At 45.3% G+C, this 95,687-nt stretch carries 82 protein-coding genes and 1 pseudogene (1 of these 83 running past the window's edge); 37 read left to right on the forward strand and 46 right to left on the reverse strand.

Annotation, left to right across the window (positions count from 1 at the left end; genetic code table 11):
- Positions 1–127: 127 nt before the first annotated feature.
- Positions 128–829: a hypothetical protein gene (locus A2048_08360; protein OGP07471.1), complete on the forward strand. Its 702-nt coding sequence runs from the start codon at positions 128–130 to the stop codon at positions 827–829.
- 111 nt (positions 830–940) lie between these two features.
- Positions 941–1,723 (forward strand): hypothetical protein, encoded by a 783-nt coding sequence (locus A2048_08365; GenBank protein OGP07472.1) that lies wholly within the window; start codon positions 941–943, stop codon positions 1,721–1,723.
- Here the strand turns inward: A2048_08365 and A2048_08370 are convergent, their stop codons facing one another.
- From A2048_08370 to A2048_08435, 14 genes are all read right to left on the reverse strand, one after another.
- Positions 1,724–3,001: a hypothetical protein gene (locus A2048_08370; protein ID OGP07550.1), complete on the reverse strand. Its 1,278-nt coding sequence runs from the start codon at positions 2,999–3,001 to the stop codon at positions 1,724–1,726.
- A 167-nt stretch (positions 3,002–3,168) separates the two neighbouring features.
- Positions 3,169–3,591 (reverse strand): secondary thiamine-phosphate synthase enzyme, encoded by a 423-nt coding sequence (locus tag A2048_08375; protein ID OGP07473.1) that lies wholly within the window; start codon positions 3,589–3,591, stop codon positions 3,169–3,171.
- Positions 3,592–3,699: 108 nt separating this feature from the next.
- Positions 3,700–4,587: a hypothetical protein gene (locus A2048_08380; GenBank protein OGP07474.1), complete on the reverse strand. Its 888-nt coding sequence runs from the start codon at positions 4,585–4,587 to the stop codon at positions 3,700–3,702.
- An 81-nt stretch (positions 4,588–4,668) separates the two neighbouring features.
- A complete protein-coding gene (locus tag A2048_08385; GenBank protein OGP07475.1) occupies positions 4,669–4,872 on the reverse strand; it encodes an exodeoxyribonuclease VII small subunit in 204 nt (67 codons plus the stop codon).
- Between the two features lie 122 nt (positions 4,873–4,994).
- On the reverse strand, positions 4,995–6,221 hold the full coding sequence (locus tag A2048_08390) for a hypothetical protein (GenBank protein OGP07476.1): 1,227 nt from the start codon (positions 6,219–6,221) through the stop codon (positions 4,995–4,997).
- 219 nt (positions 6,222–6,440) lie between these two features.
- Positions 6,441–12,242 carry a hypothetical protein gene (locus tag A2048_08395; protein OGP07477.1) on the reverse strand — a complete coding sequence of 1,934 codons (5,802 nt, stop codon included), beginning with the start codon at positions 12,240–12,242 and terminating at the stop codon, positions 6,441–6,443.
- A 203-nt stretch (positions 12,243–12,445) separates the two neighbouring features.
- The gene (locus A2048_08400; protein OGP07478.1) at positions 12,446–13,495 is read right to left on the reverse strand and encodes a hypothetical protein; all 1,050 of its coding nucleotides are present in this window, start codon (positions 13,493–13,495) and stop codon (positions 12,446–12,448) included.
- Positions 13,482–14,702 carry a hypothetical protein gene (locus A2048_08405; protein OGP07479.1) on the reverse strand — a complete coding sequence of 407 codons (1,221 nt, stop codon included), beginning with the start codon at positions 14,700–14,702 and terminating at the stop codon, positions 13,482–13,484. Before A2048_08405 ends, A2048_08400 begins: the two co-directional genes overlap by 14 nt.
- Before the next feature lie 46 nt (positions 14,703–14,748).
- Complete coding sequence (locus A2048_08410) at positions 14,749–15,351, reverse strand: hypothetical protein (GenBank protein ID OGP07480.1); 603 nt, start codon at positions 15,349–15,351, stop codon at positions 14,749–14,751.
- Between the two features lie 4 nt (positions 15,352–15,355).
- The gene (locus A2048_08415) at positions 15,356–16,120 is read right to left on the reverse strand and encodes a hypothetical protein (protein ID OGP07481.1); all 765 of its coding nucleotides are present in this window, start codon (positions 16,118–16,120) and stop codon (positions 15,356–15,358) included.
- A 147-nt stretch (positions 16,121–16,267) separates the two neighbouring features.
- On the reverse strand, positions 16,268–17,248 hold the full coding sequence (locus A2048_08420; GenBank protein ID OGP07482.1) for a hypothetical protein: 981 nt from the start codon (positions 17,246–17,248) through the stop codon (positions 16,268–16,270).
- 190 nt (positions 17,249–17,438) lie between these two features.
- Complete coding sequence (locus A2048_08425) at positions 17,439–18,269, reverse strand: hypothetical protein (protein ID OGP07483.1); 831 nt, start codon at positions 18,267–18,269, stop codon at positions 17,439–17,441.
- A 313-nt stretch (positions 18,270–18,582) separates the two neighbouring features.
- Complete coding sequence (locus A2048_08430; protein ID OGP07484.1) at positions 18,583–20,559, reverse strand: hypothetical protein; 1,977 nt, start codon at positions 20,557–20,559, stop codon at positions 18,583–18,585.
- Between the two features lie 94 nt (positions 20,560–20,653).
- Positions 20,654–20,878: a hypothetical protein gene (locus A2048_08435; GenBank protein OGP07485.1), complete on the reverse strand. Its 225-nt coding sequence runs from the start codon at positions 20,876–20,878 to the stop codon at positions 20,654–20,656.
- Between the two features lie 324 nt (positions 20,879–21,202).
- Between A2048_08435 and A2048_08440 the strand changes: the two genes are divergently transcribed.
- The 3 genes from A2048_08440 (at position 21,203) to A2048_08450 (ending at position 23,544) form a co-directional block, all read left to right on the forward strand.
- Complete coding sequence (locus A2048_08440; protein ID OGP07486.1) at positions 21,203–21,769, forward strand: 16S rRNA (guanine(966)-N(2))-methyltransferase RsmD; 567 nt, start codon at positions 21,203–21,205, stop codon at positions 21,767–21,769.
- 103 nt (positions 21,770–21,872) lie between these two features.
- Positions 21,873–22,346: a pantetheine-phosphate adenylyltransferase gene (locus tag A2048_08445; GenBank protein ID OGP07551.1), complete on the forward strand. Its 474-nt coding sequence runs from the start codon at positions 21,873–21,875 to the stop codon at positions 22,344–22,346.
- A gap of 1 nt (position 22,347) precedes the next feature.
- The gene (locus tag A2048_08450; protein ID OGP07487.1) at positions 22,348–23,544 is read left to right on the forward strand and encodes an aspartate aminotransferase; all 1,197 of its coding nucleotides are present in this window, start codon (positions 22,348–22,350) and stop codon (positions 23,542–23,544) included.
- Positions 23,545–23,669: 125 nt separating this feature from the next.
- On the opposite strand, the gene A2048_08455 is transcribed toward A2048_08450, so the two are convergent.
- The 15 genes from A2048_08455 to A2048_08525 all read right to left on the reverse strand — a co-directional run bounded on the left by A2048_08455 (position 23,670) and on the right by A2048_08525 (position 38,009).
- Positions 23,670–24,137, reverse strand: coding sequence for a hypothetical protein (locus A2048_08455; GenBank protein OGP07488.1), 468 nt, complete (start codon positions 24,135–24,137; stop codon positions 23,670–23,672).
- Between the two features lie 39 nt (positions 24,138–24,176).
- Positions 24,177–24,734 carry a hypothetical protein gene (locus A2048_08460; GenBank protein ID OGP07489.1) on the reverse strand — a complete coding sequence of 186 codons (558 nt, stop codon included), beginning with the start codon at positions 24,732–24,734 and terminating at the stop codon, positions 24,177–24,179.
- 153 nt (positions 24,735–24,887) lie between these two features.
- Entirely contained in the window at positions 24,888–26,363 is a 1,476-nt protein-coding gene (locus A2048_08465) for a hypothetical protein (protein ID OGP07490.1), read from the reverse strand.
- A 39-nt stretch (positions 26,364–26,402) separates the two neighbouring features.
- Positions 26,403–27,899 (reverse strand): NADH dehydrogenase, encoded by a 1,497-nt coding sequence (locus tag A2048_08470; GenBank protein ID OGP07491.1) that lies wholly within the window; start codon positions 27,897–27,899, stop codon positions 26,403–26,405.
- 3 nt (positions 27,900–27,902) lie between these two features.
- Positions 27,903–29,879 carry an NADH-quinone oxidoreductase subunit L gene (locus A2048_08475; protein OGP07552.1) on the reverse strand — a complete coding sequence of 659 codons (1,977 nt, stop codon included), beginning with the start codon at positions 29,877–29,879 and terminating at the stop codon, positions 27,903–27,905.
- 89 nt (positions 29,880–29,968) lie between these two features.
- Positions 29,969–30,271, reverse strand: coding sequence for an NADH-quinone oxidoreductase subunit K (locus A2048_08480; GenBank protein ID OGP07492.1), 303 nt, complete (start codon positions 30,269–30,271; stop codon positions 29,969–29,971).
- Positions 30,268–30,768, reverse strand: a complete 501-nt coding sequence (locus A2048_08485) for a hypothetical protein (protein OGP07493.1) — start codon at positions 30,766–30,768, stop codon at positions 30,268–30,270. The genes A2048_08480 and A2048_08485 overlap by 4 nt, the downstream gene beginning before the upstream one ends.
- 30 nt (positions 30,769–30,798) lie before the next feature.
- Complete coding sequence (locus tag A2048_08490; protein OGP07494.1) at positions 30,799–32,043, reverse strand: hypothetical protein; 1,245 nt, start codon at positions 32,041–32,043, stop codon at positions 30,799–30,801.
- 13 nt (positions 32,044–32,056) lie between these two features.
- A complete protein-coding gene (locus tag A2048_08495; GenBank protein ID OGP07495.1) occupies positions 32,057–33,478 on the reverse strand; it encodes a hypothetical protein in 1,422 nt (473 codons plus the stop codon).
- Entirely contained in the window at positions 33,478–34,755 is a 1,278-nt protein-coding gene (locus A2048_08500) for an NADH oxidoreductase (quinone) subunit F (GenBank protein ID OGP07496.1), read from the reverse strand. Before A2048_08500 ends, A2048_08495 begins: the two co-directional genes overlap by 1 nt.
- On the reverse strand, positions 34,752–35,225 hold the full coding sequence (locus A2048_08505; protein ID OGP07497.1) for an NADH-quinone oxidoreductase subunit E: 474 nt from the start codon (positions 35,223–35,225) through the stop codon (positions 34,752–34,754). Before A2048_08505 ends, A2048_08500 begins: the two co-directional genes overlap by 4 nt.
- Before the next feature lie 103 nt (positions 35,226–35,328).
- On the reverse strand, positions 35,329–36,519 hold the full coding sequence (locus tag A2048_08510; protein OGP07498.1) for an NADH dehydrogenase (quinone) subunit D: 1,191 nt from the start codon (positions 36,517–36,519) through the stop codon (positions 35,329–35,331).
- A gap of 74 nt (positions 36,520–36,593) precedes the next feature.
- A complete protein-coding gene (locus A2048_08515; protein ID OGP07499.1) occupies positions 36,594–37,073 on the reverse strand; it encodes a hypothetical protein in 480 nt (159 codons plus the stop codon).
- Between the two features lie 71 nt (positions 37,074–37,144).
- Positions 37,145–37,618, reverse strand: coding sequence for a hypothetical protein (locus tag A2048_08520; GenBank protein OGP07500.1), 474 nt, complete (start codon positions 37,616–37,618; stop codon positions 37,145–37,147).
- A complete protein-coding gene (locus tag A2048_08525) occupies positions 37,608–38,009 on the reverse strand; it encodes a hypothetical protein (GenBank protein OGP07501.1) in 402 nt (133 codons plus the stop codon). Before A2048_08525 ends, A2048_08520 begins: the two co-directional genes overlap by 11 nt.
- A 44-nt stretch (positions 38,010–38,053) precedes the next feature.
- On the opposite strand from A2048_08525, the gene A2048_08530 reads away from it, so the two are divergent.
- The 3 genes from A2048_08530 (at position 38,054) to A2048_08540 (ending at position 40,837) form a co-directional block, all read left to right on the forward strand.
- Positions 38,054–39,640: a hypothetical protein gene (locus A2048_08530; GenBank protein OGP07502.1), complete on the forward strand. Its 1,587-nt coding sequence runs from the start codon at positions 38,054–38,056 to the stop codon at positions 39,638–39,640.
- Between the two features lie 6 nt (positions 39,641–39,646).
- Positions 39,647–40,306 (forward strand): hypothetical protein, encoded by a 660-nt coding sequence (locus A2048_08535; protein OGP07503.1) that lies wholly within the window; start codon positions 39,647–39,649, stop codon positions 40,304–40,306.
- A 141-nt stretch (positions 40,307–40,447) separates the two neighbouring features.
- A complete protein-coding gene (locus A2048_08540; protein ID OGP07504.1) occupies positions 40,448–40,837 on the forward strand; it encodes a hypothetical protein in 390 nt (129 codons plus the stop codon).
- Positions 40,838–40,848: 11 nt separating this feature from the next.
- Here A2048_08540 and A2048_08545 read toward each other — a convergent pair whose 3' ends face one another.
- The 7 genes from A2048_08545 to A2048_08575 form a co-directional block, all read right to left on the reverse strand.
- The gene (locus A2048_08545) at positions 40,849–42,399 is read right to left on the reverse strand and encodes a hypothetical protein (protein ID OGP07505.1); all 1,551 of its coding nucleotides are present in this window, start codon (positions 42,397–42,399) and stop codon (positions 40,849–40,851) included.
- The gene (locus tag A2048_08550) at positions 42,389–43,672 is read right to left on the reverse strand and encodes a hypothetical protein (GenBank protein ID OGP07506.1); all 1,284 of its coding nucleotides are present in this window, start codon (positions 43,670–43,672) and stop codon (positions 42,389–42,391) included. The genes A2048_08545 and A2048_08550 overlap by 11 nt, the downstream gene beginning before the upstream one ends.
- 100 nt (positions 43,673–43,772) lie before the next feature.
- Complete coding sequence (locus A2048_08555) at positions 43,773–45,815, reverse strand: hypothetical protein (protein ID OGP07507.1); 2,043 nt, start codon at positions 45,813–45,815, stop codon at positions 43,773–43,775.
- A gap of 202 nt (positions 45,816–46,017) precedes the next feature.
- Positions 46,018–47,475 carry a hypothetical protein gene (locus tag A2048_08560; GenBank protein ID OGP07508.1) on the reverse strand — a complete coding sequence of 486 codons (1,458 nt, stop codon included), beginning with the start codon at positions 47,473–47,475 and terminating at the stop codon, positions 46,018–46,020.
- Between the two features lie 62 nt (positions 47,476–47,537).
- Positions 47,538–48,125, reverse strand: a complete 588-nt coding sequence (locus tag A2048_08565; protein OGP07509.1) for a hypothetical protein — start codon at positions 48,123–48,125, stop codon at positions 47,538–47,540.
- Positions 48,122–48,556, reverse strand: a complete 435-nt coding sequence (locus tag A2048_08570; protein ID OGP07510.1) for a hypothetical protein — start codon at positions 48,554–48,556, stop codon at positions 48,122–48,124. The genes A2048_08565 and A2048_08570 overlap by 4 nt, the downstream gene beginning before the upstream one ends.
- 87 nt (positions 48,557–48,643) lie before the next feature.
- Positions 48,644–56,311 (reverse strand): hypothetical protein, encoded by a 7,668-nt coding sequence (locus tag A2048_08575; GenBank protein ID OGP07511.1) that lies wholly within the window; start codon positions 56,309–56,311, stop codon positions 48,644–48,646.
- Positions 56,312–56,425: 114 nt separating this feature from the next.
- On the opposite strand from A2048_08575, the gene A2048_08580 reads away from it, so the two are divergent.
- Together A2048_08580 and A2048_08585 are read left to right on the forward strand one after the other, a co-directional pair.
- Positions 56,426–57,511: a chorismate synthase gene (locus tag A2048_08580; GenBank protein OGP07512.1), complete on the forward strand. Its 1,086-nt coding sequence runs from the start codon at positions 56,426–56,428 to the stop codon at positions 57,509–57,511.
- 11 nt (positions 57,512–57,522) lie between these two features.
- Complete coding sequence (locus A2048_08585; protein ID OGP07513.1) at positions 57,523–57,759, forward strand: hypothetical protein; 237 nt, start codon at positions 57,523–57,525, stop codon at positions 57,757–57,759.
- A gap of 41 nt (positions 57,760–57,800) precedes the next feature.
- Here the strand turns inward: A2048_08585 and A2048_08590 are convergent, their stop codons facing one another.
- Positions 57,801–59,027 (reverse strand): hypothetical protein, encoded by a 1,227-nt coding sequence (locus A2048_08590; protein OGP07514.1) that lies wholly within the window; start codon positions 59,025–59,027, stop codon positions 57,801–57,803.
- Positions 59,028–59,120: 93 nt separating this feature from the next.
- Here A2048_08590 and A2048_08595 point away from each other — a divergent pair, with 93 nt between their 5' ends.
- The 7 genes from A2048_08595 to A2048_08625 all read left to right on the forward strand — a co-directional run bounded on the left by A2048_08595 (position 59,121) and on the right by A2048_08625 (position 66,196).
- Positions 59,121–59,447 carry an ATP-dependent Clp protease adaptor ClpS gene (locus A2048_08595; GenBank protein OGP07515.1) on the forward strand — a complete coding sequence of 109 codons (327 nt, stop codon included), beginning with the start codon at positions 59,121–59,123 and terminating at the stop codon, positions 59,445–59,447.
- The gene (locus tag A2048_08600; GenBank protein ID OGP07516.1) at positions 59,444–61,693 is read left to right on the forward strand and encodes an ATP-dependent Clp protease ATP-binding subunit ClpA; all 2,250 of its coding nucleotides are present in this window, start codon (positions 59,444–59,446) and stop codon (positions 61,691–61,693) included. Before A2048_08595 ends, A2048_08600 begins: the two co-directional genes overlap by 4 nt.
- Before the next feature lie 52 nt (positions 61,694–61,745).
- The gene (locus A2048_08605) at positions 61,746–62,144 is read left to right on the forward strand and encodes a hypothetical protein (protein OGP07517.1); all 399 of its coding nucleotides are present in this window, start codon (positions 61,746–61,748) and stop codon (positions 62,142–62,144) included.
- A gap of 182 nt (positions 62,145–62,326) precedes the next feature.
- On the forward strand, positions 62,327–63,382 hold the full coding sequence (locus tag A2048_08610) for a phosphoribosylformylglycinamidine cyclo-ligase (GenBank protein ID OGP07518.1): 1,056 nt from the start codon (positions 62,327–62,329) through the stop codon (positions 63,380–63,382).
- 8 nt (positions 63,383–63,390) lie between these two features.
- Positions 63,391–64,008 (forward strand): phosphoribosylglycinamide formyltransferase, encoded by a 618-nt coding sequence (locus tag A2048_08615; GenBank protein ID OGP07519.1) that lies wholly within the window; start codon positions 63,391–63,393, stop codon positions 64,006–64,008.
- A 17-nt stretch (positions 64,009–64,025) separates the two neighbouring features.
- Positions 64,026–64,601, forward strand: coding sequence for a hypothetical protein (locus A2048_08620; GenBank protein OGP07520.1), 576 nt, complete (start codon positions 64,026–64,028; stop codon positions 64,599–64,601).
- A gap of 95 nt (positions 64,602–64,696) precedes the next feature.
- Positions 64,697–66,196, forward strand: coding sequence for a hypothetical protein (locus tag A2048_08625; GenBank protein OGP07521.1), 1,500 nt, complete (start codon positions 64,697–64,699; stop codon positions 66,194–66,196).
- 24 nt (positions 66,197–66,220) lie between these two features.
- Here the strand turns inward: A2048_08625 and A2048_08630 are convergent, their stop codons facing one another.
- The 5 genes from A2048_08630 to A2048_08650 all read right to left on the reverse strand — a co-directional run bounded on the left by A2048_08630 (position 66,221) and on the right by A2048_08650 (position 73,420).
- Positions 66,221–68,260 (reverse strand): hypothetical protein, encoded by a 2,040-nt coding sequence (locus tag A2048_08630; protein ID OGP07522.1) that lies wholly within the window; start codon positions 68,258–68,260, stop codon positions 66,221–66,223.
- A gap of 117 nt (positions 68,261–68,377) precedes the next feature.
- Positions 68,378–69,766 (reverse strand): hypothetical protein, encoded by a 1,389-nt coding sequence (locus A2048_08635; protein OGP07523.1) that lies wholly within the window; start codon positions 69,764–69,766, stop codon positions 68,378–68,380.
- Positions 69,767–69,856: 90 nt separating this feature from the next.
- The gene (locus tag A2048_08640) at positions 69,857–71,509 is read right to left on the reverse strand and encodes a hypothetical protein (GenBank protein ID OGP07524.1); all 1,653 of its coding nucleotides are present in this window, start codon (positions 71,507–71,509) and stop codon (positions 69,857–69,859) included.
- A 44-nt stretch (positions 71,510–71,553) separates the two neighbouring features.
- Positions 71,554–72,399 (reverse strand): signal recognition particle-docking protein FtsY, encoded by an 846-nt coding sequence (locus A2048_08645; GenBank protein ID OGP07525.1) that lies wholly within the window; start codon positions 72,397–72,399, stop codon positions 71,554–71,556.
- 145 nt (positions 72,400–72,544) lie between these two features.
- Positions 72,545–73,420, reverse strand: a complete 876-nt coding sequence (locus A2048_08650; GenBank protein OGP07526.1) for an ATP phosphoribosyltransferase — start codon at positions 73,418–73,420, stop codon at positions 72,545–72,547.
- Between the two features lie 115 nt (positions 73,421–73,535).
- Here A2048_08650 and A2048_08655 point away from each other — a divergent pair, with 115 nt between their 5' ends.
- The 3 genes from A2048_08655 to A2048_08665 all read left to right on the forward strand — a co-directional run bounded on the left by A2048_08655 (position 73,536) and on the right by A2048_08665 (position 76,479).
- Positions 73,536–74,552, forward strand: coding sequence for a hypothetical protein (locus A2048_08655; GenBank protein ID OGP07527.1), 1,017 nt, complete (start codon positions 73,536–73,538; stop codon positions 74,550–74,552).
- 81 nt (positions 74,553–74,633) lie between these two features.
- Positions 74,634–75,449: a hypothetical protein gene (locus A2048_08660; protein OGP07528.1), complete on the forward strand. Its 816-nt coding sequence runs from the start codon at positions 74,634–74,636 to the stop codon at positions 75,447–75,449.
- 100 nt (positions 75,450–75,549) lie between these two features.
- A complete protein-coding gene (locus tag A2048_08665; protein OGP07529.1) occupies positions 75,550–76,479 on the forward strand; it encodes a hypothetical protein in 930 nt (309 codons plus the stop codon).
- Positions 76,480–76,611: 132 nt separating this feature from the next.
- Here the strand turns inward: A2048_08665 and A2048_08670 are convergent, their stop codons facing one another.
- Positions 76,612–77,331, reverse strand: a complete 720-nt coding sequence (locus tag A2048_08670) for a hypothetical protein (GenBank protein ID OGP07530.1) — start codon at positions 77,329–77,331, stop codon at positions 76,612–76,614.
- A 64-nt stretch (positions 77,332–77,395) separates the two neighbouring features.
- Between A2048_08670 and A2048_08675 the strand changes: the two genes are divergently transcribed.
- From A2048_08675 to A2048_08745, 15 genes and pseudogenes are all read left to right on the forward strand, one after another.
- Positions 77,396–79,312 (forward strand): hypothetical protein, encoded by a 1,917-nt coding sequence (locus tag A2048_08675; GenBank protein OGP07531.1) that lies wholly within the window; start codon positions 77,396–77,398, stop codon positions 79,310–79,312.
- 5 nt (positions 79,313–79,317) lie between these two features.
- Positions 79,318–79,920 carry a hypothetical protein gene (locus tag A2048_08680; GenBank protein ID OGP07532.1) on the forward strand — a complete coding sequence of 201 codons (603 nt, stop codon included), beginning with the start codon at positions 79,318–79,320 and terminating at the stop codon, positions 79,918–79,920.
- Between the two features lie 203 nt (positions 79,921–80,123).
- Positions 80,124–81,635 (forward strand): annotated as a pseudogene (locus A2048_08685) (copper-translocating P-type ATPase).
- A 589-nt stretch (positions 81,636–82,224) separates the two neighbouring features.
- On the forward strand, positions 82,225–82,542 hold the full coding sequence (locus A2048_08690; protein ID OGP07533.1) for a hypothetical protein: 318 nt from the start codon (positions 82,225–82,227) through the stop codon (positions 82,540–82,542).
- A gap of 12 nt (positions 82,543–82,554) precedes the next feature.
- Positions 82,555–82,848: a hypothetical protein gene (locus A2048_08695; protein ID OGP07534.1), complete on the forward strand. Its 294-nt coding sequence runs from the start codon at positions 82,555–82,557 to the stop codon at positions 82,846–82,848.
- Between the two features lie 15 nt (positions 82,849–82,863).
- The gene (locus tag A2048_08700) at positions 82,864–83,079 is read left to right on the forward strand and encodes a hypothetical protein (protein ID OGP07535.1); all 216 of its coding nucleotides are present in this window, start codon (positions 82,864–82,866) and stop codon (positions 83,077–83,079) included.
- An 89-nt stretch (positions 83,080–83,168) separates the two neighbouring features.
- Positions 83,169–85,535 carry a hypothetical protein gene (locus A2048_08705; GenBank protein ID OGP07553.1) on the forward strand — a complete coding sequence of 789 codons (2,367 nt, stop codon included), beginning with the start codon at positions 83,169–83,171 and terminating at the stop codon, positions 85,533–85,535.
- Positions 85,532–86,239: a hypothetical protein gene (locus tag A2048_08710; protein ID OGP07536.1), complete on the forward strand. Its 708-nt coding sequence runs from the start codon at positions 85,532–85,534 to the stop codon at positions 86,237–86,239. The genes A2048_08705 and A2048_08710 overlap by 4 nt, the downstream gene beginning before the upstream one ends.
- 14 nt (positions 86,240–86,253) lie before the next feature.
- Positions 86,254–87,228 carry a hypothetical protein gene (locus tag A2048_08715; GenBank protein ID OGP07537.1) on the forward strand — a complete coding sequence of 325 codons (975 nt, stop codon included), beginning with the start codon at positions 86,254–86,256 and terminating at the stop codon, positions 87,226–87,228.
- A complete protein-coding gene (locus tag A2048_08720) occupies positions 87,225–87,905 on the forward strand; it encodes a hypothetical protein (GenBank protein ID OGP07538.1) in 681 nt (226 codons plus the stop codon). The genes A2048_08715 and A2048_08720 overlap by 4 nt, the downstream gene beginning before the upstream one ends.
- Positions 87,902–88,603: a hypothetical protein gene (locus A2048_08725; protein OGP07539.1), complete on the forward strand. Its 702-nt coding sequence runs from the start codon at positions 87,902–87,904 to the stop codon at positions 88,601–88,603. Before A2048_08720 ends, A2048_08725 begins: the two co-directional genes overlap by 4 nt.
- 11 nt (positions 88,604–88,614) lie before the next feature.
- Positions 88,615–89,670 carry a hypothetical protein gene (locus A2048_08730; GenBank protein ID OGP07540.1) on the forward strand — a complete coding sequence of 352 codons (1,056 nt, stop codon included), beginning with the start codon at positions 88,615–88,617 and terminating at the stop codon, positions 89,668–89,670.
- Positions 89,667–90,653: a P-type DNA transfer ATPase VirB11 gene (locus tag A2048_08735; protein OGP07541.1), complete on the forward strand. Its 987-nt coding sequence runs from the start codon at positions 89,667–89,669 to the stop codon at positions 90,651–90,653. The genes A2048_08730 and A2048_08735 overlap by 4 nt, the downstream gene beginning before the upstream one ends.
- The gene (locus A2048_08740; GenBank protein ID OGP07542.1) at positions 90,650–91,249 is read left to right on the forward strand and encodes a hypothetical protein; all 600 of its coding nucleotides are present in this window, start codon (positions 90,650–90,652) and stop codon (positions 91,247–91,249) included. Before A2048_08735 ends, A2048_08740 begins: the two co-directional genes overlap by 4 nt.
- 147 nt (positions 91,250–91,396) lie before the next feature.
- Entirely contained in the window at positions 91,397–91,762 is a 366-nt protein-coding gene (locus A2048_08745) for a hypothetical protein (GenBank protein OGP07543.1), read from the forward strand.
- A 362-nt stretch (positions 91,763–92,124) separates the two neighbouring features.
- Here the strand turns inward: A2048_08745 and A2048_08750 are convergent, their stop codons facing one another.
- Both A2048_08750 and A2048_08755 read right to left on the reverse strand, forming a co-directional pair.
- Positions 92,125–93,585 carry a hypothetical protein gene (locus tag A2048_08750; GenBank protein ID OGP07544.1) on the reverse strand — a complete coding sequence of 487 codons (1,461 nt, stop codon included), beginning with the start codon at positions 93,583–93,585 and terminating at the stop codon, positions 92,125–92,127.
- Entirely contained in the window at positions 93,585–93,821 is a 237-nt protein-coding gene (locus tag A2048_08755; protein OGP07545.1) for a transcriptional regulator, read from the reverse strand. Before A2048_08755 ends, A2048_08750 begins: the two co-directional genes overlap by 1 nt.
- Positions 93,822–93,908: 87 nt before the next feature.
- Here A2048_08755 and A2048_08760 point away from each other — a divergent pair, with 87 nt between their 5' ends.
- Positions 93,909–94,931: a DNA methyltransferase gene (locus tag A2048_08760; protein ID OGP07546.1), complete on the forward strand. Its 1,023-nt coding sequence runs from the start codon at positions 93,909–93,911 to the stop codon at positions 94,929–94,931.
- A 28-nt stretch (positions 94,932–94,959) separates the two neighbouring features.
- Positions 94,960–95,142: a hypothetical protein gene (locus tag A2048_08765; protein ID OGP07547.1), complete on the forward strand. Its 183-nt coding sequence runs from the start codon at positions 94,960–94,962 to the stop codon at positions 95,140–95,142.
- Between the two features lie 2 nt (positions 95,143–95,144).
- Here A2048_08765 and A2048_08770 read toward each other — a convergent pair whose 3' ends face one another.
- On the reverse strand, positions 95,145–95,687 hold the 3' portion of the coding sequence (locus A2048_08770; GenBank protein ID OGP07548.1) for a hypothetical protein. Its footprint extends 2,013 nt past the window's final position; only the last 543 of its 2,556 coding nucleotides appear in the window; the start codon falls outside the window, past its right edge; its stop codon occupies positions 95,145–95,147.

Genomic DNA, 95,687 nt, shown 5'->3' on the forward strand with positions numbered 1-95,687 from the left:
ACGTTCTCACAAGCGAGTTCCTCACGAGCAACGAGCAATCCTCACGAGCAACGCTCCCCACGAGTATTTGCTTTACAAGAAGCAGATGGGCTGTTAGGGGATTGGCTCTTTAAATGATGGAGGAAACGTGAAAACACAGATATCCAAATTGATCGAACTAGCCTTAAGCGATGAAGCCATTGATGCGCTTATCGAACAACGCGAAGAACTTCCCCGCATCATCAACGAACTGAAAAAAGAAATAGCCACAACCACATCCCTTCTTGAAAATCAGAGTGGGGCCATTGCCAAACTGGAACAACAGAAAAAACAGAAGGAACTCGATCTGCTTGAAAAAAACGACTGGATCCAATCACGCGAGTCCAAAACAAAGGAAATCAAGACAAACAAGGAATATCACGCGGCTCTCAAGGAAGTCACCCAGGCCAAAAAAAATGTAAACTCTCTTGAAGAAGAAATAAAATCACTTGCCGCCCAAATTGAAGAAGCAAAAACCAAAATCGCCGAAGTTGAAAAAACAGCCCTCGAATCAAAAGAACGTCTTGAAGCAGAAATTAACGAAAAAAACAACGAACTGAATAATCTTGAAAGCCAGATCGCCGAAAAACAGAATATCAAAGTTTCAACAGAACAAACGACTGAGGCACAAATTTTGAGCCGTTATAAAAGCATCAAGTCAAAGATAAGCCCGGCTCTCGCCAAGGCAGAAAACGGATTTTGCCTTGAATGTTACACCAAAATACCACCCCAGATTTACATTGAACTTCAACGGCTTGAAAAACTCATTGTCTGCCCCCGCTGTCATCGCCTTTTATATATCCCTGAATAAACGGTAGTAACCAGTCGCGCCGTGCCTGCCTCAGGCAGGACCTGTCACTACAATGTTCCTACCAACAAATCTTCTGGCTTCCCAGTCTATGTTCGTTTAAGATCCAACCTCATGAATCCACAAATTACATTTACCCTTTTCATCCTGGCGGGCATTGCTTTTATTTACCCTTTGGCTCCGCATTTTTTTGCACCCTATAAAAAGACCGTCACTCTTATCGGTATCAGCTTTATCCATATCGGTCTCTACGGAATCTTATGGAACACAATTCCCCTCTTTACCTTGCTGGCTGTAGTTTTACTTGAGCTTGGGCTTATTCTTTTTTTGGATCCCTTTGCCATCGTTTCTGAAAACAACAAACACCGCATCAATATACTTGCATTATTAGCCATTGTTGCCGGGGGTATTATTCTGCTTTCAAACATCGCCCTTTTCCCGCTTTGGCTGTGGCTGATCCCGGCAGCTCTCTTTGCCATTTCCAAAACCATGAGCGTACTCGATTCCAAAAGAAAGATTTTTTCCTTGTTAAGCATTTTATTGGCGGCCACCTATCTGGGCTATATTGGCTACAGTATATATAATGATGTGTTTCGCCCCAGTCCAAAGCCGGAACAAATCAAGCAAGCCCCCCTGGTTCCCGATAATATTCCCAATACGGATGAAAAAAAGATTCAACAACCCACCCCCCAACAAGGTCCTTTAACCAGTGCCATTTATGAAATTGACCAAAAAGTGCAGGCCCTTGAAGATGAAAACAAGAAATTAAAAGAAGAAAATCTGAAACTGCAGGAAGAAAATGCCCAACTTAAAAATCAGCTCAACATCACTTCAGGAAGCCTTAAGGAACAAACTCAGAAAATTGATGAGGTGAAAGAGGCGGCGGGGAAATTGTAGTCATCCAAACATCTTCAACGCTTTACCCAAAGCGGGATGTGTTTCGGCATATTTTTCCAAAGAAATCTTTTGTGAAATGGCTTCCCAGGCTTCATTAAGGCTCTTAGCACCCCCTTCCGGACCATCGGGATGATTAAAAACACCCCTTCCGGCAATAAAACCAAAATCTGTATGCCCGATTTTTTCAAAAAGTTTTGGCAATGTTCCGGCCCAATCACTTCCGCCTGGAATAGGAAGGGATGGCTTTATATTTCCCATGCTTTCAAGACAGGCTTCCATATTTTTTAACACCTGTTCATCGGTTGTTTGCATTCTCTCTCCAAAACCAGGCAAACCAATAATATCAGCACCTAGAAGACGTTGGAGTTTTGTTGTAACCACACCATCCATTCCAAAAAAAAGCACACGATCATAAAGGGCCATCCCGGTAAAATGGCTCATGATGGGAAGTTTGCAATGCCTGCGCACATGACGCAAGCCACTCATCCCCGTAAAAAAAGCATTCACCATCACCATATCCGCCCCTAACAAGGTGGCCTTTTGGACCAAGCCCATCATTTCATCTATTTCATCGGTAATATTGGCCAGATACATTTTATTTTTACCCGTGATCCGTTCGGCTTTTCGGGCAGCAAGCGCCGATTTTTTAATACGTTCTTCAAAAGAAGAAGCAGGTGGGTTGGCCAGCATTTCATCGTCTTTGGCAATATCAAGCCCTCCCAAAAAACTTGCATAAGCCGTATCGGAAAAATCCTGGGAATCCAGTCCAATATTGGGCTTAACCACTCCTACAAAAATAGGGCGGTCAAAAACTTTCAATTTTTCCCGTATCCCCGAAAGACCAAATTGGGGGCCTTCAAAAAGCTTCAAAAAAGAAGAAGGGAAATGAAGATTGGTTATTCTTAAACAAGTCACGCCGGGGCAATAAAAAGCCCCTTCTCCGGCAACAGCACTTAAAAGATTGGGGATATGGGGCCCAAAATTGATCAGGGGATGGGCGATGCGCGCTTTTAAACGAATGAATTTATTTCCGGCCACCCAGGGCCAGGCATAGAGGGGCTTGTTTGATTCACCACTCACTTCATAAGCAACACATTTGGCCCCAAATTTCCCCCTTAAATCCTCCTGTTTCCCGGGACGAACCCATTGGGCGGTACTTTGCTCGCTACATAGGGATGCCAGGGTTAGTTTTGGATCAAGATTGGTTTCAAGTTCATAGTCGATAAGAAGATAATCTTCCGGAACGGACGGATGCGCCTTAAGCCCAATTTGGGCCAAATCACCTTCGGCAAAAAAACCAGGAATGTCGTTTGAAAAAAGCATGAATGAGTTATGAGTTATGAGTTATGAGTTATGAGTTATGAGTTATGAGTTATGAGTTCACAGATTCATGGCCCCGTTTTTCTCATAACTCATAACCCATAACTCATCCTCTTTTTTATAACTTATTCTCCAACAATTGTGATTTCTATATTTCGCAAAGATCGCGGCCCATCCAACTCTACAAAAAATACACTCTGCCACCCTCCAAGCCTTAATTGCCCCTTTTCAATAGCCACTGTTTCCCGACTCCCCATAAGATAGGCCAGCAAATGACTATGCGCATTATTACGCCCATCAAGGGTTTCGTGATTGTGTTGATAGCTGGCACCGGGTGGAACCAAATCCGTCAAAAATTTTTTGAGATCGGCTTCAAGCTTTTCGCATTTCTCATTAATGCGAACCCCCGCCGTGGTGTGGGAACTGGCCACAAGAACCAATCCATCCTGAATTTTACTCTGTTTGCAAAGATCTTTGACTTGATCAGTGATGTCGATGATCTGGATGGGTTCGGTGGTTTTAAGTTGGATGGAATAATGTTGAAACACTTATTAGTTACCTCTAGAAACTGTCACCCCCGAGTGATTTTATCGGGGGGCCATGGATCCCCGACAAAAACTTTCGGGGATGACCTTCTTAAAACAATCAACGCTTATTCATTTCTTCCTCTCCACAATATACTGGGCAATAGCCCGCAGGGCATCGGCTTCGGAGCCAAAGTTTTGCAGGCACTCAATGGCTTCCTGGCACACTTTTTTTGCCTCGAGTTTGGCATCCTCCAAGCCAAGCAAGGAAGGATAGGTGGCCTTATCATTTTCGACATCACTACCAATGTCTTTTCCTATTTCCTCGCCCCCTTCGATATCCAGGATGTCATCGGCTATTTGAAAAGCAAGGCCGATAGCGGCTCCATAACGTTCAAGAGCGTTCAAACGTCCCGCATCCTCACACACAAGCTTGGCGCCACTGGTAACTGAAACGGAAATCAAACGCCCCGTTTTAAGTAAATGCAGACGCCTCAATTCATCAATGGTGATTTTTTTCCCTTCAGAAATCATGTCAACGACCTGTCCCCCCACCATGCCCAACGACCCCGTGGCCAGGGCGATATCGGTGATGACTTCCAAAACATGCTTGGGATCACGGTAAGAATCCTTGAGCTTGCCCAGCACGACAAAGGCTTGGGTCACCAAGCCATCCCCCGCCAAAATGGCAATGGCCTCCCCAAAAACTTTGTGATTGGTGGAAACCCCGCGCCTTAAATCGTCATCATCCATGGACGGCAGATCGTCATGAATGAGAGAAAAAGTGTGGATCATCTCCAAAGCACAAGCCACCGGCAAAACTTCACGTCGCCCCCCTCCGCAAGACTCAGAAGCCGCCAGACATAAAATGGGGCGAATGCGTTTGCCGCCGGCAAACAAACTATAGCGCATGGCCTCGTGTAATTTTTCAGGATAAGTTTCCTTGGAGGGAAGGAAATCAGACAAGGCCGTATCCACAAGCTGAACGCATTCTTGAAAGTATTGTTTAAGGTCAAACATAAATACATGGTTCGACGGGGCTCACCATGTCCAGATGGGCCGTTTTGAACATGGTGAGCCCCGTCGAACCATGAAATGGCATCACCCTTTATTTTCTTTCATCATCATCTCCACCTTCCCTTGGGCCTCATTTAATTTCTGCTCACAAAAACGCACTAATTTCATCCCTTCTTCAAAAGAGGCCAGGGATTCATCCAAGCCAAGTTCCCCCTGTTCCAGTTTTTCGATCAGCTTTTCAAGGTCTGTCAGGGCCTGCTCAAATTTCATGTTTTTGGATTTAGACATGGAGAGTGTTATTTATACGTTTTTGGGAAAGGTTCAATGAAAAATTGTCCTTTCCCCCTTTGAAAAAGGGGGACACAGGGGGATTTGATCCCGCTTTCATACGGGCCCGGGAAAAATCCCCCTCAATCCCCCTTTTGTAAAGGGGGAAGAACACGCGCGATCAATTCTCCATCAAATAGTTTGACCCTTAATTCATCATCCTGTTTTGCCTGAGAAACGGATTTGATCATACTTCCCGATTCAGAAAAGACCAAACCATACCCACGCCGCAAAGGAGCCAAGGGAGAAAGCGCATCTAGTTTAAGTTCTATTTCCCTTAAATGATGCCCCTTAATCACAAGCAAATGATCGACTAAAAGTTTTAGATGCCCCTGAAGATCATCCAGCTTTAAGCGATAATCTTCAAGGAGACGCACTGGATCTTTGAGTTGTTTTTTAAGAAAATTGGTTTTTTCTTCATGAATTTTTAAAATCTGCCCCATAGCAAAAATCAGGGACGATTTTGCCTGCTGCACATTTAAAAACAGGCCTTCTTTTTCCGGCACAGCAAGTTCAGCGGCCGCCGATGGCGTGGGCGCACGCAAATCGGCAACAAAATCAGCCAGGGTAAAATCGGTTTCATGCCCCACCGCCGAAATAACCGGAATACGCGAATTAAAAATGGCCCGCACAACACATTCTTCATTAAAAGCCCACAAATCTTCCATCGAACCCCCACCCCGCCCGACAATAAGCACATCAATATCATCGCGCGTGTTCATCCATTCAATGGCTGTGACAATCTCTTCCTTGGCGCCCTCCCCCTGCACCAGAACAGGGTAAACAACCAGATCCATGTTTGAAAACCGGCGTCCGATCACATTTTTAATATCGTGTAAAACAGCTCCCTTTGAAGAAGTGATAATGCCTACCTTTGAAGGGAAAAAAGGAATGGGCCTTTTTCGTGATTGGTCAAACAGGCCTTCGACCTCAAGTTTTTTCTTAAGCTGATCAAAGGCCAGCTGCAACGCCCCCAAGCCCTTGGGTTCGGCATAATCAACGATAATCTGGTATTGCCCACGGAGTTCGTAAACCGAGATGCGTCCGTGAACAATCACTTCCAAACCGTTTTCCAATTGAAAAAGAAGTTTCTGGGAAAACCCTTTAAACATCACGGCAGACAACTGTGCCGTTTCATCTTTTAAAGTAAAATAGATGTGGCCGGAAGCGGCCACCTTACAGTTTGAAATTTCACCCGAAATCCAGACCGATGAAAAACTATCTTCCAAAAGCCCGCGAATATCGCGCGTGACTTCGGAAACGGTGAAAACTTTTCGGGATTCTGAATAAGAAAAGGAAACAGTAGTCATTGGAGAACTTGTTACACTGAAGAAGAGATGAGAATCAAGTCCCCGTATTTCATCCCCCTTTTCCGCCGAAGGACGGATCAGTCCTTTGGCTGAAAAAAAGGGGGGCAGGGGGGATTTGTTCCCGTTCCCGAGCGAAAACAGGGAACAATACGGGAATAATGCGGGATCAAATCCCCCTTAATCCCCCTTTTTTTAAGGGGGATATCGGAGATAGAAATTCTACCGCTGCAACGAGCACCCACTCCCCCTCATCTTCGCACATTTTTCAAAGGCCTCATCTTGCGATAGTCCCGCGGCCAGGTAAGGGGCCATGCAACCGGCCCGGTTTCCGATAACTTCAGGGTCCGGATTAAAATCTGGCTCCTTGTCACACACATCCCCACTTCCATCCCCATCCCCATCAACCTGATCGGGATTGGCCACTTCATCACAGTTATCACACATATCACCAAAACCATCGCCATCGACGTCTAGCTGATCAAAATTAGCCACCGCAATACAGTTATCACACGCATCGCCCACTTTATCGCCATCCATATCGATTTGCGGCCAGTTGGGAATGTTCACACAATTATCACAGGCATCCTTGACCAAATCGTTATCAACATCATCGACACGCCCACGTTGGTCCATGGGAATGATGTTGCCCATAGCATCACGGATACCATCATTGGATCCCGGACAAATGTCACAAACATCAGGAATTAAATCATTATCGCCATCCAAAGGTAAGCCATTACCACCCAACATCACGGGTCGCCCTTGCTGCACGGGTATTCCCAGCCCTTCACATATTTCATCCACATCACAGGCATCGCCCACACCATCGCCATCTTCATCGGCTTGATCGGGGTTGGGGACAACGCAATTGTCACAGGCATCGCCACGTCCATCGCCATCTAAATCTTGTATTTGCCCCAAATCTCTTCTTACCCTACGAGGATTAGCTTCATTTTCTTGTCTTATTCTTTCCTCTCTTTGCAAAGCATTTTCACCTGCTCTCTCAATGAAAACCTGATCAACCTCCGGCTCTTCCCCTGGGCATAAATCACAGGCATTTCCTATACCATCCATATCATCATCTTGTTGATTTATATTGGCCACTTCCCGGCAATTGTCGCAGGCATCGCCCCACCCATCGCCATCAGCATCCGCATTGGCGTTTTCTCCTCCCACAAGATCAAAATTTTTCCCCGGACATAGGTCACAGGCATCGGCAAGGCCGTCACTATCATCATCTTCATTTTCTTCTGGGAACTGACCATTTCGACGTTCATCAAACTGCTCCACACCCGGATCTCCACACTCAATAACCCGCTCGCATTCATCGGGAATGCCATTAGGAGCTAGCCGTGGCCGCACATCGGCTTGATTTTGGGCAGGATTATTCACTCCCGGGCAAATATCACAGGCCTCACCAAAACCATCCCCATCCCCATCTTGTTGGGGTAAAGCAGGATTAATAATGACCCTGCCTGCGGGACAATCGTCACAAACATTTCCAAAAGCATCTCCATCATCATTGGCTTGATCGGGATTGGCCACATTCGGGCAATTGTCACAGGCATCGCCCCAACCGTCATTGTCGTTATCCAAACGACCATCCGCATCGATGTCGATCACTTGAAGCCCGGGGCGATTGGGGCAGAAATCGCAGGCATCTTGGATACCATCAAGATCTACATCCATATTGGGCCCGGGATTATTAAAAGGATTGTTCCCTCTTCTCAAATTTCCGGGTCTTTGCTCAGCAGGAACATCCCGACATTCTTGAGGATCACAAGCATCCCCTAGACCATCACGATCAATATCAGACTGATTCGGGTTGGGGATTTCAGGACAATTGTCACATCGATTTCCCCTTCCATCGCCATCATTATCAAGCTGCTCGTGGTTGGGGACTCCCGGACAGTTATCACAGGCCTCCCCTATTCCATCGGGTTCGCCCCCATTTGGCGCACCATCAGCCTGATCGGGGTTTGGCACTTCCCGGCAGTTATCACAGGCATCCCCAACACCATCGGCATCAGCATCGGCTTGATCGGGGTTGGCAGCAGCGGGGCAATTATCGCAGGCATCCGCCACGTCATCCCCATCTCGGTCCATACCATCGGGACCCGCTATACATAAATCGCAAGAGTCGCCCAAGCCATCACCATCGTCATCCGGATTTCCATTGCCATTGCTATCAATGGGTCTGTTGCGGTTATCCTGGTTGGGGCATAAGTCACACGAATCTCCCAGACCATCGTTATCATTGTCAGGGTTACCATTCCGATCAGCATCGATACGCAATCCATTATTAGCGAGATTATTGTTTTGATCAGGGCATAAATCACAAAGATTTCCAAAACCATCCCTATCGGGATCTTCTTGCAAAGGATTTGGCACCGCTTCACAGTTATCACAACCATCGGGAACTCCATCGTCATCAGCATCATCATTGTCATTCCTGCCAGGGCATCTATCACAGATATTCCCTACCTGATCCCTATCCGCATCCGCCAAAGGAGCCGCATTGTTACGGGCATCGTTAGGGCATAGATCGCAGGCATCCCCCCATATATCCCCATTTTGAAAATCAGCATTCTCTTGGCCAGGATTAGGGGCATTCACACAATTGTCGCACCCATCGGCAAGACCATCCCCGTCTGTATCTTGGCTAGGATTTTGCCGGTTCCACTCTCCTGCATGCCCAACTAAGACTGGAGGACCATTGGGCATACCGCAATCATTTTCACAAACATCCCCTCGTCCATCACGATCTGCATCCGCTTGGTCCTGGTTATGCACACCAGGGCAATTGTCACAGGCATCTCCTATGCGATCTTGATCCCTGTCAGCTTGATCAGGGTTGCCCAAAGCAGGGCAATTGTCGCAACCATCCCCTACACCATCGCCATCCCCATCAGCCTGATTTGCATTGGCTAAAGCAGGGCAATTATCACAAGCATCCCCATCTCCATCACCATCACGGTCACCCTGATTGGGATTAAAAACATCTGAACAATTATCGCAAACATCTCCTATGCTATCTCTATCTCCATCAGCTTGGTTGGGATTGCGAATCCGCGGACAATTATCACAAGCATCGGCAACCCCATCGCCCCCGTCCCCGGGATCTGAAGCGCGCAAGAAAACGTCTACCTCACGGGGAGGGTTTATTTCTACGCATCCCTCATTTCGACGATCGGATTGATAAATTGGATCCCCTGGATTTACCGGACGACGAAGATTGCCTAAAGGGCAAAGATCACAAGCATTGGCCCTTCCATCGCAATCAAAATCTAATCGGGGAACAACCACATCAAAAGGCAGCTGCCTATTTACTCCAAAAATTTCACTAATAGGATTTGTGCCATTGGGATCTTCCCCACAAAGCGCTGGGTCACAAGCATCCCCCCGCCCATCGAGATCGGCATCGGCCTGGTCGGGATTTGCCAAGGCACGGCAGTTGTCACAAGCGTCCCCAACTCCATCCCCATCCGCATCAGCTTGATCAGCGTTGGCCACCATGGAACAATTATCGCATTTATCCCCAACCCCGTCGTTGTCATCATCGGGATCTCCATTATTATTATCATCCGCATTGGCTGTTTGAATATTTGTGTCCTTCGGGCACAAATCACAGGCATTTCCTTCTCCATCAGGAGCTAGCTGACGTTGAGCATTAACATCCTCATCTTTTTGGTCTGGATTAGGAACAAATTTGCAGTTATCACAAGCATCTCCGATATTATCATCATCGACATCAAGCTGATTAATATTGATAACCAAGGGACAATTATCACAACGATCCCCCCAACCATCACGGCCGTTCTGATCTCCATCAATACCTATACGCCCATCTATATTTGCCACATCGGCATCGTAAGGACATAAGTCACAGGCATTGTTTAAATTATCCCTATCAAAATCTTCCAAGGCAGAGTTGGGATCGGCAAGAGGATCATTGGGATTGGGATTCATCCAATGGTCTTGCGGACGAACACCTTGGACTAGGGGATTGATAATTACCTGGTCAGCAGGGCGGCATGGAGGGGCGGCTTGGTCAATGCAATCCCAAGGAGGATCCGCTTGTTCAACGGGCTCGGGCAATTCAAAAAGATGGGAAATTTGGTGGTCGATGCCTGGAATAAAAACAGGAAGGATATCGTCATCTAGGTTAGGGCCAGCGGCATCGGCTACAGGCCTTGCCTGCCCAAGATTTAAAAACCGTTCCCCATAAGCCAAATCCGGCACACCACCCTCCGCCACGCCCAAACCCGAATTGGCAAATTCTGGCCAAAATTTATCCGTGGGGCAGGTGGTCCAAGGAGTTTCATCAAACCGTGGTTCAAACCGGGCAATAACACAGGCTCGACCCACACATCCTAAATCCAAACCACCATCCACTGGAATAATAATGGGATCACCACCAGGCAAGTTTTGAGCAAAGCTATTTTTGGAAAATCCCCAGCGGTTTTTTATTTCATTCCAATACAACCCTAATTTGGCAAAAAGAAATTTTATTTTGGGAATCAAGAATCCGCCGGCCGCCCTGTTTGGCACTTCCTCAAAGTCCATATTGATTTCGGCACCATAAATTTGCCAAAAATCCTGATCATCATCATTTGTTACTTCGCGTTGATAGGCAATGCGGTAATTGGGGGTTTCGATGGCAGGCTTATCGTTTTGGGCGGCCTCTATCGCCGGGGGTTGCGTCATCTTGGGATTCCACGCAGGGCTCGTCCTTTTGACAAAAACCTTATCTCCTTCGGGTTGATTGAAAGCAAACACCTTTTGTCGGGCCGCGCTTTTGATAATCCCGTCACTCCCAATGTGAAAGGTAAGCCCCCCAATAGTTTCAACAATATTTCCGTTATTATCCTTGCCATGGCGGGAAAACAAAACACCATGATAAGTGGAAGTGATATCACCCCCCTCATTCACCGTTAACAGTTTGGTGGGGCTTGGCTGGGGCCAAGTGTGATTTGTGTTTCGGTCAACGATCGCTCCTGTCAACCATTTGAAAGTGGAAGGATCATTGCACGGGCTTCCTTGCAAAGCCGAAAGGATGCCAATTTGCCAATTTGCCATTTGTTGGTTAAGGTCAACATTCAAACCTGTCACCTGAAATACAATATTCCACTTACTTTCAGGAACCCATTGCGGATTGTCGAATCGGCCTTGACGTAATTGGGCATCACAGTCTCCGGCGAAATGAGTGGTGACTACGTTCTGTTGGATAAGATTGAAATGAACATGTCCTGGATCAACAGGAAGGACAACGAGTTGCCCACCTGGTTGGACATCAATGGATTGCACCGCAACGACACGGCCTATGTCGCTTGTTGGGTCATCTTCAAAAGACATTTGCGGTTTACGGTAATTGTAAGTAGCACCCACATTTGGATCGGTTAAGGGAATTTCATTATCATTCCCACGAATACCAAAAAAAGCGTTAATGCCAAGCTCTGTTAAAATTGGCCCCACCGGTTTCATCGTAATATAAGTATGTACGGGTGGTGGAGGCCCATTTAATGGGGGCACAGCCGTTTGGGTAAACAAGATCACCCAGGTGGGGCTCGCGATGGTAAATTGAGGCCGTGCGGGTGGTAGCGCACCCAATGAAAATTTTAGCTGGTTAGCATTGTAAAAAATACCCCAGCTCGGATCTAATTTATCCCCACACGTTTTAGTCAATTGAATATCTTCAGGAGATGTTGCCGGATCACCATCCCCCAAGTTCAACATAAAAACTTGCATCGTTGGCCTGTTGGGTTGTTCAACGTTCCCCACAAAGCAGGTGGGCCTTTGTTTAAGATAAAGAATTTTGTTTTGAGCAGGCCGGAAATTGGCTCCCGTTTCCGGATATTTTTTATGCCAGTAATGATGTTGAAGATTGCGGGTGTTGTCTTCTATTCGAAGATCATTCCGATTAATAAAAAGATTCCGTTTCTGCGAGGCAAAGGAGTGGGAACTTGACAAGCAAAAAACCATCAATACACCGAGTAAAATTTTAAAAGCTTTAGAAATCATAACAAGTTCAATTTCTCTTCATTCATGAATGTAATAAGTATAAAGCAATTCAAATGCCAAGGCGCCTAAAAACTTGTAATCATTGAGATTTGCGTCATTTTTTTTGTAAAAGCCCCAAAAAACAAAAAACATAAGCAAAGTTAAGGCTTTAAGCCAATCAATTCAAGTATTATCGAGAGAATATTTTGGGCATCTCTAAAATTTTAGTCCACCAGGGTTTCAATAGAATTGAGAATATTTTTTTCAATTTGAGAATTCTCAAGCTGATTTATCGCATGAATCCCCATGGGGGAGGTTGAGTTTATTTCAGTGACATAGTTTCCGATGATATCCAGCCCCACAAAATACAGGCCCAGTTTCAAAAGATGGGGCTTGATGGTTTGCACAATTTCATGATCCCGTTTTGTCACTTTGTAGGCTTCAAAATGCCCGCCGCTATGTAAATTGCACCTGAAATCTTCTTTGCCGGCCACACGTATAAAGGAGCCCAGCACTTCTCCATTCCACAACATGATTCTCTTGTCCCCTTTTTTGGCTTCAGGAATAAATTGTTGCATCAGCACATAATTCTTGAAACCACTCGTACCCATTTCAAGAAGACTTTTCCTGTCTTCATCCGTGTGGCGCAAAACGAAAATTCCCTCGCCTCCAAAACTATCCAAAGGCTTAACCACCACATGTTTATGAAGATTTAAAAAAGAAAGCAAAACTTCTTTATGAGAACTGACCAGCGACGGAGGGCTGATGCCTGGAATGGAAAGAGGAAACAGTTTCTCACTGGCCCGTTTGATGCCGGAGGGGGAATTGATAAAAATGGGCCGAGTGATCCTTCGACGGAGCTCAGGATGTCCACTCTGCTTACCATGGACATGGTGAGGCTCTCCCGCACACGGGACCCCGCTACGCGGTGGTCGAACCATGTTATGGCTACACATCCCTTCCAACATCGTCAAATGATCAATGTAACGCACATCCACCGGTGGATCCTTGCGCAACAAAACAACATCGAAATCGCACACAACCGTCTTGCTGGATTTTTTTAACTGGTAGAGAAAATTTTTCTTGAATCTGACTTCAATGGCCGTGGCCAAAACAAAGAGCTGATCCTTTTCGGCAAACAATTCCGGCAATGTCGCGATAAAGCAAGCGTGCCCTCGTCGGCAAACTTCTTTCATCAGAAAAAAAGTCGTCTCGATTTTGTTGTTTAAACTTTCGATGGGGTCAATTAAAAACAAGAATTTAAGCTTTTTCAATTTTATCCTCCTTGGTTAAATCAAAAAAACCATCGATATCAAAACCCGCCTTGGAAGGAACTTTTAAATGGATAAGGTCCCCCCTTCGAACAAAATCAAAATTTTTATTCCCGGAAGTAACATTTTTGTCAAGAAGCCGCGCATGATAGCGCCCTTTCGGGCCACACAAAACAAGTTCCTTCTTGCCACGGCTGATAATCCGGTTGCTGATCACACGCCAGTCATGCATATGCGGTTTCTTAAGCCGGGGTTTTCGTCCCAAGAGAAGATAGGACGCCTTCAACCATTCTTTTTTATGCCCCAACAGGCGATCGGCTTTTTCAATAAATTCAGGGCAATCCCACGAAAAATAAAAATGGCACCAATCACGGTGATTAATTTGGTTTAAAGGACAAATTTCATCATGCAAACAGGGGGCATAAACATGGAACAATTTCCGGTTTACCACTAATTCGTCTCGAATGTATTGAAGATCGCGCGAGGTTTTTCGTAAAGCCGGCTCAACAAGCAGCAAAAAACCGTTTTCATCCAGATAATTTTCTGCCAAGGGCAAAACGGCTTCCACTTTTTGGTTGCGTTCCCCACATTCATTCAGAAAATTACTCATGACAATAAAATGGAATTTCTCTCGCGGCAAAAAACGTCCCGTCCTTGCCGAACGCAGATCACCCGCATAAGTGCGACAAGTCGATTGATAAGCCGGATTCTTTGCTTTTAAATACGAGGCATAAGCATCATGAAAAATCTTGGCCTCATTGAGAATAGAGGCGCTCTGATCTATAAGAGTGAATTCAAACGTAGGGACAGGTCGTGACCTGTCCGTACACATATTTTCCTGAAAAGCCATGAATCCAAGCATGCTCGTGCCCGGACCAGAGCCCACATCCAAAATACGAACCGTTTTGTCAGGCCATTGGTCAATGGGAAGCTGCTCTAAGATTGAACTTATTTTTAAAATATTGGCGGGTAGAAAATAAAGCAGATAACCGGACCGATAAACGGGATGATTCAAATAATTTTTGGGAATCGATCGCTTATCCTGGGTAAACGCATATGAAAGTTCGGCAGCCCCACGAATAAAATATTTTAAATCCTTATCCGTCCACGGGCCTTTAAACCCCTTGGCTCCATAGTTGGTCTTGATGTGGGTTAAGATGAGTTGTTCTAAAAACTTTGGGAACTTCATAAAAAAAATAACGCCCCCCATTCCCCCTCTTACATTAAGAGGGGGTGAGGGGGAGTTATACAAAAAATTATTCTTCCAAATCAAACCGGATGGGAACCACAATCTTCCCGGCGTAATACGGGAAAGGTTGGGCGCGCTTTAATGTTTGGCCCGCCTCTTCATCGAGCAGGGCCGCTCCGGAAGATTTTTCTAGATGCCAGTTTGTGACCCTTCCCTCTTTATCCATAACAAATGACACAGTAGATGTTCCCTCCAACCCCATACTTTTGGCAGCCTCGGGATAAAAACGTGCCCGCATAATACGTTGATAAATCAGGTTGAGCAAATCAGAACTTGCAGTGCCATGACTCCCATCCACTCCACTTCCCACACCCCCTTCAGGGGTTAAAGAATTTCCTAAACCACTTCCTGCATTCGTATTTCGGGAATGATCATCTCTTTGGGATTTTTGTTTCTGTGGTTTTACAAAAGAACGAGCCGGCAACGCAACCCCTTTGTCATGAGATGTGGTAACTCCCTCATCATTTTTTACGGTAACAACATTTAATGTGAGCGTTGTTCCTGTTTGCCCACCTCCCCAGTTTTTAAGGGAATCATTTCTGACCTTCCACAAAAAAAGGGACAGGATAACAGCATGCAACAGAAGTGATAAATACAAAAACCGTTTCATAGTCTTAGACAAACACAAACTGCGAATGGCCTTCAGGGGTTTTTAATTCCTGGCATCCCACATCAAAAACTCCTTTGATGGTTTTTGGATTTAGTATTTGGGACGTGGGGCCAAAAGAAAGAAGCCTTCCCTCTTTTAGAAAAGCCATTTTCTGGCAATGAAGACTGGCCAGGTTAAGATCGTGCACCACACAAATAATGGTCAGTTTTTCGTCACGACTCAGTTGGGTTAATAAGGCAAAAAACTCTTTCTGATGTTTTAAGTCGAGATGGTTGGCTGGTTCATCCAACAAAAGTATTTTTGTTTTTTGGGCAAGGGCCCTTGCCAAAAATAGGCGCTGCTTTTCACCCCCCGACAATGTGTCGATGTTTCTGTGGGCCAAAGCCCAACAATCGGTCTTTTCCATGGCCCTTCGTGCCACCTGAAAATCTTCCGTCGAATCAAAATCAAACATTTTTTTGTAGGGGAACCGCCCCATCATCACAATTTCCAAGGCGGTAAAGGGATAGGGAAGATTGTTTTCCTGGGGAACCATGGCCACAAACTGGGCCAAAGCCTTGGGTTTGAGAGCTTTAATGGGAACAAGATCCAGATTCACACTGCCTTGATAATGGCTTAAGACTCCGCTCAAAATTTTAAGCAGGGTGGTTTTCCCCGAACCATTGGGGCCCACCAAACCAACGAAATCCCCTTTTTCAATTTTGAAATCGATATCCGACAAAATCTGTTTGTTTTTTATTGAAAAGCTGACTGATTTTAATTCGAGCATGATGGACTTTCTAAAAATATCTCGGCGGTCACGAGTGACCCTTCGATCACCGCGTAGCGGGATCCCGTACGCGGGACAAGCTCAGGGTGTCCTTAACTGGACATGGTGAGCCCCGTCGAACCATGGTGGTATTGATGATGGCTTCTATTAAAGCGATTTCCTTTTCATTAAATAAACAAAAAACGGCCCTCCACATAAAGCCGTAATGACACCAACAGGCACTTGGCTTTGCAATGCCCCTGAAGAAAATAAATACTTGGCCACAAAATCACTTAAGACAACAAACAAACCACCGGCCAAAAAGGAACTCGAAAAAATCATACGGTGATCCTGTCCAAAAAGAAGCCGCATCACATGGGGAACAAAAAGCCCCACAAACCCCACCAACCCCGCCACAGAAACACAGGCCCCGACAATAAGTGAAGCCAGCACAAAAAACAAAATACGTGTTCTGTGCACATTCAACCCCAACTGGCACGCCACATCTTCCCCCATGGCCACCAGATTCATGCGATAACTCATCCAAAAAAGAAAAAAGGCAGCAATCGTAACAACGGCTCCCACACCCAAACTTACTTCTAAAGAAGCTCCTTCCAAATTTCCCATCAGCAAAAAAAGGATCTGGTGTGATTGTTCAAATGAAGCAAGCGAACTTAAAAGAAGAATCAGGGCAAAGGCAAACGAATTGAAAATAACCCCGCTTAGCAAAAGAGTATGCGCAGGTAAGCGTCCGCCAACCTGGGCCAGCCGGTAAACAAGCACAAGAGCTAAAAGGGCTCCCAAAAAACCACACACCCCCACCATGGGAGAACTAGCTCCCAAAACCATGGCCACCACGGCCCCCAAAGCGGCACCTCCTGAAACACCTAAAATATAAGGATCGGCCAAGGGATTGGCCAAGAGCGACTGAAACGTGGTGCCACTCACTGCCAGGCCCGCCCCCACAAACAAACCCAACAACACACGCGGCAGACGTGCCTGCCATAAAATGGCGGACTCAAGGCTTGATGGATCACTCAAATTCAAAAAAGACAAACCATGGGTCGCTACAAAAAAAACAGTCCCAAGCAGGAAAAAAAACAAAACAGAGTGATAAACAAACCATCGTTTTTTGCTTAAAAGTTTCATTTTAAATCAATAATATGAATCCCAAGGCAAGCCCTGGACCTTTGATCCGAGAGCCAAGCCGCAGGGAATCAATCCAACCAGCCGCACAGCGGCGGTGAGGGGGAGGCTCCAGCGGCTTTGCCGATGGAGGAAGGCTCCATGAGCCGCTGCCAGTGGCAGATAAAGGCGAATGGAGAGCATACGCGAGCCCCTATAATTGATCCATCAGGCGAGCTAACCCATCAACAAGACGCGGGGACGGTCGTAAATCGGAAACATCCACACGATAAACATGTTTTTGTTGAACTGCTTTTAAGATTGAATAAGCCTGCCATGATTGGTAAGCCCCATTTTCCGTACCCATGGACATATCCAAAATCATGTCCGGGTTTCGACGTAAAATCTCCTCTAACCCCACCACCGGGTACGGAATTCGGGAATCCTTGAAAACATTCTCAAAACCAATACGTACCAGTGCTTCACTTAGAAAATTAGCTCCTCCTACCACAACCATGGGGTCATGCCCCACCAAAGCGACAAAAGAATGAATCGGCTTGGGAAGTTTAGTCAAAGCTTCCAGTTTTTGATTCATATCCAACACCAAAGACGCCGCTTTTTCCTTTTGATGCACCAATTCCCCCAAAGAGAGAATCGATTTTTCAATTTCATCCAGGTTGGAGAATGAATAAAGCGCCACTTTTAACCCCATTTTTTTCAGAAACTGAACATCCCTCTGGAGGGAATTTTCTTTGGAACCGATGACCAAGGTGGGCTTTAACCTTAATACCTTCTCGGCATCCACATGGATATAATCCGCTACTTTTTCAATTTTTTTGACTTGAGGGGGATAATCGCAATAGGTCGTCACCCCGACGACGTCATTTCCTACCCCCAAATTAAACAAAATTTCAGTGATATTAGGCTTTAAGGAAACTATCTTATCTTGAGCTTTAAGTTGATTAGGTAAAACACTAAAAAACATAAATAAAATCAATAAAAACGAATAATTTGAACGATTTTTAAAAAAATGTCTTATTTTCATATGCTTCAATCCAAAATTTCACTCTTTTTTTATTAAAAATATATATTTTAACTAATTGAATTTACTATATTTTTATAAAAATCTCCTTCTTTCAACGACCAGACTATTGACACGATGCGTTATTCCTATTAAGGTCCGTTTCAGAAAGGAGAACACAATGATCTTAGCAATGAACATATGGTCGGGAATAGTGGGAGTGGCCTTGGTGGTTAACACCCTCTTAGGCCTTTATTTCGCCCCTCCTCCATCCCCCGCACCCAAACCCAAAAAAAGGGTCAGGCACACTTTACAAAGAGCCACTGCCTAACCCTTTTTATTGGGAGAATTCGATTTTTCCCATAAAACTCCTTCCCGGTAACGGGAATCCGACAACATCTACTATTTGCTCATTAGAAATATTCTTGGCTTCAAAAGAAAGGGTCCACTTTTTCAGAGGTTTTACTGAAATACCACTATTGATTAAAAACCTCTCATCCACAACTCGGGTATTTAAGGGGTCTAGATAATTGGAACTAATCCAGTTCGAAGACACAAACACCTTCCCTTTGTTGTTATACACCTCAACATTGGTATTCAATTCATGTTCTGGGCGCCCGGGCAAAAACTTTCCATTATTGGTTCCCCGATCCTTGGCATCCTGAAAAGTATATTGCCCTGAAATGCCTACATGGTTTCCCCAAGTAGTCGCCAGGCTTGTTTCGAGCCCCTGAATGCGTGATTTACCAATATTCGCGGCGCGGGCAAACCCGGCACTTTGTAAAAACTGGATCAGGTCCGTCACATGCCTGTCAAAATAAGTGGCCACTAAAGAATAATTTTTCAACACACCCTTTTCTCCAGAAAATTCAAAACCCGCATCCCAACTCACATTCTTTTGGGGTTTTAGGGACGTATTTCCGATAAGGGCCCCCCTATCCCCAAACAATTCAGTAAAGGAAGGGAACCGAAACTGCCGTGCCACCCCTGCCACAAAATCCAACGAGGGAAAAACCTGAACCTGGGCCCGCAAGCTTCCTGAAACCTTGTTTTGCACCTCATTGTTATCGGCCCCGACAACAGCTAAAGATGGGTCCTCCCCACTTAAGCGGTTAAACATGTTTTCCGACCATACCGAAGGGTTTATCAGTAAGCGATGATCCCAAAAATCCATTTCATCGGAAAGACCAAAACTAAACTGGCGACGATTGCTGGTGGGCCCTGTGGAAGGGGAAGCCAGAAAATCTTCCGGCCTGTATATTTCGGTTTGGAAAAGGGCAAAGGGCTTGAACACGTGATTTTTTTCCCATACCCATTTCCACAAAAACTTTTCTCCAAATAAAAGGGTGTCCTCATCATTATCCTGGGCCCCACCCAAACCGATTTCATTATCCTCATCTGTAAACTGGTCTTTGGTGGCCCGCAAATAAGTGGCGCTTTCAAAAGCCAGATTCGGATGAAAAAAGTGGGAACGTTTTAATCCAAGGTTAAACAGCCATTCCCGGTGGGACAAAGAGGTATTTTGAGCCTGGTTGGATGAAATCCCGGCAATACCGGAATCTTTTTGGATCATGTGTCCCACCCATTCCAAGTGGGTTTTATCATCAAAATCGTAAGCCAGCTTCAACAAGGGGTGCAGGGTGAAAGACTCATTATTTTCACGTTTAACACGGCGGTCATCAGCTTTGTTTATGGGGGTGCCATTGTCATCTAAAAAAGTAAAATCCCCATCTGTTTTTGAAAATGAAGTCCCCACCAAAAATCCAAATTTGTTTTTCTTTTGGGAAAAAAGGGCATGGCTCCCCACCGTATTAAAACTTCCATATTGGACACTGGCTTCAGCGTGGGGCTTGGCTGAAAGGTTGAGCGATTTTAATAAAACCACACCCGCTGAAGGAAAAAAGCCCATACCCGCCGGTGAATACCCCCGATACACCTCTATTTTTTCCAACCCCTGCAATCCAAAAGGGCTTAAATCAACCCCTCCCCCAAGCGCGCTATTTAAGGGGATGCCGTCATACAGAACCAACACCTCATCGGCTTGGGAACCTCGAATCGAAATGCTTGTTGCCGACTCCAATCCTCCAAATCGTTGAATACGAACCCCGGCTTGCCTTGATAATACCTCACTGACTGTTTCTATACGGTTTTTTAACCCATCCACGTAGATCACCGTATGCGACACCTCGTTTTTTTCACTGGCTTGCACTTCTTCCCCATGCACCACCACTTCCTCAAGCTTGGTTTCCTTCGCAAACGTCATAAAAGATAAACAAAAAAGAAAAATTCCAATGAGAAAAAAGAAAAATTTCATTCGCCGCTGGATAGTGGGTTTTGGGGCAACTGTAAAGGGATTCCCTTGCTTGCAGATTTTGTGTTCGAGAAGTTCTTGTCAAAACCTACCTAGTTCAGTTAAGGTCTTTTTTTTTACAAAGAAAGGACCTGATCATGGAAAATAACGGCACTCCCACACCTCCTCCTGTAGCACCCACGCCAGCTCCTACTACTCCCGTTCCCGTTGCATCCCCCACAAGCACCCGGGCTATTTTTGCGCTGATTTTGGGCATTCTATCACTGACGTGCTGCGGATTCTTTGCCGGCATCCCCGCTATTTTCCTTGGACGCGCCGACATGAAACTTTTTGACCAGGGCCAACTTTCAGAATCAAACAAAACTTTGGCCAAGATCGGCATGATTTTGGGCATTGTGGGAACAGCTCTTTCTTTATTGGGCACCATTGTTTATATCCTTATTTTTGCCCTGGGAATAACCGCCAGCCTCATGCAAGGTTCATTTTAAAAAGTGAATCTCTCCCGGCCTAAAGGTCGGGGCCTAGCCCTTGTCCCTTTGACAGGAGCACTTCCCGAGAGATTCACCAAACCTGGAAGGCGTTGAGGGGGAAGGCTCTATCCCGCGGCGCGGGATGGAGGGGGGCGACGCAAGCCCCCTAAAAATAAATGAGAATCATTACCGGCACAGCCAAAGGCCGCCGTCTTTTTACTCCCAAATCGCATCTCATTCGTCCTGCTGCAGACAAGGTCAAAGGATCCACCTTTAATATTTTGGGCTCGATTGAGGGGCTTGATGTTTTGGATCTGTTTGCCGGCACCGGAAGTGTAGGATTAGAAGCCGCCAGCCGGGGAGCCAAAAACATTGTCCTGGTTGATTCCTTGCCAGAAGCCCTCAAACTTTTGGAAAAAAACAAAACCGCCTGTGAGTTTGGAGGTCATGTTGTTATTTGGAAAGGAACCCTCCCCCACTGCCTTGCTTCCATAAGTAAAAAGCATCCCCGGTTTGATCTTGTCTTTATTGATCCCCCTTATGACAAGGGGCTTATTTTCCCCGCCCTTGAAGGAGTTTTAAGAAACAAACTCGTTGACGCTCAAAGCTTGGTCATTATAGAACACTCCCCTCGGGAAATCCCCGAACACCCGGGTTTTAAGCAAACGGATCACCGAAAATATGGCCAAACCTGGGTGACTTATCTGCAGACAAAGGACATAAATGAAAAATCAACGGTATAAACCCCAGGGCAAGCACTGGACCCAAGATTCCGTCCGCCTAAGGCCGGACGGGGTTTTGATCCGGCAAGGCGCGTCCCCGAAGCCAACGAGCGGAGGGGATAACATGGCCCTCTGCCCCGGTTCGTTTGATCCACCTACCGATGGTCATATCAATATCATTGAACGTGGTTTGCGCGTTTTTGACCATATTGTTGTTGCGGTGGCTATTAACCGTTCAAAAAAGACCCTTTTTTCCCCAGAGGAAAGGGTCGAAATGCTCAAAGAGCTTTTAAAAAAACATAAAAATGTGACCATCGATTCCTTTGAAGGGCTCCTTGTTAATTATTGCCAGAAGAAAAAAATTGGAACGATTTTACGTGGAATCCGTACTGTTTCCGACTACGAATACGAGCTTCAAATGTCACTGGCCAACCGCATTTTAAACCCCAAGCTTGAAACCATTTTCATGATGACTGAAGGCCGCTACTCGCACATCAGTTCTTCCATCATTAAGGAAGTGATTTCCTTTGGTGGGTCAGGAAAAAGCATGATTCACCCCCATGTGGAGAAAAAAATAAGAGAAAAAATCAAAATCTAATATGCAACTTGCCAAACGTTTATCCAAAATCAAACCCTCACCTACCATGGTCATTACGGCCAAAGCCCAAAGCCTGAGAGCCCAGGGGCTTGATGTCATTGGCTTTGGGGCAGGCGAACCCGATTTTGACACACCTGAAAACATTAAACAGGCTGGCATCAATGCAATTAAACAGGGGTTTACCAAGTACACAGGAGTGGGTGGCATTAACGAACTTAAAGACGCCCTCATTGCCAAACTTAAAAAAGACAATCATCTGACTTACACACGCGATCAAATCATAGTTTCAAACGGTGGCAAACATTCACTCTATAACATCGCGCAGGCACTTTTTGATCCGGGCGATGAAGTGATTATTCCAGCCCCTTACTGGGTAAGCTACCCGGATCAGGTTTTACTTAATGATGCGGTACCCGTTATTTTAGAAACCACCGACAAAATGGGTTTTAAAATTACCCCGTCGCAACTGGAAAAAGCCGTTACGCCCAAAACAAAAGCCTTTATACTAAACTCTCCTTCCAACCCAACAGGAGCGGCCTATTCCGAAAAAGAGCTCGAAGCTTTGGCAGCCATTTTGGTTAAACATCATGTATGGTGTATTTCAGATGAGATTTATGAAAAGGTCATTTACGGTCATTTCAAACACGTAAGCATTGCCAGCTTTAACGAAAAAATTAAAAACCTGACCCTTGTGGTAAACGGAGCTTCCAAAGTTTACTCGATGACGGGCTGGCGCATGGGATTTGCCGCGGGGCCCAAGGAAATTATCGACGCCATGACCACCATTCAGGGGCAAGTCACTTCAAATATCTGTTCCATCACCCAAAAAGCCTGCGTAGAAGCCTACACCGGGCCCCAGGACATGGTGACCACCATGGTCAAGGAATTTGAAAAACGCCGAAATTATATTGTCGGGAAGCTTAATGCCATTGAAGGAATGACTTGTTTAAATCCTGAAGGGGCTTTTTATGTATTTCCCAATGTCTCCCGCCTTTTTGGTCGTAAAACACCTGACGGGAAAATCATTTCCAATTCAGCTGATTTTTCCAATTACCTTTTGGACAAACATCTTGTCGCTGTTGTATCTGGCGAAGGTTTTGGAGCTGAAGGATACATACGGCTGTCTTACGCTACATCACAAACCAACATCGAAAAAGGTTTGGATCGTATTGAAAAAGCCGTGAAAGAATTACGCTGATTTTTTAGCGCATACAATCATCAATGGTATGAACCCCAGGGCAAGCCCTGGACCCAAGATTCCGTGGCAAGCCACGGGGTTTTGACCCAGCAAGGCGCGTCCCCGAAGCCAACGAGCGTAGGGGATCAATTCCATTCGACCTTCTTTTTAATAAGCGCTACCTTTTCAGGAAAATAATTAAAAAATGTTTGGATCAACTTCTGGTCTTTGGGTCTTTTAAATTTATACTTTGAGGCCAGAACCGATTCGACATCAGCAACCAACACTTCTACTAAAAGGGAATCAAATATTTTTTTATAAGAAGTATTTATTGGCATCCAAACAAGGTGCCCATCTGCTTCAAGGTGCATCCCTTCTTTTATAAGCAAATCTGAAACTTGTTTTTGTACAAAAGGATTTAACGGAGAAATTACATCCAGCCCCAGGGTCCTTTCCACCGGGAAAGGCAAGTCAGCCAAAACGAGTACCATTTGACCTATAATTTTAATACTTTGCTTGGGCAAAAGCGGGACTCCCAACTCAGGAGCTTCCTGATTTCTTTCTTGGATAAAATTATTAAGCCCCGTAAAAATAGCTTCAAATTTATTTTGCATTAAATCAATTCTGTCTTGATTGTATAGAATACAAGGTAACTATCGCGTTTTTTCGTGGAAGGAAAGCAAAGTGCCTTCTTCGGAAGAAATAACTTCTCCCGTGATACTGTTTTTTACGGCATCCGAGGTCAGGATAATATTGAAATCAGCAGCAAAGTGGTCATTGGCCCCATCTTCCTTGAAGGGTAAAATAACGCCATTCACATTTAAGCTTTCCCCTTCGGCACTCACATCAAACAGATAAGGATTATTGCAAGCGCCTTCGGGAGGAACATTGAGCTGAATATTGACTTCCGGATCCTGGGACCCTTGTTCAAAACAAGGAAACACTAAACGATGGTTGTCATTATCAATTTTTGTTCCTTGAGGAAAAAAACCATAGGCCAAGATGATCAATCGTTTATCGTGACTTACCTTGATGTACTTTGAATAAGAAGAAGGGTCAAAAACAAGATTTCCCACAGTTAAAGAATCTGCCCGTGCAGCCGCCCCATCTTCCTTTATTTGATTATTTTCGCCTGTGGACCCACCCCCTCCGCAAGCAACGAGAATAGCGCCCAAAAAACACACAAAGGCCAAAGATTTTATATTTTTCATAAACTTAGTCCCCATGGATTCAAGTAAAAAGCAAAACACATGCCATCGCTTAAAACGTAATCCATTGTAATGAATGATGATTTAAAAGACCAACCTTAAAAAAAGGAATATCGAAATAATAATTCTCAAAATGAGACAACCGGATTTTCCAGTTTATTTTTGAAACCCCACGGCCAAAGAAGCCATGTTCAGATAAGAATCGGGAGCAAGACCCAAATAGAGTACGGCCACCAAACAAAAAGCCAGCGTCAGAATGACGGGCAACGGGATTTCCGACACCGCTTTTGAATCTTCGGTTTTTCCAAAATACATCACTACAATGGGCTTTAAATAATAATAAGCCGATGCCACAGAAGTCAAAATACCTACAACAGCCAACCAAAAATGACCATGTTCGATGGCGTAGCTAAACAAACCATATTTTGCAAAAAAACCGACTGTCGGTGGAATGCCCAAAAGGGAAAACAGGAAAAGAGAAAACAAAAGCGCCAAAACAGGACTTGAAAAACCAAGCCCCGCCAAATCATTAAAATTAACGGCTTCACGGCCTTCTTTCACCATAAGGGAAAGTACGGCAAAGGCTCCCAAACTAGTCACTGCATAGGATAAAAGATAATAGACAAGACCCGAGGCCACATCAGGGGCAAGCACCCCATGGTCAAGGCCGGCCACAACGCCCAACAACAAATAACCCGCATGAGCAATCGATGAATAAGCCAGCATTCGCTTCAAATTAGTCTGGAGCATGGCGACCAAATTTCCTACAAGCAGGGTCATGATCACCATGATCTTTAAGACAAGCATGGCCATCTCTGTGGGGAAAAAATGAAGCGTGGCAATCAAACGGAGAAACAGGGCAAATACGGAAATTTTCACCCCCGTAGCCATAAAACCCGTGATGGGCGTGGGAGAGCCCTCGTAAACATCGGGAACCCAAAAATGAAAGGGAAACAACCCCAGTTTGAAAACAAAACCAACCAAAATGAGTACAAAAGACGCTCTTGTAAGCCAGACCTGGGATACGGGGTTTGACACATTCATGGCTTCTGAGAGTTGCATGGTCCCAAAGGCTCCATAAAAAAGGGCAATTCCATAAAGTAAAAAAGCCGAAGCAACACTACCCAGTACAAAATATTTAATGGCCGCCTCATTGGAACGAACATCTCCACGGTTAGATCCCACCAGGATATAAATGGCCAGCGACATTGTTTCCAGCCCAATGAAGTTAACCATAAGATGGTCGGAGGCGAACATGAAAATCATTCCCACCAAAGCAAACAAAACAAGGGCCACAATGGAACCAGAAAACATCGCCCCTTGGGAATGATTCATCAGTTTAAGATAGCCGCTTAGATTAAAAAGGCTGAACAACCCAATAAATAAAAGAAGAATGACAAAAAACTGGGTGAGCAAATCTGCAAGGAAAAGATCGGTACCATTGGGAACCGGCATTCCCCACTGTTTAAAGGCAAAATAAATAGCCAAAAGAAGGCTTGCCCAACTAGCCCCATGAATGAATCTGATCTTGTCTTTGGGAAGAATGGCATCCAACACCATGCACACAAGCGCACCAAAGCTTAAAATCCACACCGGTAATCCGGCAATCCATAATGAATGAAATAATTGCATACGTTTTCACACGGAATGAAAGCTTTTTGCCCCCACCCTTTATTTAAAACCCACCTCCGGGTTCTTCGATTCCATCTGCAACAACATCTGTGCAATGGGACGTTCCATTTTTTGCAAAAAGAAATTGGGCTTTAATCCCATCCAAAAAATAAAAACAACCAAAGGAACAAGAACAAGAACTTCCCTTAAATTTAAATCAGGAATTTTCAGCCCTATGGGAGTTTTCGCCTCGCCAAAAAAGACACGTTCTACAAGCCACAACATGTAGACAGCCGATAAGATGACCCCCGTAGCCCCGATAATGGCCGCAACAGGCTGGGTTTGAAATGAACCGACCAAGGTTAAAAACTCACCCACAAAACCATTGGTGGTGGGAAGCCCGATCGAGGACAAAGTGGCAATCAAAAAGAAAACGGCATACCAGGGCATGAGTTTGGCCAGGCCTCCATAAGCTGCAATGTCGCGCGAATGGGTTCGCTCGTAAACAACCCCAACTAGTAAGAACAACATCCCTGTTGAAATACCATGATTCAGCATTTGGTAGAGGCCCCCCATCACAGCCGTTGGCTCAAGGGCAAACACACCCAGCATCACCACCCCCAAATGGGAAACAGAGGAATAAGCAATGAGCTTTTTCATGTCGGTTTGCACCATGGCCACTAAGGCCCCATAAACAATGCCAATCACAGAAAGGGCAATCAAGTAAGGTTGACAAACCAAAAGTGCCTGCGGAAACAAGGGCATCGCAAAACGGAAAAAACCGTAAGTCCCCATTTTAAGAAGTACGCCTGCCAAAATAATACTGCCGGCTGTGGGGGCTTCGACGTGGGCATCGGGTAACCACGTATGGAAGGGAAAAAGCGGAACCTTGATGGCAAAAGCCAGGGCAAAGGCCAGGAAAAGATAAATTTGAACAGAATAAGAAAGGTTTACTTCGTACAAATCAAGAAGGCTAAAACTTTTTCCTGCCATAAAATACAAATACAAAATGGCCAACAACATCAATACCGAACCGCTCATCGTATAAATAAAAAACTTCACCGCCGCATACACCCGTCTTTTGCCTCCCCAAATTCCAATGAGGAAATACATGGGAACCAGCATCACTTCCCAAAACACATAGAACAAAAACATGTCCAAGGCGCAAAAAACGCCCACCATGCCGCATTCAAGCAAGAGCATACTCACGACAAAGCCTTTGACCTTCTCACTGACAGAGGTAAAGGAAGCCGCCATGGCAATGGGAGTCAGTAAAGTCGTCAAAAGCACCAACCACAAACTGACTCCATCAATTCCCATGAGATATTGGATGTTCCAAAAAGAAACCCATGGTTTTAATTCCATGAACTCAAAAGAGCCCGTGTTTCCAAAGTGGAAATACAAATGAAGGGACAGAAAGAACTCAAAAAGAGCGGCAACAAAACCAATCCGGTGAATGATTTTTGGTTTGTCGGAAGGAAGGACACAAATCAGGGCCGCCGCCACCATCGGAAAAAAAGTAACCAAAGTAAGAATATGTTGATCAATCCAGGTCATAATTTAAAAAATCCCCAATAAGCACACCAAAAGAACCACAACTCCCAGAGTAAGCAAAACAAGGTAATGCCCCAAATATCCCGTTTGTAAAAAAGCCAGGGCTTGAGCCCCAAACTGGGAAAGCCCCGACCATCCATGCACCAACACACCATCAATGAGTTTTTGGTCAGCACCCTTCCATAAAACAACACGCGAAATTCCCAACAAAGGTTTGACAATTAAAAACGTGTAAACCTCATCGACATAAAACTTGTTCTGCATGAGCTGATAAAGCGGAGCAAACTTGTTTTTTAAGGGAGCCGTCCAATTCAAGTTTGCAGAGTAAAGTTTTAACGAAGTTAAACTTAAAAGAAGGGCCCAACCCGTAGAAACTGCCATCAAAGTAAGTTCAAGAGAATGGCTTACGTGATGAGCTTCCACCCCTTCTGTTAAAAATGAAAGCCAGTGATGAAAATGATTCGAGCCATGGAGCACTTCCGGCACTCCCAAAAATCCACCGAGGATGGCAAGGAGCCCAAGAATGGCTACAGGGGCATCCATGATCCAGGGAACCTGACTTGAATGATGTTCCTCATGGTGGTCATGAGAATTGTGCGTTTTTCTTTCATGCCCCAAAAACACATATACAAAAAGACGGAACATGTAAAAAGCCGTTAACCCCGCCGCCACAAGGCTTGTAACATACATCCACAAAGGGGCATGCAAATAAACATTCAATAAGATTTCATCCTTGCTGAAAAAACCGGCAAAGGGCGGAATGCCTGCAATGGCCAAGGTTGAAACCAGAAAGGCAAAAGCGGTGACGGGCACTTTTTTGAAAAGCCCTCCCATGTTTCGAATGTCCTGCTCATGGTGCATGGCATAGATGACACTGCCGGCCCCCAAGAATAAACAGGCCTTGAAAAAAGCATGGGTCACTACATGGAACAAGGCCGCTTGAGGGGCCCCCACACCCAGGGCCAAAAACATATAGCCCAATTGCGACACGGTTGAATAGGCCAACACTTTTTTAATGTCGTATTGGGTGATCGCAATAAGAGCGGCTAAAACAGCCGTGGCCAAACCAACGAGGGCAATAATATGCAGAGTCAGGGGCGCCATGTGAAAAAGGAAAAAGAGGCGCGCCACCATGTAAATACCTGCTGTCACCATGGTCGCTGCATGGATAAGGGCTGAAACAGGAGTGGGCCCGGCCATGGCATCGGGCAACCAAATATAAAGGGGAATTTGCGCCGACTTGCCGGTGGCACCCACAAAAAAACAAAGGGTCATCACCGTGGCAATGGGTAAAAACCATTCCTGATGAGAAATGAGAAAAGAATAACTAAGGTAGAGAGGCGCTTCACCGGTATTTTGGGTGACACAGGTTTTAACCAAATAAAACAAGCCAACCAAAAAACCAAAATCGCCGATACGGTTGACCACAAAAGCTTTTTTGCCCGCCTTGGCTTTTTCGGCATCCGTAAACCAAAATCCGATTAAAAAGTAGGAACACAACCCCACACCTTCCCACCCAACAAACAGAACCAATAAATTATCTCCCAACACCAAAAGCAGCATGAAGAACAAGAACAAATTCAAATAGGCCAGATAACGGGAATAAGACACATCTCCCTTCATGTAGCCCACTGAATAATAATGAATGAGCGAACCAACCCCCGTCACCACAAGAACCATCACGGCCGAGAGATGATCAAAGACAAAAGAAAAAGGAATTTGAATCAGGGATGTTGAAATCCAGGAAAACAAAGGCTCTGGTTGAAGAACTCCATTTTCCGGAAGACCTTTTAAAATACAGAAGGCCCAGAGCGCAATCCCGAAAGACAAAGTGGGCATGGCACAAGCAACAACCGAAGAAATAATTTCGGGAAAACCTTTGCCACGACGGGCTGCCCCCATGGACAAAAGGGCATTCACCACAAATCCCAAAAGCGGGAACGCGGGAATAAGGTAAAGGTATGTGTTCGAAAATGAAATCATAATGACAATATCAGCAAGATTTTTATTAACGCCTCGAATGTAGAGCTTGCCATTGCACCCTTCCGCAATCCGCATTCCGCAATTCTCCCCTACCCCCCCATCACCTTCCAGTCGGCGGCATTGACTGTCTGGCGATGACGATACAAAACAAGCAAAATTCCCAAACCGACAGCCGCTTCGGCAGCCGCCACGGCCATGACAAAAAACGTGACCACATGAGCATCCATTTGGCCGTAGTAACGGGCAAAAGCCACAAAGGCCAGGTTGGCCGAATTAAGCAATACTTCAATGCACATAAGAATGATCAAAAGATTGCGACGGATCATCAGCCCCACAAGGCCCAAGCCAAACAAAACAGCAGAGAGTGCAAGATAATGATAAAGTGTGATCATGATTTTTCTTTCTTCCCCAAAACCACCACACCCACAAGAGCCACAAGCAAGGTCACCGAAATAAGCTCAAAGGGAATCATGTATTTTCCGAAAATAAGACGCCCTACTTCCTCGGGCGAACCAAAATGAGGATCAACCGGTTGAAAAGCCAAAAGAGGAATGTGTCTTAAGACCTGAATCACCACGACGACAAAGAAGACACCAATGCCACCCAAAAGAAGATTTTTGGCATTCCAACGATCCACAACCAAATCTTCAGGACGAAGCCTTAACATCATGATGACAAACACAAACAAAACCATGATGGCCCCGGCATAAACCAACACCTGCATGATGGCCACAAAGGGGGCATGAAGCAAAACATAAAGGGCCGACAATGCAAAAAAGGCAAACACCAAGCACATGGCCGAAGCAATGGGGTTATTGTTTATGATCATCAAAAGGATGGCCACAACAGTGATGGCTGCAAAAATGTAAAAGAAAAATTGTTCACCCATATTAATTAAGGACGATCATGAAGATCGCCCCTACACCCATAATAAAGCAACGCTGTAAACCAAAAGGTTCACCATACCCAGGGGCACCATGATTTTCCAACCCAAGTGCATCACCTGATCATACCGAAACCGCGGCAATGTCCACCGCACCCAAATAAAAAACCAGCAACAAAACAAAACCTTTCCCAAAAAAACACTAAACTGCACAAAAGCTGCAAAAATCTGGCTCCCCAAAGCGCCCAAATCAAAGGCTCCATGTAACAAAGCCAAAAGCGCCAATCCCAAGCCCACAATGCTTAAGGGAACACCCAATACCAACACTTCAAAATCGCGCCGGTCGCCGTATTTTCCTTTTTTGAATTTGCTCACCAAAAACAGGCCCAAAAGCATGAAGAGAATTCCATTTCCCATGATTAGGATAAAGAGACCCATCTCGGCATTTTCTCTTAATAAAGAAGTGGGCAGAAAAGGAACCTGCCATCCCCCAAAAAATAAAAGGACAATCAAGGCGGAGGCGATGATCATGTGCGCATATTCGGCCATAAAAAACATGGCAAACTTCATGGAGCTATATTCAACATGGTACCCTACAATTTCGGATTCACCTTCCGGCAAATCAAAGGGCAAACGATTTGTCTCGGCAAAAGCGGCTGTCACAAAGATAAGACAGGCTAGCGGCATGCGGATAAAATTCCAATACAAGGGATTTGCGGTCTGGTTCAAGGATAAAATATTCAAATCAAGGGACCCCCCCATCAAAACCACTGAAAGAAGAGCCAACCCCATCGATATTTCATAACTACACATTTGAGCCGATGAACGAAGCCCACCCAAAAGGGCATATTTATTATTGGCCGACCAACCTGCCAGCATCACTCCAAAAACTCCCAAAGAGCTCATCGCCAAAATATAAAGAATACCCACATCCAAATGAGCTGCTTGCAAATAAAAAGGAGCCCCATCAATGACCAAGGGTTCCCCAAAAGGAATGACGGCAAATGTGATGCAGGCGACCGTCAGGGCCATGAAAGGAGCCATGGTATAGTAAGGTCGGCTTACATGAGTGGGTGTAATGTCTTCCTTGGTCATCAGCTTGACCACATCTGCCAAGGCATGGAGCACGCCACCCAAGCGCAATCCAAAAATGGAAGCGCGATTGGGACCAGGGCGATCTTGAATATAGGCACAACCTTTTCGTTCCAGCCAAATGAGAAGAGGAATAATGTTAAAGATAATAAGAAACGGTATCAGAATTTTGAGAATGATCGTAAGCATCTTTTTTTAGTCACTAGTTACTAGCCAACATGTGCTGCAAAACAACAAGCGAGTCTCTCAACAATCTTGACTCTCCTTTAGGTTCAAAAGCTTTGGTTATTTCCTGAACACGCCCATCCACATTGGTAAAATTTCCCCCTTGTTCGGCAAACGTGGGAACGGGTAATACCACGCGGGTCTTGGAAACAACATCGGATTCATTGGAAGCCCATAAAGCTAATAGAGGAATTTTCTTTCCCATCAAATGAGCCAAATCCTTTCTGGAAAGATTGTTTAAAACCAGGATGCCCTTTGCCTCCGCAAGCTCTGTGACTGGCTTAAATCCCAAACGATTTATCTCCGCCTGGTTCGCATTTTTATCCGGTGTTATCAAAATAGAATCCTGCGTGGGATGATCTACCTCATTTTTGCTGTAATAAAGTTTGTCTGTTTTTAAGACCTTCACGGCAAATTCATGGAAAGATTTCAGGTTTTCGGCTGTTTGGCCCGCATGGGCCACAACAGCGATCTGGGCTGTATTGACACCCTTAAGAAGATCAATCACTTCAGTTAAGGCCTGTTCATACGAGATTTCCTGGGATTCCCCTTCCGTCACAAGCAAGGGCCTTAAAATTCTTTTTTGATTGATGAATTCAAAACCATAACGGCCTTCATCGCACATCCAGTATTTGTTCACATCCGGATTAAAACGGGGGCGTAGCCGATAAACAACCGAATCCGCATGGTCAATCCAGACATTGCAACCACGCGAGCATCCGGTGCACACTGACGGGGTTGATTTTAAAAACCATACACGTTTTTTGAAACGGAATTTCTTGTTGGTTAAAGCCCCCACGGGACAAACATCCACCACATTGCCTGCATACGGGTTTGAAAGCTCCTTGCCTGGAAAAGTGGTGATCGTGACATGATCCCCCCGATTGGCCAAAGCCAGCTCATCAACGCCCGCCACTTCCTGACATGTACGAATGCAACGGGTACAAGCCACACAACGCTCTTGGTCCAGCATGACATTCGCCCCAAGATTGATCATTTTATTTTTATGAATCTTTTCTTCCTTGAATCGGGAAGGAATTTCGTCGTACTGCATGTAGTAATCTTGCAGGCGGCATTCACCGGCCTGATCACAGGTGGGGCAATCAAGGGGATGGTTGATCAGCAAAAATTCCATGACCGAACGGCGCATCTTGACCACTTTTTCAGTCTGGGTCTTGACCACCATGCCTTCGGCCACACGCGTACTGCAAGCGATCATGGGTTTGGGGGCTTTTTCAACTTCCACCAAACACATGCGGCAGTTACCATCGATGGACAAACCCGGATGGTAGCAATAATGCGGAATATTAATCCCCACCTTCTCGGCCGCTTGTATGATCGTTTCGCCGGTCTCGGCGGCGATTTCTTTTCCATCGATTGTTAATTTAATGGATGCCATTACAAAATCCTCACCTTCGGGGCACTGCGTTGAAAATTCTCCTTAAGGTGTTTTTTGAATTCCTCGGGGAATTTTTTCATATAACTATTAATCGGCATTGCAATAGAATCGGCCAGCACACAAATTGTTTTTCCGGCCATGTTGTCGCCAATTTCATTAAGCAAGGCATAATCCTCTTTATCCGCCCCTTCCCTTAAAACACGTTCCAAAATCTTGTCGATCCAGCCTGTTCCCTCACGACACGGCGTACACTGACCGCACGATTCATGGGCATAAAAACGGGCCAGATTTTTTAACGCCCAAACCAGATCAACATCTTCATCCATGACAATGGCTCCGCCGGAACCAAGCATGGAACCATGAGCCACGACCGATTCGTAATCGAGGTTAACTGTTTCAACATCCTGGGCGTTAAGAATGGGAACCGAGGAACCTCCCGGAATCACGGCTTTCATTTTTTTTCCGTTAAGGATGCCCCCGCAGTCCTTGTAAATGAGGTCTTTTAGGGGATATCCCAGGGGAACTTCATAAACACCAGGCTTGACCACATGCCCGGACACTGAAAATAATTTTGTCCCGGGTGATTTTTCAGTTCCCAACCGGCGATAACCGGCGGCTCCAAACTGAAGGATGAAAGGAACAGCCGATAGGGTTTCGACATTGTTAATAACCGTGGGGCATCCAAACAAACCCACTTCGGCAGGAAATGGTGGCTTGATGCGGGGTTGCCCCTTGTTCCCCTCAAGCGATTCCAGAAGGGCTGTTTCTTCCCCGCAAATATAAGCCCCGGCTCCACGATGCACCGTGACATCCAAGGCATAACCCTTTCCAAAAATATTTTTCCCCAAATAACCCTTGGCATAGGCTTCCTTGACCGCATCGCGCATACGACGATAGGGCAGATCAAATTCTCCGCGAAGATAAATGTAACAAGCATGGCTCCCAATGGCATAGCAGGCAATGATGACCCCTTCGATGAGTTGATGGGGATCGGTTTCCAACAGAAGCCTGTCTTTAAAAGTGCCTGGTTCAGATTCATCACCATTGACGCACAAATATTTGGGTTTATCGTTTTTGGGGACAAAACTCCATTTAAGCCCCGCGCCAAAACCGGCTCCTCCGCGCCCCCGCAACCCGGAAGCTTTCACCTCGTCGATCACCTGGGCCGGTGTCATTGAAAAAAGTTTTTCTATTAAGCCATATCCACCCGTACGTTCATACACGGCCAGTGTATGGGAATCAGCAATATTTCTTCTGTTTGTAAGAACAAGGGTCATTTTAATGTTGCCAAAATCTCATCCACCTTTTTGGGATTAAGGCTTTCGTGATATTTTTCGTTAATCATCATGGCCGGGCCTGTGCCACAACTGGCCAGACATTCCACCGTGCACAATGAAAACTTTCCATCCTTGGTCGTTTGACCTTCCTCGATTCTTAATTTTTGCTTGAGATGGTCCAGGATATTTTCCGAGCCCACCAAGGCACACGAAAGCGTCCGGCAAACCTGAAGATGATATTTCCCCACCGGTTTTTGGTGGAACATGGTGTAAAAAGTCACCACGCTATACACATGCACCGGCGAGATATCCAGAAGGCCGGCCACTGCCTCCATGGCTTCTTTGGAAATAACGCCTTCCTGTTCCTGCACCAGCCACAAAATAGGCAGCAACGCCGCTTTTTTATTGGGATAGCAAGCCAAAATCTCGGCAAATTTCTTCTTGTTCTGTTCAGTAAAAATAAAAGGCATATAAAAAATTATATCACCTCGACTCCGCTCGGTGACCACTCTTTCGGTTCCTGGGTGACCACTCTTTCGGTTCCTGAGCGAAGTCGAAGGACCGATCCTGCCATTATCTATCCAACTCCCCCGCCACAATATTCAGGGTGCCGATAATAGCCACGGCATCGGCAATCATTTCCCCTTTAATGATTTCCTCAAAGGCCGCAAACAAAGGAAAGCAGGGAGGACGCACCTTAATACGGTAAGGGGACATCGACCCATCACTGATAATATAAAAACCAAGTTCCCCATTGGCCGCTTCAGTCGCGTCATAAACTTCGCCACGTGGGGGAAGAATGCCATGCATGATCAACTTAAAATGGTTCATCAAACCCTCAATACTACCGTAAACCTCTTCTTTGGAAGGCAGGGCCACGCGGGCATCATCACTCATCACCGGCCCCCCCGGAATTTTGGCCATGGCCTGGCTTACAATACGGGCACTCTGATAAATTTCTTCAATGCGCACCATGATACGGTCGTAGGTGTCCCCGTTCTCGGCAATAGGTACGTCAAAATCAAACTCATTATAATAGTAATAAGGTTCTGCTTTTCGTAAATCATGGGCCACACCACTTGCCCGCAGACAGGGCCCGGTAAAACCCCAATCGATGGCCTGGCTTGCTGACACACGCCCTATGTCCACGGTACGATCGACCAAAATACGGTTATTCTGGATAAGCCCCATCACATCTTTGACTGCCACTTCCACTTCTTTAAGGACCACTTTTAACTCATCAAAAAAAGTAGGGTAAACATCGCGAGCCAACCCGCCAATGCGCGTGTAAGCATAGGTCAAACGAGCCCCTGCCACCTTTTCAATGAGCGTATAGATTTTTTCGCGCATGTTAAAAAAGAACCAGAAATTGGTCAGGGCCCCAATGTCCACAAGATTGGTTCCAATGCAGACAAAATGATCCATGATGCGCGAAAGCTCGCACATGATCACACGGATAAATATGGCCCTGTCAGGAATTTTTAACTGCAGAAGTTTTTCGACAGCTTTGCAATACCCCACATTGTTCATCAGGGCGGAACAATAATTGAGGCGATCGGTATAGGGAATCACCTGTTGGTATGTGGAATGCTCACTATGCTTTTCAAAACAGCGATGCAGGTACCCCATTTCGCTGGCCGCATGCACAATCACTTCACCATCCAATTCAACCTGCGTGCGCAACGCCCCATGCATGGCCGGATGCGATGGCCCGATATTAAGGGTCATGGTTGGGGTTTCAAAATCTTGTTTGGTTACTGCCATATTTTTTGGACGTATTGTCCCGCGACGGGATGCCTTTGGCACAATACGCCCGTACAGTATCGTCGCCCCTACCATCACACAATATCCGTCAGTTCCGGTATGGGTTGTCTTTTTTCCAGGGGATAATCCTTGCGCAGCGGATAGCCCACAAACGCTTCCCACATCAGAAGCCTTTTCAAATTGGGATGATTTTCAAAGGTAATGCCAAACATGTCATAGGCTTCCCGTTCAAACCAGTTTGCAGCACCCCAAAGAGCGTTTACTGAATGCACTGCCGGTTCTTTTTCTGAAACTTTTACCTTCACACGAATGCGGGCCAATTTTTTCAGGGAATATAAATGATAAACCACTTCAAAACGCGGTTCTCTTCCGATGTAATCAACACCGCACAAGTCCAGAAGCTGGTTAAAAGGGATTTCGTCATTCTCCTTTAGGAACTTCATCACTTCAAACAAGGATGATTTTTCCACGACAATCGTGAGCATGCCATCATGGGCAACCTCTTGAGCAACACTTTGGGAGAATTTATTTTTGATCGTTTCAATAAGAGCCATAATGAAAAACTCGGGGGTTTGCCCCCGAGTTCTTTATTTCGGCCCCAAGGGGCCGAGTTTGAGTCGAAGGATCAAGCCAATGCCTGACGCTTGTCGATTTTGTTCTGTATCATTATCACGGCATTCAAAATTTGTTCAGGCCTAGGAGGACAACCAGGCACATAGACATCCACGGGAATAATTTCATCAATGCCCTGAACCACACTATAATTATTGTAAAAACCGCCTGAAGAAGCACAGGCCCCCACGGCCACAACCCACTTGGGATCACACATTTGATCGTAAATACGTTTAAGTACGGGCGCCTGTTTGTAATTGATGGTGCCCATCACCAAAAGAAGATCGGATTGACGCGGTGAAAATCGCACAACCTCGGCCCCAAAACGCGCGATGTCATAGGCACTGGAAACCGTCCCCATAAATTCAATGGCACAACAGGCAGTCCCATAGGGCAGGGGCCAAAGCGAATACTTACGGCCCCAATTAACCACATCATCCACGCGCGTGGTCAAAACATTATCTCCAAAAAAATTTTTAGCGTCCATGGGCCCTCCTGCGCACGTTCCAATCGAGCGCGCCTTTTTTCCAGATGTATAAAAGCCCCAAGCTTAAAACCACCATGAAAACGCTCATTTCTACAAACATCGCCAAGCCCTGCCCTTCCGCAATCATCTTTCTATAGAGAATGGCCCAGGGATATAAAAACACTGTTTCAATATCAAAAAGGATGAACACCATAGCCACCAATGAAAATTTAACATCGATGGGTGCACGAGCATCCCCTATCGGATTCAGTCCGCACTCGTAAGGAGTAAATTTGCCCGGGGTTTTGGATTTTTTTTTGGGACCAATAATGGCTGAAAGCCCTAAAAACAAGGCTGAAAACAGAATTCCAAGAAGCAGTACCAACAAAATGGGAAGATAAGGATGCTGCATAAATTGAAGTGCGGCACTTTTAGGGAATTTTCATTAGGATGTCAATGCTTGTTACCAAATTACAACCTGATAATTATCAGGTTTTATCTTTTGCCCCAAAGTCATCAACACATTGTATTGCTATTCTTTTCATGATAGCTGCATGGGCCATAAACTTCATAGCAAGAAAATTGGAGAAAAAAATGACGCGACAAATCGGCATTCTTTTTTTAACGGTGATAATGCTGTTGAAGTTGATTTTACCAGCTATCGCGGGCAAGGCCCGTTGTCCTGATTTTTCAGTATCACTCCAGGGATCCACAACGAATATGGGCGTGGTTTATACAGAACGACTCACCCTGTCCAAGGTTTCGGGTGGAAGCGGATACAATGGCAAATGGCTTGTTGAAGAATTCGAGCAGCAAATTGACTACCCATGGGAGCTAAAGCCCATGGTCCCACCTACTTCCGGCCGTATAGATATGGGGCTTGGTATGTGGATGAACAATTTTAGCCGGCAGCAAGGGCCTCGTACGCTCATGATGACTTCCACAGCGGGCAATTATCAGCTGGATGTGGTGGGCGGCAAAGTGGGGTTGATGGCCACCAACCGTTTTTCAGGAACCGTTTCAGGTGATGAGATGACTTTCAAGTTTGATCCTTCCAACCCCAATGAGCCCGTACTTAAGGGAACCATCATGCGCGGAGGTTCATCCGACATGGAAATGGCCCTTGCAATCTTAAACGACACAAATGATGGCAAATTCGTTTACTCCACCGACACACCCGCCACCTTCAAGCTTGTGTTAGAGGCCCGGGTATCCCCTCCAGACCGTGCGGGTGATGTTGAATGGACCCTCCCCGAAGTGCCGGGCTCGGTGCGCCTGGTGCAACCGCTTGATGCGCGGGGACCATATGTGACTGCCACGTACAAAATGCTTCCCGAAAAAAATAATTCCTTCGGTGACAAAACTGTCACGGCCAAACTCAAAGCCGGGGCCTGCAAGGTTGAAGAGAGTAAAAATATCAAGGTCTTCTTCCCGGCAAATGCAGAGAATAACCCGGAAGGCCACGATCCCAACTGGTTTTATTATTGGAAACAAACCCCGGCAGGAAAACCCAAAGGACAAACTGTCAAACTTATCTACGGCGGACATCCTTATAGTTTCTGTTATTGGGAAAATGAATCCGTCACAGGTTTTTTTGATCCCAAGGCCTATTCCCACCGCACAGCCTTTATCTGCGACTTGACCCAACTAAACTCCACCATGAGCAACCGATATCCGCTTCTCTGGCGTAAAGAACCGGGTAACCATCCTATGAGTGACGGCTTTCGCACCACCACCTTCATTGATACTTTTGCCACGCTGGTGTTGCACGAATTTGCACACATCGGCATGTTTGAAATTTGGAAAATGGGAAAAAGTTTAACCCAACTCCAAGCCCAAGACACCGATAGTGACGGCGTGCCTGATGCAAGTGAACCGGATTACGGATTTGATCCGGCACAAAAACAAACCTTCTACAATTTTGGTGAATACAAAAAAATCAAGTGGGACGAAGAATGGCTGGCCTATGAAGCCATGAAAGATTTTCAACCCGGCAGCCTTGACAAATTTGACTGGGCCAAACCTGGCAAACAGTGGCCATAGGGATCTATGCCAAAAAGTAATTTATCCAAAATAACAGGAAAGATATTTTTATTTTTGTTGGCGTTGGGAATTCTTGTCCCTTCACTTAAAAAAGGATGCCTAAAAAAAGAAGACATTCCTTTCACGGCTTCTTATTCCATTTATCAGCGACAATCAGAATATGAAAATTGTCTCGGGCCTCAGGAAAAATTATTCTTTTTAGAAGCAAAACCATCGACTCCTTATTATGTTGTAAAACCAACCCCCCTTTATACCCATGGTGGCGATAAAGAAGACCGCGTGGTCATTCCATGTTCAAGTTTGGAGGCTTGTCGAAACATTGGAATGAAATCAGGAGTTACTTTGAATCTTGGAGAAACACTGGCAACAAAATCATTTCTCACAACCCACACTAAAAATCCGGCCGATTATTTATCAATCGATTTACAATATATAAAAATGGAGGGAAAAATTTTCCAAGGGGAAAATTTTGGGGAAGCCATTGACGAACGGACAAATGAAAAACTTTGTGATCAGAGCTTGGCCCAAGGATGGTTAAATTATAAAAAAAATAATACCCTCAAATGGCGAAGAATATTTCATGTATATACCCAGCCCTGTGGCCAACGCACAACAAATGGGAGATGTGTCCTGGATTATGAAATGACCCTTTCAAAAATAGAATAACCTGGCTCTTTATGATTTGTCGGCTCCCAGTTGGCATCTGAACTCGGAACTCGTCAATCTCACCATACCTGAAAACCCCAGAACATGACCCTTGGATCATCGTTGGACTAAACTTGAGGTTTTGTGGTAGATAATTTTTTTATGCGGCCCCCTCCTCCCAAACCATTTGCCATCGCCTTTTTAGTCTGCCTTGGCCTTTTTATTGTTTGGGCCATTGTCGGCTCCATACTCGAGCCCATCCTTACCAAACCAGACATACAGGAAAACATCAAAGGGTTTGCACTGATCATTTCCTTTGGACTGTTTTTGATAATGGCTTTTTCGGCCGTACCCGTGATGGTCCATCTTTTTTTCAAGTATTTTCTAAAAATGCAGGAGTCGGCCGGAAATCTTGAACGTCCTTTTGTCCGTAAAATAAAGGATCATCGGGAGACCATTGTTACAATTCTCATTTATTCCTTCTGGGCTCTCTATGCTTTGGGAATGATCATCGCCCTCCCTTTTGCCTTCCGTGATTTGATGAGCGTATAGGCAAAGTGCAATTAATTTTGCGCCACGGCATTTGATGTGGATGGGCCATGGCCTGAAGCCAGTCTGTTCGTGTTGGTTTCCTTTTCCACCTGCCGGTGAAAGGCCGCAACAAATTGTTTCAGTTGATAAGAACTGGTCATGTGTTTTCGGCCCAGTCTTTTTTGAATCATTCGAGCCAATAGTGGGAAACGCGTCATATCGCTGGCTATGGAATGGGCGCGATGGGGGAAAGGGCAAACTGGTTTGACAAGGCTTACAAAATAATTCTGCACCACTGTTCTGACTGCCCGGCGAAGCTGTCGTGGGGAGACCTTTGCATCTTCTAGTTTTGCAACAACCCGGCCATACACAAGCGCATGATCCATTTCTCCATTGTTAAATCCATAACGGGATAAGAATCGGTTGATGCAAGTTTCAACATCCTTTGGGGCAGGTTTTTTACCAGACAATTCTTCATGGTTTGCCAATAATAATTCATCTATAGAAAGATCGGCATTTAAAGCGGGTTTCGAACCCGGATTATTCTCTCTTGAAACTTGAGCCAACGCCATTCTTGATTGAACCATCTCGCGAATGCCGCCAACGCTTTTAAGATAACCCGCGGATATTTGAGCTAAAACATATTTGATATCCTCCGGCCTATCAATAATCGGGTTTACCAGAGCTTCAATTTCTGCATCTGACAAGGAATTCCTCAAGCGTCGCCCCATTTCTGCCACAATCATGCGACGCGCAACAATTTCACATTTTTCTTGAAGACTATATTCCTTACCCCTTAATTGACGAATGGCATCAACTGCACCCGTCATGCTTTCTTCAGATGCGCCAAGCGATAAAAGTCCGTAGGGCCGAAGTTCGTCATTTAATGCATTGACCACAATACTTCGATATCTTTGATCGGGGGACATGGTGTTTGTGATGACGTTAATCCCCATCATCGAACTGCAATCAACGGTTTTACTCCCACCGGCGATTAAAGGATCATCGGCGGCAAATTCAACGGGGCAATTAATTAATTGTTTAGGGCCCGATGCTACCAAAGAATTGCCTGTAAAATCTTCTGAACTAACTACGGTTCGACCTTTTGCTTCCCAAGGTAATTCTACCATAATACTTCCGGCTTCCTTGGAAACCTTGGCCCCTTCAGCTTGAGCGGGTATGTAACCTATAAGAGCAAAGAAAACATCGATGTTGGCCATTTTTTCATGACTATTAAGCAAGGCTTGAATCACGACCGCATTGTCAACAAGGGCGGCACCTAATTTTGCCCACTCTTCGGGTGTTTTTGGCCTTTGGTTATCCATGTTCTTGTTCATGAGAAGATTGGCCTGCAAGCGTTTCAAAACATTCTCACAAAAAATCTGAATGTTCCCTTCGCTACCCAGGTACATCCAACCCGCTCTTAATGTCTCAAGGGAAGCAATAGTCTCAACAAAGGCATCCGTGGCGCCTGTCTGGGCCATACCTGCAGGAGGGGCCAAAACTGGCAAAGAAGTTTGGTTGGCATCGTTAATATTTTGCGACGTTCCCACTCCAGGGAATGCTGTTACATTATTCCCCATTTCTACTCCCTTTCGTTTTTTGAACACGCTGAAAAAGAATGATGGTGTCAGAACCGTTTTTACCGGTAAAAGTCGAAATATTGCCCGCCCCTTTGTTCTCTAATTCAGCTAAAAGCTGACCTACTTTCCTAGAATCAACGGAGGGAATATAGATAACACCCCATCCTCCATAACAAATGGAAGTAACAAGCTTTGGACGACTTACCTTTACTACAAAAGCTTCAAGATCTCCGGGTGAGAAATAAAATTCAGCATAACGAAAGGCCCCTCCCCCCCATAGTTCGGTCAAATTCTCTATTGTTGCCGTGGTATATCCGGCAGGGACTATTCGATGAACTCGGCTTCCAGCCACTAAAATTTTAACCACGTAGCGTTTTTGTAAATCTGAAACTTCCGCATATCGAACCGTATCATCAGAGGCAACAAGCGGTGCAGGAAAACCCATTTCTACAAATACACTCGGTCTAAAATTTTCCACTTGCACAGCTTGTAAAGGACGACCCGATGCTTTGTCTGCTTTTTTTGGAGGTTCTTTGGGTGGTCTTGCAGGTACAAATCCCTTTTTTGCAGGGCTGCGGAAAAGAATGAGAAAGCGATTATAAGTTGATGGGAACAAGGCTACCTCTTCCATCTTCCGCCCTTTCAAGTTTCTTGCCATCCGCTCTACCACAGTTCTGTCAGTTTGCAAATAAACCACACCCCATCCACCCGAGGTAACAGGTCTTATAAGAAATCGTACTAATTCACGGTCAAAATGACTCAGGTGATATTCCACATAATCATAATGTGGACGGCTTTTGCGATCATAAAGGTCTGCCTTTGTCACACAATGAGCCGCATGCGCTGTGGGATATCCCCCTATCTGAAGAATATGGCGGCCCCTTCCCGGATAAACAACATCACTTACTACAGCCGTACGATCCGTGCTTCGGACCAAAGTGGGTGGAAGTAATGAGCTTGCTGCTAGAGACTGTAACTCAGAAACCAAATGAGCCCCACCTGCCCCTCCATTTCCAACATGATCTCTCCGTCCTCTATGACTGGAAGCTCCATGCAAAATGGCAGCCTCATAACCAGGAAACCCCCCTCCTATCGCCAGATTATCACCCAGGTGAGTGGGATGAGGTCTTGCAAAAACATGGGGGGAAGCAGCATCGAATTTTCTTGTCAGTGGAAAACGATGGCATGAACGTAATCCTACAGAAACACGGGGATGGTGGGTCCCTCCAAAAAAAGGAGAATGTAGGGAACGAATGTTTGCGATAAGGGCCATAAATATCTCTTTATTTCCCTTTGTTTATCGCCCCAAAGAAAGCTTGGTTGCTATGATCTTTGTCACCTTATTTTTAATAGATTTTATTTTGACGGACCCTTTACAATCCAACCGAATTATAAAAACTGGCTTCGCAAACTTGGACCGCAGGTGCATAGATATGACAATCCCGGTAATTCAAAACTCCATCTCCGTCGGCATCTCCATTAAGTTCCAAGCCTGTTTTTGCCTTATAAATGACATTTAATTCGTCATAAAAAAGCTCAAAACAGGAAGCTGCGGGCCTTTGTTGGCGCCTTTCTCCAATGATGCGATCGAGAGCAGCAATATGGTCCCGTTCTTCTTCATCGGTTAAAGAACTTAGGGGCAAGAAACGGGCGGCCAGATTCGGCGTTTCACAACGTCCATAAAGACTTTGAGTTGAAGGATGGATTAAAGAACGAAGGGCCAAAAGCCGTTTGTCAAACGCAAGAAAATCTCCCACTACCTCCGGTAACTGTCCTTGAACAAGGGCCAAGCGTTCTCCTTCAAGCCCAAACTCAGCCAATTTTTCGGCAGTGAGAAAAGGATCAAAATCGGTGTGAAAAACCGAATAACCTTGGGCCACATTTTGAAAGGGGAAAAATCCCTCTAGAGACCAATGTTCAGTGACAGCAATGGATTCTTTTTTCTGCAGCACACCATAGAGCCATGGGAAGTAGTAAAGATTATCCAAATGATGCAAATAATAATTGTGGCCCTCTATCTCGGCAAACCGCACGCCTGAATGTCCTCCAAAACCATGATAGTCCCCCAAAAGTTCCACGGGCAGATTCATCGAATGAAAAAGATCTTTAAGAAGGGCTGAGGCCCCCCAGCATCCATTCACGATATGATATTGAGCCTGTAAAGGAGCATCAGGATGAATGACCAAATCGTGGTGGGGATCACGATAAACGAGCACTTCTTTGGGTGTGGGGTGTCTATTTAAGGGAACGCGGATTCCTTGCGGATCATAAAGAGGTTCTCCTTCGGCATTTCTAGCTCTGTAAGGCCAGATGGGATGAGAAGGCCCTGTTGTATTTTGATCCGTCCCGCGAATATGTTTGATACGTTCACCGACAAACTGGGTTGTATTCAGAAGGGTTTCAAGGGCTGTGGCCCCAACAAGATTTAAATGATGGTCTTGGGCTTCACGAAGAGTTCCTTTCACAATCCGAAAAGTTTCAGTGACGTCAAGCTGGGTTCCATAATATTGTTTTTCTGGAAATCGAAACAGAAGCGCCAAACTCTCTTCGGAATACCCAAGAATGGACCATGGAAGAAGATGATTGGCCTCCACATAAAGATTCCAAGCCATTTGAGTTAGTTGGAGATATTCCCTATATTCTGGAGTGAAAACCGTATAGGGAACCCTGAACATGTCGACCCGATAGCAAGAGTTTTCACCCCCTTGAGGAGAACAATTTCCTTCAAAAGGGGGAAGCCTTTCCCCTTGGACCTCTTCATAAAAAACAAGGGTGTTGATTAATTTTCTTTTCAGAGCTTCATCCCAATCCGGAAAGGGTGTGATCCCATCTAGCTTCATCGTTGATAAAAGTTTATCACTTGTAAAAACGGGACGATATTTTTCCCGATAGAGATCGCGTTTTTCAGCCGCAACCAGGGCATCAAAATAGGGGACAGGATTTGCTGGTTCTGGATTGGCTCCTGGATTGGGATTGGGATTGAAATTAGGATTACCCCTTTGATTGGGGTTTGCTCGGGCGGGGTTACCAAGCGGTGGTCTGTGACCTCCAAAAATGGGCGCATGTTCACAGGCATCCCCCTGACCATCCCCATTGGCATCTTCTTGGTTTGGGTTAGGAGTCTGTTGACAGTTATCAACATCATTGGAAACAGTGTCCCCATCCAAATCATTGTCACACTCATCCCCTATACCATCCCCATCCTTATCTTTTTGGTCTGGATTGGCCACATCGAGACAATTATCAGAAGCATTAAGGACGGTATCAACATCAAAATCATCGCCGGGGACCGGAGATGAGCCCGCACCTCCCCCCCCTCCACAATGGGCAAGAAATAAAAACAAAACCAAACTTAAATGGGAGAAAATCAACTTCATATAGATAAAATGAAATCTGCAAAGGAAAGGCCAGTTCATAAATTCTAATTTGTTAATAAATACTTAATTTTATTATGTTTATATGATCCTTTTTGCTGGTTTAGAAAATTAACATCCACAAACCGTCAAAAGACAAGACACTTTTATCACTTTAAACAGGTCTTTTTGACCTATTACCTGCCACCAAAGCTTAAAAATGTTCCCTCGGGGGAAACAGGAGGTATGGAAGAGATTTGAGAAGCTATTGATTTCCTACTGGAACTGTAATTACCACGGGGCTCGCTTCAAAGGGAACCGTTTCACCCTTGGCTTTTACTTCTAGTTTGGCACCGACGCTAAACGTATTTGAATTTTGATCAATATTATTGGGAAGATTAAAACGTGTTGTCACAGTAATTTGTTGCCCAAATCTTAAAGCAAAACGGCATACGCCGGAATTGGCTTGAGGAACGCATTGTCCACCCTGCATTTCAAAACGCTGATTCACCACCTGGGAAGGGGTTGTCAGGGTCAATTCCAGATCGTCATCGGTAAAATCCATGGCCGTATTGTTTTTGACAAGCGTTTGAATTGTGACAGCTTCCCCCGGAGCCCAGGCCCCATCCCCATTATTGTCCGCCGCCGATTGGGCCACTTCAAAATCATCGTGCCCATCCACTTCGATATCGGTTTTGGGTAATTCGATTTCTTTTTCATCGGGACAAAGGGCTTTGGGGGCAAAGGAAAATTGTTTATCCCCCACCGAACCATCATTGGTTAAAATTATTTCAAGGGGACAGGTGCGTATGGTGTCATGAATGGCTGTTTCAAAATTGCTGCGCCGGCAGGCATTGCGCACCTGCAATATGGCAATGACTGTTTCCAAACTTATCTCGTGGGAATCGGGATTAAATGTCTTTTCTTTTAATTCGGCATCTACAGGCTCAATAAAAGACGGGAAATCGATATTTTTAACCCGGCATGATTCCGGATAATGCAAATCAAGGGTGATATGACTTAACCTTTTTTCACGTTCTTGGGTTGCATCAAAATTGGAAAGCTGGGCGGAGTAGTCTACTCCGATGGGAATATTTAATTCCAAGGCACTTCCCGAAAGAGTGCCGCAGGCCTTGCCCGATTCAGTCGAGCTGACACCATCCTCATTTTTTTTGTCATCTTTTTCAGATTCATCATCCCCCTTATCATCAACAGGATCTTCAACGGGGGGATTGTTATCCACACATTTGGCATCGTTGGCACAATCGGAATCATCACAATCTTTCTTTCCATCAGCATCGTCATCATCGCCATTATCACAATTAACTTCGCGCGGTATACCCACTTGAGCATGAGCCTGGTTTAAAAAATGAAACTTCCATTTTTCCCCCTTTAAAAAAGGGGAATGCAAGGGGGATTTTTTGAATAACGCCACTCTTGTCACATCAAGCGACAATAAATCAGCTTCAACCACTGTAATGCAATAAGTGCCATCCTTGTCATCGACATCCAACTTGAAACGGCCACTCTTATCCGTTTTTCCCTTTTTAACTTCAGCATCGTTTCTTGTAAGGGCAAATCCCATGTTGGCCAAGGCCGGCTCGTCTTGTTCGTGCTTGTTGTTGTTGTTTTGGTCAAGAAAAACCCGACCCTTCAATTCATGCCCACAGCCAGTTAACAAAAAAGAAATAAGAAAAAGAAATAAATAATGACGTTGTTTCATAGGAATTTAGGATAACAAAGGGAAAGTTGAAGATAAAGTTCTTTATACAAACCCTTAGCTCCTTATTTTTTGGGCTTTTTAACGGGCTTAAGAGGTTTCATGATTTGCTTAAGATCTTTTTCGTAGCCTTCCGATTTTGCAAAATGTTTCAGATATTTCAAATCGATAAATTTTTGGTTTTTAAGCCACAAGAGGCGTGCTTGTTCCAAACGAGACTTCTGCCCCCACTCAACACCGGCAATAATACGATCCATGATGATGTCTTCAATTCGTATAACTCGTACCCGATAGCCTTCAAATTCGACAATATTAACATCTCCAATGTGACGATTACCCACTTCAATGGGCGACGGTGGAAATTCGACGACAAAAGGGAAAAGAGGATGTTCGAAATGCCGATAAGTACTGGTTCTTTTAAAACCTATACTCCCCATCACTCTTTCAATGATTGTCGTTGTATCTCCCACCAAAATGGCATCGAGATCCTTCGTCGTATATTCTGCCTTCGTATAATATTGAACAGCAGCGCCCCCTACAACTGTAAGCAAAACATTGTCGCTATCAAAAAGTCTGGACAAATAACCTCCAAGAGCCAACTGTTGAACTTCGACCGGCATTTTTGAAATTTTGAGTAATTCCTGATCGCTCATAGCAAGCCTTTCTTTTTCATTATCTTTTCTTCATCAAAGGCGCGTGGCTGTAACCTTTTAGATGTTAAACCCAAGATCATCTCTTTTGGGATAGGAATCCGGTCATATTCTTTGGAAAGTTGCTTCCATTTAAAGACACGGTTGATGTTATAAGTTTGTTCATTGGCCTGATCGATATCGGATAGTAATTTTTGAAGGCTTAAATACAACGGAAACCGCCCATTTAACCGATAGGCCCTTTGATTGGCCCTTTTGGATGAAAACAAGAACCCCCAATTTTCCATGTTGATGAGTTCGCGATAGGTCTGCTGCGGGGATATCTTGATCTCGCGCGCAAGCTCGCGCACACCCACCTGGGCTTTGGGATTATCAATAAAATATTTAAGCACCGCCCGACGTACTTTAGAAGGAATGAGAAATTTCAAGTCCATGGCCAATTGTCATAGTTTTGATGACAATTGTCAACATTTTGGTGACATTTAATGAAAATCTCAAAGGAATTAATCAGCCTTTTTTAATTACCGCGCAAATCGCAGGGGGCTTTTTGAAAATCCATGGAAGGGTACAGCCCTATTACGCAATGCCATGAGGCTATGCCATGTGGATGGTCCTGTTTTTCTTCCTGGCCTAGCACTCCGTAATGGCATTTTTGCGGGCACAGGATCATCTGATGACACACCTAATGAAACGGGAGTGGTTTCCGCAGAAACTTGAAGAGGTAATTCTTTATTTTCTGGTAAAAGCGCTTTTTCCCCACGGTGCCTGCTCGTTCCCTGAACCCTTCTTCTCTTACCTTGAGTAAGAGTAAGCCCCTTGGTTTGAAAATGATCAGAGTCCGGATCGGGATCAGGTTGATGAATGCCTAAAATATCAAAAGCCAATCGGGCATCCCTAAGCGAAGCCCGTCCTTCAACTTCCTTAAAATTTTTGGTGATAACCCAAAGCCCTTGCTCTTTGAAAAAATTCAAAGCCCCTTGATAAGAAAAATGCCTAATGGCCTCGCTTTGAGAAGTGGCCTTTTCCCATCGCATCACCAAATCTCCTTCGGCAAGATCTAGATGCGCCTCCAAAGATTTTAAAAAATCAATCCATGCCCAATAAACAATGGGGCTATCAAAACTCTTTCCCTCAAAGGCTTCGGGATGTTCTCTACCAAACCATTGCATAGCCAAACCAAGATCCAGCCGCGTTCTCGGGGGAATATGTTGATTAATCTTGGCATCCCATTCCACCAAACGTCTAATTTGAATCTCGGCTTTTCCTTTCCTGGAGAGTGGCCGCTCAAAATCATAATAAATCGTCCAATCAGCGCTTTGATCTACCTGCTGCATTTCAGGCTGTGTCTGCACATACCGCCTGGCGAGTCTCATCCGTATGCCCAATGTATGAATATCCTCGGGATTATCTCCAAGGGCCGCTAACCAAGATGTATCAGCAACAGGATCAATGAAAAACTTTAATTCAGAAAGCCCAGCACTCTCCAGCAAGGAAACCACTTTTGGGAATTGGTCTTTAAGAACATAATCATAAAGATCATTTAAGGGTATGTTAAAAAGATGGCTTACAAGCGTCAGGGTAGCCTTTTTCGGAGGGGCCTTTCCTTCCAGAAAATCAATAAGGCGTTCCAAGGGGCAGGTAAGTAACCCATCTTCCGAAACAAAAACTTTCTGTTTAACATCATAGGAACCTACTGCCGGATTAAACACTCTGGCTATTACAAGGGCAGCAGGATTTTGAGGATGGCATATTGGAAAATGGCTGCCAATTTTATTGACAAGACGAACTTGTTTTTCTGATGAAAGATAAATTTCGCCGCGATCACACCGCGTCCATAAAGGATCAATCTGTGGCAAATGTTCCCTATTGAGCCAGTAGGCCAAGAGCATTGGGTCTAGGTTCATGGCTCTGGCCAATTTTAAAAGAAGGACGTGATCGGGATAAGGGATTCCTCCGGAAATCAACTTATGCCATGTATTGGGAGTAATTCCGATATAATCGGCCACCTTTTCGTTGGATAAACAAAGAGGAGATGGTAACCCCGCCCACCAAGCTTTAAGGCGATCAAGAAATTGGTAAGCTCCATATTCTCGCACAATGGCCTCATCCAAAGAAATGCCGTTGGCATCGGCCCTGCCTTTAAGATCAAACCACGATTTTGAAGAGGTTAAACTTTCAAACTTATCCTTGAATTTTTCAAAGAAAGGCAGACGCACTTTTAAGTAAAGGATTTTCTGAATATCTTGAAAACTCAAGCCCTCAAACATACTTCCATGGGCATTTTCAAAAACGGCATGGGCTATTGCCGGCACCAATTCAACCGGAACACCTTTTTTAATGAGAGCAGGCCATTTCAATTTTGGATTTTTAGTTTGAATCACCGGGTGCTGAAGTGCTACCCAGGCGGCTTCCACACGTGCAAAATCCTTTGCAACAAATTCATTTCCAATAAAATTCCAGTCAATACCGGAAACCCTGTCCAAAGTCCATTCTGGGGAAAGAGAGAAGTCAATGGTTCTTCTATGGGATGAAACCAACCCCTCATAGCGCTCGCAGGCGAGGGTATAAAGTTCTTCCATATCAAGCAAAATTCCGGACCTTTGCGCCAGACCCACTAGGGTTTGGGCCCTGACAGCATTAAGACGCCCCTTTGAAAACAAGAAAACATCGTCTGCTTGTTTGACTTCAAAAAATCCATCCTGATTTTTGTAGAAACTGACATAATCCTCTGTTTCATCTTTTCTTAATTTTTCCCAAATGGCTTTCAGTTTTAAAGATAAACCTGTATCGGTTAAGGCATATCTGGGAGTAAGTTTAGGATTATAACAACTCCCCATGAAGTAATGCAGTTCCCCCTGCCTGAAATGCACAAACAATTCAAATGGGTCCACCCCAAACTGGGCAACCAAAGCATCCATATCCTCATCAGTCACCGTGTAAAGACGGTGTTTGAATTTTTCAGGAAGTCCCAAGGCATGGATCAATTCATCGATGGTTGCAAGGCCCATTTCACCCTTCTTTCTTTCCATGGCGGCACTTAAAAATTCATCTCCGCGCCCACGAACATCACGCTCGGCCATCAAGGCGCGGGCCAGGGCAGTCAAAGCCAGTGCCTTTTCTTCAGGAAGAGAAAGATCTGGAGGGATAAGATTAACCGTGGCCCCTTCTTGGGAGGCTATTGGGAAAAGTAAAAAAGGCCATGGGTGAGCGGAAGCACACATCAAAGCGGCATCCATGGGATGAGTTTCTGCAAAGCCAATGATTTTTTCATCACTAGCAGGATAGTTTCTTTGTTCCTGGACTTGAGCGGTATTTCTGTCTGCATAGCCTAGCATCCGGCACATGGCAGAGTATCCTTGGCGCTCTCTCAACCGAAGACCATAGATAATTTCTGGATGGGACAAACCCAAAATATTTGGGGGAAATTCATTTGAAGGAAGTTTAATAAAGGGCCCATTGTCATCACAAATCCATTTTTTAAGCGGTGGCCAAGCCAATTGGGCATAAGCCGGTAAATCCAATTTATCCGCAAAAGCCACCATAAATGCCAGTTTGATCTCTTCTCCAACGCTAATACGAGAGTATTGAGTCAGAAAAACAATGTGATTGCCATTAACATCTAATGTGTGCCCAGTTAGTGCCTCCCACATTGTTCGAATCAGGGAGGCAGCTTGGGGATAACTCATCCCACCAATGGCTTTATTAACAAGATCCCGCATGGTCCCTTCTCTGGCTTCCCGAAGTACACGTCTTTGCGGTTTTGACAGGCCTTGTGCCGTAGCCATTTCCCAAAGAGCCTCTGTATCTACTTTGATAAAATCCGCAATGCGCCGCACATCTCCGCTTTTCAAATCCTTGGCAACGCCCTGTTCCAAATCGTAATAGGCCTTGTCGTTGATTCCGTAACGCCGAGCCATATCTTCAACTCCCAAGGCGTAAAGCTGACGGACAAGATATAAAAACCCCGACAACCCAGTTGCATTTTTATAAAAACACGGGATTTGATGTTTGGCCGCTCGGCCATCAAGGTAAAATCGCAACCGTTTTTTACCCAAATGGTCCATGACTTTTTTCATTTCAGAATTGTTGGCCCAATCATCCACCAAATCGACAAAGACCCGTCCCCCTTTATTGGGGATTTGGGCGGGTACACAATCGTGCATCACACAATCAAAAACATCATCCACAAGTTGGCCGGTCAAGCTGGCCACATCACGCACCAATTCCAAAGTGGGAAAACTCTTATTCCCACAAATGAAATTGAGGGCAATTTGCCCCTGAAGCAAAACCCGCCGCTCATCGGCAGCTGTTATATCAAAACGGCTCTCGTTTCTGAGCGGGGAATGCTTGGGGTCAAGCAAGGTTCTAAAAAGAAGATAACGCGGATTTGCGGCAATTTCCTCAAACGGTTTTTTTGAAAATTCTCCAACAATGCGCAAAAGGGCAGGTGTATCGCAATAGAGCTCATAACCCGGCCCTTGAGTAAAACGGCTATCCACTTCAGGATGGGCCTGCCTGTTTATAAGGCAGGTCATCACTGAGATATCCATTTGCAAACCCAACACCTCCATCCATGCAGCAAGTAGCGGCTTTAACGGCAGATCATCTCCTGCCTTCCAATTTTCAAAAGTCTGCAATAACTTGATGGGTGCAGGGTAGACCTTCCTTAAGTCTGAAATACGTCGCCCCACCTCTTCAATACTTAACCCTAGTGCCTCCCGACGCTGTTTTAAAAAATCACACCACAGCAAATTATCAAAACAACAAGCGACAAGATCGGCAAGCACTTCGCCCGTGGTTTGGCACCTCTGTTGAAGGGCTTCATAACTTTCAAAATTCAAAGGTGAAACCTCTGTGGGTGTTTCATTAGTTAACACACGAGAAATTTGCCTTCTTTCAGAAAGCGCATTTGGACCAATTTTTTTAAATTTTTGTAGGAAGGCAGCATTGAATTTCAAGAAAAGTATTTTTTCTGTAATATCACCCATGCCCGCATCCTTGGCTTTGGCAGACACAATGCAAATTTGGCGGTCGTTTAAGCTTAAGGCCACTTCCTTTAAACCTTTCTCACCCACCGCACTAAAATGTCGAATACCCTTCCAATAAACTTCCGCCGGTGTCCCAGCTGGGGACAGCTGAGTGGCAATGTCTTCCATGAGTGTTTGGACATCCAGGGCTTTGATGGCTTTTTCATCACTCGCATTGGGCCAGCTCCAATCAATATCTCCAGAGGGGGAAGTGCCCATAAAATAATGCAAACGGCCATATTGAAAGCCTTCAAGAATCCTTTGAGAATCCACAAAGGGTAGTTTCTCTATCAACGCTAACAATTCATCATCATTGAGCACATGCATGGTAGAACTCAAAATGCGGCGCACCAATCTTTCCCCAAACCCTAATTTGTTTATCATGAAAACTTCATCACTAATCCCCTGACAATCCATGGCAAGTTTCAGTTTTTGAACAATCTCACCAATATAAGCACGTACCCCGGGTAGAGAACGCCAACGAGCATACAAGGCCCGATGGGTTTCCGGAAAATCAACACGTGTTCCATCAGCACGTAAAAAATGAGGATCAAAAGCGGCCATCCAAGGGAAACAATTGAGAACAAGGGCGTGATAATTTGGGGAATTCACTGGCCAGACTTTTTCGGCAAGCTCGAGCAATTTTTGCCGGCTACCAAAACCCGGTACGCCAGCATAATTGTAGTATTGGGTAAGGGCCAAACCGAGAATATCGGCTTGCTCCTTGGGCCCGGCAAATTGCCTGAATTCACGCGTTTGTACCGTGTGAGCCATGTTATAGGCCCACAAATCGGCCCATGATGAAACATCATTGGGCACACACCATGGGTCCTCTGTGGTCAATACAGGAAAACTTTCGGCATCACTAGGGTGGGCTCTCACCCAAAGATTACGGAATGTTTCAGGGGCAACTTGCGCGCGAAATGTATAAAGAAAGGAAAACACATGCTCCCTTAAGTAATTGTAACGGGAAGTATCCATTTCAACCTCGGGAGGGTTCGACATCCTCTCCCGCATGCGTGTAAAAGTAGCATAGGTGGGGACCGGAAATTCCGGCATATCTTTAAAAAGAGTAAAGGCCACCTCCTGCCTGACTTCCTCGGCATTCAAGCCCCCGGAAATGCGATAAAACGGATTATGTCCTTTGTAAAAATGAAGCAGAGCATGGCACAATGGGCGATCTTTGCCATGGTCGGAGAAAGCCAAAAATAAACCATGTTCTGATTGATCGTTAAAACCATGTTTAAGAGATGCCGCCAAATCATAAGCCAGTCGTGTATATCCCCATGAGAACAAAATGAGTTGTCTTAAAGGAATCCCCAAACGGGAAGATATTGAAGCAAGTTTAGTAAAAATTTGAGGACTACCTTTGCGAAGGCCTTCCCTTTCGCACAAAGATTCTTCATCCGCGCTCAGAGTGTCTGCTTCTTCAGGTATGACAGAACTTATGTTGTCAGGATGCGTGGCATCCTGGGCTATAGCCTTAAGGATTTTTATACTTTTCTCTTCACTAGCAAAAACGAGCCCCACAACTTGACACCAGAAATACTTTTCGCCGCTACTCATGGCATCCCGTTTTTTGTCAGAAATAAGACGAAGTCCAAGAGCACCATTTACTATTTCCTCAAGATCGCCTTCAAGCCCTGACAGACGTATTTCCCTAATGGTCGCATGGGGGTCAATCTTCCCTTCTAGTTGTTTTTGGATACGTTTAATCCATAAGGGTTTGACTGCGTCCCATTTTGACTCTCCATCGGGAAGACTTGTTAGAAGGGTATGTACTGTTGTCCCCAAAAAGTCGGCAATCCCCAACAATTTTTCCGGAGCATCATATTCATCCCACGAAAAACCATAATGACTTCCCACCTGCAATGGAGAATAAAAGGATATAATCTGTGCTACGGTAAAACCTGTTTTCCTAGCTATCCTTTTAAAATCTTGCGGGGTGAAATCATCAGAAAGCGAAATTTGCCATGATAAAGCCAGAAGATCGCGTAAGGGGATATCGGTGATATCATGCATATATTGCAGGTCTTCAAAAGAAGCCCTTGGACCAAGATGATGACGGGCATAATTTTCAAATCCTTGGATATCACTTTCATTGGCGTAATAGTATTCAACAAGGCGACTTACCAAGCCTATGTCATCTTCTGCCACATCCCATAGAACATCCATGGTTGGGAACCCTCCGGTTCTCCTAAGAGTTACTTTGGCCACCAATGGACGAAGGGGATCTGCCAAATCAAGGGATGCTCCCTTTTCCAAAAGGAAAATGTGTCTCTCCAATTGAGCCCTATTTTTGGCGCTAAGGCGCACTCTTCTGGCGCGAGGAGGTTTGGATGGCTTCTCGGGTTTGATTTTGGGCCGGGCGTCCTCTGCCAAAAGACCTTCATCCCTTTCATCAAGAAGGGGAACCATGTCAAAGTCGTCGGCTCCGTTGAGAAGATCATCCAGCCTAGCTCCTGGGCTTCTACGCTCAGTGAAAAAATCATCTCCTGCACGTTTTAAAATGGCATCAAGATCCTCTTCAGTAACCTTGTTCCCAGATGTTGATGAACTCGCTTTAATACTTCTACCGGCAGGGGAAATACCCGGCACGTTGGCTATGAGCCCCTTAAAGAAACCATCAATATTTTCCTCTTTGAGAGCTTCTCCACGATCAAGCTTAAGGCGAATGTTAAGGGAGTATTCTCCGGCCCCTATCTGAGTTATTGATATTCTCCCAAAAAAAGCGGTTAAAGAATTATTTTGATAGACAAAGCCAAAGGGAAAAGAATCACCACCAGCGTCCACACTGGCAATGAATCTTTGACGGCAATCCATATTGGCAACCGTTGTTCCACCACTAAAATGCATGCGCATTTCATTGGTACCTACTCGAGGGTTGGCCACAAGCATTGATGAAGGTAAAAACCTCAGCCACTCCTTAATCAATTCACTTTGATCTTCGGTAAACTTGAATGTGAAATGCAATTCGTTGTTGGAAATGGTTAAATGCGATGGGTCTTTGAGTGCCTGAATAATTCGATGCCTGTCTGATCCCACATCATTAAAAAGAAGGCGTGAAAGTATAACCAAAATCCGTGGCGAAGATGGACTTTCCGGGCTTGGGGATGCTACAGAGGGGACGCTATGTGTCCCATTAGTCGAATCAAGAGTCATAATTTTTTATTTTAATTGTTGTTAATTGGGTAGTTATATCGTCCATAGTTTCCAAAAGTTGCGCCAAAAAAACAAAAGACAAACCTTCAAAACTAATATAAATTTAAAACACTTATGCCAGGAAATTCATTTGGACTTCTCTTTAGAATAACCACCGCCGGCGAAAGCCATGGGCCGGGAAACACTGTTATCATTGACGGGGTCCCTCCCGGCATTCCCTTGGCCCCGGAAGATTTTGTGCCCGATATGAACCGGCGAAAGCCCGGGCAATCTAAAATCACCACCCAGCGCCAGGAAGAAGACCAGGTCGATATTTTATCCGGCGTGTTTGAGGGCAACACCACGGGCACGTCGATCGCCCTGTTCATCCCCAACACCGATGCCCGTTCAAAAGACTACGAAGATATCAAAGACAAATACCGCCCTGGACATGCCGATTACACCTTTGATGCCAAGTATGGTTTCCGCGATACCCGTGGCGGAGGGCGTTCCAGCGCTCGGGAAACCACAGCCCGTGTGGCTGCAGGGGTTGTGGCAAAAAAGATTCTGGCCATGGAAGGGATTTTTGTTGTCGGTTATGTCAAACAAGTGGGGAACATCATCGCCAACATCCCCCACCCGGAAAAAATCACGCTTAAACAGGTTGAATCCAACATCGTGCGTTGCCCGGATGAAAAAACCGCACAAAAAATGATCGAACTCATTGAACAAGTGCGCAAAGAGGTTGACTCGATCGGCGGTGTAGCTGAAATTGTGGCCACAGGAGTCCCTCCCGGCTTGGGGGAACCCGTCTTTGACAAATTGAAAGCCGACTTGGGGAAGGCCATGCTCAGCTTACCGGCAGTTCTTGGCTTTGAATATGGTATCGGCTTTGGGGCTGCCACCCTCCGTGGAACTCAAAACAACGATATTTTCGTGGCCCAAAAAGGGGAAATCGGCACAAACCCCAATCGTCATGGGGGAATGCTTGGGGGCATTTCATCCGGAATGCCCATTGTCATCCGCTGTGCCATCAAACCCACAAGTTCCCTGGCCCGTGAGCAACAAACCATTACCAATTCAGGCGAAAAAACCACCATCGCCACCAAAGGAAGGCACGACCCCTGCCTGCTCCCCCGCTTTATTCCGATGGGGGAAGCCATGATGGCCATCACCCTGGCGGACCATTTATTGCGTCACCGGGCCCAAAACCTGGCTTAGAAATTGTTTCCATGAAACAAAACATGCCTAAAAACCAATCGCCCATCACCGCCCTTATCGAGGCCCATCGTTATGCGGCCCTCTTTGACCAACAATTAACCCGCCTTAAAGCAAGCACCGGCCAAAAGAAAAACATGGAAAAGCTCACACACGAATATGTCAGCCGGATTAAAAAAATCTCGTCTAAAAAAGAAGGGGAATTGACTAAAATGGTGGGGTTAATTCTTAAAGCCGCGCAGGACCGATAAAGGGCACGGGCAAGGATCTCTCGCTCCGTGTATGGGCGAGGTTACTTCGTCCCTACGGGTTTCCGGATTTGATTTATTCTTTCCTGGTATTTTTTGATTTTGCCCTTTTGTCCCACCTTTTCAAAAACACGGATCATGTCTTCAAGCAAATCGGCCACATAATAATGATTTTTTCCCAAAGTTTTTTCCAACATGCGCAAGGATTGTTCCTGCAAGTCAATGGCTTCTGAAAAACGGGCCTGGGCCGCCAGAATAAGCGCCTGGTTATTCATGGTATTGGCAATGGTGGGATGGCTTTCACCAAATTGCTGGCGTAAAATCTGGAGCGCCTGGGCCGTCATGATGGTGGCTTCATCCAGCCTTCCCTGAAAACGATAAATTTTACCCAGATTATTCAAGCTAACGGCACGATCAGGACTTTCCGCTCCTTCGGCAATTTCCAAACTATCAAGAACCTCTTTGTGAAGATTGATGGCCTCGTCATACCGAAGCATGTCTGTGTACAAAAGGGCCAAAGAATTTTTGGCAGCCGCTACGTTGGAATCATCCGGGCCACCCAGCTTCCTCCAGATTTCAATCACACGTTTATAAAAATCCTCTGCAAGGATGTATTTTTTTCCAATGCGGTAGAGCCCGGCCAGGTTATTCAAACAAACAGCGATATCGGGATGAACCATTCCAAAATTATTTTCCAAAATCTTGAGGGACTGCATGTAATAATTTTCGGCTTCTTCAAACTTGTTCTGAAAACGAAACACTCCCGCCAGATGATTAAGTGAAATGGCTACTTCAAGATGGTCGGGGCCCAGCGCTTGTTTGCGTATTTCAAGGGCCTGGTTGTGCATGGCGAAAGCCTGTTCATACTTGTCCTGGCTCATGTAAACTTCACCCAAATTGGTGTAGGTAGCCGCCAGGGCCACATGACCCGCCCCCATCTTCTTTGTCACAATATCAATAATGCTTTTATAAAGAGCTTCCGCTTCGGCATAACGTCCGTTTACCTTGCTAAACAAGGCCAGCTTGTCACTGGCAACAGCAACATTAAGATGGTCGGGGCCGAATATTTTTTTGGCCAGCGCCAAAGACTCACCGGCCTTGATCTGGGCCTGGCTTATTTTTCCTTCCCGATACAAATCATCCACGCTCCGATTGACTGTTTCCCAGGCTTTCGCATCCAGACTGGGAGCCGGCGTTTGCGCCAAGCCTTCCGCTGCCAAAACAAGCCAGAGCATGAATAGATAACTTGTTGTCTTGAAAAGACTTTTCATAGTGGTTTCTTTATCATGAAAATGATGAATGTAAATAAAAATACCCTTGCGGGGTCTACTGTACCGGGTTTATCCTTGAATCAACAATGAACTATGACACGAAAAATCCAAAATCAAAACTCTCTAGATGGCCAATTGAGTACGGCCGAAAAAACAGAAACAAAATCCCCTTCCATGTATCGGGTTGTGCTTATCAATGATGATTACACCCCCATGGATTTTGTCGTGTGGCTGATACAGACCGTGTTTTTTAAACCTGAAGAAGAAGCAACCTTGCTCATGCTTGATGTTCACCAGAAAGGTCGTGGCATTTGTGGAATATACCCTTATGATGTTGCCCGTACAAAAGTAATGCAGGTTAAAGAACTGACTCAAAAACACGAACATCCGCTTGAATGCATTATGGAGGTGGAAACATGATTATCGCCGAAGAACTCGAAAAAACACTTCAACGTGCCTACAATGAAGCCAAGGCCCGCAAACACGAATTTATTGCCCTGGAACATTTGCTGTATGCGCTTACCTATGACCCCCTTACCTCTGACATTTTGATCCACTGTGGGGGAAACATCCAAAACCTGCGCGAAAAACTGGAAGAATTTTTCAAGACAAAAATGCAGGGCGTTCCCACAGAAATTGCTCCCCGCTACAGTGTGGGGGTTCAAATGGTGTTGCAAACAGCCGCCATCCACGCCCAAAGTTCCTCCACTGAAAAAATTGATGGGGGGTGTGTCCTGGCGGCCCTTTTTCGGGAAAAAGAATCCCATGCCGTTTATTTTTTGGGCGAACAGAATATTTCCAGACTGGATGTGCTCCGTTATATTTCTCACAAGATTTCCAAAATTCAGCTGGCTCCCAGCCATCATGGCCTCCCCGCCAAAACGGATGAAAAAACGGATTCAACCTCATTTCCTTACTGCACCAACTTGAATGAAAAAGCCAAAAAAGGACAGATCGATCCTCTCATCGGCCGTACCAAAGAAACCGAACGCATGATTCATGTATTGTTGCGACGGCGTAAAAACAATCCCATTTTGGTCGGGGATGCGGGCGTGGGAAAAACGGCCATTGCAGAAGGATTGGCTCTTAAAATAGTAAAAAAAGAAATCCCTGCCATCCTTGAGTCAGCAGTTATTTATCATCTCGATTTGGCGGGGTTGCTCGCCGGCACAAAATTTAGGGGAGAATTTGAAGAACGCTTAAAACAGGTGTTAGACCTTTTTAGTGAAAACAAAAATGCCATTTTGTTTGTAGATGAAATCCATACCGTCATTGGGGCGGGCGCTGTTTCCGGGGGTTCCCTGGATGCTTCCAATTTGCTTAAACCCGTTTTGGCCAGCGGTAATCTTAGGTGCATTGGCACGACAACCTACAAGGACTACCGTACCACTTTTGAAAAAGATCATGCCTTCTCGCGGCGGTTTCAAAAAATTGAAATCAACGAGGCCACTGTGGAAGATACCATTCAAATCCTTGACGGCCTGAAAAGTCATTATGAAAATTTCCACGGGGTCACCTACCAACCCGAAGCCCTGAAGGCCGCTTGCGAGCTTTCAGCCCAATTTATTCACGACCGCTTCCTGCCTGACAAAGCCATTGACGTCATTGATGAAGTGGGGGCCGAACAAAAACTGAAAAACCAGACTCCCACACGGCCCATCATTACCGCCGAACAGATTGAAACCATGGTCTCGCGCATGGCCAAGGTTCCCACACAAACAGTCAAGACCGATGACCGTGACAAACTTAAAAACCTAAAAACCGAACTGCGCAAAGTCATTTACGGCCAAGAAACGGCCATCACCCAGATTGTCGCCTCCATCCAGTTAGCCAAGGCAGGTCTTGGCGACCCCCTCCGCCCTCTGGGGAGCTTTCTCTTTTCCGGCCCCACAGGGGTGGGGAAAACCGAGTTGGCCAAACAATTGGCCAAACACATGGGCATTGAATTTGTTCGCTTCGACATGAGCGAATACATGGAAAAACATTCGGTGGCTCGGTTAATCGGGGCCCCTCCCGGTTATGTCGGTTATGATGAAGGGGGACTTCTTACCGAAGCCATTCATAAAAACCCCCATGCCGTTCTTTTGTTAGATGAAATTGAAAAAGCCCATCCGGACCTCATGAATATACTTTTACAGATCATGGATTATGGCGTTCTCACCGACAACAACGGCCGCAAATCAAATTTTCATCAGGTTATTTTAATCATGACCACCAACACCGGCGCCCGCGAAAGCATGGTCAAAACCATCGGCTTTGGGGCCAAGGAATTTGAAGACAAAAGTGCCAAGGAAATTGAAAAAACATTCAACCCCGAATTTCGTAATCGTCTGACAAGCATTGTATCCTTTAATGCCCTTACCCCCACGATTGCCCTACAAATTGTCGAAAAAGCCCTTTTTGAATTGCAGGAAAAATTGACGGTTAAAAAAATAAACCTGCAGTTGGATGCCGCCTCTAAAAAATATTTGGCTGAAAAAGGTTTTGATACCAAATTTGGAGCCCGACCCGTCAAACGCCTCATTGAAAATGAAATTGCCAAACCCCTTTCGGAAGAAATTCTTTTTGGAAAATTAAATGAAGGGGGGAAAGTAAAGATAACGTTTAGTAAAGGGAAATTAACATTTAAAATAAACGTAACCGATCAGCGTAAGGGCAATTCATGAATTGCCCTTACAATTCTCTTGGGGACAGTTATGACCCGTCCCTATCAAAATCATGTCCAAACTTTTAATTCTTCTTATTTTTTCTACTTTCTTTTTTGCCTCCTGCGCCACCAAAAAACCCCCGGAACAACCATTACCCACCGGCTTAACCCGAACCGGTGAAATTTTTTACGGCCGCGCCTCGTGGTATGGGGGCAAATTCCATAACCGGAAAACAGCCAATGGTGAAAAATTTGACAAAAAAGACCTCACCACCGCCCATCGCACACTCCCTTTTGGAACCCTTCTTGAAGTCACCAACCTTGCTAATGAAAAGAGTGTTGTTGTGCGTGTAAACGACCGAGGCCCTTTCATTAAAAAAAGAATTTTGGATTTATCCCACCGGGCGGCGGAACTGCTGGATTTCATCAAGCAAGGTTGGACAGAAGTAAAAGCAGAAATTGTCCAGTAGGGGCGCCCCATGGCGCGCCCCCAGCGCCGACAGAGAAGGGCGCAGCAAGCAGCGCCCGTACGTTGGATTCCGTAGGGCGATTGCCTGCCCGCCTTTGGAGGGTGTTCGCCCGTTAACGGTACAATACGCCCTACAATACCCTTGAAATCTGCCGGAAGACACGTTAGTAAAATCGAATTCCGATGTCACAAAACAACAATAAAAAATCCCTTACCTACAAAGATGCCGGTGTTGATATTGATGAAGGCGATGCCTTAGTTGATGATATTGTTCCTTCCATCAAAAAAACCCATCGAAAAGAAGTGATGTCCAACCTAGGGGGATATGCGGGGTTGTTTGCCCTCGACCTGAAAAAATATCCAGAACCCATCCTTGTTTCTACCACCGATGGTGTGGGCACCAAACTAAAGCTGGCTTTTGAAATGAACAAGTTTGATACCATCGGCCAAGACTTGGTGGCCATGTGTGTCAACGACCTTATTTGCTGCGGAGCCGAGCCCCTCTTTTTTCTTGATTATTTTGCCACGGGCCATCTTTCTAAAGAAGTCGGTGCCATTGTCATTCGCGGAATTGCAGAGGCCCTCGCCCCCATCCATTGCAGCCTCACCGGGGGCGAAACCGCCGAAATGCCCGGCATGTACGCCAAAGGGGAATTTGACCTGGCCGGTTTTGCCGTGGGGGTTGTCAACAAAGACCGTGTCATTGATGGTTCTTCTATAAAAGCAGGCGATGCCCTCCTTGGGCTGACCTCAAGCGGGGTGCATAGCAATGGTTATTCGTTGGTAAGAAAAATTATTGAAACGCAAAAAGTGGAAATCACCCGCGACCTGTGTGGTTTTGACAAACCCATCGGAGAAGTTTTGCTTACCCCAACACGTATTTACGTTAATGAAGTGCTTTCCTTAATCAAACAATTTGATATCCGGGGCATTGCCCATATTACCGGGGGGGGCCTTGTTGAAAACCTGCCGCGCATTTTTTCCCAAAATACCTGTGCGGTCCTTGATAAAACCAAAATCAAAACCCCAACCATCTTCAAATGGCTTCAAGAAAAAGGAAATGTCCCCGAAGATGAAATGTGGCGTGTCTTTAACATGGGGGTGGGATTGGTGGTGGTCGCTTCCCAAAAGCAAAAAAACGACATCATAAAACATTTGGAAAAAATGAATTGCACCGCCTTTGAAATAGGCACCATGGTAGAGAAAAAAACAGGACAAAAAGAAGTCACTTTTTTGTAATCGACGTCATGGCACCTCTCCTTAATCTTGGCATTCTTGTCTCCGGTCGCGGCTCCAATATGGATGCTGTCATAGGTGCCTGTTTAAAAAAATCAATTGCGGCTAAAGTAGGTGTGGTCATTTCAAACAAGCCGGAAGCCCCGGCCCTTCAAAAAGCCAAAAAAGCTTCCATTTCAACTGTTTTACTAGAACACATCAAAGGAGAACCCAAAGAAGTCTACGACCAACGCCTGGTTGCCGAATTAAACAAATACGGCGTTGATCTGGTCATTCTTGCCGGCTTCATGCGGCTGATCAGCCCCGTTCTTCTCAAGGCTTTTCCAAATCGGGTGATCAATATTCACCCTTCCCTGCTTCCCAAATTTCCCGGGCTTCATGCCCAAAAACAGGCCCTCGATGCCAAAGTCAGCGTAAGCGGTTGTACGGTTCATTTTGTAGATGAAGGATGCGATACGGGACCCATTATTTTGCAACAAACCGTTCCCGTGCTGCCCCATGACACTGTCCAAACACTTTCTGAAAGAATTTTGGCCGAAGAACACAAGTTATTACCAAAAGCCATTGACCTGATGGCCACAAACAAAGTAAAATTACACCCTAATCGTCAAGTAATCATCGAATCTTAAAATCAAGGGGGAAAATCATGAAAAAACTAGGGATGTTTTTTATCATCAGTCTTCTTTTAAGTTCTTCAAGCTATGCACGCAGCGACAAAAACAAGACCTTTGGCCTGATGGTCATGGGAAATTTTCAGCTCATCGACACAACCCCCAACCTTGATCCGGGATATGGAGGGGGCTTGTACTTTGATTATCGTTTTAATCAGCGTTTTTCGATTACCGCCGATGCCTGGCTGGCCACCCATGATGGAGAGGGAAGCTCTGATGGTGACAATTCCATTGAATTGTTGGGTATTCCCACTGTAACACTTAAGTATTACTTCATGAAAGATGAAGCCAGCAATTGGGACCCGTATGCCGGTATCGGTGTTGGTCTTTACGCCCTTACCGAAGGCTCTGTTGAAAATGGAACCAATGGTTTTGGTTTGGGGGCCCAAATCGATGTGGGCTTTGATTATTATTTTAACAATTCGATATCGGCCGGTTTTGCCGGCATTTTTCATTCAGTCGGAATTGTTCACAGTTTAGGGGATGGCGGATCTGATTCTTCGGCCATCCTTCCCTTTTCTGTAGTGGGCAAAGTGGGATATCATTTTTAAATGGCCCCCGAGCAGAGTCGAGGGGACCATCCCTTCGACTTCGCTTTAGGAGCCAAAATTAAGGGCTCTAACTTAAGCAACACCTCTACTTCTTTATGCTCGAACGTTACTGCGACGCACTCATTATTGGTACCGAACTGTCAGGGCTTATTACAGCCTCTTTTTTGGCCCGACGTGGGCTTACAGTGCACGTTCTAGACCTAAACCCCTATTCCCAATCACAGCATAAGCCCGACCCATTTTGTGTGGGGCATCTCCATTCAAAGCTTCTGCGTTCCATCATGGGCCGGCTTAATATTCCTGAAAATGACATCCAGCAAGTTTCACACAGCGAGTTTCCCCTTCAGATTATTTTTCCCAACAAACGCATTGATATTTCGGCCAACCCCATCACCTTTTACGAAGAATTAGAACGTGAATTCCCCAGCTTGCATGAACAAATGAAAGTATTTTACGAAACACTGGCGCAAATCAAACATCAGGTTGAAACCAGCCAACTCTATTCCCTTATCTTACCCACAAGCTTCATGGAGCGCCGTCACTTCATGAAGTTTGTCAAAAACAAAAAACTAGATCAGCGTTTAAATGAGCTTAATCTACCCATTGATACACAAGCTGAACTTAAAAGTTTTATCACGGCCCAGCTCAAATTGCTTACCTATGCCCATGTAGACATTCCCTTTGCCTTCCAGATTGCCGAACTGCTCAATCCGGGGGAAGGTGAAATTTTATCCGTCAAAGGTGGGCATGACTCACTCAAACACCTCTTTTTGGAACGCATTGCGCACCATGAAGGAGCCCTGCGCACTGAATCTGCCATTGAAAAACTATTGTTTAAAAATGGAGTCATTGAAGGGGTTGAACTGGCAAGCCAGGAAGGAACCATACTCTCTCGTTATGTCATCTGGAATACCGACCTGAAAAAATTGGGAAACTATTTGCCCAATACTTTTCGATACAGAAGTTTGCGCAAATCCATCCAGAAAATTTCTCCATCGGCGCTGTGGTTTAGTTGTTCGTTTGAGGTCCCGTCAAAATTCATTCCCCAACCCATGGGGGACAACATCATCTTCATTTCGAAACCGGACGAAGCCCTGGAAGGAACCAATTTTCTCTACATCCAAATAAAAAAGAGACAGGAGCAAAAGACAGAAATTTCAGTGAGCTATCTGCTTCCATGCCAGTGGCTAGAGAAAAGCCCCGGTGAGTTTGCGCCCCTTTACGAAAAAATAAAGAATTCCCTTCATTTTCTCATGCCCTTTTCCGAAAACGACTTAAAGCTTACCTTCCCCTTGGAAAAACGCCCTGAAGAAAGTGAAACCCTTTTCCCTTTGGGCGACAATGATTTTGAAATACTCAAACAGTCCGCCCAAAATCACCCTGTGTACTCACTCAAACCCTCTTCTTTCAAAGATCTCTTCCCCCTGACTTACAAAACACCCACACCCAATTTTTTCCTGACTTCGCCAGAAATTTTGGGAAGCATGGGTTATGAGGGTCGTTTTATGCTGGGTTTAAAAGTAACCGATATTATCTGGCAGGACGTCGAAAAAGAAAAACGCCGCGCCATGAAGTTGGAAAAGAGGATTGCGTAGAGGCCTGATCGCCCTCATCCAAAATCATCTTCCAAAAAAGATAGAAACCTTGTTGGGAAATTGTCGCGAATTCGTCGTTGCTGTAAGTGAGATCATCAGATCTGGCTTTCCATCTCCATTGACATCTCCAGAGCTTTGAATGGCAAAGGCCCGATAAGCGTCTACATTCTCATCAGTAAATGTGGCATGGCTAAGGCTACCCGCTTGGTCTCCCAAAATGACAGAATTTCCACGGTTAAACTCCGTAACGGATCCCAAAATAAAATAGGTACGGCCAGCCCTTAAATCATTGGCATTTAACATTCTACGTGATGTGACTGAAAAATCATTCAGACCATCATTATTAACATCCCCACTCGAGGCAATAAAAGCCCCGGCTTCCACAAAACCAGCTTCCCCAACAAGGGATAGATTCGCATTCACTAAATTTATTTCTCCATTAAAATCATTACGTCCAAGAAAAACATAGATTTTTCCTCGACGTGTTGGGGGCACGCCCGGTGGATCATAATTTAACGAAGAAATAGCCATATCTCCCAAACCATCTCCATTCACATCTCCCACGGAAGCAAGTGCCGCACCGGCAAACGACCCTCCCTGTTCCGCAATAAAACTTGCGGAAGACTCTTGGTTAACGTCAGGAATGGAATGCATGGCTCCACCTAGAAAAAGATAAATCTTTCCTACAGGGCCTTCATTGTTACCTGCAATACGGTAACTGGGAGCTGAAATCCACAAATCACTCATGCCATCCCCGTTGACATCGGGGCTAGCCACTATTCTCCTGCCGAAACCAGTTTGCCCTTGGGGCATGCTCAATCGAATCACATCGGCATCATTTAAATTTTGAGCTCCACTTCTTACCTGTTCATTGACACATCCTGAACCGTGACCATAGGCAACAAAAACATCGCTTCGTTCAACGGTTCCCCCTGAAAGTACCACATCACTGCATCCATCATGATTCAAATCATTCCCCCCAATGAACTGGTCCCTGTTCACCAAAGGAACTCTCTGAGCATCTCCTGCGTCGCTACCTAAAAAATATCCTACAGGTTGGGGAGATAAAAAATTCATTCCAGCAATAATCCCACCCACATTCTCAAGATCGATCTCTCCTTGAAGGGGAACCCCGGAACAAGCAGGCCCCTGTCCGTAAACAACATAGACCTTTCCACGTGAAGCTCCCTGACCTTGGCCTGCAATACCAGGGGCGGTCACAACCAAATCACTGCATCCATCACGATTCACATCCCCTGTATTTCCAAAAGATTCTCCTGCCCGAGAACCGCCAACAGGGCCGTTAAAAACAACATCGGCTTGGGCAGGCAATACAGGAGCTGGCCATTCGGGCTTGCCATAAAAAACATATAATTTCCCGGTGGCTCTATTAGCCATGGCCGATCCCACCGCAAAATCGCTTCGGCCATCGCCGTTAAAATCGCCAATGGAAGCAGCCACGATACTCTCCCCCCCAAAATCAATGGTCAAGGAAGCGGCATTCATTCTGATCCCCTCATCGGCACTGCCATTGCAGTTGTTATCTTCACCATCCAACACTTCAGGATTCCCCGGCAGTGTTGCCGCATTCAAATCCCCGCAATCATCGCTTAAGCCACCGTTCGGGCATTGCTCAGGCAGAACGCCCATAGCACAGTGGCCATCGCCATCGGCATCCGGGTCGCACAAATCACCCAGGCCATCGTTGTCCAAATTCCTTTGGGCTTCATTGGCGGTGAGGGGACAATTATCGCGGCTGTCGCCGAACCCATCCGCATCGCTATCACGGAAATCAGCGGCATCCTGCGGGAATAAATCGGACAAATCAGGGGAACCATCATTGTCATCATCCTCATCACAAAGATCCCCCAACCCATCCCCATCCAAATCCGCCTGATTATCGTTAGCGGCCAAAGGGCAATTGTCAGCAACATTTAGCACCAAATCGCCATCGGCATCCCCATTGGGATCATCAATGGGACCCTTAAGCTTATTGAGATGTTCCGCATCGGTTTGACAAGAAACGAAAAAAAGAAAGGCCAAAAAACATAAAAAAATTTTCATAGGATTTTCCTCATACCTGCCGGTTTTTATTGTAACAGAGCGCCCTTGGCCAACACAACAGGGGTTTTTAAAGAATTAAACGGTGCGTTAGGATTTGGGTTTTCGCCAGATTCAAATTCAACCGACATTATCCAGGGCCCGGAAACGGAATTTGGCTCCTAACTCTTCCTCTGCAATCTTGCGGCAGGCTTGAGGGTCAACCTGGGGAAGGCCTACAACGGAAGCCACCACTTCAGGGATGTGTTTAACAGCCTCACCAATAAAGTCTTTGACTGCCGGATAGGCCGCTTCTTTATATTTGGAAGGACACACACGGGCATAAGTGGCCGCATCCTGAGCATTCAAACTTACCGAAAGAGCATCCACAAAGGGGGCCAGTTCGGGAAGAATGTTCCGTTGATGAACAAGATTCCCCAGACCATCCGTATTGATGCGGATGCGTAATTTGGGAAAACGGCTTTTCAAATTTTTGGCAATAATAAGAAGAGCATCCAACCTGCGTGTGGGTTCCCCATAACCACAAAAAACAACTTCCCTGTATTTTGATGGATCCCCTACCTGGCTTAACACCTCTTCCACCGTAGGTTCCTTGGGTAGTTTTAGATAATATCCCTTCACTTCATAGTCGATGAATTTGGGGCAGAAAGTGCATGCCAAGGTGCATCGGTTGGTGATGTTTAGATAAAGGGAATCCCGAATGGCATACACAACACTGGCTTGGATTTGAGCGGCGGGCAAATTAAAAAACCGTGTGGCATTGAGTGTGGTGATTCGTTCAACATCCGAAAGCGAAAGACCTTTCTGTTCGGCAATGGCTTTGGCCACAGTCACCACATGGGCCGGTTCATTTTTTTTGCCGCGAAAAGGGATGGGAGCAAGATAGGGTGAATCCGTTTCGATAAGCATGGATTCAACGGGAGTCAGTTTGACCACCTCGCGCAATTCTTCGGCATTTTTAAACGTGATGATTCCCGTAAACGAAAGAAGACAGCCTAGGTCCAAATATTTTTTGGCCAACGCCCGGTCACCTGTAAAACAATGGATCATTACCTTCCTTTGAGAAAATGAAGCCTGACGAATAAGCTCATAGGTTTTATCCCCGGCATCCCGATCATGAATCACCACGGGCTTATCCAGTTTTTTGGCCAGTTCCAAAAACTGGACCAAAACTTTTTCCTGAACATCATGGGGGGAATGGCTGTAATGAAAATCCAACCCCACCTCCCCAAGAGCCACCACCTTGGGATTTTTTGCCAAAGCCTCGATATGTTTTAACACCTCAGGTGTTACTAATTTTGCATCGTGGGGGTGCATCCCCACGGTTGCAAAAACCTGGGGATAGCTTTTTGCAAATTCCACAGCCTGGTCATTACTTTCAACTCCTTCACCCGCTCCAATATTCACAAACGCCCCCACTCCCGCCTCAAAGGCGCGCGCAAGAATGGCCTCGCGCTCTTCGGGCGAGTAATCTTTAAAACTGAGATGGCAATGGGAGTCGATGAACATAATTGGCTTGTTGCCCGTCGCTAGTTGCTAGTGAAAACCCTACCCGACTAGCAACCAGTGACTAGCAACTACTAGCGACCAGTGACTAAATTATCCTTTTTTTTCCGGAATGAGATACTCCACCATGCTTAAAAGGGAAAGATGAATTTGGCGTAAAAAGGACATCAGTTCCAGGTGAATGGAAGAAGTGTCCAGTGTCTCTTTTAATCCGTCGTGCAGGCGAAAAAGATGGGTTTTTTTGAGTGGATCCATGCGTTCATTATAAAACTGCTCATGATGCTTGATTTGAAGGGCCAACTCCTCATTAAAAGAAGAAAGACAGGCCGTGGCCAAGACCAGCATGTCTTCGGTGGCCTTATACATTTCACAGATTTCAAGCCAACCTGTTTTTGAAAACTCCAGGTTCTTACTCCATTTGACACGGGCCAGCCTCATCAATTCCCTTTCGATGGTATCCCCGATATTTTCAAGTTCGTTGGCGGCATTCATCAAATGAAGGCTGATGGCCACCTCCTTTTCATCCAGTTTTGAAAACGACAATTTGGCCAAGTACAGTTTGATGGCCTTGTAAAGAACGTCCACCTTGTGATCACGCGATGAAATATCATCTTCAATATCCAGATTGTATTTTTTCAACACCATGAGCGAGTCGCGAAGCATGCCCAGGGCAATATCCGCCATGCGAACCAATTCGCGACTTATTTGTGCAAAAGCAAGGGAGGGAGTGGCCAGGCTGCTTGGATCAAGGTATTTGGGGCCAAAGGGCTGGTTTTCCAATTTTTGGGGAATAAACCAACAAACCAGTTTTTCCCCAAAAGAAATAAAGGGCAAAAAAATCAGGGCCACAAATACGTTAAAGAAAAAATGACTCAGGGCAATTTCAGCATTCACAGTCAGGGTCCAACCCATCATGCCTTCCACAACCAATAAATGAAGCTGATGCAACAAACTGACGCAGAAGGGAATGAAAGGGGCAATAACAATGACGGCCCCCACACGCAGAATCAAATTGGCCCAAGCCACTCTTTTACCTTCCACATTTGATTTGATGGCCGCTGTAATCGCCGTAAAAGCCGTACCCACATTGGCCCCCAAAACCATGGGAAAAGCCGACTCAAAAGTAATGGACCCCGAATAAGCCAGGGAAACAAGAATGCCCAAAACCACCCCACTTGAATGGACCAAAGCCGTCACCACAGCCGCGATGACAAAATTAGCCAGTGGATAATGATACATAAATTCAAAAATGGTGGGAATCCACGGGTAGGTTTTAAGTGGGATGGTAGCCTGGGCCATCACATTCAACCCCAAAAATATAAACCCCAAACCAAACAGTATTTCGCCAATGGCCCGGACGACTTTACGGTCCGCAAGAAAACGGAGCAGCAGCCCCGACACCAAAATAACCACGCCATAATCAACAATGGCTCTCACTGAAATGAGCAATACAACAAAGGTGGTCCCAATACCTGCCCCCAAGGCAACACTCATGGCCTGCTCTAAAGTAAGCAGCCCGCTTGAAGCCAAAGCTACAGTCATCACTGTCACAGCCGATGAACTTTGCAGAAAAAAAGTAACCCCAATACCCGTAAGAAGACAGCGGAACCGGCCACGCGTTGTCCGGGCAATCATGCTTTTAAAGCGATCCCCCGCGTAGGTTTCAAGCCCTTCATGCGTGGAATAAAGCCCCAAAAAGAAAAATGCCAAACCCGCAATAAATTGCAGAATATGGGAAGAAGGCATATTGAAATTGTAGATGATAAGGAGTTGATTTGACTAGAACTTATTTACTCAACTAATTTCTGAACAAAACGGGCTGGGTTAAAAATCTGCATGGAATCCTTGGATTCCCCCAACCCAATAAACCTTAAAGGAAGCCCCGTTTCACGCACGGCCGATAACACAACGCCTCCCTTTGAAGTGCCATCAAGTTTGGTCAGAACAAGGCCTGTTAAGGGCAGATGGGCCATAAACTGCAGGGCCTGGGCTAAACTATTTTGTCCAAGACTGGCATCCAAGACCAAAAAAACATCATCCGTGGGGCGCCCCAGCGCCTTTTCGGCCACACGAACCATTTTTTTTAATTCATCCATCAGCGAAATTTGCGTATGCAAACGACCTGCAGTATCAATCAAAACGACATCCGTGCCGCTGTTTTTGGCCTTTTGGATTCCATCAAAAACCACACTGGCTGGATCAGACTGGGAAGCCCCCGAATAAAATTCCACACCTGCACGCTCGGCCCAAATACGGGCCTGATCAACCGCTGCAGCACGAAAAGTATCCGCCCCCACCACCATCACTTGTTTCCCTTCCTTCCGCCAAAGGGCCGCAAGTTTGCCCACCGAAGTTGTCTTGCCGGTGCCATTCACCCCGACAAAAAGAATGGTATGGGGTTTTAAGGGTTTGAAGCCCCAGGGTTCCTTGGGTTGAAGCCATTCAAGAATGGTGTTTTTAAGAATGATGGAAACTTGTTCCGAAGTGGATGGGGCCTCGGCTTTGACACGATTTAAAAGAGCCTCGGCAGTCATCCAACCGACATCGGCTTCGATAAGCTTTTCTTCCAATTCCAAGAGAAGGTCTTTGACCTCCTTTTTTTGGAACGAAAAAACCTGGCGGAGTTTTTCAAACATGGTCGCGTTGCTCGCTGGCTCGTAAGCTCGTTGGCTCGAGGGGAAATGCTCGTCGCTCGTAATACGGGGCCCGGTATTTACGAGCAACGCGTTTTCGAGTAACGAGTCCTCGAGCGACGAGCAATCCCCTCGAGCAACGACCCATCTATTCAATCACCTTGTTTAACGGATATTCCACAATGCCCGTGGCACCGGCGACTTTGAGTTGGGGAATGATATCACGGACTATTTTTTCATCCACAATCACCTCAACACTATGCCAGTTGGAACCCGCCAGGGAACTTAGAGTGGGGGTATGAAGAGCCGGCAAGCACTCAAGAACTTTTTTCAGGCTTTTTTCAGGAACATTCATTTTCAAACCCACTTTTTCCTCGGCGGCAATCGCCCCTTTTAGAAGCAGAACCAGACTTTCAATTTTTTTGCGTTTCCAGGGGTCGGCCCAGGCTTTTTTGTTGGCAATAAAAAGGGTTTGGGATTCAAGCAGGGTATCCACAATCCTCAAATTATTGGCCCGAAGGGAGGAACCCGTTTCGGTTAATTCGACAATGGCATCGGCAAGCAAGGGAGGTTTTACTTCAGTGGCTCCCCAGGAAAATTCAACAGAGGCTTTTACCTTGTGCTGTCTTAAAAATTGTTTGGTGTAATTAACCAATTCAGTGGCAATACGTTTCCCCTGAAGGTCTTTGACCGTTTTTATTTTGGAATCGTTGGGAACAGCCAAAACCCAGCGTACAGGTCGAAGACCCGCCTTGGCGTAACGCAATTCACTGACTTCAACAACCCCACCCCCCTGCTCCATGACCCAGTCACGGCCTGTAAGCCCTGCGTCCAGAATGCCGTCCCGCACATAGCGGGCCATTTCCTGGGCACGGATAAGAAGTCCGGAAAGTTCAGGGTCATCAATGGAAGGGAAATAGGAGCGTGATGAGATCGTAATGCCAAACCCCGCTTTCTTAAAAAGGCGAACCGTCGATTCTTCCAGACTTCCCTTGGGTAAACCAAGTTTGAGTTGTTTTTCCATAAGGGCAAAACCAGTATCATAAGCCCAATTGTCAATGCAATCTGAAAAAGGAATTGCTTTATTGAAAAACCATCATTAAAATTTGCACTCAAAACTTTTAAAGGGGGATTTTCCTATGAAAAGACTTTTTCTTGCAACCTTGTCTGTTTTTTTAATCACCGGGTGTTCCAACATAAAATTATCCGGCGATCCCGATTCAGGCATCAAAGACCTTAACAAGGGGCCTGTCATTCTTGAAGTCAATGGCAAAAAATTTCATGAGGGTTACCTTGAGTATTTGGCCCGCATCAATCCGAGGGCCAAGGCACAAATTGAAAATCCTACCGCCCGCAAGCAATTGCTTAAAAACCTGGCTGAACAAGAACTTTTTTACCAGGCCGCCTTAAAAGAAGGGGCCGACAAACGTCCCGAGGTGACTGAAAAACTGGCCATGGTTCAAAAAATGATTGTGTCACAAAGCCTGCTTGAAGCACGCATCGACCAGGAAGCCAAAAAATATTATGACGAAAAAAAAGACACCGAGTTCACAAAAGTAGGTCTATCGCAAATTCAGGTTAATTTCATCCCTCCCACAGAAAATGAAAAAGGCAAAGCCGCCGATGCCCAACCAACCCAGGCTCAAAAAGATGCCGCCATGGTCAAAGCTAAAACCGTACGTGAAAGACTCACCAAGGGGGAAGATTTTGCCAAGGTGGCTGAAGAAGTTTCTGACGACAAAATTTCCAAACGCAAAGGGGGCGACATGGGAGAAGTAAGCCGTAATGACCGCCGTATGGAAAGACATCAATTAACAGCCCTGGCAGAGGCGGCCTTTAAAATGACACCCGGGGGAATTTCCGAAATTATTGAGACTCCCAAGGGTTACCACATTATCAAAATCAATTCTGAACCTGCGGCCGTTCCCTTTGATGAAGCCGTGGGGCTTATCCGCTTTCAGGTTCAAGGGCAAATCAAAGACAAGCTTTTAACTGAATTAACAAGCAAAGCCAAAATTGTTTACCCAAGCAACGAAGAAGAAAAACCCGGATTAGTTGAAACACCTATTCCTGATAACCCTGAAGGGGCTCCTCCTGCTCAGACTGGAGAAAACACACCTCCCCCGCCACCACCGGCGCCTCCTGTGGGGCATTGATGGAAAATTTGTAGGGGCGCTGCTTGCCGCGCCCTAATGTTTTTCCAATGATGGGCGCGGCAAGCAGCGCCCCTACCATCCATGCAACCCCTTATCATTACCGTGGCTGGTGTTGGCGCTGAACTCACCAAAAAAGATACTCCCTACCTTCCTTCCACGCCGGACGAAATTATTTTAGAAGCCCAAAAAGTGGCAAAATTGGGGGCCCATGTTTTCCATTTGCATGTGCGCGACAAAAAAGGTCGCCCCACAATCAATAAAAAACATATTTCCAGACTTGTTGCTGAAATTCGAAAAACAACCAGCCTCATCATTCAAGTTTCCACAGGGGGAGCGATCACCGACTCTTATAAAAAACGCCTGGCCACCCTGGAAACCCATGTAGAAATGGCTTCATTGACTTTGGGAAGCACTAATTTTGGAAACGATGTTTTTTCCAACCCTCTTCCCTTTATTGAAAAACTAGCACTGGCCATGAAGGATAAAAAAATCCGCCCCGAACTCGAGATTTTTGATGTGGGCATGATGAATACCGCACACAAGCTTATTGAAAAAGGGCTGATAGAAGCCCCCTTTCATTTTAATGTGATTCTGGGAGGTCCTGGCTGGCTGGCCGCAAGCCTGGAAAACCTGGAATTCATCCTTAAAAAAATGCCTCCTTACTCAACTTGGTCGGCCTCCGGCATTGGGAAACACCAATTTCCCATGCTTGACTACGCCATTGAACAGGGGGGACATATCCGCACAGGGTTGGAGGACAATATCTATATTCAAAAAGGAATACTTGCGAAAGGAAATGCAGAGTTGGTAGAACAAACTTTGGACTTGGCCTCCAAATATCAACGCCGATTGGCAACAATGGAAGAGGCAAGAAAAATTTTGGGAATTAGCCGCTAGTTGCTCGTTACTCGTGGGAATGGCTCGTCGCTCGTCATAGGGGAAAGGAACCCGTATTACGAGCAACGAGCGACGAGTAACCATCAACGAGCAACAACTCATGCCCGGCATAGGCGTCATTTTAAATCCGAATTCAAAAACCTACAAAAACAATCCCAACAGGATGAATCGCATGGGGTTTATTGTGGGAGACAAGGCTTCGTGTAAACAAACGGAAGATCTTCAGGATTTGCGTCGTGTCGCAGAAGAATTCAAAACACGCGATGTCGATATTTTGGCCATTAGCGGAGGCGATGGCACAAATCATTGTACCCTGACCACTTTTTTTAATGTCTATGGGGACAAGCCTCTTCCAAAAATTGCTTTTTTGCGCGGAGGCACCTTAAACACCGTCGCCCGCGCCCTTGGCATTAAAGGTTCTTCCGAAACTCTTCTTTCACAACTCTTGGTCAAATATCACGAAGACAAACCCTTTAAGACCACCGAAGGTCATTTGATGAAAATTAACGATGAATACGGATTTATCTTTGGGTTGGGAGTGATCTACAATTTCATGGAAGCCTACTACAATGGCGGCAACCCATCTCCACTTATAGCCGGGTGGACACTGATTAAATCCGTTAGTTCAGCCCTTATCAACGGTCCCCTTGCCTGTAAAATGTTTGATCGGTTTGATGCCGAAGTGACAGTAAACGGAAAAAAATGGCCTTTTGCCAATTATTCAGCCCTTTATTGCGGCAGCATAAACCAGCTGGGCCTTGATTTTAAGGTGTTTTACACTGTGGACAAAAATCCGGGGAAATTTCATGCAGCAGGGTTTGCCCTTCCCCCACGCAATATTCTCAAATACATTCCCAAAATGTACATGGGGCAACCCTCAGGCTGCCCTGATCTTATTGAAGAACCCACCAGTGAAATGACCATCAAACTTAAAAAACCCCTCCCCTACACTATTGACGGGGACATGAAAGACCCTTTGGATACTTTTCATATCACCATGGGGCCAACGTTGACGGTGATTGTGCCTTAATTGTCGCTGGCTACTCGAGGGCTCGTGGGAATGGCTCGTCGCTCGAGAATCGTGGGCTCGCGGGTTCGTAAGCTCGTCGCTCGTAAATACGGGGACCCCGCTTTACGAGCGACGAGCAATCCCCACGAGCAACTAGCAACCAGCGACTATCCCCAATTCCTTCATCACTTTCTGCAAATCCTCCCACACAAATTTTTTCATATTGGGGTTTCTGAGCAAAAAGGCCGGATGATAGGTGGGCATCAGTTTTGACGGACCATAATTTTGAAACTCGCCACGCAGCTTGGTAATGGGCACTTCTGTTTGCAAAAGAGTCTGTGATGCAAACTTTCCGAGAGAAACGATCACCTTGGGACCAATGATCTCTATTTGTTTTTTTAAAAAAGGCATGCACTGGGCAATTTCAGAGGGCTCGGGGTTACGGTTATTGGGGGGGCGGCATTTGATGAGATTAGCAATATAAATATCCTCACGTTTTAATCCCATGGCCTCAATCATTTTGGTCAGTAATTGCCCGGCCCGACCCACAAAGGGCTCGCCTTTTAAATCTTCATCTGCTCCTGGCCCTTCTCCCACAAACATAAGCTCGGCATTGGGGTTCCCCACACCAAAAACCAGCTTGGTACGACCTTTATGTAAAACACAACGGGTACAATTGCCGATTTCATCATCACAAAGTTGTTTTAATCTTGATTCGTTGAAAGATAAATTTTGTGAGTTCATTTTTATTTCAGGCTTATTTTCCTCTTGAGAAACTGACGTTTTTTGAGCACGAGGCAAGATATCAACTCCCCATTGTGAAATCATTTCCAGATTGGTTTTTAAGGATTCCGCCATATTTTTTTGGGACATATCACTTCCTTTCACTTAATTAAGTATTTGTAAAATAATATAAAAGAGAATAATTTAACATTCTATGTTTATTTCAATCCATTACCGTATTGTTTTTTTAATTTTTCTTCTTGGGATTACTTTTGGATGCGACTCTTCTTGCAATGGTGAAAGTGACTCCCAAAAAACCACGGAAGAAGTGGTTGACACGGGTCCTGACGATGAAAATGATTTTTCGGGTACAGATGCGGGCAATGAGGCCCCTTCAATAGGCCAGGCTGATTCACAGGCCTTTGGGTGTGGAGATTTTGTGTTTGATCCTCCACCTATCGACATCGGTGGAAATTTGGCGAGTGGGTACGAACCCAGCGGTGCCGATTGGCATGAAACCTTAAACAAGATTTTATTGGTCAGTGATGAAGGCGTTGTCAGCATGATGAGTGCCGATGGGAGCGGCCTTGCCAATTGGAATGTGGGGGGTGATTTGGAGGGAATTACCGTCGCCGATGAGACCAGCGATTTTATTTATTTGGGTGTCGAAAACCCCGATGGCATCAAAGAATTCAATTTTGTCACCGGACAAGTGACGCGCAGTTTTAATTTGACCCCCTGGATGCAGGGCGCTTCCAATGCAGGGCTTGAAGCGCTTATTTTTGTTCCTGATGATTTCGACCCCGAAGGAGGGCTTTTTTATGCCGGACATCAAGGAGAAGGAAGCATCTACGTTTTTAAACTCCCCATCAAGACAAGCTCTTCATCCACTGTCGTTGAATTTGTAAAAAAATGGGTTCCCGTTCCGGGAAGAACTGATCTTGCAGGGCTTGATTACGAAGAAAGCACGGGCCTGCTCTATGCCATTTATGATTCCGCAAATAAACTTTCCGCTTTTAAATTAGATGGCACCCTGGTTCAGGAATGGGCCCTCCCCCATAACGATCAGGAAGGTTTTGTCCGCAGTAAATCATGCGATTTCATCGTCGCTCAGGATACGGGCAAGAAAGTTTGGTTTTATGAGAGGAATGACAATCGGATCACCGCCAGTTTGGATCAACTTACCCGCTTGTCCAATCGCTTAAGCCAGATTCAAAACGATGATGGGAGCTTTGATTGGCAGCAAGATATAAACTTACCCTTAACCCCTCAAATAACGGGGTTTCAAAACGTCACTGGCATTACCGCGCTGGGATTTTTTGATGCAGATTTATGGATTGATGCGCCCCTTTTGCAAGGGACTCTCGATGCAACCGCCTCTTATCTTGATGGGCTGATAACCGCCTTTCTTGTCAATCCTGCGGATGTATCAAAGAACCTTTCCTGCCCCAATTGGACCTTTCTTGCATGGTATCTTGAAATAAATCCAACCCCGGCCTTGCAGGACAAGGTCATTAATGCCTTTGGCCAGCTCTTAGATGTTCGTGATCCTGTTTTTGGGAATGACCCGGGCATGCGTGTCGACGGGATCATCAACCGCATTATTCAAGCCAGAGTAGCTTTGCCTGGAATCATCCCCTGGGATCTTTCCCTGTGCGTCGAAGCCGTGGGGGCCATGGCGAATTTAAGTGAAAATTTTTCTTCCGATTATGGAAACGCCCTGTCACTGCTATCCACTTATACTCAAAATACCTTTTTACCCCAGTACGATGCAGACCCCACTCTAGAATCGGGGGACATCTCCCTTGCCATGCCCCTTTTTGTGATGGCAACAAGCCCTCAAGCCCCGTCTTTTGAGGCTCTCATCGAGGATCTTCTTGCCCATCTGAAAGAGTTGGTAGCGCCCTCGGGCCAAGTGACCAATTCGTCTGCCAATGACAATGCTTATCAAGCAACCGCCTATGCCCTCTTGGCCTTCAAAGGAACCCGCGATGAGTCTGCTCAAAATGTTCAAACTTACCTTGAATCGTTGATTGGAGAATTTGGTGTTGTCGATCCCGCCACCAATCTTGAAACTTATGAGGTGGACGGGGAAATTTTAAGGGCTCTTTCTTATGGTGATTTGAAGTAACGACCGTGTTATTAAGTGGTGCGTTTTTAAACACCTTCTTTCAAGATTCGGAGGCCTTTATGGATTGGTCACTTTTAGGTTTTCAAGGTCTTAGTCAAGTTTTCAACATTCATCCTGTTTTTGTACATTTCCCCATCGCACTTTTTCCCATAGCCTTATTTTTCTACTTCATCGGCATTATCCAGAAAAGAAAAGATTTTCTGTTGGCGGGCCAGATCTGTCTGGGTTTCGGGATGGCCGGTACCATCCTTTCAGTCCTGACAGGGTATTGGGCCCAAGAGAGCTTTCCGCATGGAGAAACTATTCATCGAATGATGGGAACTCATCGGGTGCTTGGATTCGTCATTCTTGCCTTGGCTGTTGGATTGATGCTTTGGAGCTTCCTGAAACGCGAAGGAATGCCAAAAGCATCGCCATTTTTTCTGGTGTTAATTGGTCTTACCACACTTCTAACCCTGCAAAATGCCGATCTGGGCTCACGAATGGTCTTCGTAGAAGGAGCTGCTGTAAAAGCGGTACCCCAGGAAGAGAATCATGAACATGGAGAATCCGCTCCGGAAAAAGAAGAGGCTCCGCATGATCACCATGGACATGACCATAATCATTAAGCAAACTAAAGAACCGAAGGAGTCTAACCAGGCCCATCATCCCGATCAAGAATAAAGGACCTTTTATGATGAAAGAGCATGCGACAAAATCACCGGGCCAGGTGATGGCCCCGCTCGAGGCGGGTACAGCAAAGGATCCTATTTGCGGGATGATTGTGGAGAAGGCCAAAGCTTTGACCACTGAGAAAGGCGGTCGTACCTAGATCCCTGCGGAACAAGTCATGGTGGATGAGGTCCTGATCGTCAAGCCAGGCGAAAAGATCCCCACGGACGGCATCGTCATCGGCGGAGCCTCATCCGTGGATGAATCCATGCTCACCGGCGAGTCCATGCCGGTGGAAAAGAAAAAAGACTCCATTGTAATCGGGGCGACGATCAATCAAAAAGGACTCTTGAAGGTCAAAGCGACGCGCATAGGTTCTGAAACTACACTCGCACAAATCATTAAATTAGTAGAAGAAGCGCAAACAACGAGCGCTCCTATTCAGCGCCTGGCCGATCAGGTCACCGGTTATTTTGTTCCTGCCGTCGTCATTACGGCTTTTTTGTCATTCGGATCATGGTGGATTGCCGGAAATTTCCCCCAGGGGCTCCTTGCTTTCATCGCAGTGCTGATCATCGCCTGCCCTTGCGCTTTGGGTATTGCCACACCGGCGGCCCTGATGGTGGGCGTGGGTAAAGGGGCCGAGGCCGGCATCCTTATTCGCGGCGGAGAAGTATTGGAACGGGCGAAAAAATTAACGACCATCGTGTTCGACAAAACGGGGACCTTGACTGTCGGAAAGCCAACCGTCACTGACATCCTCTCTTTCTCTTCTTTTTCAGAGACTCAAATTCTCGAGTTCGCCGCCGTTTTGGAATCAGGCTCGGAACATCCCTTGGCCGAGGCCATTGTGAGGGAAGCCCAAAAGAGAATGCTTTCTTTGGGTAAGCTGGAAAAATTTGAAGCCATTCCAGGCCATGGAATTAGAGGAAGTGTTAAAGGAAAAATGGTTCTCATGGGGAATCGCCGACTTTTTGATCGAGAAGGAATCCTATTGGGTAAGGGCGTATTGCAATACGCCCCTACGGTGGAAGAAACCATGACAAAACTTGAGGCCATGGGCAAAACAGCCATGCTCGTGGGGGTGGATGGGGTTTTAGCGGGCGTCATTGCTGTAGCCGATGCCTTAAAGCCAGAGGCTAAGGAAGCCATGACTCTTCTTAAATCCGAAGGTCTCAAAATTATCCTGTTAAGCGGGGATAACCAGCGGACGGCCAATTTCATCGCCAAAGAATTGGGGATTGATCGCGTGATCGCCGAAGTACTTCCCGGGGATAAAGCCAAGATCATCCAAGAATTGAAAGATCAAAAGGAAATCGTCGCCATGGTGGGAGATGGCGTAAATGACGCTCCTGCTTTAGCAACAGCCGACATCGGAATTGCCATCGGTTCTGGTTCGGACGTGGCCAAGGAAACGGGTGGCATCATCCTCGTCAAAAACGATGTTCGGGATGTGGTGACCAGCATCCGCCTCTCACGGGCCACCATGCGAAAAATAAAGCAAAACCTGTTTTGGGCCTTTATATACAACGGAGTGGGAGTCCCCATTGCCGCTTTTGGCTTTTTAAATCCCATTATCGCCGCGGCTGCCATGGCGCTCAGTTCGCTTTCAGTCATTGTGAATTCAGCCATGCTCAAACGTTTCAAAGTAAGCAAGATGGCCATGGCTTAAAGAAAGGGGCATGCCGTAGAGTTTTCGGCGAAAGGGAATAAAACTTAAGCTGGGCACGTAATTTCCAAAGACAATTGGTACTCGCTCTGGTCTTTTTCCTCGTCGCATGAGTTATACATACAAGTAGTAGATAGACTTCCCGACCAACATCACCACAATCATAGAGGAATGGAGGAACGATTTTGCCTTACGGAAAATCGTTGTGCCCCCGGCTGGACGCTTTTAGAACCGCGTGTATCGAGCTTTCTAATGCGGCCTAAGCGGGTGTTTTCAATAATATCGTTCAGTTAGCTTTTGAAAGGCTACACTGAATGTTTCGCTTACTCCATAGCATATCGACTCTACCTATCAAGGGCATTTTGATTTTTCCCGTGGCGTTACAGCCCTTTGCCAGAGTTATTCCACCATTATTAAGCCTTCCCGAAAGCCTTTCAGCAAGGCTTCCTGAAAGGCTTTGCCAAAGGCTTCCCGTAAGCCTTCGAGGAAGGGTTCAATTCGCGAACCGTACATCTTATCGAAAGCCTTCCCCTAAGGCTTCCATCAAGCCTTCTTTACCCATTTTCCCATTTTTTGATTGGAGGATTTGCGCATGATCAAAAAGCAACTCCCCAAGCCGAAGGTGTTATCTACCTATAAGCCAATTGCTGCCATTTTAGGTGTTTCTGTCCGGACCATTATTCGTAATTGGAAATCCATTCCTTGTATCACCAAGCGTGGCAATCGAATTTGGGTCGTTGAAGAAGACCTCCTCAATTGGTTTCGCGAAAATCCCAACCTCTGGCGCAAGAAAAACGAATTCTACGGCGTCAACATGCTGTCACTTTTTTTGTGTTGGCATTCTTTGTCAGGCGAAAAGAGTTTTGTGATGGGGCATCCTCATTTCAACTTTGAAATCAAATATTATTGAGAAAGGGACATAATGAAAACATCAAAGCATCCAACAAAACTATTTTTACCTCTTCTCATTTTTGCACTCTGTACTGTTCCTCAATGGGCCTATGCAGCTGGCCCCGCTTGGGAAAGCGCACTCCAAACAATCGTTGATATCATGACCGGCACCACGGCCCGTCTTCTATCTATCCTAGCGGTGGTTTTCTTTGGGATCTTAGCCTTGTTCGGGCGGATTTCTTGGATACGAGCTTTGCAGGTTGCCTTAGGCATTTCTATTGTTTTTGGAGCGGCTTCAATCGTCGATATGTTCGCAGGTAATTGAACAGGTCATTAGGCCATGAAAAATGAAAATAGAATCACACGACTTGCTTTTTCTGGGTTTGACGCGCCCCACGATGTTTCTTGGGGTGACTCAAAGTTTTTTCGTCATCAATGGGTTGGTCAACATAGTCTTGTTTCTGGGTTTAAATTCTTTTTTGCCGCTGTTTGTTTTTTTGCCCCTCCTTCATGGATTGGGATACCTCGCGTGCTTGAGAGACCCACGAACTTTTGACTTGTGGTTCATATATGCAAAATGCTGCGCAAAATGTAGAAACAAAAGGTTTTGGGGAGCGAATAGCTACGACAGCTTTTGATTTAAAGCTGAAGTTAAAAGTGTCCCCATTTCTTAAAGTGGCAAAGGCGGAAGTCAAATCCGCCGACTTTATCCCTTATACTTGCCACTATGATGAGAATACCATTCTCACCAAATCCGGTGATCTCCTCCAAATCATCAAAATTAATGGGATCGCCTTTGAAACAGCAGATGGTGACTGGCTAGAATTTCAAAAGAATATTCGCAACACGCTTTTAAGGAGCATCGCTAAAAGCGGCTATGCGGTTTATGCCCACACTATCCGTCGAAAACAGAATATTTACCCCGATGGAAAATTCCCACACGGTTTTGGAAACGACTTAAATGAAGCCTGGAAGAATAAGCATGATAGTTTGGAACTTTACGTTAATGATTTTTATCTTAGCATCATTCAAAAAGCCTACACACCCGGCCTTGCAGGGCTGAAAGGCTTTGTATCCAAAAAACTAAAACAGGATGTCCAGTCCAGCCACTTAAAGTTGGCTTACAAGGAACTTCAATCGGTATCGAATCGGTTTCTGGCTAATCTCAAGGATTATGGGCCTAAACTTTTGGGAATGGTCCAAACCGACAAAGGTCTTTTCTCAGAACCCGCACAATTTTTCAGTCAGCTCGTCAATCTCGAGGACCGTCCCATCCTCGCTCCGCAAATGGAGATGGCGAGATACCTCCCCTCCAAGCGTCTTTTTTTCGGGAAAGACGCTATGGAGGCGCGGGGTATTACTTCAACGAAGTTGGGAGCCATTCTTTCCATCAAAGAATATTCTGATGCAACCATTCCAGGTCTTTTGGATTTATTTTTAGAAATCCCAGCCGAGTTTGTATTGACGCAGTCGTTTCTATTTTCGGACCGTCAAAGTTCGTTAAGCAAAATTCAACTTCAACAGAGGAAAATGATCCAAACAGAGGATTTGGCCGCATCGCAGATTGAGCAAATTGATGAAGCTCTCGATGATGCAACTTCGGGCCGCATTGGTTTTGGTTACCACCATTTGACGGTTCTCGTGACAGCCGAAAACACGAAAAAGTTGGATCAAAATTTGGCCAAGGTCGAGGCCTCTTTTTTAAATCTGGGGATTGTGGCTGTCCGCGAAGATTTGAACATGGAACCCTGCTTTTGGGCTCAATTGCCGGGGAACTTTTCTTTTATCTCTCGTGACGCAATGATTAGCACGGCAAACTTTGCGGGGTTTGCTTCTCTTCATAACTATCCCTGTGGGAAGTTTGCCAATAATCATTGGGGGCCTTCTGTTACTGTATTGGAGACTGTTTCCGGGACTCCGTATTATTTCAATTTTCATGTGGGCGATGTAGGTCACACGACAATCATTGGTCCTACAGGAACGGGTAAGAGTGTTTTACTTAATTTCTTAATTGCCCAGTGTTTCAAATACCGATGCAAGATTTTCTTTTTCGACAAAGACCGTGGTGGAGAGATTTTTCTTCGGGCCATGGGAGGGACTCATTCCACTCTCGGCATCTCCAAGCCCAGCGGCTTCAATCCTCTCAAACTCCCCGACACCCCTGAAAACCGATCTTTTCTAACTGAATGGCTACAGCTCCTCTTGGCTGTAGAGAAAGAGCCATTTACGGCTGAACAATTATCCAAAATTTCCGAAGCGGTTGATGGAAATTTTACCCTCGACTTACCCCACCGCTCCCTCGAGAATTTGGCGCCCTTTTTAGGGTTGAGGGGCGCCGGTTCTCTCTCCAACCGACTTGCTATGTGGTACGGAACGGGGACTCACCGAAATCTTTTTGGCCATGAAGAGGATATCCTCAAGTTTGACCAATCCATTTATGGATTTGAAATGGCAGAAATCCTTGAGGACAAAAAAGGACTTCCGCCTGTATTGGCCTATCTTTTCCATCGAATCAATATCGCTCTCAATGGAGAGCCTACCATTATCGTTTTAGAGGAAGGCTGGAAACTTTTAGATAATCCTTTTTTTGCTCCCCGAATCAAAGATTGGTTGCAAACTATCAGAAAGAGGAACGGTTTCGTCATTTTCCTCACGCCCAATATCGAGTCTGCTATTCACTCTAGCATTGGCGATACCCTTGTTCAGCAATCAGCAACATCTGTTTTTCTCCCAAACCATAAAGCCACCACTGAAGGTTATTGTGACGCCTTCAAACTGAGCGAGCGTGAGTTTGAACTGATTCGCACGATGAACCCCGCCGACCGAACCTTTCTTATCAAACACGGGCAGGATTCTGTAGTCGCTAAACTCGATCTAGCCGGATTGGAAGATTTTATCCGTGTTCTTTCAGGAACCTCTAAAAGCGTGGCTCTTCTGGATGAGGTTCGGAAAGACAAGGGAGATCACCCCAAAGATTGGTTAAACACTTTTCAACAGAGGGCAAGACTATGAACAAACATCTTTTAAGAATGGGGTTCTTTTTGGGCATGTCTGGCATCACGACCATCCAATCCGCCCATGCGGCCTGGCCTGTGATTGACACGACAGCCATTGCCCGAATGGTTCAACAGATCAACGAGATGAAAAAGCAGTATGAGGTTTTAAAACAGCAATATGCCGAAATGGAAGCGACCAAAGACGCAGTGACAGGAGCTTATGGAGTAAGTGAAATCGCCAACGGGGAGATAGATCAAACGAGTCGTCGAGCACTGCCCGGTACGTGGCAAGAAGTGGTAAGTCAACAAAAGTCCGGAAAACTCCCCGGATTTTTTTCAGAACGACAAGATTACTACAATAAACTTTTTCCTTCCGTGGATTCAAAGCTCTTCTCTGAAAGTTCGACTGATCGAAACGCTGTCAGCTACCAAGTTTCGACGCAGAATACTCAAGCATCTTTCTCCGCAACGGAAGCCATCTACAACAAAATTCAAGATCGTTTAAAAACTATTGAAACCCTCACGCAAGAAATCGACAAAACCGATAATGTAAAAAATGCGACCGACTTGAACAGTCGAATTGCAGCAGAGAATGGTTTCTTGAATGTGGATATGGCCCGCTTGAGCGCATTGCAACTATCTTTGCAGGCATCTCTCCAAAATGGCCAAAATCAAGCTACTGCCAATCACGCCGAATTTTTTGGAAAGCAGATGCAATAGGCAAAGGTATTTTTATGGCTCTTCCCAGCGAAATTTTAGCTCATGTTGATCAGATCACTCTTGGGTACACAGCGAAAGCGTACCAAGCGGTAGCCAACAGCCACATGACGGAGCTTCGCCTCATGTTGGTGGCCTATGTCGCCATGTTTGGAATTGGGGTTCTGCAAGGGGCAATCTCAATGACGCTTAAGGAAGCCAGCCGTCACATCTTAAAAGCCATGATTATTTTCCAGTTGGCGACCAATTGGGGGACTTTTACTACCCTCGTTTACAACGTTTTTACCAATGGCCCTGAAAAAATAACGGCGGCTCTGGTTGGATCAAACGATCCCAACCAAAAGCTTGAAGAAGTGTTTTCCACAGGTGTCGAGGCATCCCGACAAATGTACACCAAAGCGGGAACTTTGGATGTTGGACAAATGCTTTTGGCTCTAGTGATGCTTGTCGCCACCGTTCTTCTCACAGGTGTTGCCCTGTTCTTGATTATTCTCTCCAAGCTGGGGCTCGCCATTCTCTTATCCATTGCCCCCTTGTTTATCGCATTGGCTCTTTGGAAGAGTACGCAGGGAATTTTTCAGGCATGGATTAACTACCTTATCAACTGTTCCATGATTCCCGTCATTACCTACGCTTTCTTGGGGCTCATTTTAACGCTCATGGAAGCGCCTGTGGCAGCCATCAAACAATCAGGTGAGAACCTGACGATGGTTGCCACCATTCCTTATCTGCTGACTGGAACTATTTCCGGATTATTGTTCTCCCAAGTCCTACGCATCTCGGCCTCTTTAGGTGGAGGTGTGACTCTTTCGGCGATGGGGGCTTATCAGAAATACATAACCAGCCCCGTTTCTTCTGTTAGCCGCTTAGCGGGAAAACAAATCTCTGGAAATGCAAATAGACAAGCATCGTCTCGAAGTATTCCAAAGATGCCGCCGCCCTTTGTCCCTAGCACACCACCCATCCGAAGCACCACGAGAGGTATTAAATGACGCTTCCAATAATGAAAGATGATCCGGTGGTTTCCCAATGGTATCAAGACCTTTACGGTGATGCAGTTATTAGCCGTAACCGTTGGTTTCTGATTGGCACTGTTTCTTTAGCTCTTACCTGCATTTTAGGAATCGCTCTTATTTCTTTAGTGCCCCTTAAAACGGTTGAGCCCTATGTGATTCAAGTCGACAATAAATCAGGGCTTACCACTGTTCTCAAACCTCTGCGTGAAAACCATGAGAATACTCTGACCGAGGAAGAAGCTGTAACGAAGTCATTCATCGTTAAGTATGTGATTGCCCGCGAGACCTATGACCCCCAAGACTTAAATCGAAATTATGAAGTGGTAAGACTCATGTCGGGGCCCGATGAGGCCGAGCGATTTAATAAATGGATTACCGATGGCAATAAAGACAGTCCCATTGAGCGTTTTAAAACGACGACAACCCGCACCATCCGAATAACTTCAGTTTCCTTCTTAGATAAACAGAAAAAAACAGCACAGGTGAGACTCGCCGCGATGGAAAACTCGCGCATTGAAACCCGTGAGAGTTATTGGGTCGCCATCCTGACATTCCGTTACGTGAATGCCCCGATGGATGAGCAAGACCGACTCAATAATCCCTTAGGATTTCAGGTGATGTCTTACCGCTTGGACCAGGAGATGATCCGATGAAAACAAAACTCATTACTTTAACCTTATTGTTCTTTGGCACATTCAACCAGAGTTGGGCTTCCATAGACCCAAAAGCGTTATCTACGGATCCACGTCTGAAACAGGCCATCTATAGCCCCAATCAGATTTATAATATTCGATCCTCCTATGGTTATGGGACAACGATTGAATTCTCCCCATCTGAAACTGTGGAGACTATTGTCCCCGGAGATTCAATTGCTTGGCAGGTAGTCCCCAGTCGAAATCGAATATTTGTGAAACCAGTGGAACAAAATCCAGATTCCAACCTCACAATCGTCACAAATAAAAATATCTATTTCTTTGATATGGGTGCAACGACGCCGAAGTTATCCACGTATTTACTCAGATTTGAGTATGTCAAAAACTTCACTTATTTGGAGGAGAAATCCGCAAAATCTCCGGCGGATTATAATTTCCGCTACAAAATCACGAACAACAAGAAGAGTGGCTTTGTCCGCGCTTTCGATAATAGCCAGTTTACCTATATCCAATTTAAGGATTTGGCCGATTTGCCAGCTATCTTCTGGATTGATTCCAATGGCAAAGAGTCCGTCGTTAATTACCGTATCGACGGTGCCTATGTAGTCGTCGAGCGTGTTGCCGACCGCTTTGTTTTCAGAAAAGGCAAGGTTGTGGGCACACTCATTAATAAAAATCCTCTCTCAAAGAGAAAATAAGGAGGTCCATCATGTCCGACGAATTGAATGAAAATAAAATACCAGAAGAAGAAAATATTTTGGATCGAGAGTCTGTTTTAAATCCATCTCCTTCTAAGAAAAAACAACGGAACATTTTTGGGCTTGTTTTGATGGGCTTGGCCGTTGTTGCGCTTCTTTTCATTTTCAAAGGGGAAGACAAACCCAAGGAAGGTTTGGATAAAGAGCCCGTTCCCTTTGAGCCCGCCGCTCAAAGGCCGGTGGTGATACCGGAAGCTCCTCCCGTCATTGAAGATAGAAACGATGAAGATGAATCTTTGAAACAAGCCAGAATGAAATCAGCCCTTTTGATTTATGGAGGGAATGGTTCTTCAAATACTGCCAGTCCCTCTAAGAATGGGATGAAACAAAATGAAAACTCGGACCCGAATGCCCGTTTTCAGGAAAATATAGGAACGACCGAACGAGTACAGGCTACGGCCATTGGCTCCCTTGATAAGATCATCCTTCAAGGGAAACTCATTGATGCGGTTTTGGAAACCGCCATTAGCTCCGATTTGCCCGGAATGGTGCGGGCCATTGTGAGTCACGACATCTACAGCGAGTCAGGCGAAGCTGTGCTTGTACCAAAAGGATCAAAACTACTTGGGCAATACAATTCAGAAGTGAGAAAGGGTCAATCACGGGTTTTTGTTGTTTGGACAAGATTGGTGCGACCTGATGGGTTGGAGGTAGCTCTTAATTCAGGCGGTACAGACTCCTTGGGACGAGCAGGTATTTCCGGCAAGGTAAACCACCACTTTTGGCAGATGTTTGGAACTTCCATGTTACTCAGCATCATCGGTGCCGGTACGGCCAATGCCGGAGTGAGCACGATGGATCCCTACAATTCTACGGCCGCTTACCGTCAGCAAATTTCAGAGGCTTTTCAAAACAGTGCCAATCAAGCGCTAGCCGACAATATCAACATCCCTCCCACAATTAATGTGAAGCATGGGTCGTTAATTAAAGTTTTTGTGGCACGCGACTTAGACTTTTCGGACGCACTGTCCTCTTTGCCTACAAGCGATGTGGTCTTTGTCCAATGAGCAATGTGGCTATTCATACGTTTTTAAGACCTTTGGCTCCTTTTCTTAATGAAAAAGGAGTGACTGAAATATCCATCAATCGCCCCGAAGAAGTCTGGGTCGAAAAAGATGGAGAAATGAAGTGCTACATCGTACCGGCACTTCATTTTCATCATCTTCACACCTTAGCGGATTTGGTAGCCGAATATTCTGACCAAGAAATCTCTGAGGAAACACCCATTCTTTCAGCCACATTGCCCGGCGATTACCGTGTGCAAATAGTTCTTCCTCCTGCGGTGGAGATGGACTGCATTGCCATTTCTATCCGTAAGCAGGCTCTTTTAGATTTGACGTGGGACGATTATCGAAAAATGAAGGCTTTTGATTTGGTGAATAAGAGGAGTTCTTGGGAAGAGGAAGCCGAAGGGCAATTACTGACGCTGTTCAGAAAAGGACGTTATGAGGAATTTCTCCAACTAGCCCTCCTTGTTAAAAAGAACATCCTGATTTCAGCAGGGACCTCTACAGGGAAAACGACTTTTCTCAACATGTGCCTCAAATCTATTCCGCAACGAGAGAGGATTTTGACCATCGAGGATGCGCGTGAAGTGAAAGTGTTTCATCAAAACCGTGTCCACCTCCTTGCCTCCCGTGGAGGCCAAGGATTGTCCAATGTGACGACCCAGCAGCTTTTAGAGGCCTCACTAAGGCTGCGGCCGGATCGCATCATTGTAGGAGAATTACGAGGCGCAGAAGCTTTCACTTACTTGAGAGCGATTAACTCTGGGCATCCGGGCTCCTTGACCACGATTCATGCGGACACGCCGGAACTGGCCTTTGACCAACTGGCTCTCATGGTTATGCAGGCCAACCTGGGCATGACGCGACCTCAAATTCTTGAGTACATCCGAAGCATCATTCCCATCGTCATTCAATGGAAGCGCGGAGAAAAGGGGTATCGGTATATTTCAGATATTTATTACCGAGAGGCCATTCAGCAATGAGGTATTTCGTCTCATTCATTTTTGGTTTAGTTTTCATGTTGGCCATCTCAAATATGGCCATAGCCAACTGCAAAGATCACGCACTTCGTCAAAAAGTGGCTGAAACAGCCAAAGAAGAGAAAGTAAACGAAAACGAACTGCTCTCTATTATCGCCCATGAATCGGGTTGCCGCTATTTTGCAATCGCATGGAATCTTCCCGGCAAACCTGAAACCGCTAAGTCAAAATTCTTTGATCATCTTTCCGAAGCGAAACTATTTGCACAAAGTCTGATCTCAACAGGACGTTATCGGGTTGATGTAGGTATTGGGCAGATCAACCATGAGGCAAATATTCGGCCTAAGGGATGGTCATTGGATGAGGTGTTGAACCCCGATATTGCTTTAAAGCGGGTGGCTAAAATATTGAAAGAGCGTGGGTGGAAAAACTATCATTCCAGTAACCCCGTTCTTGCCAAAAGATGGCAACAAAAAGCTCTTATGACTTTGTCAAGTATTAATGGTTCTAGTTCTAATACTACCTTCAGCGCCAGCTCTCCATTAGTTGTTTTCATCAATAATCCAATCAAAAAAAGTCCTCCATTAGTGATTTTTTAATCATAAGTACATGTTTATTATAATATAATAGGCACACCTAATGATTTTGTCAGCTTTGCGAATATGAACTATAGTTTAACGCTGGGTTTGATATGTTTATAGCTAAGTTGGCCTTGACAAACTAACCAGTTTATGAGATGATATATCATGGCTTTCGAAAGATTTACCAATACAAATAAGAGCTTTATTTCAAAGGTTTCAATTAGATCCAACGGACAAATAGGATTTAGTCAGGGGCTCATCCACAAGTTTCATCTAGAGAGCTTTAAGTTTGGGGTTCTGTTCTATGATAAAGATGAAGGGAAAGTTGGAATACAGTTAACCAATGATGAAAAAGAAAGCGGTATTTGTAAGCTACAAGTTAGACCCCAAAATGCGTCACTTTCAGCTAAAGCTTTTCTCGATTTTTTTGATTTGGATTATCAGGAAACTCGAAGTTACCCCATGCAATGGGATGAAGAAAACAAGATGATTATAGTAAATCTTAAAGATTACAAAAAAGCCACCGTGTAAGGTGGCTTTTTGTATAGGTGGAGATGGGACAGCCCAATTCCACGTTATTTTTGTGCAATAAGAATAATGTAATTGGTATCTCCTTTTATGTCAATCCAGACTTGTTATTGCTGTCCCTGGATGAGTCTACAAACAAAAGGAGGGTACTGAATGTTCAGTATCTTTAAGGGGCGCGACGGCCTTTTTTATTGGCATATAAAAGCCAAGAATGGGGAAATCGTTGCTCAAAGCGAGGGATACAGGACTGAGCAATCCGCCAGAGATGGTGCAAACTCAGCAATACGTATTGTCCTTGAGCATTACCGTTGAACTGAAAGGCGGGGTTTCGGCCCCGCCTTTTCTTTTTCGCGAGGTAAAGCTATTCAATGCCAAATATTTCCAAATTGTTTTGTTAATAAAATTAGGTCCTGCCTATTCAAATCATTACTCCAAATACTTTCTTCTCTCCAATTCCAATACCAATCTATATATTTTAATGAGCCGTGCGTAGTTTTCTCCCAAGAAGAAGTTTGATGCACCTGCTTGAAATCTGATCTACATAAAATAATGAAGCAGCAACGAGCTACATTTTCAGAGTCAGAGTTGAGACTATCTAATACGGAATTAATGCAGGTTCTTTTCCCTAAAATGAGTGCTTCGCAAACGGCTGATTGAAGTGAGGGTTGGTTTTTTATCAGAGATAACAATTTTTGTGTTTCTTCCGGACCATTTATACACTTAGAAAGGGAAATGATGGCATGGTTTTTAACATTGGTCTCCTTGTCGCTCAAGGACGGAATAACGTTGTCAATATTCGATTTTAGTTCTCCGAGGTTCCATACTGCTGCTGCTCTTACCTCAACATGGTTTGAATCAGCGGCAATTTTTGTCAGCAATTCAATGGCAGTCTGGCTGCCTATCTCACTGAAAATAAATACCGACTCCATAGACCATTGTGCATTCTCATCGTTACCAATGGCTGTGCTACTAAGAAGAATCTTCAAAGCTATTGGATCATTTGCATATTTAAATAAAATGCCTGCTACTTCTAACTTCAGCCTTAAATCAGCATTATTAAGCAAAATTTTCAACATATCGTAGTTCGAGAGGAAATTATCTTTATCGATAGCTTTTATAGCAGCATATAAATCTGGGAGTATTTGCGAGCTATCCAAATTTATGTTCCATGTTTTTCCCCTACACTTCAGATCGACCTGTTTCGTTGGTGCCCCACAAGCAATTTGATCTTCTGCACTGAATTTGTACCCAATAGGAAAATAGCAAAGTTTGCCTTTCAGTCTGTAAGAATAATTTCGGCCAATATCATATTTTACTTTTAAAAACTCCTCAGCTTGTTCAATAGTTCCCGCATAATTTGGAACCCAGGATGGCCATTGAAGGTCCCTTTCTGCGCCTTCGGAAGCAGATTTTGGCGGGCCTAGCTTTGCTTTACTTTGAGATGCTCTTAAGGATTGAACTGAGAAAGCATTGATTGGTCGGCTAGTTGTAATCTCTTCATCTGGTCTGCACAGAAGGAAAATGACTATATCTTCATCTCTCAAACCGCTATCCCAATACCGATCAGGGTTCGATTGAGCATGGCTCATTTTAATTTCAAGTTTGCTCTTCGCTCGAACCTCAAAACGAGTGCCACAATTAACGCATAATAAGTCAGGCAGTCTTAATCTCTTGATTTTGGTTGCCCAAATTTTATTTGAACTGGAATATCTCTCTAACTCAACAATGTTATGTCCTTTAGACTCCAGCACTTTCCAGGCGTGCCGTGTCCCCAAGGCTCCCATAGTCACAAATCTAAGAAAGCTCGCATTTTCTTTAAGTCCCATTATTGTCCTTTAGTGCAAAAGAAATCATTGATAGTTTTATTCAAAGCGCGAGCTATACGTTCAATATTATCAATAGAAATATTACGTTCCGCTCTCTCAACAGCACCAATATAAGTTCTGTGTAGACCTGCTAGTTCGGCAAGTTTTTCTTGAGAAAGGGATTGATCGGTGCGAAATTTTCTTAGATTTGCCGCAAACAATTTTCGAGCAGTTAAAACATTCGACTTCCTAGACATGAATATTCATTTCTGATAATGCACTCTATAAGTCTACAGACTATAAGTAGCACTTGAGTTTTTACTGGGATCTGCTAAGAGACACATATGCAAGAAATTAAACCTTTAATGCCGACGACCATTCAGCCTGCTTATACTACAGAATTTGGCGCAACGTATTGTGGAGATTCACAAATACTTTTAAAAGAATTGCCAGATAATTCAGTTGATTTGGTTCTAACTAGCCCTCCTTTTGCACTGCAAAGACAAAAATCCTATGGAAATAAAGATCAGTCAGAATATGTAGATTGGTTACTTGAATTTTGTAAAGTGGTTCACGCAAAACTTAAAAATACGGGCAGTTTTGTAATTGATATGGGAGGAGCATATCAAAAAGGACTTCCAATTCGTAGCCTTTATAATTTTAGGTTCTTATTACGTGTTTGTGATGAACTTGGCTTTTTTTTGGCGGAAGAATTTTATTGGTATAACCCTTCCAAATTACCTAGTCCCATTGAATGGGTAAATAAGAGAAAAATAAGAGCTAAAGATGCTGTTAACACAGTTTGGTGGCTTAGTAAAACTGAATGGCCCCAAGCGGATGTAAGCAATGTTCTTACTGAGTATAGTGACAGAATGAAAAAACTATTGAAAAATCCAGCCAAATACTATTCGCCCAAAGAAAGGCCTTCAGGTCACGATATTAGTGATAGTTTTGGCAAAGATAATGGTGGCGCAATTCCTTCAAACCTTCTTCAAATACCAAACTCAAGATCTAGTGGTAAATATGAGAATTATTGTAATTCTTTGAATATTGACAGACATCCGGCTCGATTTCCTGAAAAACTGCCTGAATTTTTTATTCGTTTTCTTACAAAACCAAACGATGTGGTGGTAGATATTTTTGGCGGTTCAAATACCCTTGGTGAGGTTGCTGAGCGAGAGGGCCGAAGATGGCTGATGTTTGAAGAAAAACGTGAATATATAGCGGCTTCAGCCTTTCGGTTCATTGACTGTATAAACATTGATCTTGCTAGGGATTGCTACGATAGGATCATGGCTGGCGAGGCAGTTTTTCTTGATGATACTTATAAAAACAGACCAAGCTTATTTGCTGTTAAAGTAGGCTAACTATTTCAGATTGCCCGGAGGTAATTTTATGGAAATGCTCACAGAAGAACTGACGGACATGGTTCAACCTCAAACTGGGTTTCGGCTTTTCATGGAATACGCTTTCAGGTTCCTTGAGCTGGCTCTGGGAATTGTAAAATTTACCATCCACATGACCGTCGTGATTTTTTTCGGCATTTTCAACATCTTCTTTCGCATGATTGGCCGATAGTATTATCCCTTGCTCAACTCCAAAGCCGCTTCCTTTTCATTCCTTCTGCTCATCGCTTCCGGCAATTTCGTTTTATCATTGGTGTAAATCTTGGCTTCATTTCGGGCGCGGCTGATGGCCACGTAGTAACTGTCCCGCGCGGTCGTGAGGCTTTTGGTGTCCGCTTCGATCAAAATATTTTTACATGTTTTTCCTTGAGCGGAATGGACGGTGGAGCAATAGCCATATTCCAAATGTAATGGCTTAGTGACATCGAGTTTGAAAACCTTTCCGCCCTCTTTCTGACAGTGGAGCATCGTGCCGTTAATTTTAGTCACTTTGGCCCGATCGCCGTTAACAAGATCATTTTTACGATCATTTTGGGTGACCCGGACCATTTCGCCGATGGCAATTTCCTGTTTCTTAGGCAGATAGACACTTACCTTACTTTTGCTGTTCGGTTTCCATTTCATCAAGGAACCATCTGGCTTTTGAAGCGTCACAAAATTCCTTTGCTGATCTTTTACAGTGTAGGCTTCTCCCTTTTTCAGCCCAATGGATGAGTA

This window comes from Deltaproteobacteria bacterium GWA2_45_12, assembly GCA_001797365.1.
Taxonomy (GTDB): domain Bacteria; phylum UBA10199; class UBA10199; order UBA10199; family UBA10199; genus UBA10199.

Excerpts from the sequence above, each read along its gene's own strand:
- A2048_08365 (OGP07472.1), top strand. The coding sequence starts at position 941 with ATGAATCCACAAATTACATTTACCCTTTTCATCCTGGCGGGCATTGCT.
- A2048_08380 (OGP07474.1), bottom strand. The coding sequence starts at position 4,587 with ATGTTTGACCTTAAACAATACTTTCAAGAATGCGTTCAGCTTGTGGAT.
- A2048_08385 (OGP07475.1), bottom strand. The coding sequence starts at position 4,872 with ATGTCTAAATCCAAAAACATGAAATTTGAGCAGGCCCTGACAGACCTT.
- A2048_08390 (OGP07476.1), bottom strand. The coding sequence starts at position 6,221 with ATGACTACTGTTTCCTTTTCTTATTCAGAATCCCGAAAAGTTTTCACC.
- A2048_08395 (OGP07477.1), bottom strand. The coding sequence starts at position 12,242 with ATGATTTCTAAAGCTTTTAAAATTTTACTCGGTGTATTGATGGTTTTT.
- A2048_08405 (OGP07479.1), bottom strand. The coding sequence starts at position 14,702 with ATGGGGGGCGTTATTTTTTTTATGAAGTTCCCAAAGTTTTTAGAACAA.
- A2048_08410 (OGP07480.1), bottom strand. The coding sequence starts at position 15,351 with ATGAAACGGTTTTTGTATTTATCACTTCTGTTGCATGCTGTTATCCTG.
- A2048_08415 (OGP07481.1), bottom strand. The coding sequence starts at position 16,120 with ATGCTCGAATTAAAATCAGTCAGCTTTTCAATAAAAAACAAACAGATT.
- A2048_08420 (OGP07482.1), bottom strand. The coding sequence starts at position 17,248 with ATGAAACTTTTAAGCAAAAAACGATGGTTTGTTTATCACTCTGTTTTG.
- A2048_08425 (OGP07483.1), bottom strand. The coding sequence starts at position 18,269 with ATGAAAATAAGACATTTTTTTAAAAATCGTTCAAATTATTCGTTTTTA.
- A2048_08430 (OGP07484.1), bottom strand. The coding sequence starts at position 20,559 with ATGAAATTTTTCTTTTTTCTCATTGGAATTTTTCTTTTTTGTTTATCT.
- A2048_08435 (OGP07485.1), bottom strand. The coding sequence starts at position 20,878 with ATGTCGGCGCGTCCAAGGAAAATAGCGGGGATGCCGGCAAAGAATCCG.
- A2048_08440 (OGP07486.1), top strand. The coding sequence starts at position 21,203 with ATGAGAATCATTACCGGCACAGCCAAAGGCCGCCGTCTTTTTACTCCC.
- A2048_08445 (OGP07551.1), top strand. The coding sequence starts at position 21,873 with ATGGCCCTCTGCCCCGGTTCGTTTGATCCACCTACCGATGGTCATATC.
- A2048_08450 (OGP07487.1), top strand. The coding sequence starts at position 22,348 with ATGCAACTTGCCAAACGTTTATCCAAAATCAAACCCTCACCTACCATG.
- A2048_08455 (OGP07488.1), bottom strand. The coding sequence starts at position 24,137 with ATGCAAAATAAATTTGAAGCTATTTTTACGGGGCTTAATAATTTTATC.
- A2048_08460 (OGP07489.1), bottom strand. The coding sequence starts at position 24,734 with ATGAAAAATATAAAATCTTTGGCCTTTGTGTGTTTTTTGGGCGCTATT.
- A2048_08465 (OGP07490.1), bottom strand. The coding sequence starts at position 26,363 with ATGCAATTATTTCATTCATTATGGATTGCCGGATTACCGGTGTGGATT.
- A2048_08470 (OGP07491.1), bottom strand. The coding sequence starts at position 27,899 with ATGACCTGGATTGATCAACATATTCTTACTTTGGTTACTTTTTTTCCG.
- A2048_08475 (OGP07552.1), bottom strand. The coding sequence starts at position 29,879 with ATGATTTCATTTTCGAACACATACCTTTACCTTATTCCCGCGTTCCCG.
- A2048_08480 (OGP07492.1), bottom strand. The coding sequence starts at position 30,271 with ATGATCACACTTTATCATTATCTTGCACTCTCTGCTGTTTTGTTTGGC.
- A2048_08485 (OGP07493.1), bottom strand. The coding sequence starts at position 30,768 with ATGGGTGAACAATTTTTCTTTTACATTTTTGCAGCCATCACTGTTGTG.
- A2048_08490 (OGP07494.1), bottom strand. The coding sequence starts at position 32,043 with ATGCTTACGATCATTCTCAAAATTCTGATACCGTTTCTTATTATCTTT.
- A2048_08495 (OGP07495.1), bottom strand. The coding sequence starts at position 33,478 with ATGGCATCCATTAAATTAACAATCGATGGAAAAGAAATCGCCGCCGAG.
- A2048_08500 (OGP07496.1), bottom strand. The coding sequence starts at position 34,755 with ATGACCCTTGTTCTTACAAACAGAAGAAATATTGCTGATTCCCATACA.
- A2048_08505 (OGP07497.1), bottom strand. The coding sequence starts at position 35,225 with ATGCCTTTTATTTTTACTGAACAGAACAAGAAGAAATTTGCCGAGATT.
- A2048_08510 (OGP07498.1), bottom strand. The coding sequence starts at position 36,519 with ATGGCAGTAACCAAACAAGATTTTGAAACCCCAACCATGACCCTTAAT.
- A2048_08515 (OGP07499.1), bottom strand. The coding sequence starts at position 37,073 with ATGGCTCTTATTGAAACGATCAAAAATAAATTCTCCCAAAGTGTTGCT.
- A2048_08520 (OGP07500.1), bottom strand. The coding sequence starts at position 37,618 with ATGGACGCTAAAAATTTTTTTGGAGATAATGTTTTGACCACGCGCGTG.
- A2048_08525 (OGP07501.1), bottom strand. The coding sequence starts at position 38,009 with ATGCAGCATCCTTATCTTCCCATTTTGTTGGTACTGCTTCTTGGAATT.
- A2048_08530 (OGP07502.1), top strand. The coding sequence starts at position 38,054 with ATGCTTGTTACCAAATTACAACCTGATAATTATCAGGTTTTATCTTTT.
- A2048_08535 (OGP07503.1), top strand. The coding sequence starts at position 39,647 with ATGCCAAAAAGTAATTTATCCAAAATAACAGGAAAGATATTTTTATTT.
- A2048_08540 (OGP07504.1), top strand. The coding sequence starts at position 40,448 with ATGCGGCCCCCTCCTCCCAAACCATTTGCCATCGCCTTTTTAGTCTGC.
- A2048_08545 (OGP07505.1), bottom strand. The coding sequence starts at position 42,399 with ATGGGGAATAATGTAACAGCATTCCCTGGAGTGGGAACGTCGCAAAAT.
- A2048_08550 (OGP07506.1), bottom strand. The coding sequence starts at position 43,672 with ATGGCCCTTATCGCAAACATTCGTTCCCTACATTCTCCTTTTTTTGGA.
- A2048_08555 (OGP07507.1), bottom strand. The coding sequence starts at position 45,815 with ATGAACTGGCCTTTCCTTTGCAGATTTCATTTTATCTATATGAAGTTG.
- A2048_08560 (OGP07508.1), bottom strand. The coding sequence starts at position 47,475 with ATGAAACAACGTCATTATTTATTTCTTTTTCTTATTTCTTTTTTGTTA.
- A2048_08565 (OGP07509.1), bottom strand. The coding sequence starts at position 48,125 with ATGAGCGATCAGGAATTACTCAAAATTTCAAAAATGCCGGTCGAAGTT.
- A2048_08570 (OGP07510.1), bottom strand. The coding sequence starts at position 48,556 with ATGGACTTGAAATTTCTCATTCCTTCTAAAGTACGTCGGGCGGTGCTT.
- A2048_08575 (OGP07511.1), bottom strand. The coding sequence starts at position 56,311 with ATGACTCTTGATTCGACTAATGGGACACATAGCGTCCCCTCTGTAGCA.
- A2048_08580 (OGP07512.1), top strand. The coding sequence starts at position 56,426 with ATGCCAGGAAATTCATTTGGACTTCTCTTTAGAATAACCACCGCCGGC.
- A2048_08585 (OGP07513.1), top strand. The coding sequence starts at position 57,523 with ATGAAACAAAACATGCCTAAAAACCAATCGCCCATCACCGCCCTTATC.
- A2048_08590 (OGP07514.1), bottom strand. The coding sequence starts at position 59,027 with ATGAAAAGTCTTTTCAAGACAACAAGTTATCTATTCATGCTCTGGCTT.
- A2048_08595 (OGP07515.1), top strand. The coding sequence starts at position 59,121 with ATGACACGAAAAATCCAAAATCAAAACTCTCTAGATGGCCAATTGAGT.
- A2048_08600 (OGP07516.1), top strand. The coding sequence starts at position 59,444 with ATGATTATCGCCGAAGAACTCGAAAAAACACTTCAACGTGCCTACAAT.
- A2048_08605 (OGP07517.1), top strand. The coding sequence starts at position 61,746 with ATGTCCAAACTTTTAATTCTTCTTATTTTTTCTACTTTCTTTTTTGCC.
- A2048_08610 (OGP07518.1), top strand. The coding sequence starts at position 62,327 with ATGTCACAAAACAACAATAAAAAATCCCTTACCTACAAAGATGCCGGT.
- A2048_08615 (OGP07519.1), top strand. The coding sequence starts at position 63,391 with ATGGCACCTCTCCTTAATCTTGGCATTCTTGTCTCCGGTCGCGGCTCC.
- A2048_08620 (OGP07520.1), top strand. The coding sequence starts at position 64,026 with ATGAAAAAACTAGGGATGTTTTTTATCATCAGTCTTCTTTTAAGTTCT.
- A2048_08625 (OGP07521.1), top strand. The coding sequence starts at position 64,697 with ATGCTCGAACGTTACTGCGACGCACTCATTATTGGTACCGAACTGTCA.
- A2048_08630 (OGP07522.1), bottom strand. The coding sequence starts at position 68,260 with ATGAAAATTTTTTTATGTTTTTTGGCCTTTCTTTTTTTCGTTTCTTGT.
- A2048_08635 (OGP07523.1), bottom strand. The coding sequence starts at position 69,766 with ATGTTCATCGACTCCCATTGCCATCTCAGTTTTAAAGATTACTCGCCC.
- A2048_08640 (OGP07524.1), bottom strand. The coding sequence starts at position 71,509 with ATGCCTTCTTCCCATATTCTGCAATTTATTGCGGGTTTGGCATTTTTC.
- A2048_08645 (OGP07525.1), bottom strand. The coding sequence starts at position 72,399 with ATGTTTGAAAAACTCCGCCAGGTTTTTTCGTTCCAAAAAAAGGAGGTC.
- A2048_08650 (OGP07526.1), bottom strand. The coding sequence starts at position 73,420 with ATGGAAAAACAACTCAAACTTGGTTTACCCAAGGGAAGTCTGGAAGAA.
- A2048_08655 (OGP07527.1), top strand. The coding sequence starts at position 73,536 with ATGAAAAGACTTTTTCTTGCAACCTTGTCTGTTTTTTTAATCACCGGG.
- A2048_08660 (OGP07528.1), top strand. The coding sequence starts at position 74,634 with ATGCAACCCCTTATCATTACCGTGGCTGGTGTTGGCGCTGAACTCACC.
- A2048_08665 (OGP07529.1), top strand. The coding sequence starts at position 75,550 with ATGCCCGGCATAGGCGTCATTTTAAATCCGAATTCAAAAACCTACAAA.
- A2048_08670 (OGP07530.1), bottom strand. The coding sequence starts at position 77,331 with ATGTCCCAAAAAAATATGGCGGAATCCTTAAAAACCAATCTGGAAATG.
- A2048_08675 (OGP07531.1), top strand. The coding sequence starts at position 77,396 with ATGTTTATTTCAATCCATTACCGTATTGTTTTTTTAATTTTTCTTCTT.
- A2048_08690 (OGP07533.1), top strand. The coding sequence starts at position 82,225 with ATGATCAAAAAGCAACTCCCCAAGCCGAAGGTGTTATCTACCTATAAG.
- A2048_08695 (OGP07534.1), top strand. The coding sequence starts at position 82,555 with ATGAAAACATCAAAGCATCCAACAAAACTATTTTTACCTCTTCTCATT.
- A2048_08700 (OGP07535.1), top strand. The coding sequence starts at position 82,864 with ATGAAAAATGAAAATAGAATCACACGACTTGCTTTTTCTGGGTTTGAC.
- A2048_08710 (OGP07536.1), top strand. The coding sequence starts at position 85,532 with ATGAACAAACATCTTTTAAGAATGGGGTTCTTTTTGGGCATGTCTGGC.
- A2048_08715 (OGP07537.1), top strand. The coding sequence starts at position 86,254 with ATGGCTCTTCCCAGCGAAATTTTAGCTCATGTTGATCAGATCACTCTT.
- A2048_08720 (OGP07538.1), top strand. The coding sequence starts at position 87,225 with ATGACGCTTCCAATAATGAAAGATGATCCGGTGGTTTCCCAATGGTAT.
- A2048_08725 (OGP07539.1), top strand. The coding sequence starts at position 87,902 with ATGAAAACAAAACTCATTACTTTAACCTTATTGTTCTTTGGCACATTC.
- A2048_08730 (OGP07540.1), top strand. The coding sequence starts at position 88,615 with ATGTCCGACGAATTGAATGAAAATAAAATACCAGAAGAAGAAAATATT.
- A2048_08735 (OGP07541.1), top strand. The coding sequence starts at position 89,667 with ATGAGCAATGTGGCTATTCATACGTTTTTAAGACCTTTGGCTCCTTTT.
- A2048_08740 (OGP07542.1), top strand. The coding sequence starts at position 90,650 with ATGAGGTATTTCGTCTCATTCATTTTTGGTTTAGTTTTCATGTTGGCC.
- A2048_08745 (OGP07543.1), top strand. The coding sequence starts at position 91,397 with ATGGCTTTCGAAAGATTTACCAATACAAATAAGAGCTTTATTTCAAAG.
- A2048_08750 (OGP07544.1), bottom strand. The coding sequence starts at position 93,585 with ATGGGACTTAAAGAAAATGCGAGCTTTCTTAGATTTGTGACTATGGGA.
- A2048_08755 (OGP07545.1), bottom strand. The coding sequence starts at position 93,821 with ATGTCTAGGAAGTCGAATGTTTTAACTGCTCGAAAATTGTTTGCGGCA.
- A2048_08760 (OGP07546.1), top strand. The coding sequence starts at position 93,909 with ATGCAAGAAATTAAACCTTTAATGCCGACGACCATTCAGCCTGCTTAT.
- A2048_08765 (OGP07547.1), top strand. The coding sequence starts at position 94,960 with ATGGAAATGCTCACAGAAGAACTGACGGACATGGTTCAACCTCAAACT.